We start from the raw sequence: 115,343 nt of genomic DNA, 5'->3' as shown, positions 1-115,343 counted from the left end.
GTTTGACTTTGCCTTTATGGCCGGGTCAATGGGCATGGCCGTTGGTGAAGGCATCGTTGCCGCTGCCGAACTGGCCGTGGTGCAGGATGCCGCCCTGATCATCGTGCCCGCATCGGGTGGCGCACGTATGCAGGAAGGTATTTTGTCGCTGATGCAAATGGCGCGCACCACTGCTGCGATTGAAAAGGTCAAGGAAAAGGGCCTGCCCTATTTCGTCCTGCTGACCGACCCGACCACCGGTGGCGTTTCGGCATCTTTTGCCATGCTGGGCGACATTCAGGTTGCCGAACCAGGTGCACAAATCGGCTTTGCCGGTCGCCGCGTGATCGAAAACACCATTCGCGAAAAACTGCCCGATGACTTCCAGACCGCCGAATATCTGCTGGAACATGGCATGGTCGATATGGTGGTGCCACGCAGCGAACTGAACGCAACCTTTGGCCGCCTGATCGACATGATCCGCCGCCCCAAACCCGGCGCATCGATCGTGCCGATCAAGGGCGACAAAAAGAAAACCACCACTGCGGAAAAAGCTGACTGAAGATGCAGGTGCCCTCGCCAAGAAGTAGCGCCATTCTGGGCCGACTCGGCCTGCTTCATCCCAAGATAATTGATTTATCCCTGGGGCGCATTGCAACATTGTTGCAAAAACTGGGCAACCCGCATCTTAAGCTTCCGCCTGTTATCCATATCGCTGGCACAAATGGCAAGGGGTCTACCCTTGCCTATTTGCGCGCCATCTATGAGGCTGCAGGCCTGCGGGTCCATACCTCGACCTCACCGCATCTTGTCACCTTCCATGAACGTATCGTTCTGGCCGGTCAGCAAATCAGCGAAGACGAGCTTTGTGACCTGCTTGAAGAGGTCGAGCGCATCAATGATGGTGCCCAAATCACCTATTTTGAAATCACCCAGGCTGCGGCTTTCCTGGCTTATTCACGGGTCGAGGCAGATGTTCTGTTGCTCGAAACCGGGCTGGGCGGGCGCTATGACGCCACAAATGTGCTGCCCAATCCAGCCCTGAGCGTGATCACCCCGGTCTCGATTGATCATCAGGCCTTTCTGGGCGATACGGTTGAAAAAATCGCCTTCCAGAAGGCGGGCATCATGAAAGCAGGCATTCCCTGTGTTGTTGCCCCGCAAATGCTGCCGGCCTTTGATGTGCTGGTGCGCCACGCCAGCAAGATCAACACGCCGCTGGTTACCAATTTCGCCATCACGGCCGAAGATGACGACGGTTTTGACCTCCATATCGATGGCGAGGCCCTGCGCCTGCCTGCCCCGGCCCTGCCGGGTCGCCACCAATATGTGAATGCAATGGTCGCCACCGTTGCCGTGCGCAATGCCGGGATCCAGGCGAAAAATGGCGATGATATTGATATCGAAACGATTTCCACGGGCCTTAAAAATGCCCGCTGGCCTGCGCGCCTGCAGCGCCTTGCACAGGGCCCGCTGATCGACCTTCTGCCTGATGATGCCGAACTCTATGTCGATGGCGGGCACAATATCGCCGCCGCCGATGTCATCGCCAAATGGCTGGAACGCGCGCACGCAAACGGCGATACCGTTGTCGTTATGGGCATGCTCAATAACCGTGACCCGCTGGCATTTTTACGCCCGCTTGCCCCGCATGTCTCTGGTTTGGCAGCTGTGGATATTCCCGGTGAACACCAGGCCCATACGCCACAAACCCTGGCAGATGCAGCCAAGGCGCTTAACATTCCCGCCACCGCCTGTTCAGACGTGGCCCATGCCATTGAAACCCTGTGCAACAGCCATCCTAATGCACGCCGGTTCCTGATTTTAGGGTCTTTGTATCTGGCTGGGCTTGTTCTGGCAGAAAACGCCTGAAATTTAGGTTTTTCCAACAGTCCCGTTTAAGGCAACCCTGATCTGCAAAATTGGGCTTTAAGGGATTTTCTATAAAACCCCATTATTTTCATGACTTTAAAAAAGTTCTGTTAATTATATTAATTACAGATTTAGTCAGCAAAACATATCCCCCTGATTTTACATTTAAAAATCGTCATTTCATCTATAAACCTCTAGGCACGCCAAGATTAAATCCGGACATATGGTCAAGGGCTGACCTTATCACTTTGGCCTGACGATCTGATAGAGAGGTGCCGAAAGATGAACAAACGATCCTTTCAGTCAAATATAAATGACGACGATAAAATTGATGTTCGTGCACTACGTAACAAACTCTCAGATGACCTTGATCATATCCTGAAAGCCGCTTTTAACGGCGTTTCGGAATCTGTTCTGCCCAAAGGAACGGAAAATACAGACCGACTTGTCGCCAATCAGGTTCGCACCTGGATCCAGGCGCTGGAAACCTCCGCCGATGCCCCGCAAAACCCAGCGCAACTGGGCCCGCTTTATCATCAGCTTAATTTTGACAGCCGTGATATTTCCCGGCTTTATCACCGTGCCTTCGCCCTGCTTTTGGACGATCTGTCGCATCACTGCCGCTGGAAACACGCCCATTTTCACACCCTGACCCAAAGCCTGAATCAGATCATGAACCTATCGCTTGAAGAAACCCTGCGGGATTTTTTCCAGGTGTCTTATGACCGGGCTGTAAAGGATGCCGGCAATCGTTTTGCCGATCAGATGCTCGATAACAATGTCGATTTATCGATGTCGATCAACGAGGTGGCCAGTTCAAATGCCTCGATGATGCGCGAAATGGGCGAGGTCGATTCACAAACCCAGTCAATTTCTACCGCTGTCGAAGAAATGGCCACCGGCATTGCCGGGATCAGCGACAATACAGCCCAGGTTGCCCAACAGGTTGAAACGGCAAATACGACCGCAGAAAACGGCAGCAGCATCATTCAGGATACCGCCGAAAATATGCACCTTGTCGCCCAGGCTGTCACCGAGGCCAGCCAGCGCGTTGAACTGCTGGCCGAAACATCCGGCCGCATCGTTGAAATGATTGGTATTATTGACGATATCGCCTCGCAAACCAATTTGCTGGCATTGAACGCCACCATTGAAGCCGCGCGCGCCGGTGATGCTGGCAAGGGGTTTGCTGTTGTTGCCGGTGAAGTCAAAAACCTGTCCAGCCAGACCGCCCGGGTCACGGTGGATGTCCGCAATACCATCGAGGCCCTGACCGTTGAAATTGACGGCATCGTCCAATCAATGAACAAGGGTGCACAAGCCGTTAGCGCAGGCGAAAAATCCATGCAGGATTCTGTCGATTCCATTGATCAGATCCGCAACCTGATCAGCGACATATCGCGCCGGTCCGTTGAAATTGCCGGTATCCTGAAACAACAGGAACAAGCCTCGGTCGAGGTCTCTCAACGGGTCAATAAGATTGCGCAGGAAACTGCCAATAATGTCAACGTCATCCGCACCAGTGCCAATGCCACCGACCATGTGGTGGACAAGGTTGGCGAACAAATCGCCGTACTTGCCAAATTCGATGTCCCGAACAAAAGCATCCGGATTGCCAAATCGGATCATGTGATTTGGAAAAAACGCCTGGCCGACATGCTCATTGGCCGCGAAAGCCTTAAGGCCGATGAGCTGGCCCAACATACCAGTTGCAACCTTGGCCGATGGTACCAAAGCGAAGATGCCCGGTCGCTGCGCAATACCCCGGCTTTCAAGCAACTCGAAGAACCCCATAAAACAGTCCATGAATGCGGAATCGAAGCCGTGCGCCTGTATAATAAAGGTGACGTGGAAGGCGCGCTGGCACTGTATGGCAAAGTCGAAAAGGCCTCGGTCGAGGTGATCCGCCTTCTTGATGCGCTTATAAAAACCAAAACAGCCAGTCAGTAACCGCAACCATATTACGGGATTGCCCGGTGCAGCCTCATGCTCCGGCCATTCTCGGGCGATCACCTCTCACCCGTCACCACATCGCCGTCCACTCTCGCCGCGCATCATTCCACATGCACCAAGCCAGCGATCCATACTCTGTCCGGGTGGCAGAAATCGGATTTAGATAATTTCATTACGTTATCGATATAAAATATACACACTCCCAATCTCCCCTTCAGCACACGATTTTCGCCCGGTACGCAGAGTCCGTATAGGGTTCGAGCAGAGTCCGTCCCGGCAAGTAGCACACGGTTAAAAATCAGAACCGGTGCAAAATTTAACGCAAAGACGAGCATGAGGCTTACTTCAAGGCAGCGCAAAACCGCAGCAAACACGTCCGATGTCATCACACCCTAATGTCTTCAAATATTTCATTCAATATCAATTACTTAAAACATACCGACTGGTCTGGATGTGGCGAAATTTGCCTGCAAAAGGTCTATCCTGGCAGGGAATTTATGGCTGCATCAGACCATTATCCCGAACAGGATCTCATCAGCGGGCATCATAGGACGCATTTTTTCGGCTGGATAAAGTCCTGTTATCGCGGCGGGAAACGGTCCCGGTACCCGGTCTGGCTTTATCGCCATTGGCTCCGTCTTCTTCATCGGACGCCGGAATATCCCGTCGGCGCACCGCTCTTTTTGAAAACCAGGTATAAATAACAACATATGAAATAAACCCCCCAACCCCGATGGTTAGAGTCAAGAACTGAAGCACAGGCAGAAAACGGCCAAACATGCCAGCGCCACCATAAATCATGAAAATGCACACCGCTGCCACCGGGGCCAGGGCCATAAAAAACAGGCCCCGCACCCGCGACTTGATGGGGCGATAGTGCATCAACATCAGGTAAAACAGGTGCATCAGCACCACGAAAACCAGCAGTTTGATCAGCAAAACAAACTGGTCGCCGTTCGACAGGCTCTGGTTACGTTCGTAAATACCAAAGGCCTGGAACAGCCCATGCAACATTCCGCCAAACAGCGCCAGGGTTAGTAATGTGCGAAAAATCGGCCCGCGTGAGAGCCACTTTTCATCGCTGCCATTGCCAAGCCGCCGGTCATTTTTTTTGTTTTGCCCTTTTTTGCGGCCCTTGCGACGGTTCGCCAGCTTCATATTGTCGTGAATTTCACGCGAAAAACCCGCCGCCTCGACTCCCTTGCCAAAAGGCCGATAAACGGGTTTCTCCCCCCGTTTGGTCACGGTTTTTTCGTTACGCCGCTTCACCTGGGCCTATCCCTCGCACGTTAGGTGCGGCCTCTAAAAGAAGCCTTTGGTTCCAAACCATATCAATACAAACACGATATTGTCAGCACAAAGCACGGTTACAGACAAATCAGCCTTGCCCTACTCGACTTCTCGCACCGTATGCGGCATTCTGCGCCCATTCAATTCATCGAGAAAAACGAGCATCCATCGTATGACCGATACTGCCCAGCCCCCCCGCCGCGTCGTCCTGGTTGACGGGTCCGGCTTTATTTTCCGCGCGTTTCACGCCCTGCCCCCCATGAACAGCCCGGACGGCACCCCTGTTAATGCCGTTTATGGCTTTTGCACCATGCTGATGAAACTGCGCGAAGATACAAAACCCGACCATATGGCGGTTATTTTCGACACCAAGGGCAAATCGTTCCGCAACGACTTTTATCCCGATTACAAGGCCCACCGTCCGCCCCCCCCCGAAGAACTGGTCCCGCAATTTGGCCTGATCCGCGATGCCGTGCGCGCCTTCAATTTGCCCTCCATCGAACTGGAAGGCTATGAGGCCGACGACCTGATCGCCACCTATGCGCGCCAGGCCGCCGAACAGGGGGCCGATGTCATCATCGTGTCCTCGGACAAGGATTTGATGCAGCTTGTCACCGAGCGCGTGGAAATGTTCGATGCGATGAAAAACCGCACCATTCGCTCGGGCGAGGTGATGGAAAAATTTGGCGTCGGCCCGGATAAGGTGATCGACGTTCAGGCCCTGGCTGGCGACCCGGTCGATAACGTGCCCGGTGTGCCTGGCATTGGCGTTAAAACCGCCGCCCAGTTGATCACCGAATATGGCGATCTCGATTCGCTTCTGGAACGTGCGGGCGAAATCAAACAGCCCAAACGCCGCGAAAAGCTGATCGAAAATGCCGACATGGCCCGCATTTCGCGCGATCTGGTCCGCCTGAAAACCGATGTTCCAGTGACACATCCGGTCGATGATTTTGACCTGCGCGAACCCGATGCCGATGTGCTGCTGTCTTTCATCGCCACACATGGCTTCAAATCGCTTACCGCCAAGGTAAAGGCCAAATTTGGCGGCACCGTTGATGAAAACGGCGTTGCCGAAGCAGGCACCGGTGTGAATGACGTTACCGTCACCAAGGCAGAATACGAACTGGTCCAGGACGAAGAAAGCCTGAAAAAATGGATCGCCAAGGCCGATTATGAAGGCATTTTGGCCGTTGATACCGAAACCACGTCGCTTAATGCCCATCAGGCACGTCTGGTTGGTATTTCCATTGCCGTTCAACCCGGCGAGGCCTGCTATATCCCGCTGACCCACGGGATGGGCGATGAAGCAACCGAACCCAAGGCGGCCCAGGGTGGTTTTGATTTTGGCAGCGACCCTGCCGATGACAAAGCAAAGGCTGAAATCCCGCAACAGATTCCGCTAAAACGCGCCATCGAACTGCTGAAACCCCTGCTGGAAGATCGCGGGGTTCTCAAGATCGGGCAGAATATCAAATATGATAAAATCATCTTTGCCCGGCATGGCATCGATGTGGCACCAATTGATGATACGATGGTGCTGTCCTATGTGCTCGATGGTACCAGCCACGGGCATGGCATGGATGAACTGGCCGATTTGCATCTGGGCTATAAAACCATCAAATTCACCGATGTTGCAGGCACGGGCAAAAACCAGCTGACCTTTGACCAGGTCCCGCTGGACAAGGCACTGGATTACGCCGCCGAGGATGCCGACATCACCCTGCGCCTACATCGGCTGCTAAAACCGCGCATCGCCCAGGAACATATGGCCAGCGTTTATGAAACGCTGGACCGTCCGCTGGTGCCAGTTTTGGCAAAAATGGAGGCCCTCGGCGTTAAGGTCGATGCAGATAAACTGCGCGAACTCTCATCGGACTTTGCCAGCCGTATGGAGGTCCTGGAAAAAACCATCCATGAAATGGCCGGTGAAACCTTTAACCTTGGCAGCCCCAAGCAGCTTGGCGAAATTCTGTTTGAACGCATGAGCCTGCCGGGCGGCAAGAAAACCAAAACCGGTGCCTGGCAAACCGGGGCCGATGTGCTCGAAGGTCTGGCCGCCCAGGGCCATGATCTGCCCGCCCGCATCCTGGACTGGCGCCAGCTTTCCAAGCTCAAAAGCACCTATACCGATGCGCTGGCAAACCATATCAACCCGCAAACCGGGCGGGTGCACACCAGCTATGGCCAAACCAATGTCAATACCGGCCGTTTGTCCTCGAACGATCCGAACCTGCAGAACATTCCCATCCGCAGTGAAGAAGGCCGGAAAATCCGTACCGCCTTTATCGCCGATGAAGGCTGCAAACTGATTTCGGCTGACTATTCACAAATCGAACTACGGCTTTTGGCCCATGTCGCCGAGATTGACGCCCTGCGCACCGCCTTTAAAAATGGCGAGGACATTCACGCCTCCACCGCCTCCAAGGTGTTTGGCGTGCCGATTGAAGGCATGGACCCGATGGTCCGCCGCAAGGCCAAGGCAATCAACTTTGGCATCATTTACGGCATTTCGGCCTTTGGTCTGGCCAACCAGCTTGGCATTCCACAAAAGGAAGCCAAGGAATTTATCAACGCCTATTTTGAAATCTATCCCGGCATTCGCGATTATATGGAACGCGCCAAGGACTTTGCCAAAACACATGGCATGGTGCGCACCCTGTTTGGCCGCAAGATTTTCATCAATGGCATCAATGATAAAAACGGCATGCGCCGCAGCTTTGGCGAACGCGCGGCCATTAATGCCCCGATCCAGGGTGGCGCGGCCGATATCATCAAACGCGCCATGATCGCGGTTCCCGATGCCCTGCTTGATGCCGGTTTAAAAACCCGCATGCTATTGCAGGTCCACGACGAACTGATTTTTGAAGCCCCGGAAGCCGAAACCGAACAGGCCGTAAAAGTCATTCGCGACGTCATGGAAAATGCCGCCCATCTCAGTGTCCCGCTGATCGCCGATGCCGGGATTGGCGATAGCTGGGCCGATGCGCACTAGAACAATCCGTCCGGATATTCCGAAATCAACTCAAGGCCGGGGGTAAAACCCGGCCTTGATTGCATGTGGCCGTATTTAGTTTTAGCCTAATTTTAAGATCAAAATAATTCAAAACATCAAACAGAAAGACAAATCACCTTAAAACTAAAATCATTCTAATAATTATTTGGAATTATCATGAAAACCTCCGGAGGGTTCATTAAGGAGAAAAATCTTTAGGCCCCCGGATGAATTTATTTATTATCCGTATAAGGAGTGCTACCCTAAGGTAATAGACGACCCAAAGGGAGCACCGGGCATGGCAGCCCTTGTAAAAAGGCTTTGTTGGAGCGCATTGCTAACTGGATTAACGGTTGCTTTGTTGTGCCCACCTGCCCGTTCAGCCACCAATACGTTGCCTGCCCCCATCAATCACGCAACCACGATCGACCTGCAAACCACCGAATTCCCCCCTTACAGCAGCGAAAGCCTGCCAGGTCAGGGCATTGCCAGCATTATCGTCCGCGCGGCTTTTGCCCACGAAAACATGGCCGCCCATATCATATTCAGGCCCTGGCAACGCAGCCTGCAAAATTTTAATACCAATATCGCCCCCGGTACCGGCCATCGCCCCGATGCCATTTTCCCGGTCTATGACGACACACAAAACAAAAGGCGATTTCTTCTGTCACGGGCCATCGTGCGCAGTGCCGTAGGTTTTGTTTACTATCGGGGCGCAAAATTCGACTGGCAAACCCTGGATGATTTAACCGACCTGACCATTGGTACAGTACGCGGCTACACCACGCGAGAGGATTTCGACCAATATGTGCAACAGGAAAAGCTGCATGTAGTCGAAACCCATGATGATGCCACCCTGTTGCGTCTGCTGTCTGCCGGGCGGGTTGATGTGGCAGTTATGGATCAACAGGTGATGCGCCACATCCTTGATACCAATCAGGATTTTGATCAAAACCGGCGCTGGTTTTATTTTCATCCCACTATTCTGGAAAACAAAACCCTGCATGTGGGTTTTCATCGCACCCCCGAAGGCAAGATGCTGCGGGATGCCTTTGATCATGGTTTACGCGCCCTGCAATGCCCGGACGATAACTGCCCCGCGCAATATATTCCCAACGCCAACCTGAATACCCAATAAAGCCGCAAGATGAAGCCACGTCGCACGCCAGGCACAACAGGTTCCGGGACCGAAAACGGCACCAAAACCGGACCGTTTAAAACGCCTTTTCCTTAGCGGGCAGAAGAATGCCCCCGGCAAAATGCGTCACTCTAAAGGAAAGGGAGGCCAAAATGACAAAGCGATGAAAAAATGGCCCTCACCCTTGAAAAGCCTTGCCTGTGCTAGAATCTGAATAAAACTAAACAAATGTCAGGATGCGATGGGCCGGGCCATTTTGCCCCCGGTCAGAATTTCTCCACACCATCAGGGGGCCGGAGATGCCGATCACAAACGCACGAAAAAACAGCTTATATCGCTGGCTTGTAATCCTCGTGGCAGTGCTCATCCTGTCAGTTTCGCACTTCGTTTCGCACAGTGTTTTGGCATCCGACGTGGCATCCTCCCCCTTTGCGGGTACAAAAGTGCGCCTTGCATCGCTGGACTGGCCGCCTTACACCGGTGAAAACCTGCCCGGAAAAGGCAAAAGTACGATCATTTCCCGTCAGGCCTTCGCAGTTAACAATATCGGCATGACAACGGTTTTCTATCCGTGGCGCCGTGTGCTCGACAGCCTGAATTCCGATCAAAGCCTGATTGGATATTATCCCGAATACAAATCCGCCAGCCTGGAAAACCGGTTCTACTTTTCCGACTCGATCGGCGACAGCCCTTTGGGGTTTGTCTCGCTGGCCGGATCGACATTTGACTGGACGGTCCCGGATGATTTGAAAAAATGGCGGATCGGGGTAGTCGCCGGATATGTCAATGAACCGACTTTCGACCGCATGATGAAAAATGGCGATTTAAAAACCCTGGCAGCCAATGACGATGTGACATTGCTGCGCCTGCTGCATGCCAAACGCATTGATGCCGCCGTCATGGACGCACAGGTCCTGCAATACTGGCTCAGGACCCTGCCGGAATTTTCGGCCCTCTCGGGGGACTTTGCTTTTCATCCCCACCTGCTGGGCACAAAAACCCTGCATGTGGTTTTCCGCAAAACCGAACAGGGCCGCCAGTTACGCGACCTGTTCAATTACGGCCTTCAAAATCAAGGCAGCAACCTGATTTCCGCACAACAGGAAAGACTATTATCCCAATAGTCTTTCCAAGTGTCATGCTGCCCATCCGGTCTCTTAAAGACCCAGCACATCGGACATGGCATAAAGCCCCGCATCCTTGCCAAAGGCCCATTTCGCCGCGCGAACCGCCCCCTTGGCAAAAACTTCACGCGACGATGCCTTGTGCGTAATCTCGATACGTTCGCCCTCGCAGGCAAAAACAACGGTGTGATCGCCGATCACATCGCCGCCGCGCAGGGTGGCAAAGCCGATTGCCCCGTCTTCACGTGCACCGGTATGACCGTCACGGGAACGCACGGCAACGTCATCAAGCGCCACACCCCGCCCGCGTGCGGCTGCTTCGCCAAGTCCCAATGCAGTGCCTGACGGTGCATCAACCTTGTGCTTGTGGTGCATTTCCACGATTTCGATATCGGCCGTTTCCTTATCCAGAATTGCAGCAACCTTCTCGACCAGGGCAAAGGCCAGATTGACGCCGACACTCATATTCGGGGCAAAAACAATCGCCGTTTTTTCGGCAGCCTTTTCAAGCTCTGCTTTCTGATCCGCCGACAGGCCGGTCGTGCCAATCACCAATACCGTCCCGGTTTCGGCGGCCAGCGCGGCATGCTTCATGGTCGCTGCCGGGGCGGTAAAGTCGATCACGGCATCAACCTCGTTAAACAGGGCCTTGGGGTCATCGCCAATAGCAATGCCACATTCTTCCAGCCCGGCCACCAGCGCCACATCCTTGCCAACAAAGGCACTGCCCGGAAGGTCGGTTCCTCCGCCAATTTCGCAATCGCTGGTTTTGGCGGTTTCCGCTACCAGCATCCGTCCCATCCGTCCGGCACAGCCGACGATTCCAATTTTCATTTTTGGCCTCCTGCAGGCAAATTCGTTCAATATGCCATCTGCTTTAGCACATCGCGCCAGCCGATGAAACGGCGGGAACCGCGCAAATATCACCATAAAAAAAGGGGCAATGCCAACGCATCCCCCCTTTAATCCTGTCTGACAGCAATGCAGGTTTAGTAACCGGCCACACCAACCATTACCCTGTCTGATTTGATCAGGAATGATCAACTGCGGGGGCGTTTTGGGCGGCTTCCCAAACACCCTCAAGCTCCGCAACGGTTTCGGGCGAAAGCGCCACACCCGATGCCGCAATATTTTCCTGCAAATGGGCAACCGATGACGTGCCGGGGATCAGCAGGATATTGGGCGAACGTTGCAGCAGCCAGGCCAGGGCAACCTGCATTGGCGTCAGTTCAAGGCGCGTTGCAATATCGGACAGGATTTGCGATTGCAGCGGCGAAAAACCACCCAGCGGAAAGAACGGCACATAGGCGATGTTCTGTTTTGCCAGCTCGTCGATCATTGCATCATCATGGCGATGCGCCAGATTATACTGGTTCTGCACGCACACAATATCGGTGATGCCCATACCTTCGCGAATTTGCGTCGGAGTAACGTTGCTTAGCCCCAGATGGCGAATAAGGCCCTGCTTTTTAAGGTCCGCCAAAACCGAAAGCGGTTCGGCAATTGAGCCTTCTGCCGGGCCGTGAATACCGTGCATGCTGCGGAAATTGACAACCTCCAGGCAATCCAGCCCCAGATTGCGCAAATTGTCATGCACGGCCCGGGTTAGTTCGGCGGGCGACATGGCCGGCAACCATGCACCGGTTTCATCGCGCCGTGCGGCAATCTTGGTCACGATCAGCAAGTCATCCGGATAGGGGTGCAACGCCTTGCGAATGATCTGGTTGGTAACGTGCGGGCCATAAAAATCGCTGGTGTCGATGTGGTTGATGCCCGCCTCTATCGCAGCACGCAAAACCTGTTCTGCCGCCTTGGGGTCACGCGGCGGGCCAAATACGCCGGGCCCGGCAAGCTGCATGGCGCCATAGCCCATGCGTTTTACCGTATGGCCGGCAAATTCAAATGTTCCTGCTTTATCGATGATTGACATTGGGGATCTCCTTTCTGGATGACCCAAAGCTAATGCTTGCACAACTGATCGACAATTAGGCACAATCTGAACAGCTTGTACGGGATGGCGAACGATGAATGTTGATCTTGGCGACCTGAATGCCTTTTTAACCGTCGCACGCGCTGGTGGTTTCCGCGAGGGGGCACGCCTGAGCGGTGGTAGCGCATCGGCGCTGAGCGATGCGATCCGCCGCCTTGAAACGCGCCTCGGGGTGCGCCTGTTTAACCGCACCACCCGCAGCGTCGCCCTAACCGCGGCGGGCAATGGCCTGCTGGCCCGGTTGGAACCGGCATTGAGCGAAGTTGCCAATGCCCTGGATGTGGTGAATGGCTATCGCGACCGACCGGCGGGCACCTTGCGGTTGAATATTCCCGTCAGTGCGGCGCGCCTGGCGCTGCCCGAAATCATCCCGGCCTTTCTGGCGAAATATCCCGAAATCCTGCTGGAAATCATTACCGAGGAAAGCTTTGTCGATTTAATGGCCGAAGGCTGCGATGCCGGCATCCGCTATGACGAACGCCTGGAACAGGACATGATCGCCATTCCCATCGGCCCGCGAAAACAGCGATTCGCTGCTGCCGCCTCGCCTGATTATCTGGCCCGCAATGGCACCCCGCAACACCCGCAGGACCTGCTTGATCACCCTTGCATTCGCGGGCGTTTTGCCAGCGGCGCCATGTTCCCGTGGGAATTTGAAAAGGATGATCAAACCCTGGAGGTCGCCGTCAAAGGTCCGTTTATCATGCGTCCGGGTGGCGGCACCGACCTGGCCGTCGAAGTCGCCAAGGGTGGCATTGGCATTATCTATCTGTTTGAAGACTGGCTGACACCCTTTTTCAAGAATGGCTCTCTGGTACCAATCCTCAAGGAATGGTGGCCGTCCTTTCCCGGTCCCAAGCTTTATTATCCGGGGCGCAGGCTGGTCCCCTCGCCCTTGCGGGCCTTTATCGATTTCATCCGCGCCTGGCCGCTACAAAAATAACATTTTGGGCATCCTGCCTGCGGGCGACCATCTCTCTGGCCAGCACCATGCCCCGCAATAGCACCTAGCCGGTTTTGCTGCCTTCAGGCAAATCGTCTTTTGCCGCATCCTCATCGCGGATATGGCCAAAACGGCGGGCTTCTTCGGGGTAATCGTGCAATCGATGGTCAAAATCAGCGGCAATATCGGCCAGCGTAATGGCGGCAAAGCGATCCATCATCAAGGTACGGGCCAAATCCAGCGTGTCGTCAATCGCACTGTTTACCGCCTGCTCAACCAGGCAAACAGGCTGTTCATCGGCATTGCCAATGGCAAACAGGGGCGGTTCGCCCAGCGCAGTATAAATATCGCGCAAGGTAATATCGGACAGGTCACGCGCCAGTTGCCAACCACCGCCATGCCCCTTTTCCGATGACACCAGGCCCGATTTTTTGAGCCCACCCAATGTCCTTCGCACCACGACCGGGTTGGTGCGCAACATCATGGCAATTTCATCGGACGTGGCGTGTCGGCGGTGCCGGTCCAGATGGATCAGCACATGTAACACCCGGGACAACCGGTGATCCTGTCTCATTGCATTCTCCTGTTCGCGTGATCGAGCTATAGCAAATTCACCACCACGTAACAAATAAAGTTACAAATTTCTTGACCCGCTATCGCCTTTCGTGGTTATGAAACTTTATAAGTTACGTAAAAACGGATCACAAATGGTGGCCCCACCACCGAATGGAAGAAAATCCCATGCAACATGATTTTGATACAATCATCATTGGCGGCAGCTTTGCGGGCATGTCCGCCGCCCTGCAACTGGCCCGCGCCCGGCAAAAAATCCTGGTGCTGGATGACAATGTGCGCCGCAACCGTTTCGCCCGCCATTCTCATGGCTTTTTGGGGCAGGATGGCACCAGCCCCGACGACATTATCGCCTCATCCCGCGCCCAGTTGTTGAAATACCCGACGCTAAGCTGGGAAAACACCCTGGCACAATCGGCCGAACGGGCCGAACGGATGTTTAAAGTCACCACTGAAACCGGGCAAAGCGTCGTTTCGCGCACCCTCATTCTTGCAACCGGTGTCACCGATACCCTGCCCGATGTGCCCGGCCTTGCCGAACGCTGGGGGGATCACGTTTTTCACTGCCCCTATTGCCACGGATATGAATTTAACCAGCAGCCTCTTGGTGTTCTGGCCAGCTCCGAACTGGCCATGCACCAGGCGCTGATGTTGCCAGACTGGGGCCCCACCACCCTTTTCCTCAACAATGCCTTTGAGCCCAACGACATTCAGCTTGCCCAGCTTCACCGGCGCAAAGTAACACTGGAACACACGCCGATTGCCGAAATTACCGGAGATCAGGCAACGGTGCACTTAACCGATGGCCGCAACATTCCGCTTGCCGGTCTTTTAATTCAGCCCAGAACCAAAATCAGCTCGCCCCTCGCATCCCAGCTTGGCTGTGCCTTTGCCGATGGCCCGCTTGGCCCCTATCTGCAAACCGATGCCATGCTGGAAACCACCATTCCTGGCGTTTTTGCCTGTGGCGATGCCATGATTGCCGCAGGTTCGGTGGGGCTCGCGGTGGGCAATGGTATCAAGGCGGGCACGGCAGCCCATCATTGCCTGATTTTTTGGGATGACGCCTGATTTCCCAACCTGCCCATACGCATCGTTACCCTGTTACCCGCTGCCAAACGGCGGTACCCCCATAAGAAAACCCCCTGCAACATCGCTGCAGGGGGTGATCTATTTCAGACGGCAAAGCTGATCCTTAATCCGTCAGGTCTTTCCAGATTTCTTTCATCTTGGAAAAGAACCCTTCGGATTCCGGGTGACTGCCTTCTTCACGCGAAATGTCGTCAAATTCGCGCAGCAGCTCTTTTTGCCGTTCCGACAAATGCACCGGTGTTTCGACACTGACCTCGACAAACATGTCGCCCCGCGCCTGGGAACGCAGAACCGTCATGCCCTTGCCCCGCAGGCGCAATTGCTGACCGGATTGTGTCCCGGCCGGGATATTGATGCGCGTGCGCGTGCCTTCGATGGTCGGTACCTCGATGGTGCCGCCAAGGGCTGCCTTGGTCATCGGAATCGGAATGCGGCAATGCAGGTTCGCCCCGTCACGCTGAAAGAAGCGGTGCGGCTGAATATCCAGAAAGATATACAAATCGCCCGAGGGCGCATTATTCGCCCCGGCTTCCCCTTCGCCCGCAAGGCGAATGCGCGTGCCATCCTCGACACCGGCAGGAATCGTCACCTGCAGGTTTTTCTGTTTTTCAACACGCCCGGCACCGTGGCAAACCTTGCACGGATTTTTGACGATCTTGCCCTGCCCATGACAGGACGGACAGGTGCGCTCAATGGTGAAGAAACCCTGCTGGGCACGCACCTTGCCATGACCATTACAGGTCGGGCAGGTCACAGGCTGGGAACCCGCCTCGGCCCCGCTACCATCGCAGGCATCACACTGAACTGAACCGGGAATCGTAATTTCCGACTTTTTACCCTGGAAGGCATCTTCCAGCGAAATCGCCATATTATAGCGCAGGTCGGCACCACGATTGGGCGAACCGCCACGACGACCACCGCCGCCGCCCATCGCCCCAAAAATTTCGTCAAAAACGTCGGCAAAACCGCCGCCGCCAAAACCACCAAAGCCACCGGCACCAAACGGACCGCCGCCGCCACCAGCACCACCCTGTTCAAAGGCAGCATGACCAAACCGGTCATAGGCAGCACGCTTGTCCGCGTCCTTCAAGACGTCGTAGGCTTCGCTGACTTCTTTGAATTTTGCTTCGGCAGCCGTGTCGCCCGGGTTTTTATCCGGGTGATATTTCACTGCCATTTTACGATAGGCGCTCTTGAGCTCGGCTGCGCTGGCATCCTTGCTCACGCCCAAAAGCTCGTAATAATCCTGTTTCGCCATCCGTTACTCCGGAAATACGGGCGGGCCGTCCGCACATGTCATAAGTTATTATGAGTGCTGAACGGCCCGTCACGAGTTACAGGGCGGCGTGCATGACGACCGCACCGGTCGTCTTACTTGTCTTTTTTGCTGTCATCGACTTCTTCAAAGTCAGCATCGACAACACCATCATCAGCCTTGCCTTCGGCAGACGCACCGGCATCGGCGGCATCGCCAGCTTCGGCCTGCTGTGCCTGATACATGGCTTCACCAAGCTTCATCGAAGCCTGCTGCAACTCATTGACCTTGGCATTGATGGCTTCAGGATCATCACCGTCCTTGGCTTCCTTCAGGGCAGCCAGAGCGTCTTCGATCATCGACTTGGTGTTGGCATCAACCTTGTCACCATGTTCGGCCAGGTTCTTTTCGGTCGAATGGATGATGGCTTCAGCCTGGTTGCGGGCTTCGACCAGTGCCTTGCGCTTTTTATCGCCTTCGGCATTGGATTCCGCATCCTTGACCATCTTTTCGATTTCATCATCCGACAGACCGCCAGATGCCTGAATGCGAATCTGCTGTTCCTTGTTGGTCGCCTTGTCCTTGGCCGACACATTAACGATACCGTTGGCATCAATGTCAAAGGTGACTTCAATCTGCGGTACGCCACGCGGCGCGGTCGGCAGGCCAACCAGATCAAACTGACCCAGCATCTTGTTGTCTGCAGCCATTTCGCGTTCACCCTGGAACACGCGGATGGTCACAGCCGTCTGGTTGTCTTCCGCGGTCGAGAAAGTCTGCGACTTGCGGGTCGGAATGGTGGTGTTCCGGTCGATCAGGCGGGTGAACACGCCGCCAAGGGTTTCAATACCCAGCGACAGCGGGGTCACGTCAAGCAGCAGAACGTCTTTGACGTCACCCTGCAAGACACCACCCTGAATGGCAGCACCAAGTGCCACAACTTCGTCCGGGTTCACACCTTTGTGCGGCTCACGGCCAAAGAATTCCTTAACGCGTTCCTGGACCTTCGGCATACGGGTCATGCCGCCAACCAGGATCACGTCATCAATTTCACCAGCCGAAATACCGGCATCCTTCAGCGCGGCCTTACACGGCGTGATGGTCCGATCAATCAGGTCGCCAACCAGGGCTTCCAGTTTCGCACGGCTGAGTTTGACATTCAGGTGCTTCGGACCGGACTGGTCAGCGGTGATGAACGGCAAGTTTACTTCGGTCTGCATCGAGGACGACAGTTCGATCTTGGCTTTTTCAGCAGCCTCTTTCAGGCGCTGCAGGGCCAAACGGTCCTTGCGAAGGTCGATCTGCTGTTCTTTTTTGAACTCGTCCGCCAGGTAATCAATGATCTGTTTGTCGAAGTCTTCACCACCAAGGAAAGTATCACCATTGGTTGATTTAACTTCAAAAACGCCATCGCCGATTTCCAGAACCGAGACGTCAAACGTCCCACCGCCAAGGTCATACACAACAACGGTGCCGCCTTCTTTTTTGTCCAGGCCATAAGCCAGGGCCGCAGCGGTCGGTTCGTTGATGATACGCTTGACTTCCAGACCGGCAATTTTACCGGCATCCTTGGTGGCCTGACGCTGCGAATCGTTGAAATATGCAGGAACGGTAATCACCGCTTCGGTGACCGGCTCACCCAGATGGGCTTCGGCGGTTTCTTTCATCTTCTGCAGGATCATCGCGGAAATCTGGCTCGGGGCCATTTTCTCGCCATTGACTTCAACCCATGCGTCGCCGTTTTCACCACCGATGATTTTGTACGGCACAAGGTCTTTGTCTTTTTCAACTTCCGGGTCCCCCATGCGGCGGCCGATCAGGCGCTTAATCGCAAACAGGGTGTTTTCCGGGTTGGTCACGGCCTGGCGTTTTGCCGGCTGACCCACAAGGCGCTCACCATCATTGGTAAATGCCACCATCGACGGGGTGGTACGTGCCCCTTCACTATTCTCAATAACCCGGCCTTCCTTACCATCCATCACTGCAACGCAGGAGTTGGTGGTGCCAAGGTCAATACCGATAATCTTGCCCATAATTCGTTCCTCTTTTAGCGGCCGGCCCGTCCCGCAGCCTTCGCCTTGAAGCGCCGCGCAGGACCTCCTGGGACCAATTGGTTGTAATAACGTGTTATACACGGGGCAATTACCCCGCGCACCTATATATGAAAGTCAAAACAAAGTCGCAAGCCGTCAAAATGTGGATTTTTGACGGTTTTTTTATCGCAAACTGCCCCGGGACTGTCACAACTTGCCCCAAAAGCAGGGTCCTGGCGGCATCTTTCCGGCCATTATCCCCACAATATCACGCTTTCCCTTAGGGCAGGCTAATGGCCTGTGATCGCGCCCAGATTACGTCTTCCTATACCGATGACACGCCATTGCGGCAAATCAGAAGCTTCTCGCGCAGGGTTTGCGCCAGTTCCTGTTTGGCGTCTTCCCCCAAAAACGGGGCAATCTCCACCTCGCGCCCGTGACTGCGTAAAATCAGCCTGTGGCGCGTTTCATCACGCGGCATCAAAATCACCTGTAACCAGTAGGTCTGGAAATCAAACTCCTCGCGCTCTCCGCGCACCGAAATACGGGTCAGCCGTAACACACTGCGGCGCAATTCAATCATTTCGCCACAGCGCGCGGCCTCAAAATTCATATGAAAGGCAAAAGACAGCAACGCCACATCCAGCCCCATGAAACCCGCAATCGGCCAGGCCCCCATCGACCAGAACAGCAACCCCAGCGACGATGTCACCCCGCCAATACACCAAACAAGCCTGCGCGCACCACGCCGGGTGAGCGAGCGTTGCGGATGCAAGTCGGTTTTGAAAACCGGTTTTTCGGTTCGCGGCAGTCTTGGCATTGTTTTAATGTCCTGCGCCAAACATCGCCCGCCAAAAGCCCCAAAGGACCATCCCTGTCGCACAATGACAAAATCGCAAGCGGCAGGATCGGGCGTGATCACGCGGCGCATGTTGCAATATGTTCCCACGCACAGGAAAAACAACCGGGGTCACGGCTCCATGATGCCGCGAATTTTGGAATCACTCCAGCCTGATCACAAACAAAAATCGACCTGTGCTTTTTCCAGGCTTATAAATACGCAATAAACAATCAAACAATACCGGCCCAAACCCGCGCCCATATCAAACAGCAGAGATCCCGATGTCCCGCCCGATGAGCAAAGCCGCCATAGAAGAATTCTTCCAGCGCCTGTCCGATGCCGACCCGGAACCGAAAGGCGAGCTGGATTACACCAATGTTTACACCTTGCTGGTCGCCGTCGCCCTGTCAGCCCAGGCCACCGATGTCGGAGTTAACAAGGCGACCAAAAAGCTGTTTGAAATTGTCGCCACCCCGCAGGATATGCTCGACCTTGGTGAAGACGCCCTGATCAGCCATGTTCGCACCATTGGCCTTTATCGCGGCAAGGCCAAAAACATCATGGCGGCAGCCCAAATACTGGTAGATAAACATAACGGTGTCGTGCCCAATGACCAGGAGGCACTGGAAGAATTGCCCGGTGTGGGCCGTAAAACGGCAAATGTTGTGCGCAATATCGCCTTTGGCGAACCAACCATTGCGGTTGATACCCATATCTTCCGGCTTAGCAACCGCACCGGCATGGCCAAGGGCAAAACACCCCTTGCCGTGGAAAAGGCCCTGCAAAAGAAAATACCGGCCAAATTTATCCAGCATTCCCATCACTGGATGATCCTGCATGGCCGTTATATCTGCAAAGCGCGCACCCCGCGCTGCCCGGACTGCATTGTCGCCGATCTTTGCAATTTCAAAGACAAAACACCCGCCGCGGAATAACCGGGCGGGTGCCTGTCAAACATTCAAACTGTTGATCACGGCCTCATCAAAACACCGCATCAAACGCGGCCGGTGCCGGGCTGACCATTTTGGCCCCACTGCGCGAGATTTGCATCACGGCATAACCCCGCTGGGTTCGGCCATCGGCAGTCAGGCGGAAAACACCATCAATGCCGGAAAACCCGGTTGGGTTGGTCAAACCATCCATCGTAATGCCCTGTTCCGTCCCTGCCAGCACAGCGGCAAGGGCCGCGCTGTCATAGGCCAGACTGGCAATACGCGGCGGTTCGCCGCCAAATGTTTTACGATAGCGCGTTGAAAAGGCCTGCCAGTTGCCCGGTTCCGGGGCGGCGAAAATACCACCATTCAATGCCGGTTCGCTAAACAGGCCCGGATCATTCCAGCCAAAGGTGCCAATATATTGCACCGACGACGAATCAACATCGAAATAGGCCAGCAAGGCCGAAACCTGGCGCAATTCCCCGCCTGTTGCAGGCAGGATCAGGGCGTTAAAATCCGGGTCGCCCAGGGTATCAAGCCCGGCCAGCCGCCGCAGGGCACGCTGCGATGCGCTGGAGCCATCAGCCTGTAACTGGGCTTTGCGCGATACCAGGGCAGCATGGCGCTGGTTATATTCGGCAAAGTCCTTCACCGTTTGTTCCATCGAATCGCTGCCGGGCTGATAAAACGCCACCTGGCCCAGACGTCCACCCGCTGCGGTCACAATCCGGTCCAGCGAGGATGAAATCTGCCGACCGTAATCATTTTGCGGCAGCAGGGCGGCAAAATTGTATTTGCCCTGGCTAACTGCATAGGCTGCCGCCCGTTTGATCTGGTCTTCTGGCGACAGGCCATTGACCCACACACCGGGCTCGGCGGCACGGATATTGTTGGAAAAGGACAAAACCGGCACATTGGCCTGTTTGGCAATTTCGCCAGCGCCATTGACCGAGTCTGAAAATAACGGCCCCAAAATCAGTTTGGCCCCGGCATTAATCGCTTTTTGTGCTGCCAGACGCCCGCCTTCATAGGTGGCTTCGGTATCAATCGGCATTAAAACAAAATCATCACCGGCGGCATCAAACAGGGCCAGTTCGGCGGCATGGCGCATCGCCCGGCCCAAATCCCCGTGCGGGCCAGATAGCGGCAACAGCAGGGCTACCCGTTTATCGGTGGTGGCCGCTTCATCATTATAAATACCCGAAAGCACCTGCCCGTCACCGGGCATACCATCAAACGGGCTGGGTTCACCGATCAGGCCCTGGTTGGGGGCCCGTGTGGCCGCATCCGGGCCATTATTGGTGACAACAGGCGCTAGCTCACGATTTGAATCCGTGTTAGTCAGGTCGGTACTGCACGCGCCCAGCCCCAGCGAAAGGACCAACACAGATGCCGTCCGGCACGCAAACCGGCGCCACGCCGAATTCCCGTTCCTCGTCGCAGACGGATGAAGTCTCGGAAAACCCACTCTCTTCACCTCCCAATGGCGTTATATCTTCGCAGGGTAATGCGGGCGATCCGGCAAGTAAACCGGATCAAACAGGGAATGACAAAACCCTGCCATTATCGGCCGGGCTCTATCTGGTTGCTACTCCAATCGGAAATTTGGGCGATATTACGTTTCGTGCGGTCGATATCCTTAAAAGGGCCGAAATTATTTTGTGCGAGGACACCCGCACATCAGGCAAGCTTCTGTCACGTTTTGGCATAAAGACCAAACGCATTGCCTATCACGAACATAACGCCGAAAAAATGCGCCCGGAAATCATGGACAGGCTGGGCAAAGGCCAGGCCATTGCCCTGATCTCCGATGCCGGAACCCCGTTGATCAATGATCCGGGTTACAAACTGGTGCGCGACTGTCAGGCGACAGGCTATACCGTAACGACAGCCCCCGGAGCTTGTTCCCCGATTGTCGCGCTGATTTTATCAGGCCTGCCCAGCGACCATTTTTTCTATGCCGGTTTCCTGCCGCCCAAATCGATGGCACGGCAAAAGGAACTGACCCGCTTTGCCCCCATTCCCGGCTCGCTGATTTTTCTTGAAAGCCCCAAACGACTTGCCGCATCGCTGCGCGACATGGCCGACTGCCTGGGGGCCAGCCGCCCCGCTGCCGTCACCCGCGAACTGACCAAAATGTTCGAGGAAGTCCGCCCCGGCACCCTGGGCGATCTGGCCGCCCATTATGACGAAGCCGGTGCCCCCAAAGGCGAAGTTGTGATTGTGGTGGGTCCGGCCCCGGCCGGGTCCAACGATCCCACCGCCGAGGATATTGACGACCGCCTGCGCGACCTTCTGCAAAACCACCGCACCAAGGATGCCGCCGATATTCTGGCACGCGAAACCGGCCTTAAAAAACGCGACCTTTATAATCGCGCCCTGGAACTGGGGCAGGATAAATAACAATCATGGGCATGGCACCCAAACGCCCCGCCCCACAGAACCACGCTCAGGCCCCCCGCGTCCGGGCGGAGCGATCCGGTCGGTTTGCCGAAAGCCTGTGTTGTTTCTGGCTGAGAATAAAGGGCTATCGCATTCTCGCCCGGCGCTATCGCGGGCCGGGCGGCGAAATTGATATTCTGGCGCGCAAAGCAAATGTGCTTGTCGCAATCGAGGTTAAATACCGCAAAACCCGCACCGATGCCCTGTTTGCCATCTCCCCGCGCCAGCAGGGCCGCATAGCGCAAAGCCTGCAGGCCTTTGCCGCCCGCACCGGGCATGCGGGCGATATGCGCATGGACGTCATGACCGTCAGCCCCAAAGGCCGCATTCACCATCATATCAATGTCTGGATGGGATAACGGCCTCTTTCAAGCCAACGGCACGTCCCTGTTCACGGAGGTGTGGATCATCCTGATGGGTAAAAACCGCAAAAGTATCCCAGGGCGGCATAACCGAGGCCAGCTTTAAAAACTGTCCAATTTCGCCACGATGGTACCCGCCATGCAGCACGACATGGATGATCATTTCCGTGCGGGACATATATCCCGGGTCACCATCGGTAAAACGAAAGGCCAGTTTCTCCGCCCCCGCATCCGGTGTCAGATCGTGGCTATAATCCATATACCACTGATCAATCCGGGCCATTTTATCGCACAAATCTTCCAATGTCGGCATGTTGGTCATCATGTCGGTCTCGTAACCGTGCTTCCGGCCTGTAAGGTGGGCGGAAAATATATCCGCCACCACATAACAATGGCTCATCAGGCGCAGGGCATCGCCAAAGGTCAGACCATATGTTTCGCGATCCACCTTTGCCATCTGATCAAAAAATGCCGCATTGGCCCAGGCCTGATATTGCACAAGCCGATGCAAAAAACCGCACATCCCTGACGTCTCCCAACTTGACTGATGATAAAATGTGAGCAATCTGTTTATATTTTAAACAGGGAGCATGGCTTGTCTACTCGCGTTCAAAAACCCGATACCCCTATGCTCAAACAGCCGCGCCAGGCGCGATCCCGGGCTACGGTGGAAACGATTGTCATCGCTGCTGCTCGTATTCTGGCCGATCAGGGATGGGCGGGCTTTACCACCAACAGGGTGGCAGAGGTTGCCGGTGTCAGCATCGGGTCGCTGTATCAGTATTTTCCCGACAAGCTCTCGCTGATTGATGCGATCCGCGAGCGGCATCTGGCAGACTGCCTTAGTGTGCTCAGAAACGTAACGGCCACCGCAAAACCCCTGCCGGTTTTTGTTGAAGAACTTGTCAGCAACATCATTGCCATTCACAGCATCAATCCCGGTCTGCACCGGGTATTGCTGGACGAAGCCCCGTTTTCCGACACTTTCCGAAACCCCGACAGCGCCTTTGAACAGGAATATCTTGGCTATTATGAACGGGCCGTTTGCAGCTACCAGTCATCCAAAGATACTGTCTCAGCCCAGCTTGGCGCCCGAATCATTTCGGACGCCATTGATGGTGTCATCCATAATGCTGCCCGGCGCGGCACCCTGAACCAGCCGGAAATCAAACACCAGCTTGTCAAAATGATCATCGCCTATATCAAACAATAATCCGTCAGAAACGAGCAGCGGCATTTTATATGATAATACGACAAACTATCACGGGTGCATTTTGGCCCCTTTGGTGATTTTATCAGCCACCCGTTTTTCCGCCCGCAGAGCAATGCCCACCACCTTGGCGTCATCAGGCGCGAACTGGCCAAAAACCGCGCGATTGGCGGCATCATGGCCAGTGGCAAACATTTCCTCGATATAAACGGATGCAGGTACTTCGCGCTCGATAATCCGGTTATGGATTTTACCCATCGTGGCCGGGTCGGCAGCCAGCACGATGGCGGGCTGCATTGACATGGGATTGTATTTATTGCCATTGCGGTCCACATAATCTTCGCCGATGATTTCGGGAAATTTCGCAATGATGCCGCTCATCAAAAAGGCGGTCACATTCAGGGCCTGCCAGCTTTGCAGGTCATTGCGCAGGACGATGGCAACTTTGGTATCAAACATGAACGTCATATTCCGCATGAAAGGTGAAAGGGGAAAAGAATGACCACGCTTTTAACCTCCCCCGATACCGGCGGTATTGAACGTTTGTGCAACCAGACTGTTCGGGAACGATTTTTAACCGCCCCGGCCCTGCCCGGCATTGAACGGATCGAAGCCCAGTTTTACGGCGACATGTTTGCTCCCCATCGCCACGATACCTATGCGCTGGGTGTGACCCTGCATGGGGTGCAAACATTTTCCTATCGGGGTGCCAAACAATTTAGCCAGCCTGGCAACATCATCGTCCTGCATCCTGATGAAACCCATGATGGCGGCGCCGGGACCGAGGCCGGTTTGCGCTATCGCATGCTCTATCTCGACCCGGCCCTGTTATGGCGCGGTCTGGGCGAAAATGCCCCCGGCCTGCCCTTTGTTGCCCAGCCGGTTTTTTCTGACGCCGCCCTCTCTGCCACATTGCTTGAAATGCTGGCCCATCTGGACAGCGATATTGATGAATTGCTGATTGACCAGTTTGTCTGTTCCGTGGCGGAGGGCCTGTGCCGCCATGCCAAACAACCGATTCGCCGCAGCAAAAAACTGGCCTTTCCCCGGCTTGCACGGGCGCGCGACTTTCTTGAAGCCAACACAGCCGACACCATCACTTCCACCGATCTGGAAGATGTTACCGGACTGGACCGCTATACATTGATCCGGCAATTCAAGGCCTGTTATGCCACCACCCCGCATCGCTTTTTGGTGATGCGCCGCCTGCAACAGGCCAAAACCCTGATTGCACAGGGCGAACCGCTTGCCGGGATTGCAACCGATACCGGATTTGCCGATCAAAGCCATCTCAACCGCCACTTCAAACAGGCCTTTGGCATTACGCCGGGCCGCTGGGCCGACATGATCCGCCCGCAGCTTTTAACACGACATGACAGTAAATAACGCCCCTTTCCCCTGCGGCAGCCAAAAGAAAACCGGCAGATGCGTACTCTGCCGGTCGTCCATGAGGTTAATTTGCCGAACACAGGATTTGATCAACCCTTGCGATAAGCGCCCTGACGTTCCAGCATCCAGCCTGGATATTCTGACGGTAGGGCACTGACCTGATCGAGCGCCTCCAGGTCCGCGCCGGTCAGCTTGATGCCGGTTGCCTTGATATTATCTTCCAGCTGATCAACGCGCTTTGCCCCGACAATCACGCTGGTCACAGCCTGCTGGTGCAGAAGCCAGGCAAGGGCTATCTGGGCGACACTGCAATCATGGGCCTTGGCGACGACCCGCATCGCATCAATGCAATCATAGGCGCGGTCACGATTAACGGGCGGAAAATCAAAATTTGCCCGGCGGCCTTCGCCATCGGTTTCGTTGTTGCGGTCATATTTACCACTTAACAAACCACCTGCCAGCGGGCTCCAGACCATCAGCCCCACATTTTCGGATTTCAAAAGCGGGATAATTTCACGCTCAAGGTCCCGTCCGGCCAATGTGTAATAGGCCTGAAGCGAGGCGAACCGCGCCAGATTTTTCCGTTCCGAAATGCCCAGCGCCTTCATGATCTGCCAGGCCGCCCAGTTGGAAACGCCGATATACCTAACATGCCCGTGCTTCACCAGCGTATCAAGGGCATCCAGCGTTTCCTCGATCGGGGTTTCGCTATCAAAACCGTGAATTTGGTATAGGTCGATATGGTCAAGCTGCAACCGCTTCAGGCTGCCCTTGATCTGATCCATAATGTGATAGCGCGACGCCCCGGTTGCATTGACATTTCGGCCCATACGGCCAAAAACCTTTGTCGCCACAACAACGTCCTCGCGGGGCACACCCAGGTTTTTCAGGGCCTGACCGGTGATTTCTTCTGACAGACCTTCGGAATAGACATTGGCGGTATCGATAAAATTGATCCCGGCATCCAGCGCGGTTTTCACCAGGTCATCCGCATCCTTTTGCCCAACGGCACCGATTTTCTGCCACATGTCGCCGTGGCCGCCAAAGGTCATGGTGCCAAGGCACAGTTCGGAGACAAAAAGCCCTGTTTTTCCAAGTTTGTTATATTGCATTGGTCCGGTCCTTTCGGGTCGTGAAAAAGAACGATGTGCCGTTCATCTGACAAAACAGGCCCGTTGTCTAAAAAGCGGTGACGAACGCATCAGGCCCTGTAAACCAGCACATAAATTTAAAATACCACCCGAAAAATAAGCCCCGATGCAAAGCTGGCAATAGCAGTTGGAGGATCAGGCAACGATCGCATTTTATTGTTTCATCGCTGAATCCTGACGAAACTTCGCCCTGTTGCCCCCAATTGGCATGATGGTTTCGCAACAGCCACCATTTTTAAAACTCTTTAATATCCATCGCGCATAGTAACGGATGTAAATGGGGTGGGCAGGCAAATCCATGATTTCAATTTCAAAACCGGGCAACCATCATGATCCGGGCAAAATACCACTAAGGCACAATAGGCTGCAGCGTATTTGCGGTGGCCTGCTTTTGGTCGCGGGCCTCTTGGCAAGTACGGGCTGCACGTCACTGGTGGTCGGGGCCGGAGCCACGGCCGGGGTGGCCGCAATGCAGGAACGCGGCTTTAAAAACTCGGTCAATGACAATGCCATTACCGCCAATTTGTGGCGCAAATATCTGGAAGTCGACAAAGACATGTTTGTCGATATCGACATCGAGGTGGTTGAAGGCGAGGTTCTTCTTGCCGGTCGGGTGCCCAGCGATGCCGTCGAAATGAAGGCGGTTGAAATTGCCTGGCAAACCAAAGGTGTCAAACGGGTAATCAATAAACTGCAGATCGGCAAGGAAGTCGGCCTGATTGATACGGCAAACGATCTTTTGATCAGCACCCGCATAAAAACCGCGCTGATGTTTGACAGCCGCGTTTATGCCATTAACTACAATATAGAAACCGTTGACGGCACCGTATATCTGATGGGAATTGCCCAAAACAAAGACGAGCTTGACCGGGTTATTTCGCATGTGCGGGCCACCAGCTATGTTAAAAGGGTTGTTAATTTCGTCCGCCTCAAGGACGACCCCACACGCAAGAGGACATAAAGATCACAGGCGTCATGACTGATACGGAACGGCATGAAACAGTCCTGCACTGGCTGAAATCCTATGCCGCAGGCGACTATCCGGATGCAACCGCAGCCGAGGCGGCCCTTTATCTGGCCAGCCTGGACCGGCCGGAGAATGACATCACCGCCTATTTTTCCCGTTTGGACGACATCTGTGAAGACCTTGAACGCGCCATTGCCGATACCAGCACCCTGGAGGGCACCCCGCCGCGTGTGATGGACCTTGCCATTGCCCTGCAAAATGTCATTCCCGGTTATCACGGCTTTCAGGGCGATGAGGAAAATTACGACGATACCGAAAACGCCAATCTGATGTGCGTGATCGACCGCAAACGCGGCCTGCCGGTTGCTCTGGCCCTGTTATATCTGCATGCCGCCGCGCGCTGCGGGCTGGACATGACGGGCATTGATTTTCCCGGCCATTTCCTGTTGCGCCTTGAGGCCAATGGCGAGCGGGTGCTGTTGGACCCGTTCCATAACGGCATTGTTCTGGGGGCGGCGGAACTGCGCGAATTGCTTAAGGCGTTTCAGGGCCTTGATGCCGAATTGCAGCCCGAACATTACCGCGAGGCCACTGACCGCACGATATTGTTACGGCTTCAAAACAACATTAAAGTCCGCGCGCTGCGCAGCGGTGATCTGGCCTATGCCACTACCATTCTCGAACGCTGCCTGATCATCGCCCCCGACGAACCGGGCCTGTGGCACCAGGCCGGCACCCTTCACGCCCGCCTCAACAATGATGAAAAGGCCCTGGCCTGCTTTGAGCAATTCCTGAAACTCAACCACGACCCGCGCCATCATCAGCGCATCAAAACCCTCGCCGCCGAGTTGCGCGACAGGATTGCCGGTATTTTACCCGGTAAGGTGGAAACAGTCGATGAAACGCCAGATGATACCGTTATCCCGTTTCATCCGGTCAAAAATACCGGGGCTTCAGACCTGGATAACACCCCACATGGCACATCATCGCCCGCCTCCCCGCCCCACGATGATTCATCACCGGCCTGAGCCTGAAAAATCTGAACACCGCTGATACATTTATGAATCAGGCATATACAAATATGTATCACCTGTTTTTTCCCGAAAAACGCCCTTTACTGCATGACATGGCAGCTCAACCAGGCAGAAGTTCGTTCTAACGTGCAGCTTGATCCCGACATCCGATCCAACGCGCAGAAGTAAAAAAACAGCCGCCAACAAGTATGATCTGCCGGGTGCCCCTTTAATCCTCCACAATATTTTTATGCCGTCTCCACCTCATCCCGGCGGCCAGAATGATGCCCGCTCAATGTGGTCGGCACACAAGCAGCGAGCGCAATTTCATATCCACATCGAAACGATATCGCGCCAAAAGCAGGCCATCTCCCAAAGCGTATTCGCCGCGTATTCCCCCAAGGGTGCTTCGACAAAATTGTCAAAGCACCCAATCTCCCAATCTGGCGCAAGCCACGCCAATATGTATCTCAACGGCCTCCATATCGCCGATATACCCATATAGAGTTAATTGATAACCACTATATAGATATTTTATTGAATTAAATAAAACTATCTAATCACGTACAAACTGGTTTGTATAATCTGTAAAGGGGCCAAAATTGATAAAATCATCGCTCTTTTTACCCATCAAAAACTCTGAAAGATGCTTATTCCCCTATAATTTGCCGTATTTTTACCGCGCACCGTCCTGTTTGACGCCCTCGTGCCAATTTCTGATACTCTGGTGCAAATCCAGCATTTCTGCCGTCTCGGGCGGGAAGAACAGCCGATTTTTCGTGGATCATTTTATCCATCCAGCTCGGCTGTGCCGACGGGCAGGAGCATCTCGGAATGGCACATGAGCCGATATAATTTTTGCCACCGACGCCGTCAAAAACTGCATATGCAGGTAAACACCTTATCCGATCAGCAATACACCCGCGCTGGCAATGGTCGCAAAACTTGCGTGGCAAACCTGAACGACTATACTGCCGCAAAACTTGCCCGGCGATGATGCCGGCCCATACCCAACCAGCAGGAATCTTACATGAGCGAACCCACCGTAGATGTCGTTGGCATCGGCAATGCCATTGTTGACGTTTTGACCCATTGCACCGAAGACGACCTTGCACGTCTGGAACTGGTCAAAAATTCAATGACCCTGATTGATGCCGGGCGCGCCGATGCCCTTTATGGGGAAATGGGTCCTGGCATCGAAATGTCGGGCGGGTCTGCAGGCAATACAATGGCCGGAATCGCAGCACTGGGCGGCAAGGGTGCCTATATTGGCAAGGTCCGCGATGACCAGCTTGGTGAGGTATTTCGCCACGACATTCGGGCAATGGGGGTCAGCTTTGACACGAAAGCAGCCAGCAAGGGCACATCAACCGCGCGTTGCCTGATTTTTGTCACCCCAGATGGGCACCGCACCATGAATACCTTTCTGGGCGCCTGCACCGAACTTGGCCCCGACGATATTGATGCCGAACTGATCAAATCGGCCAAGGTGACATATATGGAAGGTTATTTGTGGGACCGCGACGAAGCCAAGGAAGCCTTTATTCTGGCCGCAAAAATCGCCCATGAAGCCGGTCGCCAGGTATCCATCACACTGTCGGATTCCTTCTGTGTTGACCGTCACCGCGAATCCTTCCGTGATCTGGTGCATAACCATGTCGATATTCTTTTTGCCAATGAAGACGAAATCAAATCGCTTTACGAGGTCGAAACATTTGACGAGGCCCTGGCCGAAGTACGCCGCCATTGCAAGATCGCAGCCCTGACCCGCAGCGAAAAGGGATCGGTGATTGTTTCGGGTGACAGTGTCATTGAAATTGCGGCCGAACCGGTCAACAAGGTCGTTGATACCACCGGTGCTGGCGACCTGTTTGCCTCCGGATTCCTGTTTGGCTATACCCAGAATTATGATCTGGCAACCTGCGGGCGGCTGGGATCTATCTGTGCGGCCGAAATCATTTCGCATATGGGCGCCCGCCCGGATGCCGACCTGAAAGAGCTTTGCAAAGGGGCCATTCCGGCCTAAACTGTTGCAACGCTGAAATTTCACGGGACAGCAACAATGGGGCTGTCCCGCAGAAATACGCCATTGCCGGACGCATGGCTGCCATTTCAACGCTACCAGGCATTGACAATCTGCGGCCAATAGCGCATGTACCCGGCGTCTGTGTTGTATTTTTAAAAAATCAAGCACTCTGGCATTTGCAAGGCAGGTTATGCGCCGCCACCGGCGAGCAGCACCCTGCCTTCACCATATATATATCGACCAATCTTGTTTCTGACCGATGCGGCGGTACGACCGGCGCGCGGCATGTTATACGGAGTCCGCGCCCATGAACTTGCGCAATATCGCCATTATCGCCCACGTTGACCACGGTAAAACAACCCTGGTTGACTCCATGTTCCGTCAGTCCGGTGTCTATCGTGACAACCAGCGCGTTGATGAACGCGCCATGGACAGCAATGACCTGGAACGTGAACGCGGCATTACCATTATGGCAAAGCCGACCGCCATTCAGTGGGGCGACACCCGCATCAATATCGTCGATACACCGGGCCACGCCGATTTTGGTGGTGAAGTTGAACGTATCCTCTCGATGGTGGATGGTGTTGTTCTGCTGGTCGACTCGGCTGAAGGGCCGATGCCGCAGACCAAATTCGTTCTGGGCAAAGCCCTGAAACTTGGCCTGAAGCCGATTGTGATCATCAACAAGATCGACCGTCCGGACCAGCGCGCTGAAGAAGTACTTGACGAAATCTTCGATCTGTTCGTGTCGCTGGAAGCCAACGAAGAACAGCTTGATTTCCCGGTTCTTTACGCATCGGGTCGTGATGGCTGGGCGGCTGAAAATCCCGAAGGCCCGAAAGAAAACCTGACCCCGCTGATGGATCTGGTTCTCAACTATGTTCCGGCCCCCAAAGCCGAAGTTGACGCGCCGTTCGCCATGATCGCAACCATGCTGCATGCCGATAACTTCCTGGGCCGTATTCTGACCGGTCGTATCGCACAGGGCCGCGCCAAACTGAACATGCCGGTTAAGGTTCTGCGCGGTGATGGCACCGTCGAAACCGGCCGCCTGTCGAAACTGATGGGTTTCCGGGGTCTGGATCGTGTGCCGCAGGAAGAAGCCGAAGCAGGCGACATTATCGCCATTGCCGGTTTGACCGACGCCACCGTGGCCGACACCATCTGTGCTGCCGACGTTAAAGTCGCAATCAAAAGCCAGCCGATCGATCCGCCGACCCTGGCGATGACCTTCTCGGTCAACAACTCGCCGCTGGCCGGCCAGGAAGGCGACAAGGTTACCTCGCGTATGATCCGTTCGCGTCTCGAACGCGAAGTTGAAGGCAACATTGCCATTCAGCTGACCGAAACCGAAGACAAGGATGCCTTCGAAGTTGCCGGCCGTGGCGAATTGCAGTTGGGCGTTCTGATCGAAACCATGCGCCGCGAAGGCTATGAACTGTCGATCTCGCGTCCGCGCGTTCTGATCAAGGAAATCGACGGTGTTCTGTCTGAACCGTTTGAAGAAGTTCAGGTTGACGTTGACGAAGAATATGCCGGTTCCGTCGTTGAGAAAATGAGCCTGCGCAAAGCCGAAATGACCGACATGCGGTCATCGGGTGGTGGCAAGACCCGTATTCTGTTCCTTGCCCCCTCACGTGGCCTGATCGGCTATCATGGTGAATTCCTGACCGATACCCGTGGTACCGGCGTTATGAACCGTGTGTTCCATTCCTATGGCCCGGTCAAAGGTGCCATTGCTGGCCGTCGTAACGGCGTTCTGATCTCTAACGATCAGGGCGATGCGGTTGCCTATGCGCTTTGGGGTCTTGAAGATCGCGGCATAATGTTTATTGAGCCGGGCGCACGGGTTTATCAGGGCATGGTCATTGGTGAACACAACCGTGACAACGACCTGGAAGTCAACATCCTGAAGGGCAAAAAGCTGACCAACGTTCGGGCATCGGGCAAGGATGATGCGATCACCCTGACCCCGCCGCGCCAGATGAGCCTGGAAGAAGCCCTTGCTTACATCCAGAACGACGAACTGGTCGAAGTGACCCCGCAGAGCATCCGTATTCGCAAGCTGCACCTTGATCCGAATATCCGCAAGCGCGAAAGCCGCAAGAAAGAATCTGAAAACGCATAATCCAGTCGCGTTTTTACATTCCCAGACAAACGAAAGGGCCTGTCACATGACGGGCCCTTTTGCGTTGCCGCCATGTTTTTGGCTGAAATCGACCCTTCTTTTGTGCATTCTTTAACCGATAACGCCATAAGGTCGCCCATCGCAGGCAACCGGCGGATATGCAGGGGGAAGAATGAAGAGCCATACCAAACGCAGCTGGGGCGAAGCCTTTATGGCCCTGACCAATGGCCGGGTGATTACCATGCTGTTTTTGGGGTTTTCAGCAGGCATTCCCATTTTGCTGATTTTCTCGACACTGTCGATCTGGCTGCGTGAAGCCGGGGTGGAACGCGCCACCGTGACCTATTTCAGCTGGGCAGCACTGGGCTATTCCTTCAAATTTGTCTGGGCCCCCATCATTGACCGCCTGCCCCTGCCCGGCCTGCATGCCACGCTGGGGCGTCGGCGAAGCTGGCTGATTGTCGCCCAAACAGCCATTATCATTTCCATCCTGTGGATGGGCCTGACCGACCCGGCCCACCACTTGACCATGATGGCCTTTGCCGCCGTTGCCCTGGGATTCTCAGCCGCGACACAGGATATTGTCATTGATGCCTATCGCATCGAGGCGGTCGATACCGATTTGCAGGCAATGATGAGCTCCGCCTATATTGCCGGTTATCGTATTGGCATGATCGTCGCCGGTGCAGGGGCACTGACCATTGCCAGCCTGGTAGAGGGCAATGGCGCCTATATGCCGCTGGCCTGGCGGGTGGCCTATGGCTGCATGGCACTGGCCATGTGTGTGGGCGTTTTAACCACCCTTTTGATCAGCGAACCGGATGTTCCCCGCAAAGACAGCAAATATTTTCACCAGACCAGCGATTATATCCGCTTCCTGCTGATGTTTGCCCTGACGGTTATTGCCTTTATTGCCGCCAATATCTGGGCCGGGAACGCTATGTCACCGCTCAGGGAGAATTTCATTGCCACGGGCATGACCAAAGAACTGGCCGGTTTTATCACCGGCAGCCTGCAGCTTGCCATTGCAGTGCTGCTGGCAGTAGGTGTCGCCTGGCTAACCACCCTGATCGGCATTACACCGCGCGAGATGGTCCGCGAAACCTATATTGCGCCGGTAAAGGACTTTATTGATCGTTACGGCAAGGTCGCCATCATCGTTTTGGCCCTGATCGGTTTTTATCGCATTGCCGATATTGTCATGGGTGTGATGGCAAATGTGTTTTACACCGATATCGGCTTCTCCAAGGAAGAGATCGCGGCGGTTTCCAAAACCTTTGGCCTGTTCATGACCATTTGCGGCAGCTTTCTGGGAGGGATTCTGTCGGTGCGTTATGGCGTGATCAGGGTTCTGTTTCTGGGCGCGTTGCTATCGGCGGTCACGAATATCCTGTTTGCGATCATGGCGCAAATTCCGGCCAATACAGCGATGTTTGCCGTTGTCATCATGGCCGACAACCTTTCCGGCGGGCTGGCAACAGCGGCCTTTATCGCCTATCTGTCCGGGCTGACCAACATTTCCTTTACCGCCATGCAATATGCCATTTTCAGTTCAATCATGACCCTGTTTCCCAAGGTCATTGCCGGGTTTTCAGGTACCGCCGTTGATGCGGTTGGTTACCAGGCCTTTTTCGTTGGCACGGCCATCCTGGGGTTGCCGGTTCTCGTACTGGTGGTTCTGGCAGGCCGTCTAACCGATGTGGAACATCCAAAAGCCCGAAAAGCCCAGAACCCGAACCGGTAAAACCCTGAATGTACGCTTTCATCACAATGGAAAACGTCAGGGTTGCTTTGCAGGTGCAGGGGTCTTACATTTACAGGGCTGAGGCGATGGATTTCTCATCGCGCGTTCTCCAGAGGACTGGATGTTAGAGCTTGTGAGATAAGGCTCTCTGAACTTTCAGAGAGCCGGGTGAATTAAGAACCACTGAGCGCCTTGCGCTCGGGGTGTTTTTTCGCGTCTTCTCACGAGATTTCCATGAATATTTCACGACCCGAACAACGTGTTTTGCACGTTCTGGCCCTTGGTGGCCGCATTCTCCATGAAAGGGGCAATGGCCCCAAAGTCACCTCCGTCACCTGCTTCACACGCGACGGGATGGTGCTGTCCGACTGCAATCTGACCGTCTTTAACCGCCTCCGCAAAAAGCGTCTGATCGAGTCCCGGTCCGGCTGCCCCTATCGCATCTCGAAGCATGGGCGCGTTTCTGTACGTGCCCAACTCGACAATCAAGGCACGTAACATACTGATCCTGCAGGCACGCGCAAACGGGCTGCATCGTAATCCGATGCGGTCCTTCCACTCTCAGTTTCATGGAACTTAAACAATGGATATCCCACGTATTTTCAACATCACGGAAAGCAAACACCGGATTCATAATCCATTCACCCCCGACAAGTATGACACGCTCGGGCGGGTGCTTCGTCTGGAACCAGGGGCCAGCGTACTCGATCTCGGCAGTGGCTCGGGTGAAATGCTTTGCACCTGGGCGCGCGATTTCGGAATTACAGGCACCGGCATCGACATGAGCCAACTGTTTTCCGATCAGGCGAAACGCCGCGCCGAAGAACTCGGTGTCGCAGGGCGGGTTCGTTTCCTTCATGACAACGCGACCGGTTATGTCGCAAAGGAAAAGGTCGATGTCGCCGCCTGTATTGGAGCCACATGGATTGGCGGGGGCGTTACAGGGTCCATAGAGCTTCTGTCAAAAAGCCTTGTGCCGAACGGGATCATTCTCATCGGCGAGCCTTATTGGCACAAGCAACCGCAAAGCGAGGAGGCAATCAAAGCGTGCGGATCCGGGGCGCTCTCGGATTTTCTCATGCTTCCAGAGCTTCTCGCGTGTTTCGGCGATCTTGGTTACGACGTCGTGGAAATGGTTCTGGCAGATCTCGAAGGGTGGGACAGGTACGAAGCCGCCAAATGGCTCACCATGCGGCGCTGGCTCGAAGAAAATCCCGACGAAGACTTCGCGCAAGACATACGGCGCCATCTGTCGTCAGCCCCCGTGCGCTACGCCTCATATACACGTGAATACGTGGGATGGGGCGTCTTTGCGCTAATGGCGCGATAATATTCGTGCCAAACTCAGATCAAGCGGCTTCTGGTCGCCCAATCATGTGATGTCATCAGTAACATCGATTTTTAAAAACGGGTCCGTCACAATGGCACCCATATTAAGATCAAACAAAAACCCCGCAAAAATTGCGGGGTTTTTCGTCACCCGATATGGTTTCACAAACCGGGCAATGTCATGTTTTTCAGGCAGCCTGTTCGGCCTCGTCCTGGGTCAGCAACGCATAGATTGCATCGGCCGATGCAGCCCCGCGCAGCTTTTCACACATGCCCTGATTGCGCAGCAACCGCGAGATACGTGCCAAAGCTTTCAAATGGTCGGCTCCGGCTTCTTCCGGTGCGACAAGCATGCAGAACAGATCGACAGGCTGCTCATCGACAGCATCAAATTCGATCGGGTTCTGTGCCCGGGCAAACACCATATAAAGCCGGTCCAGATCGCCCAATTTGCCATGTGGAATAGCTACACCACCACCGACACCGGTGCTGCCCAGCTTTTCGCGGTCAAGCAAAACAGAGAATATCTGCCCTGCATCACGTCCCGTAACCTCGGCGGCTCTTTCTGCAAGTTCCTCGAGAACAGCCTTCTTGGCGCCGGAACGCAATGCCGGAATAACCCCTGTCGGGGAGAGAATTGTTGAAATGTCCATCTTTCGCGTTGCGTTGTTTGGACCAGAGGTCGCGCCCGTCAGGCTGCACCAGCTTTTTCATCAGCCGGGTCAAGCCAGCCGATATTACCATCGGCCCGACGATACACGACGTTCAATCCGCCATGTTTGCCATTCCGGAACATAAGGGCCGGAATATCCCCCAAATCGAGACGCATGACCGCTTCCCCTACCGAGAGCGTATCAATGCGATCAGGTGTTTCTGCCACGATCAGCGGGTCAAAGCCCTTGTCCTGTTCGTCGTCAGAATGGTCTTCGTCTTCCTGCTGGATCACGTAATGACGCGCATCCAGCAAAGCATTTTCATACTGATCACGGTTGGTGTGGTGATCACGCAGGCGCCGTTTATACCGGCGCAACCGTTTCGCCACCTTATCGCAAGCAGCATCAAAGGCCGGATAAACCTCATCCGCGGATGCTTTTGCCTGAACCAGCATGCCTTTGCCGACATGGACCGATATCTGTGTGTGATAAAGATGTGCCTGTTTGGTAATTGTTACCGTGGCTTCGATCGCATGATCGAAATATTTCTCTACCGCAAGGTCCAAGGTCTCGACGACGTGTTCACGCAAAGCGTTGCCAACGTCAAGTTGCTTGCCAATAACTGTAATCTGCATGGATCGCCTATCCCCAGTTGAGTGACTTCCAGTACATCTGCGAACGATGGTGCCCCTCAATCAGGTGGCGGCACCATATTCCGTCGCCAATGCCAAGTCAACATTTGGGTGTTAACCAATATGTTTCAATACCTTAGGCATTGTTTTCGAGCATCATGACCTATCTGGCCTGTGCTTTTTTCTCGCGCCGCCTTTGGACGGACGACGGAATCCGCATTGCCTCACGGTATTTTGCCACTGTTCTACGGGCAATGTCGATCCCTTCCTTTTGCAGAAGCTCGACAAGTTTGTCATCGGAGAGAATCTTTTTCGGATTTTCCGCATCAATCAATGACTTAATCCGGTGACGTACTGATTCCGAGGAATAGGAATCCCCCCCATCGGCCGATGAAATTGCCGTGGTGAAGAAGTATTTCAGCTCGAATATGCCACGCGGGGTCGCCATGAATTTGCCGTTGGTCACCCGCGACACCGTACTTTCGTGCATGCTGATGGCTTCGGCAATATCGCGCAAAATAAGCGGTCGCAGATGCGAGACCCCATGTGTAAAGAATCCGTCCTGCTGGCGAATGATTTCGGTTGCGACCTTGAGAATCGTGGTCGCGCGCTGGTGCAGGGCCTTAACCAGCCAGTTTGCAGTTTGCAAACGCTCATTGATAAAGGTTTTTTCTTCACGGTCGCGAATCCCGCTGCTGATCTCGGCAACATATTCCTCGTTGACCAAAACACGCGGCAACGCATCGCTGTTCAGCTCGATCATCCAACTGCCTTCCGACCCGGCACGGACCAGCACATCGGGAATAACCGGTGTTGCCGGTTCGCCATCACTGGTACGCCCCGGACGGGGATCAAGCGTGCGAATCTCGGCAATCATATCGGCCAGGTCATCACCATCAACACCACAAATCCGGCGCAGGCGATCAAACTCTCGCCGTGCCAGCAATTCAAGGTTATTTACCAGCGCAGCCATTGCCGGATCATAACGGTTCTGGTCCCGCAATTGCAGTTCCAGACATTCCGCCAGATTGCGGGCAAAAATCCCGACCGGCTCGAATCCCTGCATCTGACTCAAAACCGCCTCGACATCGGCCAAATCACAGCCAAGGGCATCGGATACTTCGGCCAAATCCCCGCTGACATAACCATTATCATCAAGCATATCGATCAGATAGCTGCCGATCATCCGCATGACCGGCGATGAAAAAGCGAGATTAAGCTGGTCATCCAGGCTTTGGCGCAGGGTTTGAGTATCGGCAAGGGTTTGCTCCAGCCCGGGCAATTCATCGCCATCGGCCCCGCCCATGCCACCGCCGCTATAGGGCAGCGAATAATCATGTCCCGCGCCAACCGGCGCGCCATCCGGGGTAATTTCGCCTTCGCCATCATAAAGGGCGTCACTGGCACAATCGAGCGGGCTACTGGTTTCAGAGCCCATGCTGTCGCTGCTCGCCAGACGGTCTGTCCCCCGCAAATCCTCGCGATCCCGGAAATCGTCAATCGCGCGGGCATCCAGGCCCTGCTCCCCATTGCCCACGGCATCATCACCGGTTTCGGCATAAGTTTGCCCCGGCTCCGCCCGTTCAAGAAGCGGATTTTCCAGCAGTTCGCTGTCGATAAAGTTGGAAAGCTCGATATTGTTAAATTGCAACAGCTTAATCGCCTGCTGCAATTGCGGCGTCATGACAAGAGACTGTGACTGACGAAGATCAAGCCTTGCCTTCAGGGCCATATCAGTACCTACCCCGTATCAATCCGCTTTCCCCCATTTTCCTGCCTCATTTACTTTTATGACTGATCCACATTTCTTTGACGATGCGGTATCAGATCAACAGACCCTCATGACAAAACAACCCTACCGCGAACAGCCCTTCCAGACACACGGCCAACCGTTAAATCTATTGTTATCAGTCTGAAAAAGACAGGAACAGCCAAATATGAAACGGTCTTGTTCTAAAGGCTGAATCTGTCACCCAGATAGACGCGGCGAACATCGACATTGCGTACAATCTCGTCCGGGCCGCCTTCCATCAATACCCGACCATCGTGCAAAATGTAAGCCCGGTCAATAATATCAAGGGTCTCGCGCACATTATGATCGGTAATCAGAACCCCGATGCCCCGGTCTTTCAGGTGACGGACAAGATCACGGATATCCCCAACGGCAATCGGATCAATCCCGGCCAGGGGTTCGTCGAGCAACACAAAATTGGGGTGGGCAGCAAGTGCACGGGCAATTTCGCAGCGCCGGCGTTCCCCGCCCGACAGGGCCAGGGCCGGGGTGCGGCGCAAATGCTCGATGGCAAATTCAGCCAGCAGGTCTTCCAGATTTTGCTCGCGCTTGATGCGGTCGCCTTCAATCACCTCAAGCACGGCCATGATGTTCTGTTCCACCGTCATACCGCGAAAAATTGAGGCTTCCTGCGGCAAATAGCCAATGCCCATGCGGGCACGCTGATACATTGGCATCATGGTGATGTCGTTGCCATCCAGCGAAATGGTACCGCGATCAGGCGAAATCAGCCCGGTAATGATATAAAAGCTGGTGGTTTTACCCGCCCCATTCGGGCCCAGCAGACCAACAGCCTCACCGCGCTGGACCGAAATTGAAACATCCTTCAGAACCGGGCGCTTTTTAAAGCTTTTGCCCAGATTATGTGCCACCAGCCCCTTATTCGCACTTACCAGTCGCGGACCACCGGCACTATCGGTGTCCGCCATGACAAATGGTGCATCCGCACCGTTACTTTTTGTGCTTTTCCGAGACCAGAACACGATCCGACCCTTCGTCAGTTTGTTTTGCCAGCAGCATCGCCACCGGTTTTGGGTTTCTTTTGGTTTTCAGGTACCAGCAGGCCGCGCACCCGCGATTTGCCATCACCCTTGTTATCTGCCATCAGGCGGCTGATACCGGTTTTAAGGTCAACCACGGCCCGATCACCATTCAGCTGGTTTTTGCCGCGCGTGATCTTAACCGATCCGGTCAATGTGGCGATACCCGTTTTCGCGTCATAAACGCCTTGATTGCCAACGACATAATCCGTCGGAGTCTCAATGGTGACATGACCATAACCGTCAATACGTTCCAACTGGTTCTCCCCCTTTGGCGAGGAGATAAAACGGGCCGTCAAGACATCAGCCTTCAGCTTGCGCCCCTGTGAAATCGCCACCGCATCCCCACGCGCCACCGCCATGCGTTTTGCTTCCCAATATTCCAGGCTATCCTTGGCGGTCAGGGTTTCGGTCGGTGTGCTGTATTTCAGGTTTTTGCCGGTCAAAACCACAACGGCCTGGTCAATGTCGTAAATTGCCAAATCCCCGGTGGCGGTATCGGTATTTGTCGATAATTTTACATGCCCATGCGCCTCGATCCGGTAAATCTCGGTCTGGCCATTGGTTTCGCGGTAAAAGGCGCGCAATTCATCGGCATGTATCTCGGACTGGCCACGCCGGGCAAAGGCATTGCCGCGCGCAATCAACACATTGTCGTTGCGGCGCCATTCAATACCGTTATCCGATTCAACATCCAGCCCGCCTGCACCCTGCTGGGTCAGGCCCAGCGATGCGGCCGATGCGCCATGCGTCAACGAAAAGCAGGCAAGCCCCATCACAAGCGTCGCCGCAACCAACAATCCACCCCCGCGCGGCGTTCTGATCATGATTTCCCTTTCAATGCCTTTTCAAATACCTTGAGTTTGGATTTGCCCAGAAAATGAATAACAGACCCCTTATTTTCCAGCTCAAACCCTGAATCCGATTTAATCGTGCCAAACGGCCCCTGCCCGTCAACCGGCTCCGTCCCGCTGGCATTACCGTCTTTCAGTTTGATCTCGGCACTGTTGGTATGAATCTCGAACCCCTTGTCGTGATACATGTTCACCGCACCATTCAGATCAAGCCTGCTTTTGCTTTCCGTATAAAACCCCTTGTTTGCCGTCAGGGCAACCCAGCTGCCATCGGTCATGGTCATATCGGCCTGCGGTTGCTCCAGCATCACATGTTCCATCGCCCCTTCGCCATCCTTGCGCTGCTCGATGGCTTCGGTCGCTGTCACCGTAAAAGGCTGGCGCTTGGTATCCACACCAAAAAAGCGCGGATTGCTCATGGCAACATTTTCCATCAAATCGTCGGGTGAACTGGAAAAGCCAAGATGAAATCCGCTTTCCTGCACCTGTTCGATCTGGGGCCACAAGACCACCAGTGCCAGCAACCCCGCCGCAATCAGGGGCAGCATCAGTTTTAGCATCAAAACGATGCTGCGCCGAAAGGGATTGATCCTGACATCGCGCCGCGTTTCGGACAACCGGTCCCGCGAGCGCGGCCCGGGCGTCCGGGGCGCTTGCGGTGACGGGGTATCGGATTTATCGGCGCTCATGCTCAGGCAACCCCCAGACGCAGCAGGTCATGGATATGGACAAGGCCACAGGGCAGCCCCTGATCATCGACCACAAACAGCGACGTGATGCTGCGATCATTCATGATCGCCAGCGCCTCGACGGCCAAAAGGTCCGGGGTGATGGCCTTGGGATTGCGGGTCATGACATTGGCAACCGGCCTTGAGACCAGATCATCGCCCATATGGCGGCGCAAGTCGCCGTCGGTCACAATGCCGACCAGCTTGGCATCATCATCGGTTACACCGACACAGCCAAAGGATTTACCCGTCATTTCCATCAGCGCATCGGACATGCGTGCCGCCTCGGAAATAAGCGGCAACTGGTCCGCCCCGTGCATCACCTCGCGCACATGCAACAACCGCTGCCCCAGCTTGCCCCCGGGGTGGAAGGTGCGGAAATCATCGGCGCTAAAGCCGCGCCGTTCCATCAGGGCAACGGCCAGCGCATCCCCCAGGGCCAGCATGGCCGTGGTCGATGTGGTTGGCGCCTGGCGGTTGGGGCAGGCTTCGGCACTGTTGGGCAGAACCAATGGATAATCACATTGCGAGCCCAGCGAACTTTCAGCCCGGCGGGTCATGCCGATCAGCGGAATATGAAAGCGCCGCGTATAGGCGATAATATCGGAAAGTTCCGGGGTTTCGCCCGAATTGGACAGCGCCAGAACCGCATCATCCTGGCCGATCATGCCCAAATCGCCGTGGCTGGCCTCGGCCGGATGAACAAAAAACGATGGCGTACCGGTGGATGCAAAGGTCGCCGCGACCTTTTTGGCAATATGGCCGCTTTTGCCCATGCCGGTCACAACCAGCCGCCCCTTGAGCCCCTCGATCATGGACAGCGCACGACAAAAATCGCCATTCAGCGACTGTGCCAGCTCCTCCAGGGCAGCGGCTTCGATCCCAAGCACCTTGCGGGCTACAGCAATGTCTTTTTGTTCCGTTTCGCTAACTGTCATGGCGTTCTTCATGGTCATCCGTCGGATGCAGTCCGGTTGTTATACGCTAACAACCGGGGTCACTGGCGCAAAAATGTGGCAAGAACCGGGTTCCTGACCACTCAGGCACAGTCAAGACGTTCTAATGAGCAAAGATGTCTGTTTCTGCCCATCCCGCAAGGTCCAGGCTGGCACGGGTCGGCAGGAAATCAAAACAGGCCTTCGCAATTTCCATGCGACCTTCCCGCTCCAGGCGGCGATCCAGTTCTTCTTTCATTTTATGCAAATAAAGAACGTCGCTGGCGGCATAGGCAATCTGTTCAGGTGACAGATCGGCCGCCCCCCAGTCGGAGCTTTGCTGCTGTTTGGAAATTTCGACACCCACCAATTCGCGCACCAGATCTTTCAGGCCGTGCCGATCGGTATAGGTTCGCACCAGTTTGGAGGCGATTTTGGTGCAATAAACCGGGGCACAGCGCACACCAAGATAAGCATCCATCACCGCAATATCAAAACGGCCAAAATGAAACAGCTTCAGGACGTCCGGGTCGGCCAGCATTTTTTTCAGGTTGGGCGCGCTATAATCCGCCCCGTCAAATTTGACCAGATGGGCATCGCCATCACCGGCGGACAATTGCACGACACACAAGCGGTCCCGATGCGGGTTCAGCCCCATCGTTTCACTGTCAATTGCAACAATTTTGCCAAGATCCAGCCCGTCGGGCAGATCGCCGTGATGGAGGTAATTTGTCATCGCGCGTCTCCGGTCAGAAAGTTTGGCCTTGTCTTAACACAGCAAGGCCGCGCCCGCGATGCAAAAGACGCCTTTTTACCCCCATTAAATCCACGATTTCCGCATCTCCCGGCCTAGCAGGCATGATGCCCCCCACCTAACGGGCAAGTGCCTTGGAATCCTTAAAAACTTTTAACGCGGCCACGGCACAGGAAATCGACATCCAGGTCAGGATCGCCGGCCAGTTGGAAAACGCGCTCTGGGTCGCAGCAAAGGGAAAAAGGCTGACATTCAATGTCGCCAGATAAAGGGCGACCAGCACGGTCTGCTGTTTGCCAAGCCGTATCATCCGCAACCCGGCCCAAACCACGAGCACAACAAAAACCAGCCAAGGCAATGTCCCAACCAAACCGCTGCTCGAAAGCCATTCCATATAAATATTATGCGGGTGCGGATAACAGCCAAATTCCAGGGCTTCCGGCGGCATTTCTGCCTTACAGACTTTCTCGAAACTGCCCATACCAATGCCGGTCAGGGGATGCTCGGTAAAAAAGCGCCAGCCCATCAGGGCCAATTGCCCGTAAATCGAGGCGGCATAATCCGATACGATATGTTCCAAATCAGCCAAACGCCCGGCAATACGGCTGCTGAATGTCAGCAAAGCCCCAATTCCAGCAGCCCCGGCAATGCCAAGCCCGATGGAAATCAATCGGGCACGCCCGCCGACCAAAAACAGCCCGATCACAACCGCCACAATCCCGGCAAGAGTCAAAACACTGGCGGTACGTTCGCCGCTTAAAAAGATCACGGCCAACACCGGCAGCATGACCAAGGCACTAAAGGCAAATGCCTTTTTTTCCTCAAACACCTGACGGGCAACAAAGGCCAGCGCCATCACGGCAAAAGCCAGCTTGGACATATAACTGCCAATATTCGGACGATCCAGCGGGCCGGTCAGGCGCCCCGCGAAACTCGCCATTTTCTGCCCGCCGAGCAACGAATATCCCGTTACGAACTGAAAAAGCGCATCCAGTGCCGCCAGCAGCAATGCGGCAGACACCACCCAGCACAGGAGCTTTACGACTTTTCGATCCGAGATCAACCAGCGCGTTGCCGCGGCATAAAACACCACAAAACGCACCCATATCAGCCCGCGGGTGAAATTTTTGCCCGGATACTCGCCAAATGGCGCTGCAATCGCCACCAACATCAACAAAGCCACCAACAGGGCCAGAATATCAGCCTCGCGCGCCCAAGCCCAGTCACGCCGCAGCGCACTGCGCACCAGAAACAAAATACCAACCAGCGACAGCGCGACATCTGCGGGCCCCCGGGCAAATAACAACAAAACCGGGATCAGACACAAAAACACCAAGGCGGTGGCGCGCAGGCGGGCTTCAATTTTTTCGCCGTAAGGCAAGGCGGCAGATAAGTTCGTCACTGTTAATCGGGCCTCCGGACCGCGGGTATCATCTTGAACGCCGTGTAAAGCGCATCGAGAAACGCGCCATCAGCCTTAAACAGGCCCAACTTGGCAGCGAAATAGGCAAATTGCAGCTTCAGCCCCGGCATGGCATAGCCATCGCGCAAGGCCTTGCGGGCGGCAGAAATACATTTTTGCCCCAGCTTCTGGCGATAGGTCGCGTCAAGCTGCGGATGCTGGCGCAAAAAGTGATAAAAAGTCATGAAGCGATCATGATGCTGCTGAATTTTATTATCCGACAGATGGCTGCCTTCATCGGGCACCCATGTCACCACGGCGGTGGTATCAAGCAAGCAGCGCGCCTGTGCGGCCAGGCGCAAGGGCAGCGATTCATCCTGAATAAAAACACCCTCATCACAGCCCCCTGCCTTGGCAAACAGGCCGCGTTCCACAAGCCAGGTCATGCGCACCAGGCCCTTTCCCAAGGCGCGCTTCAGCGGATTTTCATGCACCTGTGTGGCAATATCAGCCGGGATTTCGCGGGCGTGAATATCGGCAATCGCATCGCCGGTTTTGTGCCATTTGCCATGCACCATGTCCGCCCCGTGGCGGCGTGCCAGCCCAAGCAGAGTGGCAACGGCATTGGGCGCAATCACTTCATCGCAATCAAACAGCACCAAAAATTCGCCGGTCGCGACCTTCGCCCCCTGATTCAGGCGAACCGCAGGGCCTTTATTATCCGTATTTTCAACGATCTGCACATCAGCAATCCCGGCCGTTTCGGCACGCAAAACCGAAAGCGAATCATCAGACGACGCATCATCAACAAAAATATATTCCGCAGAAAAATCGCCTGTTTGCTGGCGCAGGGACCGGATAAAAAACGGCAAAACAGCCGCCTTGTTATAAACCGGCAGAACATAACTGATATCTGGCACCCGCGCCCCCATTTGCCAAATTCGTGCTGAACCGTTCTAGCGGTATCACCGAGCCCCTGCAAAGACAAAAAGTGTGGAGCACATATCTTCTCAAATTACCCAAACGGCAATGTAAGACACAAATCAAAGGCTACCTGATTATCCGCCACGACGATCCTCAGATATCTAAAAATCACGAATACGCTTCAAGGCAGACGCGATGTCTGCACGATTATCCAGATCAAACAGTCCCTGCTGCAGGTTCATTTCCACCTGTTTACAGTACCCTTTTTTATCTTGTTGCGAGTTGACCTTAGCTTTCAAGGCCTGCATCGCCATCTGATCAATTTGAATTTTTTCATCTTTTGATAAACCGCCAGTCGCTTTGATTACAGCGATAATCTTGCGCAAATCCCTGTCATGCCGTCGGCTCCAGGATGCTGCCTCTTCAATCATTTCCGGCGAAGCTTCTACATATTTAGTGCAATAAGCCGCTATGCCGGGCACCCAGACAGAAGCGCCCATCAACTGCATTGCATCATTACGGATTTCCACCTGATCGCCGGATCGAACAGCAGACATTATTGTCGCAAAAACCATGATGACCATGAAAACACCCGTCGCCCATAGCAAACTTCTGCCAAAACGGTGGTTCCGTTTTCTGATGCGGGCCCAGCCCTCTTTGATTGCAGCGACCATCAGGCCAACCAGCCAGGGTGCAAGGCCATAACCGACGGCAGGCGGCCACTGCCTGGAAGGGATCATGCCCAGATACGTGGTTTTTGCCTCATAGACCATCAATGTAACGGAACAAATAGCTAAAATAAGGACCCAAACCCGACTCTTGCGCACAACATCGCTCCCAAAAAACATCACTTACAATCTTAAATACATGCTGTGAGTTTTCTAAGAAGAAATATTCAATCAAAAAGAGAATTTGGGATTGAAGTCAGACAGAATGGCAATTTCACCAAGCTTATCATGAAGGGTATTGTTTGAATTCCCTTATCAAAGCCGTTCACGTTAAAACGAACTGAAAATTGGACCCGAAACAACAATACCCCAGCACATCAGAAGATGTACTGGGGTATGGTGCCCAGGAGAAGACTCGAACTTCCACGACCTTGCGGCCACTGGCACCTGAAGCCAGCGCGTCTACCAATTCCGCCACCTGGGCTTAGGGGCTAGTTGGTTGCTCCGAACTTGTCGTCCGGAACGGGGCGGAATATACGCGCTGACAAACAAGTGTCAACAAACTTTTTCAAAGTTTTTGCGCTTCTTTTTGCAGTTTTCTGACAGGCCTGAAAAAATGACGCAAATCCGCCATTTCGGCCCCTGCCCCTGTTAAACCACGGGCTCAAAAAGATAGCCGAGAACAGCATTCAGGCGATTGCGTCCCTGCTGGGTGGCCTGCAAACCGCGTTCATCACACACCAAATCGCCCGAGGCAATCAGGGTTTCCAGCCGTTCCGAATCAAGCAGATCGCGCGGCCCCGCCCCGCCAATGCGGTCAAACCGGGCCAGGGGAATCGGTTCATTCAGGCGCAAGCCCATCATCACCATTTCGATCAGGCGTTCGTCAGCATCCAAAGACACTTCTTCCTGCGTGCCGTGGCCCAGCTTTTCCACCCGGTCCAGCCAGATTTCCGGCGCCCGGTGACGGCGTACCGCCATGGGCGTGATGTGGCCGTCACCGCCCACCACGGCCTCGCGGCCATGTGCGCCGGGGCCAATGCCCAGATAATCGCCATAACGCCAGTAAACCAGGTTATGGCGGCTTTCCTGCCCTGGCCGGGCATGGTTGGAGACTTCATAACAATGGTAACCGGCCCGTTCGGTTTCTTCCTGGGTGATGTCATAAAGTTCGGCGGCCAAATCTTCGCCCGGCACCTTCAATTCACCACGTTGATGCAGGGTGTAAAACCGTGTGCCCGGTTCGATGGTTAACTGATAAAGCGAGATATGCCCGCGGGCAATATCGAGCCCCTCGCGCAATTCACGGCGCCAGGCCTGCGGGTCGTGATCGGGGCGAGCATAAATCAGATCAAAGGAAAACCGGTCAAACACACTGGCGGCAACATCAAGGGCACGCCGGGCCTCGGTCGCGTTATGAACGCGGCCCAAAAATTCCAGATCACGATCATTGAGCGCCTGAATGCCCAGCGACACCCGATTGATGCCATTGGCGGCAAAGGCGGAAAAGCGATCAATCTCGACCGTGCCGGGATTGGCCTCCAGCGTGATTTCCACATCATCGGCCATGCGCCAATGGCTGCGGATATCAGCAATCAGCGCCCCCGCCGTTTCCGGATCCATCAGGGACGGTGTTCCCCCGCCAAAAAACACTGACCCCACCACCCGGTCGGGGTGGCGGGCCGCGCCTGCGGCCAGTTCCGCCCGCAGGGCCGCCCGCCAGCGATGATGATCCACATGGTTGGCAACATGGCTGTTGAAATCGCAATAAGGGCATTTCGACAGGCAAAACGGCCAGTGAATGTAAATGCCAAAGGGGACGGTTTCGGGCGTCATTTACGGGAATGTTCTTTCAAATTTGCGCAAAACCCGATCTTCCGATGCGGGCGAAAAAGTTCAGGCACCGACGATATCAACCGACGGTGCCCAAAACCGGAAATTTCAGGGGAAACCCAAAAAATCCTTATGCGAAACAGGCCTTTACCAAAAGGTCAAACGCCCGGGCACGATGGCTGATTTCATGTTTTTTGGCCGGTGTCATTTCACCAAAAGTTTGCTCATAACCACGCGGCTGAAACATCGGGTCATAGCCAAAGCCATATTTACCCCGTTTGGGCCAGACCAGATCACCTTCAATCCGGCCTTCAAAATTTTCAACATGGTCATCGGGCCAGGCCAGCGACAGGGCACAAACAAATTCCGCCCGCCGGTCGGGGTGGTTGCCCACCGCCTTGTTGACCTTTTCCATTGCCATATCAAAATCGCGGTCCGGCCCGGCCCAGCGGGCGGAATAAATGCCCGGTGCCCCATCGAGCGCCGAAACCGCCATGCCCGAATCATCGGCCAGGGCCGGAAGATTGGCCGCACGCGCCGCGGCAAGCGCCTTTAACTGCGCATTGCCAATAAAGGAATTTTCGGTTTCTTCGGGTTCCGGCAGGCCAAGATCCCCGGCCGAGACAACCTCGATCCCGAAGGGAGCCAAAAGTTCGGCAATTTCGACGATCTTGCCTTTGTTATGACTGGCGATCACCAGTTTCTTTTCGGTAAAGCGACGTACCATTTTTTTTGCCTGTTTTCTCGCCTGTGGCTTTGTCAGTGACAATCAAGGTCAATCAATAACCGAAATCCCGGCCTTACAAGCCAAGGGCCTGGCGCTGCTTGGCAAACAGCTCGTCACAGCCCTTGCGCGCCAGTTCCAGCATCTGATCGAACGCAGCGCGTTCAAACGGCACATCTTCGGCAGTGGCCTGAATTTCAACCAGGCCACCATTGCCAGCCAGAACAAAGTTGGCATCGGCCCCGGCATTGCTGTCTTCGGCGTAATCCAGGTCAAGAACCGGGGTATCGTTGTAAATACCGCACGAAATGGCCGCCACGGCCTGGGTCAGCGGAATTTCCTTGATCAGGCCCAGGCGACGTACCCCCTGAAAGGCCAGATGGGCAGCAACATAGGCACCGGTAATGGAGGCCGTGCGCGTGCCGCCATCGGCCTGAATGACATCACAATCCAGGCGCATCTGCATTTCGCCCATCGCCTTAAGGTCGGTCACGGCACGAATGGAGCGCCCGATCAGGCGCTGAATTTCCTGGGTGCGGCCAGACTGCCCCCCCCGCGTGGCTTCACGCTGCATGCGCGAATCGGTGGCACGCGGCAGCATGCCATATTCCGCCGTGATCCAGCCCTTGCCCGAATTGCGCATCCAGCCCGGAACCTTGTCTTCGACCGTGGCAGTACACAGAACATGGGTATCGCCAAATTTAATCAGGCAGGAGCCTTCGGCATATTTGCTGACACCGGTTTCAATGGTGACATCGCGAAGCTGATCAAGGGAACGACCGGAAGGACGCATAAAGGAAACCTCGTAAGAAAATGAATAAATCGGCTGGCATCAGGCCTGGCCAGATCGAGAATGGCCTCAAGCTAATGCTCCGCCCCACAAAGGTCCAGCCTTTTCCCCGGTTTCTTGCCGGTTTGATCAGACTGAAACACCCCGCCAGTCCCGAAAAGACAAATTGTTATCGCCAGCGTATTTTGAGCCTGCAATTGACGGCACGCCGGGGGCTGTCTAAATTCTCAGGATCGCACAAAACCGTATATGACAAGGTTTTAGATCTAAGATGACACTTTTGGACAACACAATGCTGGGCGATCTGAACGAACGGTCCCGCGAGGTGTTCCGTCAGATCGTTGATGCCTATGTCGAAACCGGTGAACCCATCGGATCACGCACCATTGCCCGGCGTCTGTCGGAAAAGCTTTCGGCAGCAACCGTGCGCAATGTCATGGCCGACCTGGAAGACCAGGGGCTTTTGGTCGCCCCGCATATTTCGGCTGGTCGCCTGCCCAGCGAAAAGGGATTGCGGCTTTTTGTCAACGCGCTGATGGAAGTGGGCGACCTGCCCAATGCCGAACGCGACCAGTTGACAAAAAACTGCGAACGGGCGGGATATTCGCTTGATGAAATGCTGGGCGAAGCCACCAGCATGCTTTCCGGCCTGTCGCGTTGTGCCGGGCTGGTTGTGGCACCCAAAACCGACGGGCTGCGCCTGAAACAAATCGAATTCGTGCCACTTTCGCCAGGCAAAGTGCTGGCTGTACTGGTGGCGCAAAATGGCAGTGTGGAAAACCGCATCGTTGATGTGCCCACCAATATGCCGACCTCGGCATTGACAGAGGCGGCGAATTATCTAAATACGCAGCTAGCTGGAAAAACACTTGATGATGCACGCCTTCTGGTCGCGCGCGAACGCGAACGTATCCAGACGGAACTTGACGTTCTTTCCGCCAGCCTGATTGATGCAGGTATTGCAACCTGGGCGGGCGGAGTAAAAGATTCGTCACTGATCATCAAGGGTCAATCGCAGCTATTGGAGAATATTGCCACGATCGAGCAGCTTGAAACCGTCCGGCGGCTGTTTAACGTTTTGGAGGCGCGTGATCAGATGATCGAGCTTTTGGACGTGACATCGGAAGCGGAAGGGGTTCAGATTTTTATCGGAACCGAAAACAAGCTGTTTGGTGGATCGGGGTTGTCGATGGTGATATCGCCCTATCAGAACGCCGAAGGAAGCATTGTCGGTGCAATCGGGGTTGTCGGACCGACGCGGATCAATTATGCCCGCATAATTCCGCTGGTCGACTATACCGCCAAGCTGGTCGGGCGACTGATTGGTTAATTTTATGTGGCGCTGCGTGTCAGGCCACACAACAAATGAAGGTAGTCCAACAATGACGGAAACCGCAAAAAACACCACCGAAGAAGAAATGCAGGACGCCTCCCCGGCCGAACAGGTTGCCGCCGAGGAAGCCGCACAGGAAGACGTGGCACAGGATCAGGCTGAAGGCGCAAGCACGCCAGATGATGTTATTGCCGCCCTGCAGGCCGAGAATGCCGAACTGAAAGACCGCCTGCTGCGCACCGCAGCCGAAGCGGAAAATATCCGTCGCCGGGCCAAAAAGGATGTCGAGGATTCGGCCAATTACGCCATTACCAAATTCGCCCGCGATCTGCTTGATGTTGGCGATAACCTGCGCCGCGCCCTTGAGGCCGCTGGCGATGGTTCGCAGCAGAATGACGCGATGAAAACGCTGATCGAAGGCGTTGAAATGACCGAACGCACGCTTTTGAAATCGTTCGAGCAAAACGGCATCGAAAAGCTTGAGCCGCTGGGCGAAAAACTGGACCCCAACAAACACCAGGCCGTGTTTGAAATGCCCAGTGCTGAACATCCCGACGGCCATGTCGCCCAGGTGATGCAGGCCGGTTACGTCCTTAAGGGTCGCCTATTGCGCCCGGCAATGGTCGGTGTTGCCAAGGGTGGCAACACGACCCCGGATGCAAAAGACGAACCGGGCAGCAATGTCGATACCTCGGCCTGATCATCCGATATCGCCGATAGAAAATAAGCAAAATGGCTCCGTGCACATCCGCCCGGGGCCATTTTTATGGCGATTCGCATTGTTTCTCGTACCGGTTAAATCCTGTAAACTGCCACCAGACAGACCAAGCCAGATGATTTTCCGGGGCAAAGATGACGATTTCCAAGGCATTAACCGATATATTGCGCGATGAAGCCGCACCGATTGTTATTTTAACCGGGGCTGGCATTTCGCGTGAAAGCGGCTTGCACACCTTTCGCGACCCGGATGGCATTTGGGCGAAATATGACATTTCCGAAGTGGCCACCCCCGAAGCCTTCATCACCAACCCCGACCTGGTTCAGTCGTTTTACAATGACCGGCGCAAAATTTTGCATGATGCGGCTGTCATTCCCAATGCCGCCCATCTGGCTCTGGCCCGCCTGGAACAGGAATGGCCCGGGGATGTGTTGCTGGTAACGCAAAATATCGATGACCTGCATGGCCGGGCGGGCAGCAAGAACCTGATTCACATGCACGGCGAATTGCTGAAAATACGCTGCAATCACTGCGAGGCGATTTCACCCTGGCAGGATGATTTAGGTACAACCGACACCTGCCCGGCCTGCGGCAAAACCGGCGGGCTGCGGCCCCATGTGGTGTGGTTTGGCGAAATGCCGCTGGAAATGGGGCGGATTTATCAGGCCCTGGAAAATTGCGGGCTGTTTGTTTCCATCGGCACATCGGGCAATGTTTATCCGGCGGCAGGGTTTGTGGAAATTGCCCATCATCACGCCCAGGCCGAAACCATCGAGATCAATCTGGAACCCAGTGACGGGGCCAGCCTGTTTGATCATGCGATTTATGGTCCGGCCACCCAAACCGTACCCGCTTTTGTTGATCAATTACTGGGCAGCGGGGCAAACAGGTCGTAAAAGGCCTGTTCCCCGGTCGGGGTAAAATCAATCACGCGCGACTCGTTTGATTTTCTGGCCCAGCCAAGATCAAACATCCGCTGCAACAACCCTGCCCCCAAGGCACCTGCCAAATGCGACCGCCGCATACTCCAGTCCAGGCACTCCCGGCACAGGGGGCGGCGCAATTGACGCATCTGTGCCAAATCCAGGCCAAAATCTCCGATAAAGGCCGCGCCCTGTTCGCTGATACGCATCTCGCCCATATCGTCAAAAACGATAAACTGCCGCTGTTGTAAATTCTCGAACAGGGCAACGCCCATTTCACCTGCCAGATGGTCATAACAAATGCGGGCCTTGCGCAGGGCGGGGTCACGCGGGCCGGTGCGCACCCGGTTATGCCCGGTACGCTGGGCAATCCCCATCAGATTTTCCAGAAGTTCGACAATATCGGGATTATCAAGGGTGAAATAACGATGCCGCCCCTGCTTGCGGGCGGCAACAATCCCGCCTTCATGCAATTTTGCCAGATGGGAACTAGCCGTCTGGGCCGTAACACCGGCTTCAAGGGCCAGCTCGGTTGCGGTTAAGGCACGACCAGACATCAGCGCGGTCAACATATTGGCCCGTGCCGGATCACCAATCAAAGCTGCCACACGGGCAATATCCGGTCCTTCTTTCATAGTTCGATCTTAATCGAAACATTCACGCCAAACAATCGCGATAATGGGCGCATCACCGGGTTCAAACCCCAACCCCGCAGCAAAACTTGGAACATAGAGAATCATGATGCTAACCTGTTTTATTCGCTATGAAATCGATCCCTATAAAAAAGATGCGTTTACCGAATATGCTCTCAACTGGGGCCAGGCGATTCCGCGCTGTGGGGCGGATTTGATCGGTTATTTTGCCCCGCAAGAAGGCACAACCACCACCGCCTATGGGGTTTATACCCTGCCCAGCCTTGCAGCCTATGAAGCTTATCGCGCCCGCCTGATGGCTGACCCGTTAGGCCAGGAAAACTACCGATTCGCGCAAAAGGAACAGTTTATTCGCCGCGAGGAACGGCAGTTTTACACGCTGGCGTCAGGCCCGCATGCGCAAAGGATCGAACCATGATTACGGTAATTTTCGAGGCCCTGCCCCAGCCCGAACATAAATCCGACTATTTCGACATTGCAGGCACGCTGCGCCCTTTGCTCGATGAAATTGACGGTTTTATCTCGATCGAACGATTTGAGAGCATCACCACACCTGGCAAGATCCTGTCGCTTTCCTTTTGGCGGGATGAAGAAGCGGTGAAAGCCTGGCGCACCCTTGAAGAACATCGCGCCGCACAGTCACAGGGGCGAGCCCGCATTTTCAGGGATTACCGCCTGCGGGTGGCCGATGTGTTGCGCGACTATGGCATGACCAGCCGAGGCGATGTGCCCAAGGATTCTCAAGCCCGTCACGACGCCTGAAAACCTAAAAAAACCCGGACCCCATATCGGGTCCGGGCAAAAGACAGCTTAATCAGCAACTTGAAAAATCTTATGTGCGGACCTCGGCGGGTTCGTCCGATGTCACTGGCGCGGCAAGGTTTTCGTCTTCGCCCTCAGCCAGATCCGGTGACGGGGCCGGTTTGGACGTGCCTTTGAAATCCAGCATCATGACAGCAAAAAGCACCACCCCCGCACCAACAAAAACAATCGGCATCGGCAGCACATCAAAAAAGACCAGGTCCATTGCTACCGAAAATGGCAACGCCATATAGGCTGCTGGCGAAATGACACTGGCATCCGCCACACGCACCGCGCGCAGCACCAAATAATTGGTCAGCATGGCAAAAAACCCGGCACCACCAGAAAAGAGCCAGTCCGACAGTGCGGCAGGCTGCCACAGCATGATACCAACCGGTACCCAGATAACCACGGCCACAATTTGCGGCCAGAACAGCATGGAAAAATTGGTTTCTGTCCGGGTCAGCACCTTGGCCAACATGGTTTGTGCGGAAAAACAAAACGCCCCGACCAGCGCGGCTGCAACACCCAATGGCACGCCAAAACCATCCATTTTCGGCACACACATGATCCAGACGCCACCAAGACCCAGCAGGGTTGCGCCCAGTTTGCGGGCCGTCAGCCTTTCCCCCAGGAACACCACGGAGAGCAAAACCGTCAGCAATGCCTCGATGAACAGATAGGCGTTTACCTCGCTGATGCTCATTTGCCGCAGGGCAAAAAAGATGCAAAACAGCGAGCTGTACCAGATGACGCCACGCAGCAAATGACCATAGGGACGACGGGTGCGAATTTGATCCACACCGACAAATTTGAGCACTGCAAGAAAAATCACCACCGTGATGATGGCGCGCATGGCAAGAATTTGGGCTGTCGGCACGTCAGTCGACACCATTTTGGCACAGACATCAACAAAAACGCCCGAGGCCATCGCCCCGGTCATCCAGAGAACACCGCGCAAATTTCCGCTCAGGCGCATCGGCGTCCTGTCCATCGCTATTCTTCCCGTTTTGGATGTAAAAGGATTAGGGTTCAGAACGATTAATATCAGCACGGATCTGATTGATCAGCATGCCCATATTAACAGGTCTGAACCCTAAAGAGGGAGTTTCCAAAGCCTGGATCAGTCCAATACTGCGGGTGGCGCAAGGAGACAATTGGGCCTGGAAACCCTCTCGTTCATTATCTTGCCCGGAACCATTCAAAAAAACGAATGAAGAGTTTTCAGCGACCGATGAGAAAATTTTGTACGAAATAAAAGACCTGTGCTGATAAACAGGATCGTCCTGCAATACATATTAGCGGATTTACTGGAATGCGTCGCAAATTGCCACCCTTACGCGCCCTTGTCGCCTTTGAAGCCACTGCCCGGCATCAAAGCGTCAAAGATGCTGCCGAGGAACTGAACGTCACCCAAAGTGCGATCAGCCATCAGTTGCGCCAACTTGAGGAAAGCCTGGGTGTGGTATTGTTCATGCGCAAGGGACGGGGCCTGTCGCTGACCAAATCGGCATGCCAGCTTTTGCCCCGCCTGACCGCTGCCCTGGATGATATTTCCGGCATTACCGGGGAAATCGGCCCCGACAAGGGCGGCGCCATTCGCATTGGCGCCCTGGCAACCCCGGCGCTCAGCATTCTGATCGAGGAACTCGATAGCCTGCGTGCCGTCATTCCCGAAGATATTCCCGTACAATTTCGCAAGATCGAGTTTGATGACGATCTTGACCCACTTGAAATTGACTTGGCCCTGCAAATCGCCCCCAGGGACCTGTCTGGCCCGGAAGGCTGGACGATGGAACTGTTAACGCCGGAAATCTATCACGCGCTGGTTGCCCCGCAATGGCTGGAACACCGTGGATTTGACCGGACCAGTGTTGACGTCACCAAGCTGGAACCCCGCGATATTCTGCTCATTGACAGTGACAGCGAACAGTTTGCCCAAATCACGTCCTGGTTTGAAAATACCCGCTTTTCCCTGTCGGACTGCTGGACCTTCAGCCACCATATCTGGGCACTGGAGGCCGCACGCGAAGGACATGGCATTGTTGCCAGCACCGATGTGATCTCGCGCAAATATGTTGATCGCGGAGAACTGGTCATGCTGAATTTTCCTGATTTCATGTCCAGCTGGTGGTATCGGCTTCTCATTCGCCCCTCGCGTGAACGCGACCCGGCCGTCATGGCCGCAGCAGACTGGATTCGCCAATTGATTGGTCGTGAAGTGTACGAAAATACCGATCTGTAACCATCTGGCTATTGCCCCGACTTCCCCACCTATGTACAACTTTCAATCACATTATTGTTAAGGGGCAATAATGAGGGATGTGATCTTGTATCGGGGGAAAGATGTCGAAATCCAGTCTCGTTTCGGTGATTGTCGCCACTTACAACTGGCCGACAGCGCTTGCAATGGTGTTGAAATCATTGCTGGATCAAAAAGACCGGCATTTTGAAATCATTGTCGCGGATGACGGGTCCAAAGATGAAACCCGCGACCTCATCGCCCGTTTTGCCAATCAAAGTGACATTCCGATCCGGCATTTTTGGCAGGAAGACAGGGGATTTCGCCTGTCCGAGGTCAGAAATGGCGCGCTTAAGCTCGCACGGGGAGACCTGACGATCTTTATTGATGGCGATTGCTGTGTCATGCCCGATTTTATCGCCAAACACCGGGCGGCAGCGACCCCGGGCTGTTTTGTCACCGGCAAGCGCGTCTTTTTAAAGCGCCGCTTTACCGAATTCGTCATGCGCAACCAGCCCGCGTTCCATAAATGGCCACGGGCTGCTTTATTTGGACTTGGCATTACCGGGCAATGCAATCGGCCGTTCCAGTTTATGCCCCTGCCGCAATCACACAAAAGCATGTGGCAATATGAAACATCGTGGAAAAAGGCCCAGGCCTGTAATCTGGCCGTTTTCCGCGAAGACATTGATAAAGTTGCCGGTTTTGACGAAGCCTATCAAAGCCACGGCCTGGAGGATTCTGACTTTATCCTCCGTTTGATCCGGGCAGGTATTCGGCGCAAAAACCTGGAATACAGCTCGCCTGTTTTGCATCTTTTCCATGCTCGCAAAATAGCCCAGCGCCATTCCGGTGCCAGCGATAACGGCTTGCTCTTTCGCACCCTGGAAGCTGAAAAACAACGCTTTCATCCTGTACAAAGCATGTTTTTACCGCCGGAAGCAGCGGAATAACGCCACCGCGACCAAGGGTGAACAAGCAGGTTCTTGGAACATTGCGCATTTCGCGATAAAAGGGCGGCATCATTTTTGTCGCCTCAATCAAGGTGCCAAATGAATCCCATAACCACGCCCGGCAACGGGTGATCTGAAGCATATGCGAAAGGGTGTTACCCGATGGACCTCAGCAAGATTGCGGTTGGTAAAGACGTTCCCTGGGACGTTAACGTTGTCATTGAAATCCCGCAGGGCGGGCCGATCAAATACGAAGTCGACAAGGATTCAGGGGCGCTGTTCGTGGACCGTTTCCTGCATACCTCGATGTATTATCCGGTCAATTACGGCTTCATTCCCAACACCCTTGGCGAAGATGGCGACCCGGTCGACGCAATGGTCATGTTCCGCGAGCCGGTGGTTGCCGGTTCTGTCATTCGGGCCCGTCCGATTGGCGTGCTGATGATGGAAGACGAAGCGGGCATGGACGAAAAACTGATCTGCGTGCCGCACGAAAAGGTCGATCCTTACTACAAAGACATCAAATCGCACGAAGACCTGCCGGAAATCCTGCGCGACCAGATCCAGCATTTCTTCGAGCGTTACAAAGACCTTGAAAAAGGCAAATGGGTCAAAGTAACCGGCTGGAAAGGTTCTGAAACCGCCGCCGAATTGATCGAAGCCGCAATCAAACGTTTTGCGAAATAAACCTTAATGGTTTTGCTGTCATCACGATAACAGCAATATTCAGACCGATATGATACAACGCCCTGCAACGTTGCGGGGCGTTGTCATTTTCATACCCCGTCATTGCCATGCCAAATTCCCGTCATTTAATGGCAGCGATCAACACCGCATCCCAAAAAACAGAATACAACCAGGGAATTTTACCATCATGGCCGACCAGAAAAGCGCGAAGTCCGGCACTGCAGCGCCACGGATCACGGTTGATGAAACCGGTAAACTGACCTTTATGGGAAAAAAATACCGCGCCGCAATTGGCAAGGCGGGCATGACCCCCCATAAAAGCGAAGGCGACGGGGCCAGCCCGATTGGCGAATGGAAGCTGCGTTACGTGATGTATCGGGCGGACAGGGTCCCGGCCCCCAAAACCGGCCTGCCCACCCACATTATTACGCCCGAGGACGGCTGGTGCGACGCTCCGTCAAACAGCCATTATAACCGCCCGGTGCGCCTGCCCTTTGACGCCAGCCACGAGAAGCTTTGGCGCGACGACCCTGTATATGACGTGATTATCACCCTGGACCATAATGACAGCCCAGCCGTGACAGGACAGGGATCGGCCATTTTCATCCATATTGCACGCCCCAACTACGAAGGCACAGAAGGCTGCATTGCCCTTGCCCGCAATGATCTTTATGAGATTCTGGCAGGCTGCGACACGGCAACACGACTTTGTATCAAGGCCGGGAAATCAGATCAGGCCTAACATATCCTTGCGGCCAAACCGCCAAGACCCTAGTTTGATCATCGTACATTCATCAGACCGGAACAGGACATGATCGAAGACGATTACCTATACAACAAAGGCGGCATCAAGGGTTTTGGTGCAAAATTGCGCGGCTTTTTCACAAGCGGCCGTTTCTGGCTTCGCGCATTTGCCGTGATTGTTGTTCTCGCGCTGATTTATTATCCGGTCGGCATGATCATCGTGCAAAATATCGACGATAATACCGATTTTACCGGGAATTATCAGGGGGGCAGCCATGCCGTTGCCACCGCTGCAGCCCTGATTGACCGCGAGGTTAACCAGCATGACTGGACGGCAAATGACCCGTTCTTTATGCCCGGTGCCGCGCTAGACAATATGCCGAATTACCAAACCGGCATTATTTACGCCCTGTCGCGATTCGCCATCGAAATGTCCGACCAGATTGGCCGGGCACGCGGATCCAGCCAGGTTGACAGTGATCTTGATAACGCTGCCGGTGCGTTAAAATTCCGTGGTGACAAATGGGTCTTTGATCCCAGCATCTCGCTTCTGCCCGGTGTATCGTCCGAACAGCAATACCGCCAGGCCATTTCTGCCCTGTTGCGCTATAACGAACGGCTGGCCGCCGGCAATGCGGTTTTTGAACGCCGTGCGGACAATTTACAGGAAACCCTGGGACGCATTGCCAATGATCTGGGGTCGGCATCGGCCCTGATTGACAACAAGGTGGCCCACCCGTCGATTTTCGATACCACGGCAGATGACGTATTTTACGCCACCAAGGGCAGGCTTTACACCTATAGCCTGATCCTGCGGGACCTTGGCACCGATTTCGAGAATATCCTCAATGAACGCCAGGTCAGCCAGATCTGGGCGGAAATGGTTGCATCCTTGCAGTCGGCCGCAAAACTGGACCCGCTGGTGGTAATTAACGGATCGGCCGATGGTATCATTCTGCCCAACCATCTTGCCGGTCTGGGTTTTTACCTTCTGCGGGCCCGCACCCAGATGAATGAAATCATCAGTATCCTGCAACGCTAGGCGCAATATGGTATTTTGATGAATACCCGAGTTGCATAGTCGGACTTGATCTTTTTGAAAAATTGGCCCATTTAGAGACCAAAGCGAAAGACATGAGGGCTGCCGCCCGGAGCCATACGTGCGGCGCCACAGAAAAAGGACTTGGTGACAATGTTCATACAAACCGAACCAACCCCGAATCCCGCCACCCTTAAATTTCTTCCGGGTGAAGAAGTTATGGGCCGCCAGGGAACGGCCAATTTCACCAGCAACGATGAACATGTGAAATCGCCGCTGGCGCGCAAGCTGTTTGAAGTTGACGGTATTACCGGTGTCTTTCTTGGGGGTGACTTTATCACCATCACCAAGGAAGAGGGCCGTGACTGGCAAACCTTAAAGCCGCAAATCCTTGGCGGGATCATGGAGCATTACACCTCCGGCCAGCCTGTTCTCGATCAGGGCAGCGATGCCACCAAGGCAACCAGTTCCGCCTCTGAAGGGGATGACGAACTGGTCAGCCAGATCAAGGAACTGCTTGATACCCGTGTACGCCCGGCCGTCGCCCAGGATGGCGGTGACATCGTTTTCCACAAATTTGAAGATGGTGTTGTCTATCTGGAAATGCACGGCGCCTGCTCTGGCTGCCCCAGCAGCACCGCAACCCTGAAAATGGGTATCGAAAACATGCTGCGCTATTATGTGCCCGAAGTGCAGGCCGTTGAACCGGTAATGGCGGAATACTGATTGGTGGCAAAATGCCACCTCATGCTATGACCACGATCTTTTCATAATCGCGCCGGAATCATCCGCTATCGGTTTTCCAACGGATAAACCGGCTGGCAGGATCTCGGCGCGATTTACGGCATTGTACGCTTGAATGCCCTTTCCACATGATGTATTGCCGTACATCACAATTGCACACCACATAAAGTATGGTTGTGCCATAAATACCGGATCCTGCGGCAGTTATACGGGTTTGGAAAAGGCCATTCCGCCCCGACAAGAATGGGTGGAAACAACCACCATTAACCGATTCGTAACTTTTTAAAGCCCCGTCGCGATCTTTCGGGTTCGTGATGCGTTTGTGCCATTGTGCGGAACGCAAGCATTAGCGGGGGTTTGACCGTGCGTTGTTTTTTTTCCGATTGCACCGCTTTCCCGGGCCGGTCATAGGTAATTGGGCGCGGATAACTAACAGGTTCAATGATCCTGGAGAGAGATGAATGAGTAGCGCAAACCAGACGACATTTACAAAAGTCGCACTTGCGTCGTTAATCGGCGCAGTAGGCTTGCAATATGCGCTGATGTTTGGCGACTTTGATATTGCCCCGAAACCGGCTGGCATGGTGATTGATGCCTCGGTCGTTGTGCCGGTAAAGCCGGAAAAACCGAAGGTTAAAAAGCTTTATCAGCGGGACCCGGAAGTGGTCGCGCTTGATCAGTATTTCAAAAGCATCGACTATAAACTGGGTAATTCTGATGCCATTCCCCGTGTTTATATCAAGCGTGTCCCCAAAGGCCTGCGCGATTTAAGCTCGGTTGCGGAACGCAAACAGATTTTCCTGCGCATCATTTTGCCGCTTGCCCTGCGGGTCAACGAAGAAATTACCGCCCGGCGTGACCGGTTGCTGTCCATTCAAAGCAACGAATATGCCGGTGTGCCAGCAACACCGACCCAGCAAAAATGGGTCGAAAAAATGATGAAACGCTACCGCGTCGAAAGCGGCGGTATTTCGGCCCTGCTTGAACGCATTGATATTATCCCGCCCTCGCTGATTCTGGCGCAGTCGGCAGAAGAAAGCGGCTGGGGAACCTCGCGTTTTGTCCGCAAGGGCAATGCCCTGTTTGGCCAGTGGGCCTATAACGAGGAAGAAGGCATTGTCCCCGAAGATCGCGAAGAGGGTAAAACCCATGTGATCAAGGCGTTTGACACCCTGATGGATTCCGTGCGGGCCTATGCGCGAAACATCAATTCCCACCCGGCATACAAGTCCCTGCGTGAAGAACGCGCCCGTCTGCGTGCCGAAGGCGACAGCATCACGGGCTGGGAACTGGCCAATACGCTGCTGAAATATTCCGAACGGGGCGAAGATTATGTCGAATCCCTGCATGCCATCATGCGGGCCAATAATCTTGATGACCTCGATGGCATGAAGTTTGCCGCCGAGGATGTACCGCCGCCACCAAACCTTCTGGCATCGTTGCAGGATTAAACCGGCAAATCAGATGACGAAAAAAGGGGTGCCCTTGTTTGGACACCCCTTTTTTTTTTATCGTCCGGCTTAAAGACGCTAAGGTCGATAAATCCAGCCTTTTTCCGATTTTACCAGCCGAATTTCATTGCTGATCCCACGTCGATCGCCAACAGTAAAGCCACCTTCCTTCAGGGCCAGCATTTTCATTTTGAAAACATCCACCGCATCGCGGGCGGCCTCACCCGCTGCGTCAAGGTTTCCGGCCTGTGCGCCCTGCTCCATCACATCATCGGCGAACTCGGCAATGCTGCGGTCAAAAACCATGTCATAGCTGACCATCACCGTCACTACACCGTCGCCTTCGGGCACGCTGTTGGTTTTATGCACATTCTCCACATGGGCGACACGGGCATAGGGATCGTTGCGAAAACGCTCGATCACGGCTGTGGTAATTTCATCCGCACTGGGTTCAGCGCTGACCTCGTCATTGCAGGCCGATAAAACCGGCACGATCAGCAAAAAAGCAAAAATAGCGACAAGGCGCTGCATCAGGTTCGATCCTTCTTTCGTCGATCCGTGGTCAATTTACGCCACATTATAAAACAGATATGGCGGAAATCGGGTCTCCCGTTTCCGCCATATCCTATCAGATGATGTTTTTACCGCCCAAAGGACAAAACCGCCAAAGTGAACGGCATCATAACCCGGTCAACAAGAAACCGGGAAAGGCATGCTTAACCGTGTTCCGCCTCATGCGCGGCAAGGGCTGCCAGATTGACCAGGTCGTTCACGGTTGCCCCCATTTGCGTAATCTGGGCCGGTTTGGCCAAGCCAATCATGACCGGGCCAATCACTGTGCCACCGCCCAGTTTGCCCAAAAGCTTGGATGCCGTGGTTGCGGCATGAAGGGCCGGCATCACCAGCACATTGGCCGGGCCAGAGAGGCGGCAGAACGGGTACAGCTTCAGAAGTTCGGTATCAAGCGCGACATCGACACTCATATCGCCATCAAACTCGAAATCGACATCCGAATTTTCCAAGATCGAGACCGCCTCGCGAATACGGTCGGTATCCTCGGTCCAGGGATTGCCAAAGGTCGAATGCGAAATCATGGCGACACGTGGTTCATGCCCCAATTGACGAGCCTTCTTTGCCGCCTGAATGGCAATTTCGGCCAATTGTTCGGCATCGGGCACATCATGCACGCGGGTATCGGCGATAAACACCGTGCGACCCTTGGCAATGGCAATCGACAGCCCCATCGGAATTTCGCCATCCTTGGCATCGATCACGGAACTGATATCGGTAAAGCTGCGGTTAAAGTTCCGCGTCAAGCCGGTAATCATGCCATCCGCCTGGCCCATTGCCACCATCGTGGCAGCAAACACATTGCGTTTCTGATTTACCATGCGCTGGCAATCCCGCCACAAATAACCTTTGCGCTGCAAACGTTCATACAGGAACTCGGCATATTTGCGGTTGTCATGGGACAGGGCGGCATTGGTAATTTCCACCCCTTCCAGGCTTTCAATACCCAGCTGCTTTGCCGTGTGCAAAATACGGTCTTCACGGCCCACCAGAATGGGCGTGCCATAGCCCGAATTGCGGAAGGCCGCAGCCGCGCGGATCACGGTTTCTTCTTCGCCTTCGGCAAAGGCGATGCGTTTGGGGTGGGCACGGACATAATCGGAAATCAGTTGCAAATGGGCCGCTGTCGGGTCCAAACGGCTGCGCAACTGGTTTTCATATTCGCCCATATCAAAAATCGGTTTGCGGGCAACACCACTATCCATTGCCGCCTGGGCCACCGCCTTGGGCACCGCAATAATCAGGCGCGGGTCAAACGGCGCGGGAATGATATATTCCGGGCCATATTGCAGCCGACGGCCGGAATAGGCCGCTGCGACCTCGTCAGGCACGTCTTCACGCGCAAGTGCCGCCACCGCATGGGCGGCCGCGATTTTCATTTCTTCATTGATGGTCGATGCCTGAACATCCAGCGCGCCCCGGAAGATATAGGGGAAGCCCAGCACGTTGTTGATCTGGTTCGGATAATCCGACCGGCCGGTGGCACAAATTGCATCATCGCGAATTTCGGCGACTTCCTCGGGGGAAATTTCAGGGTCCGGGTTGGCCATTGCAAAAATGATTGGCCGTTTGGCCATGCTTTTGACCATCGCGGGGGTAATCGCCCCTTTGACCGACAGGCCAAAAACCGCATCTGCCCCCTTCATGGCATCTTCCAGGGTGCGGGCATCGGTATCGGCGGCATGGGCCGATTTCCACTGATTCATGCCATCTTCGCGGCCCTTATAGATAACGCCACGAGAATCGCACATGATGACATTATCAGGCGTCACACCCATGCTTTTCACCAGGGCGGCAACGGCAATGGCAGCAGCCCCTGCCCCATTCACCACCAGTTTAATGTCGGCCAGGTCACGCCCCGTTAAATCACAGGCGTTAATCAGGCCCGAAGCAGCGATAATTGCGGTGCCATGCTGGTCATCATGGAAAACCGGAATATCCATCACCTCGCGCAGGCGGCTTTCAATGATAAAGCATTCCGGTGCCTTGATGTCTTCAAGGTTGATGCCGCCAAAGGTCGCGCCCAGAAAACGAACGCAATTGACGAATTCGTCAACATCCTCGGTGGAAACTTCAAGATCAAGGCCGTCAACATCGGCAAAACGTTTGAACAGAACCGCCTTGCCTTCCATCACCGGCTTGGAGGCCAGCGCGCCCAAATTCCCCAGGCCCAAAACGGCAGTCCCGTTGGAAATAACCGCCACCATGTTACCCTTGGAGGTGTAATCATAGGCAGTGGCCGGGTTTTTCGCGATTTCAAGACAGGGAACTGCCACACCCGGCGAATAGGCCAGGGAAAGATCGCGCTGGGTGGTCAGCGGCTTGGAGGCGGTAATTTCGATTTTTCCGGGGCGGCCGCTGGAATGGAACAGCAGTGCTTCGCGGTCACGAACCTTAATTTCTTTTTCTTCCATATGTCTTCACTGACGCTTGCATGGTGGGTGAGAAAAGCGGTGAACCCAAAGACAGGTTGTGGGACTGCCAAGGGGAACCCCGTAATAAATCAGGGTTCCGCACGCCGGTCAAAGGACCAGTTGATGAAAATTGCAATTTTTCCTGCATTTTCCGTATGTTGCATCGCAACATCATCACATCGGAACAGAGGATTTCAATTACACCAATAAAAAAAGGCACCCGGCGCGCAAGCAGGGTGCCTTTGAGGCAATCCGTTAACAGCCCATAATCAGGCATCATCTGCCGGTTTGACCGGCTCATGAATATGAACATTATGCGCGTTATTCAGCGCAAAAATCTCACGGGCTTTGGCTTCTTTGGTCGGGTCTGCCGGGTCAAGGCGCACCCAAAGGGCCGCCGAACCATCCTTGATCGCCTTTGCGAAATCTTCGGTATGGGGGGTGGATGTGACCTTATCGATAAAATCGGTCAGGGCCATTGTGCCAACCCCGGCCCCAATCGCGAGCGCAAGCGCCGCCGTTGCCGCCCCGCCAAACAGGGCAATCGCCCCCGATGCCACCAAGGGGACTTCGTATTTGACTTCGCCAAACATCGCGGTCAGCACGTCGCTCCAGGACTGGCCTTCCTTGCCGGCAACATCGATGCTTTCATGGGTGCTAAGCGCGGAAAGATCCGTATGGGAAAAACCCGCCGCCGTAAGCGCCTTTACTGCCGCATCAAAAGATTCTTTGGTATCAAACAAGCCGACCAGTTCCGGAACCTGGGCTGTGATGTGTTCTTCAGTCATTGTTTTTTCTCCTCGGTCACTGGTCCGATAACATTCAACAAAAGTATTTTATCATATATTGCAAAACTTTAGGGCAAAATAACGGCCCCCCTCGCCAAGTCCCGCCGGGTTTGCTATCAAGGCTTGCATGAACAAGATGCCCGGATCTTCTGAAAAAACCATGACCACACCCGATTTTAACCGCGACGGCGCAACCCCGATGATGGTTCAGTTCCTTGAACTGAAAGAACAGTATCAGGATTGCCTGCTGTTTTACCGGATGGGCGATTTTTACGAGCTGTTCTTTGACGATGCCGTCAAAGCCGCCGAAGCCCTTGATATTGCCCTGACAAAGCGAGGCAAACATCAGGGAAACGATATTCCCATGGCCGGTGTTCCTGTCCATAGCCACGAAACCTATTTGCAGCGTTTAATTCGCAAAGGGTTTCGCGTCGCGGTTTGCGAACAGATGGAAGACCCGGCAGAAGCCAAAAAACGGGGTGCTAAATCGGTTGTCAAACGCGATGTAGTGCGCCTGATCACGCCGGGCACACTCACCGAAGACAGCCTGCTCGATGCGCGACGCCATAATTATCTGGCCGCGATTGCCGATGTGCGTGGCAAAATGGGGGTTGCCTGGCTGGATATTTCAACGGGCGATTTTTACGTCCAGCCCTGTGCAAATACGGGCCTGAGTGCCGCCATCGCCCGGCTTGATCCCGGTGAAATCCTGATTTCCGATCGTTTGTTAAACCGGTCGGAAATGTTTGATTTATATAACGAATATAAAAATATCATCACGCCGCAGCCCGCGGCGCGGTTCGATTCGGCCAATGCCGAACTGCGCCTGAAAAAGCTGTATGATGTGGCCGCCCTTGATGCCTTTGGCGGGTTTGAAACCGCCGAGCTTTCGGCCGCCGGCGCGCTGATTGATTATGTCGAGCTGACCCAAAAGGGCCAGATGCCGCGCCTGTCGCCGCCCATGCGCATGGCGCAGGGGGCGGCAATGGAAATTGATGCCGCCACCCGGCGCAGCCTGGAACTGACCCAAACCCAAAGCGGGGAGCGCAAAGGGTCGCTGTTATCAGTGATTGACCGCACCCGCACCGGGGCCGGCGCCCGTTTGCTGGCCGCCCGTCTTTCCGCCCCGTTAACCGATGCCGGGGCAATTAACCAGCGGCTTGATCTGGTCAGTTATTTTCATGACCATGACGATTTGCGGGGTGATTTGCGCAATGCCCTGTCGGAATGCCCCGATATTGAACGCGCCCTTTCGCGCCTGTCGATTGGCCGGGGCGGCCCGCGTGATTTGGCCGCATTGCGCGATGGCCTGGCCTGTGCCTTTGCCATTCGCAACCTTTTGGACCACCCGGCCGATAACAGCCTGGATGCCCTGCCCGCTGCCCTGAATAACCATTTGACGGAAATGGGCCATCATGGCGACCTGGTGGATTTGTTGCGCCGGGCGCTTTCGGACAGCCTGCCTTTGATGGCGCGTGATGGTGGCTTTATCGCCAGTGGCTATCACCCGCCACTTGATGAATTGCGCATGCTGTCAAGCGAAAGCAAAAAACTGATTGCCAATTTGCAGGCGCGCTATACCGAACAAACCGGCATTTCCAGCCTGAAGGTCAAACATAATAACGTTCTGGGCTATTTTATCGAAGTTCCGGCCAAACAGGCCGACAAGATGATGGAGGTGGATGAATTCATTCACCGCCAGACAATGGCCAATGCCGTGCGTTTTACCACCGTTGCCCTATCGGAGCTGGAAAGCAAGGTCTCGAAAGCAGGCGACCAGGCGATGGCGCTGGAACTGGAACTGTTTGCCGATCTGGTCAATTCGGTGCTGGCTCATGCCGACCCGATTGCCCGCTGCGCCCAGGCGCTGGCGGGGCTGGATGTTTCCGCCTCCCTTGCCGAACTGGCACGCGAGCAAAGCTGCATTCGCCCGGTCATTGATAACAGCCTGTCCTTTGACATTCGCGGTGGCCGCCACCCGGTGGTCGAGGCCGCCCTGCAAAATGCCGGCGAATCGCCCTTTGTTGCCAATGACTGCCGCCTGGAAGACGAACAAAAACTGTGGCTGATTACCGGCCCCAACATGGCGGGTAAATCCACCTTCCTGCGCCAGAACGCGCTGATTGCTGTGCTGGCGCAAATCGGCGCATTTGTCCCGGCGCAATCGGCCCATATTGGTGCCATTGACCGGTTGTTTTCGCGCGTTGGTGCGGCGGATGACCTGGCGCGCGGGCGATCAACCTTTATGGTCGAAATGGTGGAAACCGCCGCGATTATCAATCAGGCGACCGACCGCTCGCTGGTTATCTTGGATGAAATCGGGCGTGGTACCGCCACCTTTGATGGCCTGTCCATTGCCTGGGCGGTGGTGGAAAACCTGCATGAGGTCAATAAATGCCGGGGGCTTTTTGCCACACATTACCATGAACTGACCGCCCTTGCCGCCAAGCTGGCACATCTTTCCTGCCATACCATGCTGATCAAGGAATGGCAGAATGAGGTGGTGTTTTTGCACGAAGTTGGCCCCGGCAGTGCGGACCGGTCTTATGGTATTCATGTAGCCCAGCTTGCCGGATTGCCCAAGGCGGTGATCAAACGGGCCGAACAGGTTTTGAAAACCCTGGAAAAGGGCCAACAGGGCGGTGCCGTTTCCAAACTGGCCGACGATTTGCCGCTTTTTGCTGCTGCAATGGCCCAGGTGGAAAAGGAAGAACAGGCCGCCGCCCCCAGCCTGAGCGCGGAGCAACGATCGCTGCTTGACGCCCTGGGGTCGCTTGACCCTGACGACATGTCCCCGCGCGAGGCACTTGATGCGCTATATCGCCTGCGCGATTTAAAACGCCAGGCAGAAAACTAGCGCCAGCCTTTTGGAAGAACCGGTATCGCCATTGCCCGGCGACACTGGAAAAAACGGTTTTGGGCCAGATATATAAATCAGGCCGGTGGTAAATATTTTACTGGTAATCAGGGGGGCGGCACGCAAAAATCGCGCCCTGCGCTCCTGTGTGCGCCAGCTGCCCGTATATTAAGGCCACCATATTTGCCCGTTGCTTCAATGCCTGGCCCTCAAACCCGGCATCCACGTCCCGACAACAAGGACACCGCATTTCGCCATGCTTAAAGTCAAGAATCAGCGTGATATTATCGACCGTCGCAAAGTTTTCACCGAACTTGGCAACATTGGCAAAGATGGTGATTTAAAACCCCTCAAGCAGCGTGCGGCAGTCTTGCGCTGCCTGAAGGACACACTGCAACACGGGCGGGCCGAAATCCGCACGCGGTTTGAAGCCAGCAATTCCGGCCATGATGCGGTCTTTTCCTACAGCTTCCTGATCGATCAGATCGTGCGGCTGATCCATGATTACGCTGTCGAATTTGTTTATCCCCTGCATAATCCGACCAAGGAACAGCGCATGTCGGTGGTGGCCGTGGGGGGCTATGGCCGGGGGGATATGGCACCGCATTCGGATGTCGATATTCTGTTTCTGTTTCCCTACAAACAAACCGCACATGGCGAACAGGTTGTTGAATATATCCTGTATATGCTGTGGGATCTGGGCCTGAAGGTGGGGCATGCCACCCGCTCGGTCGAGGATTGCCTGCGCATGGCGCGCCAGGACATCACCATTCGTACCAACCTGCTTGAAAGCCGGTTTGTCTGGGGCGATGAAACCATTTACGACCAGTTTCGTACCCGGTTCATGGATGAACTGGTCAAGGGCAGCGGCCTGGAATTTATCGAAGCCAAGCTGAACGAACGCGACGAACGCCACATCCGTATGGGCGATTCGCGCTATGTTGTGGAACCCAACGTCAAGGATGGCAAAGGCGGCCTGCGCGATTTGCACACCCTGTTCTGGATTGGCAAATATCTGTACCGTGTGAACACACCCATGGAACTGGTGGACCAGCGTGTCCTGACCAAAAAGGAAGCCCAGGGCTTTTTAAAAGCACAGAATTTTTTATGGTCGGTGCGCTGCTGGCTGCATTACCTGTCGGACCGCCCCGAAGACCGCCTGACATTTGACATGCAGCGCGATATCGCCACCCGCCTTGGCTATACCGACCATGCCGGGACCATTGGCGTTGAACGCTTCATGAAGCACTATTACCTGATGGTCAAACATGTGGGCAATCTGACCCGCATTTTCTGCGCCGCCCTTGAGGAACGCCATCAGCGCCGCCCCTTGATCCGTTTTCCGGCCCGGTTTTTCGGCAATAAGGAAATTGACGGCTTTCAGCTGCGCAATGACCGGCTGGCCGTTGAAAGCCGCGATGTATTTCGCGACGACCCGATCCAGATGCTGCGCCTGTTTCTGGTCGCCCATCAAAACGGGGTTGGTATTCACCCTGAAAGCCTGCGCTGGGTGACACAAAACCTGCAACTGATTGACCAGAATTTGCAAAAGGACCCGGCGGCAAACGCCATTTTCCTGCAAATTTTGTCCCACAAAATCACACCGGATATTCCGCTGCGCAAAATGAACGAAGCCGGGGTTTTGGGCCGTTTTGTGCCCGATTTTGGCCGTGTCGTGGCCCAGATGCAATATGACATGTACCACACCTACACCGTGGACGAGCATACCATCCGCGCCATTGGCATCCTTAACCAGATCGAATGTGGCGACCTTGCCGAAGAGGCCCCGGTGGCAACATCGGTGGTCCACAAGGTGATATCGCGCCAGGTTTTATATGTGGCCGTCCTGCTGCATGACATTGCCAAGGGGCGTGGCGGCGACCATTCCGAACTGGGGGCCGAAGTCGCCGAAAAACTCTGCCCGCGCCTGGGCCTTAACCCGGCCGATACCGAAACCGTCGCCTGGCTGGTCAAGGCGCATTTGTGGATGAGTGCCACTGCGTTTAAACGCGACCTCAATGACCCGACCACCATTCGTGCCTTTGCCGACCTGGTGCAATCGCAGGAACGCCTGCGCCTGCTGTTATGCCTGACGGTGGCCGATATTCGTGCCGTTGGCCCCAATATCTGGAATGGCTGGAAGGCATCGCTTCTGCGCGAGCTTTATTACGCCACCGATGATTTGCTGTCGGGCGGTTTGAATGCCGATAACCGCGATTCCCGTGTGGCCCGTGCCCAGCAAAAAGTACGCGAGGCCCTGACCGACTGGAACGAGCAGGATATCGAGGATTTCATCGCGCGCGGCTATCCGTCCTATTGGCTGAGTTTTGATACCGAAACCCAGTTGCGCCATGCCGAACTGACCCGGGATGCCAAAAAATCCGGTGCAGATATTACCATCCATACCCGGATTGAAACCGATATGGATGCCACCGAAATCACGGTTCACACCACCGACCATCCCGGTCTGTTTTCGCAAATTGCCGGGGGCATGGCGGTATGTGGAGCCAGCATTGTCGATGCCAAAATCCTGACCCTTAGCGACGGCATGGCGCTTGATACCTTCTGGATTCAGGATGCCAATGGCGAAGCGTTTAACGACAAGGGGCGGCTCAACAAACTGCGCAAAACCCTGGAGGAAGTCATTTCCGGGCAGTTGCGCCCCAGTGGCGAAATCAAAAAGCGCCAGGTGGTGGATAACAAGGCCCGCACGGCGGTGTTCAGGGTGGAACCCAATGTCATTATCGATAACAAGGCCAGCCGTACCCACACCGTGATCGAAGTGACTGCACGGGACCGCCAGGGCCTGCTGTATGACATCACCCGTGTTTTGCGCGACCTGTCGCTACAAATTGCCTCGGCCCGCATTTCCACCTTTGGCGAACGCGCAGTGGACGTTTTTTACGTGAAGGATGTTTTTGGCCTGAAAATTGATAGCCGGACAAAGTTTGTCCAGATCAAGGAAAGCCTGATCGATGTTTTAAGCAAACATGATCCGCGTTAAGGTCAGGCAATTTCCCGACCAAACGCGGTTCATTGATCATGTGACGAGAGCGAGGATATCTCCACCAGCCCTGTCGGTCTATTCTGACCGGATCGGCCTTGCTCTTGGCCTTACAGGGTGGGGGCCCTTTTTATGCTCTCGTCCGTCAAATTCCAGAAGCTCGTGTCCCAACAAAAACTGGAGACACCAAAATTGCCCAAATCACCGGCAAAGGCCTGTGACAGCCATCACAAAGCATAAATAATTTGTGATGTCCAAGGCCCGGAACGACCAAAAATTACCGTTTCTTTCACCTTCCACTGGCAATCTCGCGGCCAAAGTGCTGCAATTTCGGATCAGATAGACCATGTCACTTGTGCGTTCGATTGCCACTGTCAGTGGCTTTACCCTGCTGTCCCGGTTGCTGGGATTTGCCCGCGATATTCTGATTGCGGCCATGCTGGGGGCTGGCGGCATGGCGGACGCCTTTTTTGTCGCCTTCAAATTTCCCAATCTGTTCCGCCGTCTATTTGGCGAAGGGGCCTTTTCCGTCGCCTTCATTCCGCTTTTGGCAGGCGACATTGAAAAACGCGGAATCGAGGAAGCGCGCGATTTTGCCGCCAATGCCTTGTCAATCCTGGTGGTGATTACCGGGTTTCTGGTCGCCCTGATCGAAATCATCATGCCCTGGGCGATGCTGGTTTTTGCGCCCGGTTTTTCCGAAAATCCGGAAAAATTCGCACTGGCCATCGAACTCTCGCGCATTACATTCCCCTATCTGGCCTTTATTTCGGCAGTCGCCCTGATGTCGGGCATTTTAAATACCCTGCATCGTTATGCCGCCGCCGCTGCCGCCCCGGTGGTTTTGAACATTTTCATGATCGGCGCCTTGCTGGGCTTAACCCCCGTTACCGAAACCCCGTCCCATGCCCTGGCATGGGGGGTGTTACTGGCCGGAATCGGACAATTTGTCTGGCTGGTGATTGCGTGCAAACGGGCAGGCTTCGCCATTCGCTGGCAATTGCCGCGTATTGACGAAAAGGTCAAACTGCTGGGCAAACGCATGATCCCCGGCATGATCGGGGTGGGCGTTTATCAGCTGAACCTGCTGATCGATACAATGCTGGCCTCGATGGTGTCCGACGGGGCGGTTTCCTGGCTTTATTATGCCGACCGGGTACATCAATTGCCGCTGGGTGTGATTGGCATTGCCATTGGTACCGCCATGCTGCCCACCCTGTCGCGCCAGTTACAGGGCAAGGACCCGTCTGTTGCGATGTATAGCCAAAATCGCGGCATCGAAATTGCCCTGCTGCTGACCATGCCAGCGGCCATTGCCCTGGCGGTTATGGGAACGCCAATCATTAATGTCCTGTTTCAGCGTGGTGCCTTTACCGCAACCGAAACAAGTGCCACGGGCATGGCGCTCACGATTTTTGCCTGCGGGCTTCCGGCATCGGTTTTGGTCAAGGTGCTGGCCCCTGGCTTTTTTGCCCGGGAAGATACCAAAACCCCCATCCGTATTGGCATTATCTGCATGTTGCTCAATATCGGCATGATCGTTGTTCTGATGCCGTTTTTTGGTCATCTGGGCATTGCGGCGGCAACGGCGGTGTCATCCTGGATCAACGCCCTGTCGCTGGCGACGATTTTGCGCAAACGCAACCATTTAACCCTGGATAACCGGCTTAAACGCCGGGTGCCGCGCATCATTTTGTCATCGATCCTGATGGGGCTTGTTCTTTGGGCCGCAATCGTCTTTTTCTGGAATGCCGGTTACGATGCCATCCTGCGGACCGCCGTGATGGCCGGGATCGTCATCACCGGCATGATTGTGTATGCCGTGATTGCCCAGTTAAGCGGTGCCACCAGCTTTCGCGAACTTAAATCAACCCTGAAGCGCGGCAACGCGGCCTGAGGCCAATGAGCCCGTCCCCAGGACGGCAAATTTGCCAGATATACGACAAGCTGCTTGACCTGTTCGCCTTCGGGGGCTTAACTCCGCGCGTCTGTTCGTATGCTCGTCCGCCGGCGGGTGTCCACAACCTGGCGGAGCATGCGGATTTTTTGTGAACATTCCTGAAATGGACGATACACATGCAACGTGTTTTCTCGGGCGCACAGCCCACCGGTAATCTTCATCTTGGCAACTATCTTGGCGCAATCCGCAACTGGGTTTCGCTTCAGAACGACTTTGAGTGCATCTATTGCGTCGTCGATCTGCATGCCATCACCGTCTGGCAGGAGCCAAATGAACTGCGCGCCAATATTCGCGAACTGGCCGCCAGCATGATTGCCGCGGGCATTGATCCGGAAAAACACATTCTGTTTAACCAGAGTCAGGTTTCCGCCCATGCCGAACTGGCTTGGATTTTCAACTGTGTCGCCCGTATCGGCTGGCTTAACCGCATGACCCAGTTCAAGGAAAAGGCGGGCAAGCATCGCGAAAACGCGTCCCTTGGTCTCTATGCCTATCCCAGCCTGATGGCAGCCGACATTCTGGCCTATAAGGCCACCCATGTGCCGGTTGGCGAAGACCAGAAACAGCATCTTGAACTGACCCGCGACATTGCGGTGAAATTCAATAATGATTTCGAGGCAGAAGATTTCTTCCCCCTGCCCGAACCGCTGATTCTGGGTCCGGCAACCCGCGTGATGTCGCTGCGTGATGGATCCAAGAAAATGTCAAAATCCGACAGCTCGGATATGGCACGCATCAACATGACCGATGATGCCGACACGCTGGCAAAAAAAATCCGCAAAGCCAAAACCGATGCCGAACCACTTCCTTCCGAAGCAGATGGCCTTGAAGGCCGCCCGGAAGCCCGCAACCTGGTGACCATATATGCCGCCCTGCTCGACAAGCCGGTGGCGGACGTTCTGGCCGAGCATGGCGGGACACAATTTTCGGGTTTCAAACAGGCCCTGACCGATGTGGTGGTTGATAAACTGGCCCCGATTACCGAAGAAATGGCCCGCTTGAAAAACGATCCGGCCTATATCGATGCGGTTCTGGCGAAGGGGGCAGAACGCGCCGATGCCATCGCCCAGCCGATCCTGCGTGATGTGAAGGAAGTTGTCGGTTTTCTGAACCGTTAAATTGCCTTAAATCGAAAATGGCCCGGTCTCCTTGCGGAACCGGGCCATTTTTGTATCCAGGCTCTTCAGATTTGTATTATCCCAAGACCATTGGCATTTCGGATCAAATCGAACCCTGGCTATGCTGGCGTTTTTGCATGGCCTGATATTTCTGCAAACCATCCATCATGGTCTGGCTAAACCATGCCCCCACCGGGGCCTGACCGGCATTGTGCTGTTCGGCTTCGCGAACAAGCGGATGTTCTTCGGCCGTGGCAACATTTTTGGATGCCGCGTTATCAGATGCAATATCTTGCGAGATATGATCAGCCCCCACCCGATTTGCCGCATTGGCCGAAACGCGATTATTGCCATTTGCCTTATAGGATGACGCGCTGGTTTCACCACCGGTACCAGCCGGTGCCAGACCCAGGGCCGAATTAAACCGTGCCGCCATTTCCGCAGGTGAAAGAACCGGACCAGACTGAAGATCATCACGCATCGCGGCATCTGTCATCAGGGCCGGGTTCATGTTTTCAGCGCTGGCTCTATCCTGCTGGGAACGCGCCTGGATCAACTCACCCTGAATATCCCCGCCAAAGGACGGGCCTGAAACACGCCCGTTATTTTCCGCCCGTTGCCAAACGGTTGCCCCCTTGGCGTAATTGACATGAACACTGCCGGCCGAACGCGACGAAACAGTCCCTGTGTCGCGCTTCGCTGCCAGACGCGATGCGTAATCGCTATGCCCGGCGCGGGCCAGGGTCACGGCAAGTTCTGCCGGGTCTGCCGTTTGAGCCGCGCGAACAGCCCCTTTTTCAAACGGGTTTTCGGGTTCCGGCGTATTTTCCTGCACTGACTGCACAGCAGACGCGCGCGCAAATGAAGTCTGTGTCGGTGCTATCCCTGCGGCATTTGAGACTGCGGGTGCCGATTGGGCAATATTTTCCGCCACACTTTTGCGGCCGGAATTTGCCGTATCAAACGGCAGGGAGGATGCCGTTGCCACGGTATTTTGCGCCGTTGTCTCATCCTCGGCCATCACCGACGCCAGTGATGTATCCCCCACCGACCAGGGGAAAATCAAACCGTTACCAGTGCTGCCATCTTTGGCCGTGCCAGATGCGCCAGGATTGGCGCTGTCATTTTGCGCAACCGCAGTTGCGGCAGCCGGGTCAGTCTTATCGTCATCACCTTCAAACAGGGCCAGAACGTGCGCGCCGGTATCCTCGCCGGTAAAACCGTCAACGGCGGCGTCAATAGCAGCACCCGCCAGACCAAAAATACCGCCAAACAGGCCCCCGCCAACAACACGGGCCCCATTACCGATCTGATCCCCGGTCAATTCACGATAGAGCGCGCCGACAACAGGAATATGTTGCAGCGGATTGATCACATCAATGATGTCACCAAAATCAAAGCCGTCTTCGCCAAACAGGAAGCTGGAGAACCCGCCGGAATCCTCCTTTTCTGCCGTTTTTTGGGCCACGCCACCGGTTTTGGCTGCGCCCTGTTGCGCGCCATTTGCCGTTTGCGCCCCCGCACCGGGCGAAATTTGCCGCCAATCTGCACCTATCGACATCGCAGTCCTCCTCTTGCCAATAGGTATGCAATCAGGATGCCAAAATTGATTCTGGCTGTTTTCAGGCAAAAAATCGCTAAAATACGGGTCCTTTTAAGCTGACAATGCCGCGAGGGCTGCTGGCAAAAAAACATCCCGGCAGAAGCTGCCGGGATGGGAAAAATCGTTCCGTAAAAAACCATCAGGGATGATCTAAAACAGGTGCCCTGCCCGATCTTTTTTGGTTTTCAGATAAAACGCATTATGGCCGTTAGACGGAAATTTGTGGGGTACACGTTCACGGATGCTCACGCCCCAATTTTCCAGACCGCGCATCTTTTCGGGGTTATTGGTCAAAATCCGAACGGTGGAATAGCCAAGCTGGCGCAACATTTCGGCTGCCGGGCGATAAACCCGTTCATCGGCATCAAAACCAAGTTCTTCATTGGCATCAAGCGTATCAAAGCCACGATCCTGCAGGGCATAGGCACGTAATTTATTGACCAGGCCAATGCCGCGCCCTTCCTGACGCAAATACAAAACAATGCCACCTTTGCCGCCAGCCGAAATTTCGGCAATGGCTCCGCGCAATTGCGGGCCGCAATCACAGCGCAGCGACCCAATCAGATCGCCGGTAAAACATTCCGAATGCAGACGCACCAAAACAGGTTCATCAGCGGCAGGTTCATCGATAATGATGGCGATATGTTCCTGCCCGCCATCCGCTGGGCGAAAGGCCACCACACGGGTATTTTCCGCATTTTCCAGCGGCACGCGGGCATCGCTAACCTGGCGTAGGGAACCGGCGGCGGCGTCTTCGTATCCGTTAATAATGCCTGCCTCCAGCAACAACAGGTTTTCAGCGGCGGCAAATTCCGCGACCCGGGCTGCATCGACAGGCACCGTCACAATCGCCGGGAGCAAACGCGCCAGCTTTGCCAGGCGAATGGCGGCATCCTCGCCCGCTTCAGTCTGGCGCCAGCTTGCCGAGGGTGCCGCGACCATATCAAGCAGGGGGTTTGCCCAAATGCCAAATGTTGTGCCATCAATCTGGCCGGGATTTGCCGGCTGAAGGGCACAAAAACCGTTGCTGGCATCTTCATGCCCCAAGGCGCGGGCACGCACACGCGGCAATATCAGGGCAATATCATCAGCATTAATGGCAATCGCACGCAAACGTGCCAACCCGTGATCCGATAAGGGTTCGGTTGCAATGGCGGCGATGGCCGTATTGTCAGACCTGATCAGGATCATCTCGCCACGGCGCAGGTCGGCAACGGCACGGGAAACCGAAATCAGCTCGGTTGTTGAAATTTCGGATTCTGCCGAAAAGCTTTTGGACGTGGTCATCGTCATACTTAATGTTATTACCGATTTGGGGCCAACACGATCACAAGATCGCGATCAGGTCGGTATGAGGCTGGATCATTCATTCGTCAATGTCTAAAGCCAAAACAGTTTGTTCTTGAAAAAGGGACGATTTGAGTGTGAGAGTCGGCTATATTGCAAACAGGCAATGCACTCGAATTGCCAAAAACAAGAACAGGGCCTGAATATAGACGGAATTTAGGGACCAGCAAGGGATGGCAATGACGACAGGTAAACAGGTTTTGGTGGTGGAAGATGATGCGGCGTTAAGCCAGTCATTAACCGAACAACTTCGCCTTCACGAGGAATTCGATTGTGTCGTTGCCCATAGCGGCCAGGAAGCCCTTGAGGCCGTCAAGGACACCTATTTTGATGTCATCCTGCTTGATGTTGGCCTACCCGACATGGATGGCCGCGATGTGTGCAAACTGATGCGCCGGGCAGGTGTTAAAACGCCAGTGATCATGCTGACCGGGGCCAATAGTGATTCGGACACTATTCTGGGTCTTGAATCCGGCGCCAATGATTATGTTACCAAGCCGTTTCGCCTCAATGTGCTGCTGGCCCGTATTCGTGCCCACATTCGCCAGCATGAACAAAGCGAAGACGCCGTTTTTGTCATCGGCCCCTACAGTTTTCAGCCCAGCGCCAAAATTCTGGTAGAAACCGCAACCGACAAAAAAATTCGCCTGACGGAAAAAGAAACCTCGATCCTGAAATTCCTGTTTCGTGCTGGCGACAAACCGGTTTCACGTGAAACCCTGCTCGACGAGGTTTGGGGCTATAATGCCGGGGTGACAACTCATACCCTGGAGACGCACGTTTATCGTCTGCGGCAGAAAATTGAAAAAGACCCGTCAAATGCCACGATTCTGGTAACGGAACCAGGCGGTTACAAACTGGTCCCCTGAGCACCCTTAAAAAAGGATGCCAACCGGGCAGACCTTATCCCCTGCCCGGTTTTATCATCATTCGTGCGAGATAACCCGCCAATGATGACTGGCAAAAATTCGGGCAGGAAAAGCCATCCTTTTCCTGCCCTGCAATAAAAATCCGCCCCACATAAAAAATAACGTCACAAAAGCTCTGTTGCGCCGTCATATTGACGTTGGCAGAAAACCTGCTTTGCCCCTAGGGCTATTTGCCAATTTATAGACTGGCTTTAAAACAGCGTCATATCAGCCAAAATCAACGATTCAAGCCTATAACGAAGCAGTTTCAGCCCAAATTCAGGCATTTTCGCCAATATTGTAGGCGCGATGACCAAAAATAGCGGTCCCGACACGCACATGGGTGGCCCCCATGCGAATGGCGCATTCATAATCCCCGCTCATGCCCATGCTGCGGACCTTTAAACCGTGCCGATCGGCTATTTTACCCAGCAGGGCAAAATGCGGAGCTGGTTCCTCGTCTACCGGGGGAATGCACATCAGGCCTGTTATGGGCAAGGCCAAGTCTTCGATACATTCCCGAATAAAGGCATCGGCATCCGCCGGGTCGATACCGGCCTTTTGCGGTTCCTGGCCAATATTGATCTGAATGTACAATTCCGGGCAATGACCGGTTTCATCACGAAGGCGGGCAAATGTTCGTGCCAGTTTGGGCCGGTCCAGTGTCTCGATCACATCAAACAGGCGCATGGCCTCACGCGCCTTATTGCTTTGCAGCGGGCCGATAAGGTGTAATTCCACATCGGAGAAATCCTGTTTCAGGCCCGGCCATTTTTCAGCCGCTTCCTGAACACGATTTTCGCCAAAAACCCGCCGCCCCGCTTCAAGGGCCCCTCGAACATGCGCGGCATCATGGGTTTTACTCACACAAACCAGCGTTATATCTGCACTTTGACGATTCACGGCAGCAGCCGCTTCATCGATATTGTGCTGGATCGTGGCAAGATTGGCAGCGATATCGACATCGCCAGATGACTCGTTATGATCGCTCATGATATGCGAAATTCCGGTTCAGTGCCCAAAAGGACGTTACAACATAATGGAGCCCAAACTAGCAAAGCTCGCCTGGCAACTCAATTTACGTAACGCGCCAAATCACCGACTGTCGCCTGTTATGGTGATGAGCGACGATAAAAGACTGCCAGATCCAGCCCCGGCCCTCCAAAAACTCCCCCTGGGCAGCAGCCTTGTTTTCCGCCATTATCATGCCCCCGACCGGGACAAACAGGCCTTGGCATTACGTCGGCTGTGCCACAAGCTGGGCCACCTATTTTTTGTTGCGGCCGATATGACTCTGGCCCTCCGCCTGAAGGCGGATGGTTTACATATGCCCGGCTACACCCGGAAAACGGGCAAAACCCTGCTTGAGTGTGCAAAAAAGCACCATCTTCTGGTCAGTGCTGCCATCCATGACATGGCCCAATTGCGCCATATGATCGCAATGCAAAACAGGATTGACGCCGCCATTATCTCGCCCGTCTTTGCAACACAAAGCCACCCCGGGGCACCGCATTTATCCGCCAAAGACTTTGGACGAATGGCACAATTGGCAGCCCGTAACCAAATTGGCGTTTATGCGATGGGCGGCATTGATTTTGCACATTTACAACGGCTGGATCAAAAACCAATTTGCGGTATTGCCGGAATCGGCTTCGCCACTTAATGTCAGCCGCTCTGGTGATGCGCCATCATCTGATAATGGCAAATTGTTTATTTCCACAGGATTCCCGCTTTGGCCTCCCGCAATGTGCATCCGTCCCGCGCCCGTTTCACCCGGTTTAAAACAAAGCAGCCTTTTGAATTTGGCCTGCCCAATGTTGCCGCCGCCATCAGCCAAAAATCAGATGGCAGTGTCAGTTATCTGACCCGCGTCTCCTCGCTTTTACGCCAGCAGGTCCTGCCCCGGGCTGCATCGGTTAAAATTGTTTCAGATGATATTCATCTCGATGTTTTGCCCAAGGAACACTGGTCACAATCCTTTGAGCGTAAACGGGTGCTGTTTCTGATCCCGGCAGATGCGTTAGGCGACTGTGTGGGCATGACAATGTTTTTACGTGCCTTTCAGGCAGCCTATCCACAGTGCAAAATCGGCCTTCTCAATACCGGCCGTGCGAGCGATATTTTTGCCGAATTGCAAAATGTGGAAATATTTCAGCTCTTTATTTCGGCCAATATGCTTAAGCGATTTGATGTCCGTATTGATCTGTCAGAAATGGCTGGCTGGAAAGATATCGCGATCGCACCGGTAGATTGCGAAGGTGTTTTATGCCAGGAATTTGACATTTCACCGATTCCCCTGCCGCAAAAGACCACACAAACAGGCAAAACCCTGCAAATCGGCATTCTGCCGCTGGCATCCTCGCCACTGCGCACCCTACCGCCGGAATTTGTTTCCAAAAGCATCAAGGTCCTGCAGCAAAAAACCGGGAAAACGGGCCATATCAGTGTCGTCCTTAACGCCTATCAGGGCGTTAAAGAGGCCTATAAAGCTGCCCTTGGCCCTATGACGGCCAGCGACAATATCCAGTTAATTGACGGATTCAAAACAATTGCCGAACTGGTCACATTTATTGGCAGGTGCGACTATGTTCTTGTTGCCGATAGCGGACCGGCCCATATCACCAAGCTTTTCGGCATTTCCGGAGTCGGGGTTTATACATCCGCTTCGGCAGACGTGCTGCACGGGCGTTTCCAAAATATCAAAGCCTGGCAAAGCAGTTTTAGCGGGGATTACTGCGCGGCCCCCTGTGGTCTTGCAAAAATGCACGCCACCGAAAATGGCCAAATCGGATGTATGGGGAGCTTGAGGGTGACAAGGGACAAGCTGGTGAACCTTCCCAATCGTCGCGACCCGGAACTTGTCGAAAAAACCTCAATTACCGATCCAGTGCCATGTGTCCGGCATCTTTGCACCGATTTTAACCGCTTCGGGGCATTTCTAGGGGATGATTTCAAAGCAAGATCGCTCCCTGCCCGTTTGTAATAAAAAACGATGGTGTTTTCATAAAAAAAGAGGGCGCCGAAGCACCCTCTTTCTCGCGATTGCTGATCTTTTAACTGATCAGAAGTCGAGACGCAGACCGGTAACAGCACCGTAACCGTCATTGTCAGCAGCATTGTTGTCATTGTCATCATCGAACCAGAAGATCGACGATTTCCATGCAACGCCAGCACCCAGCTGATAGGCAAGGCCAAGGTCAACCGTGTTCATTTTACCGGTTGATGCCGGGGAAATGCCGTTGCTCATAGCAGAGGTCGAACGGTTACCGTAATCGGAATATGCGTAAGTCAGAGAGACACTGGCCGCATCCATTGCGTAGGCTACGCCGATGTCATAGGTGTCGGTTTCGTTGCCCTTACCGTCACGCGAAGTGCGGTTATAATCGTCTTCAATATGGCCCCAGGAACCACCAACGGTGAAGTTACCAAAGCCGACATTGGCACCAAGGCCATACCATGCACCTTCACCGGCATGTTCGCCAACAGCGGACAGACCCAAAGCAACACCATCAAAGTCATGGTCATAGGTCAGACCAAGGGAAACAACCGGTTTACCTTCGGTTGTGCTCTGACGGTTGTTAACGCCACCGGAAAGATTATTTTTGGATTCGTTGCTGTCGGTGTAAGACACACCAGCGCGGAAACCACCCATAACCGGGGTGAAATAGGTGACTTTGGGGTTATCACCCGAGCTCGGCACGGTATCGGGCAGATAAGCGTCAACCCAGTTGGTCAGGTCGCCATCGTTCACACCAACCGGACCAACAGACGGAGCAGTAATGCCCATGTCGTCAGCTGCGCTGTCGTCTTCACCCAATTTGATCTGACCGAACGAACCATTGATATAGAGGTACTGTTCGTCGATCTGGTCGGTCGAGGTTTCACCTTCGAGCTCAACAACCGCACCAACTTCGATGCCGTTATCAAGGGTGGTTGCACCTTTGAAGTGAATTTCGGTATCGGACTGGAAAGCATTCTTATTGTCGAATGCGTCATCCTGCTTGGTGATACCGGCCCACTGTTCCATGTAACCACCGACCGAAAGTTTGATTTTTTCGGACGCGCTGGCAGAAACGGCGAAACCGGAAACGGCGACAAGTGCCGTGGTCGCAACAAGAATCTTTTTCATCTTTTCCCTCATTGAAAACGAACGCTGTTGGCGTTGGTTAGCAGAACATCTTTCTGTTTGCTGAGAGCCAATTAACCCGATAACTGACCTTCGGTCAATTAAAAGACATCGAAAATGTGATGTTTTTGCCTGCCGTGTGATAAAAAAATCACACATTACATTATCAAAGGCTATTTACTCGAGAAAATGATCTGAAATTCAGACAAAGAACCATTAGAAATGAAGCTCGAAAATCAGAAAGTGTTCTATTAATGACCATTGGTCACTTTTTTGCCATATATGATCTCAGTCTGAAAAATTAGGCATTCTCTTAAAGGCTGATAAAAATCATAAAATAGAAAAATAGATTTACTCAAAACAAAAAAGAAGGGAGCGCAAAACGCTCCCTTCCCAAATCGATGATCTAATCTGATGATTAGAAGTCTAGACGGAGACCGGTAACAGCACCGAAACCATCATTGTCGTTAGCACCGCCAGCAGCTTTATCATCGCTGTCAAACCAGAAAACCGAAGTTCTCCAGCTCACGCCAGCACCAAGCTGATAACGCAGGCCGAGGTCGACGGTGTCGATGTCGGAACCGGTTGAAGCAGCGCCCTGCGTGTTGGTTACGATGTCACCATGTGCATAAGACAGGGAAACCTGAGCGGCATCCATCGAATATGCTACACCGATGTCAAAGCCGGTGGTGTCATCAGCTTTACCGGTGACGTTTTCGTTAACGCCGTAGTCTTTGTCTTTCTGGCCATAAGATGCGCCAACGGTGAAGTTACCGAAGCCAACATTGGTACCAATGCTGAACCATTCACCTTCACCTTTATGCTCGCCAACAGCGGAGAGACCGAGGCTTACGCCATCAAAATCACCACGGTATTCAAGACCAAGCGAGGTAACCGGCATACCAGTGGTCGTGTTCTGACCAGCGGTCTTCGGCTTAGCAGTCGTACCAGCCGAACCGTCATTTTTAGCTTGGTCGCTGTCGGTGTAAGAAACACCAACGCGGAAGCCAGCCATGAACGGGGTGTAGTAGGTTACCTTCGGTGCATCGCCATCATCAAAAACGGTATCCGGCATGGAGACAGAAACCCAGTTTGACAGGTCACCATCGTTAACGCCAACCGGGCCAACTGCCGGAGCGGTGATGCCCATAGCAGCAGCAGCGCCATCGCCTTCACCAATACGGAACTGACCGAAAGAACCATTAACGTACAGGTACTGTTCGTCGATCTGGTCCTGCGAGGTTTCACCTTCAAGCTGGATCATCGCACCGATTTCGATGCCGTTGTCCAGGGTGGTCGAACCCGAGAAATAAACTTCGGTATCAGACTGGAAAGCATTGATGTTGTCAAAGCCATCATCCTGGGAGGCAATGCCTGCCCACTGTTCCATGTAACCGCCAACCGACAATTTAATCGGTTCTGAGGCCTGTGCCTGGCCTGCAGCTGCAACAGCGACGAGTGCGCTGGTCGCGATAAGAATCTTTTTCATCTTTTCCCTCAACGTCTTCTTCAACCCGCTTAAGCGGTTATTTGAAGTGTGAACGACAATTTCCTGCCGCCCGGTTCGACGCTATGGAGCCAGCATTTTGCCATCCCGTCAACCAAACTGTGGCGACGATGTAACATTTTTGCTCCGCTGTGGCTAAAAGGACACACTTGTTTTCTTTGCTCTCCTGGCAATTGCTGCTTATAGTGCGCTCAGCATTGCCATTGACAGATCAGAAGGCCGTACAACGTGTCTGTTTCAAAATTGAAAATCATCGCCGCCTGCACCCTGGTTACAACACTTGCAGCCTGCAGCGGTGCATCCCAATCTGACTATGACAATTATCCGGGGTCAGCACCCGGCAATGAACGTATTCTCGGTCGTTCCGCCACCCGTGCAGATATGAAAAAACAGGGCGGCATTTTCGGAGATGAAGGTCTCAACCTGTTTGGCAGCGACAGCAAAAAGCAGCAGGGTGGTTCAGGCATTGGTGTGAACAGTTATTTGTGGCGCGCAACACTGGATACCCTGTCTTTCATGCCGCTCAATTCTGCGGATCCGTTTGGCGGTGTCATTATTACCGACTGGTACAGCCCGGCTGAAACCCCCAATGAGCGGTTCAAAATTACCGGCTATATTCTGGGTACGGCTTTGCGCTCTGATGCCATCAAGGTTTCGATTTTCCGTCAGGTCCGTGCCGGCGGTAATGAATGGGCCAATGCTGTGGTTGACCCGAAAACCGTAACAGCAATGGAAGATTCCATTCTGACCCGTGCACGTCAGCTGCGTATTGATAGCGCCAATAACCAGTAATTTCGGGAATGGCTTTTGTGCCTGTCATGCACACACGCTATACCTCACCGACATACAATCCCCATTCGCTCTCGCAGCGATGGGGATTGTTTTTTACCGACCGGATTTTAAACCCTCTGCCAAACGGACAAAATCCAAACCGGCAGACGCAAATCTTCCGTTCACAATTGGTAAAATCGATACATACCGACTTTCAGCACTCATTTCTTGCCTTCCCGGCCATCCCCCCCATGCCTGTCAAAATCAGCGATGCCAAGGCAGGTGATCTAGACCCGGCACCTGCAGCACCAGAAACAGCCCCTATTCTGTTGCCTGACGAAATATCAGGCCTTGATGATCTCGCCAAAGAGGTCGGTCTAGACGTTCTCGCCCTTGCCGTTCTTGCCGATGTACCAGTTTACCGGCCAAGGCATCTGGAACTGGAAGACCTTGTTGCACAATGGCGCTGGTTACGGCTGGTTTGGTCACATTTTTGCCAACCGGAAAAAACCGAAAAGGCAAACAACGCAAAAGACGATATCTTTGATGTTGCATCGGCGGTCCGATCAAACAGGGTCTTGGCCGTCACCCGGCAAATAGACCAATACCGCTTTAACATCGCACTGGCTGAATTGCGCAAGATGTTTCAATATTTGCGAAAATCACCCGCGAATCGGCAAAATCCGCTACAGTTGTGCTTTATTGAACTTTTGAGGCTATTTTGTCCTTACATCGGGCATGAATTATTGTATCGCTATGGAGCTATCAAATCGCCGGATCAAACGGAGTCCTGACCTAATGTTGCTGCGCCCGATCATGACGTTGTTTTTGTGCCTTGCCCTCCCGGCCCTGGGGGCATGTGGTTTTCAGCCGCTCTATGCGAAAAATCAGGTCGGAGAAACCGGCACGGATCCTCTTGCGGCCGTCCAGGTTGACATGATGGAAAATCGTGTCGGGCAATTGACACGCAATATCCTGCTGGAAAACCTGAGATCAGAAAGCCAAAACCAGGCTCCGCTTTATGAACTCAAGGTTGATCTTGACGAAACAAATGTCGATCTTGGTTTTACCAAACAAAATGAAGCAACCGTTTCGGACTATATCCTGACGGGCAATTATCAGCTGATTCGGATTTCGGATACCAAAATTCTGCGCAAAGGTAAGGTCCGCGCCAGAACAAGCTACAATATCGTTCAATCCGACTTTGCCAGCCTGGAAGCAAAATCAACCGCACAGGAAGACGCCGCGAGGAACCTCGCCCGACAAATCTCCAATCAGGTCGCCATAGGCATTCGTAGCGCAGAATAAACTTGAAACCGGGACGCCATGAAACTCAAAGCAGCCCAGGTCGATTCCTTTCTGCGGTCTCCGGACGCAAAGGCACAGCTCGTCCTTATCTATGGTGAAGACGAAGGCTTGGTGCGCGAGCGTGGCGCACAATTGGCAAAAACCGTTGTTGAGGATCTCAAAGACCCGTTCCGCGTTGTTGAACTGGGCCCGGCACACTTAAAGGAAGACGGGAGTCGCCTGCGTGACGAAGCCGCTGCCATCAGCTTTGGCGGCGGTCGGCGTGTTGTCCGCCTGCGCGATATTGGCGATGCCCAGGCGCCTGTGATTGCAGACTTCCTGCAACACCCGGCAGGAGACGCCCTGATCATTTGCGAGTCGGGGAGCCTGCCGGCACGCTCAAAGCTGCGTCAGGCCGTGGAAAAGGCCGGCAATGGCATGGCCCTGCCCTGTTATGCCGATTCGGGTCGCGACCTAGAGGGTCTGATCCGGTCGGTAATGGAAGAACATGGCCTTGCCATTGAGAGTGATGCCGTGCGCTATCTTGTTGCAAATCTGGGCAGTGACCGCATGATTTCCCGCAACGAGCTACAAAAACTCGCACTTTATGCCTTAAACCAGCAGCGCGTCTCGCTCAGCGATGCGATGGCCTGTATCGGCGACAGCTCCGCCCGTCATTATGATGATGTGCTTCAGGCGGTTTCGGCGGGCAATGTTGCCAATCTGGATCTCGCCTTAACTCGGCTGGTCGAGGAAGGCCTTAATCCGGTGGGTGCGCTACGCATGATGATTGGCTATTTTCAAAAACTGCATCTGGTCAAAGGCCAGGTGGCACAGGGAACATCTGTCGATCAGGCAATGAAATCCTTGCGACCGCCGCTGTTTTTCAAAGCAGCAGATCAGTTCAAGGCAAACTTGAATTATTGGCCGCTCGCCCATATTCAGCGTGCCCTGCAAATTTTTCTGGAAGCGGAAAAAGACTGCAAAAGCGGCCTTGCCATTCCAGAAACCCTGGCCCATCGCGCCATGATCAAAGTCACGGTTGCACGGCAAAAACAGGGACGTCGCTAAGATCTTCCCAACGGCAACCAAAAATATTCAAAAATCAACGAGTCGCAATCATACTGCTCAACAAAAAAGCCGACCTTGAGGGATCGGCTTTTATTGCAATGCAACATAAAATCTGCCCTACGTCAGGACGGTTTTTTATCCTCGTCGGCAAACACATCGGCGAAAACCGTCTCGTCAACTGCATCGCTCGAAACCGGAGCATCAGCTTCGGGGCTGTGTTCCTCGTCTGATTCTTCATCCGAGCTCAGATCAAGCATAATCCCCGACGTATCAGCAATCGACTCGAGTTCGCGAGTGATTTCCTCGGAATTCTCGTCTTCATTATCGCCAATATCCGACGAATCGTCCAAAAACATCGAATCAAATTCGTTGTCGTCTTCGGCAACATCAAAATCGGACGCTGACCCGGCAGTATCAGCCGCCACACTTTCCGCACGGCCATGTGTCAAGCGTTGCAATATATCATCAAGTTGCTCGAGCGTGTCATAACGGACCGTCAAACGCCCGCCTGCCCCGTCAAAATCAATGCTGACCGCCAAGCCAAGCATGTTGCTGAGATCGCGTTCCAGCGAAACAGTATCCGGGTCCTTTTGCGCTGCCGTGTTTGTTTTTTCCTTTTTGGTCCGGGAAAGCTTGCCACCGTCGGTTTTAACAAGCTTTTCCGTCTGGCGCACATTCAGGCCTTTTTTAACGATCTGTGTCGCCAGTTCGACCGCATTTTCAGCCCCCAGCAAAGCGCGCGCATGGCCTGCACTCAGTACCTTATCTGTCAGCATCTGCTTTATCGGTGACGGCAAAGACAACAGGCGCAAACTATTGGCAATATGACTACGGCTCTTGCCCAGTGCCTGACCCAGCGCTTCCTGGGTATGAGAAAACTCGGCCATCAGGCGATTATACCCCTCTGCCTCTTCCAGGGCAGAAAGATCCTGACGCTGAAGGTTTTCAATCAGCGCAATTTCGGCCGTTTCGCGGTCGTCAAACTCGCGTACCAACACCGGCACTTCATGAAGCTGGGCCCGCTGCGCCGCGCGCCAGCGCCGTTCACCCGCGATAATTTCATAAACGGTATCGCCCGTTGACGACGCACGAACCAAAATGGGCTGAATAATACCCTTCTGGCGAATCGATGCCGCCAGATCATCGATTGCTTCATCGTCAAAATTGCTGCGTGGCTGAAAGGGTGACGGCGCAAGATCGCTAATCGCAACCAGCTGTGTTGTTCCACCTGGACCAGGATGGGCTACTTCGCCGCTACCAACAGAACCACCACTAACGGCAGCACCGACTTCATCATCCTCTTCACCCAACAGAGCCGAAAGCCCCCGTCCCAAACCGCGCTTTTTTGTCTCACTCATGCCTTCACTCCTTCGCGTTTCAGGACTTCACTTGCCAAATTCAAATATGCCCGCGACCCCGGACATTTAATGTCATAAACCAGCACCGGCGCGCCGTGACTGGGTGCCTCCGACACGCGAACATTGCGCGGAATAACGGTGCGATAAACAACATCACCAAAATAATCGCGCACGTCACTGGCAACCTGAGCCGACAAATTATTGCGCTTGTCATACATCGTCAACACGATGCCCTGGATTTCCAGATTGGGGTTAAACGCCTTCTTGACGCGCTTAATGGTGCGCACCAAGTGGCTCACCCCTTCAAGGGCGAAAAATTCGCATTGCAAGGGCACCAAAACCGCATCCGATGCGACCAACGCATTCAGGGTCAGCAAACCCAGCGAGGGCGGGCAGTCAATCAGCACGTAATCAACATCTTGCGGAAGACGCGACAGCGATTCCTTGAGCTGCATTTCCCGACGTTCAAAATCGACCAGTTCAATTTCCGCACCGGACAAATCCATACCGGAAGGCACAATTTGAAGGCGCGGAATGGCGGTTGGCCGCCGCGCCTCCATCAAACTGGCCCCATTGATCAAGACGTCATAAGAACTGATATCCCGTTCAGAAGAGCGTAATCCCAACCCGGTACTAGCATTGCCCTGCGGGTCCAGATCAACAATCAACACGCGCTGATCGACCGCCGCAAGTGCAGTTGCCAAATTGATGGTCGTGGTGGTTTTGCCAACGCCTCCCTTCTGATTGGCAATGGCGATAATACGTGGGCGCTTTCCACCGCTATTTGCGGCCAACTCAATCACATCACTCATCGCTCAACTCCCTCAAGGATCATCACCACACCATCCGGGTCAACAATCCCGGGGAAGGTCGTCACAGAGAATTTCCAGCCTGCATCCCGCGCATCCGCCAGTTCAGCCTGATATGCCCTGCCCTTCAGCAGCACATATTTTCCGCCAGCCTTTAAATGGCGCTGCCCCATCTCCAGCAGTTTGGGCAAGGGCGCGAAAGCGCGGGCCGTAATAATATCCGCATTTTCCGGTTCCGCGGCTTCTATTCGCTCGCGGGCGATCCGAGTTTTTGCCAGGCAACCGCAAACACGCGCCGCTTCCATCAAAAACACCGTCTTTTTCGTCACGCTTTCCATCATCGTAACGTGACTCGCCCCCAGAATGGATAAAACAATGCCGGGAAAACCAGCACCGGATCCAAAATCAACGATTTTCGTCTCTTCTTTTTGGGCGATTTCGGCAAGATGCGGCCAAATCTGCGCCGAATCCTGTAAATGACGTGCCCAAACGTCTTCGGTGGTGCTGGCGCCAACAATATTAATACGGGGCTGCCACTTCACAACCAGATCGGCATAAAGCTCAAGGCGAGACATTGTTTCACGTGAAACATCAAGTTCTGTCTCGAACCAGTTTTTTACGGCGTTTGTATTTGTGTGCATGATTTTCTTATAAATCTGGAACGCATCCTTCGCCAGCGTTGTTTTGATAACAAGGCGGCTTTTTATGCGAATTGGGCAAAATTTATCAAAAAAAGGCCACCCATGTTTCACGTGAAACACGGATGACCTTTATTTAACGTCCGAAAATCGTCTAATGACCAGGGTTAGTTCCGACCGTCACACCATTAAACAGAGCGCAACATTGCAAAACGCAGCCAGTTTTACGCAGTTTTACGATTAACTGCCTGATGCCTATGCGACCGGATATGCCCCAAGAGGGCGGTAATTGCTGCGGGCGTTACACCGGGAATACGCGATGCCGCACCAATTGTTTCCGGCATGATCTGCTGTAACTTCAAACGGATTTCCGTTGAAAGCCCGCCAACCTGATCATAATCAAGATTCCGTGGTAAACGCAGTTCCTCGTCACGACGAAAGGCAGCAACATCTGCGGCCTGACGGTCCAGATACCCCTTATATTGCGCATCAATGGCAAGCTGATCGCGAATGGCAGGTGCAACATCGGCCAGATCGGGCCAGACCTGAACCAGTTGGTCAAACGAGATGTCGGGATAGGCCAGCAAGTCAAAAGCACTGCGCCGAACCCCATCCTGGTTGACGCGAATACCATGTTTGATGAGCTGATTGGGCGTTTCGGCAAGATCACCAATGCGCGATTTTGCCGCCTGCAACGCATCACGTTTCGCGCCCCACATATCCCGACGATGTGACCCCACACATCCAACCGCCAGGCCCCGATCCGTCAAACGCTGGTCAGCATTATCCGCCCGCAGCATCAACCGATATTCAGCCCGCGAGGTAAACATACGATAAGGTTCGCGCGTTCCCTGCGTTACCAGGTCATCAATCATCACACCGATATAGGCATCGGCACGGTCCAGCACAAACTGGCGCTCGCCACCATCCACCACCAGGGCGGCATTGACCCCGGCAATCAGCCCCTGCCCGGCGGCTTCTTCATAGCCAGTGGTGCCGTTGATCTGCCCGGCAAAAAACAGACCTGCAACTTTTTTGGTTTCCAACGTATGGCGCAGCTCTCGCGGATCAACAAAATCATATTCAACCGCATAACCGGGACGGAAGATTTCCACCCGTTCCAATCCGGGAATGGTTGCCAGCAAGGCCAACTGCACATCCTTGGGCAAGGATGTCGAAATCCCGTTCGGATAAACGGTATGATCATCCAGCCCTTCCGGCTCCAGGAAAATCTGATGCTCGGATTTATCGGCAAACCGGACCACCTTATCCTCGATCGAGGGGCAATAACGCGGGCCGCTGCTGCTGATCTGGCCGCTATACATAGGCGCACGATGCAGGTTATCGCGAATGATTTTATGCGTTTCCTCCGTCGTGTGCGTCATATAGCACGAGATCTGCGGAACGGTAATTTTATCATTCAGGAACGAAAACGGATCTGGCGGATTATCGCCCGGCTGCTCGACCAGGCGATGCCATTCAATCGTGCGGCCATCCAACCGGGCGGGCGTTCCGGTTTTTAACCTTCCCAGGGAAAACTCATATTTCCCCAATGTTTCCGACAGGCCCATCGATGGGGCATCGCCCATCCGGCCTGCGGCCATTGTTTCTTCGCCAATGTGAATAACACCACGTAAAAACGTCCCGGTGGTCAATACCACGGCACCAGCGGTATAACGAATCCCCTCGCCGGTGATGATACCGCCAACACGATTGTTTTCATCAATGATCAGGTCTTCGACGGCCGCTTCAATAATCGACAGATTTTCCTGTTCTGCCAGGATATCCTGCACCGCCTGACGATACAGCTTGCGGTCCGCCTGGGCGCGTGGCCCACGCACAGCCGGTCCCTTGGAGCGATTGAGCATGCGAAACTGAATACCGGCACGGTCAATCGCCCGGCCCATCACACCGTCCAGTGCATCAACCTCGCGCACCATATGCCCCTTACCCAAACCACCAATGGCCGGGTTACAGGACATTTCGCCAATCCGGTCGGCACGGTGGGTAATCAGGGCGGTTTGCGCACCCATGCGGGCCGCCGCAGCAGCAGCCTCGCTGCCGGCATGTCCACCACCGACAACAATCACATCAAAACGGTTCTGTGACATCAGTTCCTCATGCCCCTAACGGGCGTTCAAACGTGCAAATCCCCGGCAACAATCATCCAGAGACCGCATATATGTTTCGTTTAGTCAGGTATAAATCTGTTATCGGAAGGCGAAATGTTTCACGTGAAACACATTTAATTGAGCCTATTTTCCAATACAGAAATCGCCAAAAATGATGTCGAGCAAATCTTCAACATCAACGCGACCGGTAATCTTGCCGATTTCCCGAACCGCCAATCGAATGTCTTCAGCAGCCAGCTCTGCAATGTCTGTCGCCAAACCGCGCTGCAAATGCCCCAGGGCATCCTCAAGTGCACGGCGATGGCGCATCCGTGTTAACGGAACCGGCCCGGCAAAATCGAGCCCCTCTTTTACGCGAGTTTCGAGCAGTTGCAAGAGGCTTTCCATCCCGGCCCCCGTCATAGCCGATATGGCCAAAACTGGTAGCTCCACCGCATTCCCCTGCCCGTCCTGACCAGACCAGGTTGATGTCTCGCCAGCATGCGACAAAACATCATTTCCCCCCAGATCAGCCTTGTTCACCAAAATCAGGGTCTTTTGGTCGATCAGGCGTTTTGCTTCGCCGTCAATTTGGGGCCAATCGGTGCGGTCAATCACCACCAGTTTAAGGTCGGCATTCTCTGCCCGCGCAGCAGCCCGGCGCACGCCCTCGGTCTCAATGGCATCCCCTGATTCGCGAAGGCCTGCCGTATCCACCATTGTTACCGGAAAGCCGCCCAGATCGAGGTGGATTTCAATCGTGTCGCGCGTTGTCCCGGCAATATCGGAAACAATCGCTGCATCCCGCCGCGCCAAACGATTCAACAGGCTGGATTTACCGGCATTTGGCGCACCGAGAATAACAATCTGAAACCCTTCACGCAGGCGTTCACCACGCCGGTTATCGGCCAGATGCCCGCCAATCTCACTCCCAATACGCTGCAAATCATCGCGCAAGACGGCAACAATACCATCGGGCAAGTCTTCGTCGGGGAAATCAATATCGGCTTCAATATGGGCCAGGGCGCGCATCAGCCGTAATCGCCAATCCTCATATAACCGGCCCAGTTCCCCGGCCATCTGGCGCACGGCCTGGCGGCGCTGGGCGGCGGTTTCGGCATCAATCAAATCGGCAATGCCTTCGGCCTCGGTCAAATCCATTTTGCCGTTCTGAAAGGCACGCCGGCTATATTCCCCCGGTTCCGCCAGGCGCAGGCCGGATTGACGCCCCAGGCATTCCAGCACCCCTTCAATCACCGCCCGGCCACCATGCACATGGAGTTCAACCACATCTTCGCCGGTAAAGCTTGCCGGTGCCTGAAAATAAAGGGCAATGGCATCATCCAGCCGTTCGCCATTTTGCGGATCGGCAATAGGGGCATACACGGCAACACGCGGCTTGGGCGGGTTTTCGCGGCCCAGAAGCGCACATAAAACCGGCAACGAACGCGGGCCCGAGAGGCGAATAACCGCAACACCCGCGCGACCGGCACCGCTTGAGAGGGCAAAGATGGTATCAGAATGGCCGTACAAAACCTTAAATCCGTTCTTCTGGCAGTGTAAAAAGGGCCGCCAATGGGCGGCCGGAACTGTTTTACTGACCGGGCTGCACCAGCAGCCGTTTTATTGATCCGGCTGCAATTGCAGCCTTTCGACAATTTTGCCTTCTATCAGATGAGTCTGAAGAATTTCTTCAATATCATCCTGGCTCTCATAGCGATACCAGGTCCCCTGCGGGTAAATCACCATTACCGGCCCCAATTCGCAGCGATCAAGGCATCCTGCCGTATTGATCCGCGTTGCAGGAAGGCCAAGCTCCTTGACCCGCACCTTCATGTAATTGCGCAAGCGCGTGGCACCGGCAGCCTGGCAGCAGCCCCGCGGGTGCCCTTCCGGTCGCTCGTTTTGACACACAAATACGTGCGACTGGTAAAAATGCTCTGTCGTTGTCACCCGCAATCAATCCTTTTTCATCGTTGCGCCATTATTGAACTGGTTCCAAAATGCCTTTTGCATCTGTTCCCAGTTCTGCATGCCCTGCGGCAGCCAGGTTTTCAACATTGTTTCCGGGTCCATTGCCTGCAAATTGGCTTTCATGCGGTCTTCAATATCCTTCATCAAAGCCTGCTGCATGGGCTGGACATCCGGTAATCCGAAAAATGTGCGCAACTCTTCGGGTGTGCAATCGACATCAACAGAAATTTTCATAGCCAGACCTCCTCTCTGATCATTATTATTTTATAACATGAGCAATGTATAAATTCTGAAAGCCGCGTCATTTTCCGCATTCTAACGGCTTTATCCGATCTGCCATCTTTGTCCCATTTATGCGCTATGGCAATTGGTCAAAGCATTTCTCTTTCTTTTCAATAGTTTTCGCCCTATTTTGAGAAGATAAGAATTTGCGAATTTACCCCTTTCGTCCCCGTACGGCACAATCAATGCCAAAGACGACAGGAACGCGAAACGCAATCAGAACAGCTTGGGACAGCACGCTTTTATGGATCTTGGACGCAACAATCTGGGGCAGGAAACCAGCCCCTATCTCTTGCAGCACCAGACAAACCCGGTCCACTGGCAGCCTTGGTCCCCGGATGTTCTTGCTGCTGCCCAGCAGGCAAACAAGCCGATTTTACTCTCGGTCGGCTATGCCGCCTGTCACTGGTGCCATGTCATGGCCCATGAAAGTTTCGAGGATAACGAAATTGCCGGTCTGATGAACGAGTTGTTCATCAATATCAAACTGGACCGCGAAGAACGCCCCGATCTGGATGCCCTGTATCAAAATGCCCTGGCCCTGCTGGGACAACAGGGGGGCTGGCCGCTGACCATGTTTTTAACCCCCAAAGGCGAACCTTTCTGGGGCGGGACCTATTTCCCCAAACAGGCCAAATATGGACGGCCGGGTTTTGGCGATGTTTTGCAATCCATTGCCAAAATCTATAACAACGAGCCAGAAAACGTCGCCCACAATGTCAAGCAGATCAACAATGCGCTGCTACGCTTAAACAATACCAAAAGCGGCGATATTCCCCTGCCCGAAACCATCGATGAATTTGGCAAAAGCTGCCTGCAAATGATGGATTTGACCAATGGTGGCACCCAGGGCGCACCCAAATTTCCCCAGCCTGCCCTGTTATCGTTTTTATGGCGTTGTGCCATGCGCACCCATGACGAGGCCCTTGAAGACACTGTAAAGCTGACCCTTGATCGCATGTCTCAAGGCGGCATTTACGACCATCTGGGCGGCGGTTTTGCCCGCTATAGTGTCGATGACCAGTGGCTTGTCCCGCATTTTGAAAAGATGCTTTATGACAACGCCCAGCTGATCGACCTTTTGACCGATGCCTGGCGTGTCAGCAAAAACCCGCTTTATCGCCAGCGGGTCGAGGAAACGATTGACTGGATTTTGCGCGAAATGCGGGTTTCGGGCGGGGCCTTTGCCGCCAGCCTGGATGCCGATAGCGAGGGAGAAGAAGGCCGTTTTTACGTTTGGGACCAATCAGAAATCGAAAAAAACCTGACCAGCGATGCCGCCCTGTTTGCCCGATATTACGACATATCGGCGGCAGGCAACTGGGAAGGCCACAATATCCCGAACCGCACGCAGTCCGGTTTATCCCTGGCCGATGATGAAACAGAGGCCGCTCTTGCCGATATGCGGCAAATTTTGCTGGCAAAACGGGATAAACGGGTCCGCCCGGGCTGGGATGACAAGGTCCTGACCGACTGGAACGCCATGACAATCGCCGCCCTGTGCGATGCGGCAATGGTGTTTCGTCGCCCGGAATGGCTGGATTATGCCCGCCTGGCCTATAATTTCATCAAGCGCAATCTGGGCCAGGACGAGAAATTACTGCACAGCTATCGTGCCGGTCGTTCCCAGCATGCCGGAATGCTGGAAGATTACGCCCATATGATCCGCGCGGCCCTGCGACTGTTTGAAATTTCCGGTTCAATGCCGTATCTGCGCGATGCTGAAAACTGGGCCGAACAGGTTGAAACACAGTTTTCCGACCCGCGCCTGGGCGGATATTTCCAATCCGCAATCGATAGCAGCGACCTTGTCGTGCGCAGCAAACCCATTACCGATGGGGCGGTACCATCGGGCAACGGCATTATGGTGCAAAACCTGGCCAAGCTTTATAGTCTGACCGGCAACGCGCACTATCAAACCCGGGCCGAAACCACCATTGCCTGCTTTGCCGGGCGCCTGCGTGACCAGTTTCCGGCCATGCCAAGCCTGCTGCTGGGTGCGGAAATGCTGCAAAATCCGCTCCAGATCGTGATATTGGCCCCTATGGGTAGTGCCGATTTATATGACATGCGCAGGGCCGTGTTTGCCGCCTATCTGCCCAACCGGGCAATGACAATCCTGCCAGGCGACAACACCCTGCCCGAAAGCCATCCTGCCTTTGGCAAAACCCGTATCGATGACAAAGCCACGGCTTATGTCTGTCAGGGGCCGGTTTGCTCTGCCCCCGTCACATCATCCGAAGACCTGGTGAAATTGCTTTCCGGTCTTGATGAAAAACCAGCCTGATCACGCCAGCGCATCATCAGGCACCTGCACATCAAGCAGGGCATCCCACGCGGGATTTGGGCCAAATGCGTCTTTCATTGCCGTGATGAAGTGGCGCATTTTGGCTGTTGGCCGCCGATTGGCAGGATAAAGCACATATAAGGGGCGGTGCGGCCCCTGATAATCGGCCAATACCTGCACTAAACGGCCAGATGCCAGGGCTTCATGCAGGGCGATTTCCGGGCCCAGAGTTATCCCTGCCCCGGCAATCGCGGCCGACAATAATGCCGCCCAATTATTGCTGCGAAACGTACCGGTGACATTCACCGTTTCAAAGCGGTCATCATTGGAAAATGTCCATTGGCAACACAGGGATGGCGACCAATAGGCAAATCCCAAACAATTATGCGCAATCAGATCCTGCGGAACTTTTGGTGTTCCGTGCCGTGCCAGATAATCCGGCGCGGCGCAGGCGATAAGCCGATAGGGTGCTAATGGCTTGCCAATCAAACGGCTATCTTCAAGCGCCCCGATCCTGATCACCACATCCACCCCTTCCTCAAGCGGATCAACAATTCGATCATTTAAGATCAAGTCGATCTGCATATTGGGAAAATCGCGCAAATAATCCGCGATAAACGGGGCTAATTGGCTTGTCCCAAACGTCACGGGTGCTGCCACACGCAAACGGCCACTTGGCTGGGTACGAACCTCATCGGCCAGGGCATCGGCCATGTCGGCTTCGGCAATAACCCGTTTACATTGGTCAAAATAGGCACGGCCCAGGTCCGTCAGGCTTTGACGCCGCGTGGTCCGATGCAGCAGTGTTGCCCCGACCCGATTTTCAAGATGGACAACATGCTTGGCCACCATTTGCGGCGAAAGGCCCAAATCCTTTGCCGCAGCGGCAAAAGATCCAAGCTCAACAACGCGGACAAAAACCGCCATGCTGGTTAAACGATCCATCTTTTCCCTGCCTATTCCCTACCAACAGTGTTGAGTATACCTTCATACTAACCATTTTTCGCCAATTCAGGTTGAATTAAAATTCTGCCACAGGACCAACCCATTTGGCGGAGCAAAAAATGAAAATCGGGATCATTGGTGCGGGCTATGTCGGCCGTGCCGTGGCAAAGCACGCGATAAAATCGGGCCATCAGGTCATGATCTGCAATTCGCGCTCTGTTAATACGCTTTCAAACCTGGCAGCAGAGCTTGGTTGCACCCCTGGCACGCGCGAGGATGCCATTGAATTTGGCGATGTCGTGGTCATTGCCATTCCCTATCATGCCTACCCGTCTCTCCCGGCACGCGCGCTGGCGAACAAAGTTGTGATAGATACCGGTAATTACGCCCCGGAACGCGATGGCAGAATTGAAGCACTTGACCAAAAACAGGCAACTACCACGGGCCTTCTTGCCGCCCATCTCAGCACAGCTGGCAACACTGTGCGCATCGCCAAGGCGTTTAACGCCATTAAAATGTCCGACTTTGAAATGGATGGCAAACCGGCCCGCACACCAGGCCGCCGGGCCCTTCCAATTGCGGCAAATGATCCCCTTGCCCGCGACATCGCCATTCAACTGACAGAAGAATTTGGCTTTGATGCGCTTGATACCGGCAGTCTTGAGGAAAGCTGGCGATTTGAACGCGGTACACCGGCTTATTGCGTGCCAATGACCCTGCCAGAACTAAAAACCGTATTGGACAAGACCGATCGCGATACACTCCATCCAGGGGGCGTCAAGCTGCCGTGAGCTATCGCAAAAGACTTGCAGTCGTGGGGAAAAACGCCGCATAACGGGACAACAATGCCTTTGTCCCCTTTGCCATATTGGAAGAGCACCATGCCCCAAATTTCAATCAACAGCCCAGTTGGTGCGCTGACCATTTTTGAATTTGACGACCAGATTGTCTCGCTGGACTGGGGTTTTGTCGAAGAAATGGAAACCAGCCCCGTGCTAGACGAGGCCAAGGCGCAGATCAACGCCTATTTTGCCAAAAAACTGCACCGGTTTGACCTGCCCCTCGCGCCGGGCGGTACCGCATTTCAGGCTGCCGTATGGGCCGCAATCCGCGACATTCCGCTGGGACAAACAGCGACATATCAGGAACTGGCCCGTGCTGCCGGGTCCCCCAAGGGATTTCGGGCCGTTGGTATGGCATGCGGCAAAAACCCGATTCCCATCCTGATCCCCTGCCATCGTGTGCTGGCAACCGGCGGCAAACCTGGCGGATATTCCGGCGATGGCGGGCTGGAAACCAAGGAAATGCTGCTAAAGCTCGAAGGAATTGATCTTTACCACCCGGTAAAAGACCAAAGGCAGGATACCTTTAATCTATAAATCAATCTGCGTTGAAATGCCCAAAACTGGATGTTAATCGGCCTTTTATCGCATAAACAGCACTAAAATTTCTCGGTTTTTGATCAATCAAAAATATCTAAAGAAAAGTCAGTCGCCTGTTTCTCAACATAAATAGCAGCAATGGCAGACAATAAACGGCAGACAGCCTCAGCCTTCCGCCACCTGCATTTCGCTGTCATGCCACGCCCTGACATCACGCGAAATGGCATCAAAGCGATCGCTCAGGCTTTCGCTAACAACCCGGCATGGCGCAACAACGGCCTCGGCCCAGTCAACATATCCTAAAATCTGCGCACGATCCCAGCCAATCGGCGTATCGGTCAGCATGGCACCAACATTGGCAATTTTATCGGCCAGGCGGACCAGCTTTGCACTCTCGCTTAACTGCGGTGCCATTTCGATCTGTTTGGCTTTGCGCTCGTCTCGCGGCAGTGCCTTGTCATCGCTGACTTCCAGGACGATATTGGCGATATTTTCGTTAAAACAGGCCGCTATTTCCGCGTGGGTGGCCCCACAATCCTCGATTACATCATGCAAAATGGCGGCACATAACACATCTTCCGGTGTGTCGGGCTGGCATTCAACAATCAGGCGGGCAACCTCAACCGGGTGGTTGATATAGGGTTCCTGTGCCGGGCCTTTGCGGCGCTGATCACGATGGGCACGGGCGGCGAAATCGACGGATTTTAAAAGAAGCTGCATCTTCCTGTCGGTCATAGTGAATACTGATCGCAGCGTCCCACGACTTTAAAATCGCTGCAAGCATTGATCGTCTCTCGACATTGAATTTCGCCAGCCCCACATAAAAGCCAGGCAAACAAACACAAAAATCGGAGAGGCCCCATGTCACGTCCCATGACGTTGATGCTGACACTGGAAAACAGAAATACAACACCCCTGCATTTAACCAGCCTCGCCCCGCAAAAGGGCTGGCAAACCCCGCCATCTCGCCCCTGATACGCGGCAAACCTGCCGCATCGAAACGGCCGCTATGCTGGCAATCACCCTGCATTATGGCAGCTGGCATATTGGAATATCGCTGGGAAATGGCAAGCTGGATGTCGAACCGGGCCTGGCAGAGATAGAATATCAGGCCATCTCCGGTCATCAGGCCGACATCACCCTTCGCCTGGGCTAAAACATCGTTTGCAAGTGGCCGGAATGTTTCCCGTGAAACATTTTGCACCAAACGGCAAACTTACCAAAAGAACACAAACGCTATGCGACAGGTTATGTCCCTTCCCTATCGCGCGCGGACAAGACGACGTGCCTGCCATTCGATCGCGCGAACCGCATAAATATATTCATCGCCCCATACGCCGTTAAAGCGGTCATTTTCAATCAAATGCGCCTCGCACCGCAAACCCAGCCGTTCAACGATCCCAACCGATCCAACATTTTGCGGGTCAAGGCGGGCAAAGATGCGGTGAAAGCCAAAATGATCAAACCCAAGATCAATCATCGCCGAGACTGCCTCGGTCGCATAACCATAGCCTTCAAAATCCGGGTTGAAAATATAACCGATTTCAGCCTGAAGGGCGCTGATACTGGCGATTTTCAGCAAGACCTCGCCGATCAGGGCATCATCATCCTGACGAATCACCGCCAGTCGAAACACATCACTTTCACCTTCAAATGATGCGTTCAGAACTGCGGAAAATTGATCCTGCAACGCAGCACCTGCCGGAGGCACTGAATAAAGGTAACGATAGACCGATGGCAGGGTATGATAGGCAGCATATTGCTCAAAATCACGTGCCATAAAAGGACGGAGCAAGAGGCGACTTGTTTGAACCGGCTTTGAAGGAAGCGTAATTTTCATTTCAAAACAATAAGTTATTGATCCTTAACGCAATGTAGGCAGGTCCCGGTTCCCCTTCAAGCGAAGTAGATCACACTGGTTTAAAGCGATTTGTCCTTTCCCCGGCCAAACAAAAACCCCCGACTTTTGAACTGACCCCGTAAAGTTGGACATCAACTTCGGGGGGCAGTTCAAAAGCCGGGGGTTTTTCAATAACAGATCGATTACCAGATGAAACAGCGATCAGCCATTCATGGAATCGAAGAAATCGTCGTTGTTTTTGGTGGTCTTGAGCTTGCCCAGCAGGAATTCCATCGCGTCCTGCGGCCCCATCGGATTGAGGATACGGCGCAGCACCCACATTTTCGAAAGCTCGCTTTTACCCACCAGCAATTCTTCCTTACGGGTGCCCGATTTAAGAATATCGATCGCCGGGAAGATACGTTTGTCAGCCAGTTTACGATCCAGGATAAGTTCGGAGTTACCCGTACCTTTGAATTCTTCAAAGATGACTTCATCCATGCGTGAACCGGTATCGATCAGCGCGGTTGCAATGATGGTCAGCGACCCGCCCTCTTCGATATTACGCGCAGCACCAAAGAAACGCTTCGGACGCTGCAAGGCATTTGCATCGACACCACCGGTCAAAACCTTGCCAGAGCTAGGGACAACGGTATTGTATGCGCGCGCCAGACGGGTGATCGAATCGAGCAGGATGACAACATCATGCTTGTGTTCAACCAGGCGTTTGGCCTTTTCCAGCACCATTTCAGTGACCTGGACGTGACGCTGTGCCGGTTCGTCAAAGGTCGAGCTGATCACTTCGCCCTTCACCGAACGATCCATGTCGGTCACTTCTTCCGGGCGTTCGTCAATCAGCAGAACGATCAGATAGGCTTCCGGATGGTTTTCCTCGATCGCATGCGCAATATTTTGCAGCATCACGGTTTTACCGGTGCGCGGCGGCGCCACGATCAGGGCACGCTGACCTTTACCCAGCGGCGACACAAGTTCGATCACCCGGTTGGTGATGTCCTTGTTGCCTTCCTGGTCCAGATGGCGTTCCATCTTCAGCGGCTGGTCAGGATAAAGCGGGGTCAGATTGTCAAAGTTAATGCGGTGACGCACCTTTTCCGGTGCATCAAAATTAACCTTGTCGACCTTTAACAGTGCAAAATAACGTTCCCCTTCCTTGGGGGAGCGAATTTGCCCTTCCACCGTATCGCCGGTCCGCAGGCCAAAGCGACGCACCTGGCTTGGCGAGACATAAATATCATCCGGGCCCGCCAGGTAGTTGGCTTCCGGGCTGCGCAAAAAGCCGAAACCGTCCGGCAGCACTTCCAGAACACCTTCGCCATAAATGGCATGGTCGTTTTCTGCAAGCTGCTTGAGAATGGCAAACATCAGCTCCTGCTTGCGCAAGGTGCTGGCGTTTTCAATTTCGAGTTCCTCAGACAGGGCCAAAAGCTCGGTCGGAGATTTAAGTTTCAGTTCCTGGAGATGCATGTCTGCGTATGATGATTTTGTAATTGCCGGAAAGGGCGAATAGGTCAAAATGGAAGGGCGATATTTGCGTATGATTTTCAAAGCCGTATGTGAAATACGACACTGACATAACAACAATAAAACCGCTGATTGCTTAAGGTAGGAATGCCTCGTCCAGAACGTGACGAGACATGGGGAACAGATAACCCCGATCTGGCAATTAGTCAAACCGGTTTGGGTCCCATACGCGCTATCAATGTGATTGAGGTCACATTGACGGAAAATTTCAACCGCATTTTGGCAAAATTGGCAGCATAAACGGCAATATACTCCGGTTTAATCCCGCAATACGTTTAATCGTCTGGTTTGCAAATTTGCGCTTTGTCGGCATATCGACCATATCATACAGGTACCGGAACGGGACATATACCCCGTCCCGGTATTAGATTTCAAATGGCACACAAAGCAATCAAACGGCCTTGTCTTCCGCAACCGATTTAAGAAAATCCTCAATCACGGCGCGCAGTTCGGTCGATACACCTGTTACACTTTCACAGGCCTTCATCAGGTTCTGTACTGCCTGATCGGCCTGTTCGGTGGCGGCACTGACATCGGCAATATTGCGCGAGACTTCACCCGTGCCACTTGCGGCACGTTCAACATTCACGGCAATTTCCGATGTGGCCGCCTGTTGCTCGTTAACCGCTGCCGACAGCGAGGCAGAGGTGGTATCAAGTTCCTCAATCCGTGCCCCAATACGATCAAACGCGCCGATAGCCTGTTCGGTCGCAGCTTGCAAGCTACTGATATGACCGCTGATTTCATCCGTTGCTTTTGACGTCTGGCTGGCAAGATTTTTAACTTCGCCTGCAACCACGGCAAAACCCTTTCCCGCCTCGCCCGCACGGGCCGCCTCAATTGTTGCATTCAATGCTAGCAGGTTCGTCTGACTGGCAATATCCCCAATCAAACCAATCACTTCACCAATGCGACCTGTCGCCTCCCTGAGCGTATTGGCAATACCATCCGCATCACGGGCATCCCTGGCCGCTTCAGACGCGGCATTGGAGGCAGCTTCAATCTGACGGGAAATCTCAAGGATTGAATTTGCCAGTTCCTCGGTGGCTGCAGAAACCGTGGACACATTGCCTGAGGCTTCCTCGGCATTGCTGGCGACCTCAACAGCTCGGTCACGGCTTTGTAAAACGGCATCATTCATTGTCATCGATGTGCCCTGCAAATCATCACTTGCCTGTGCCACACCGTCGAGCAAACGATCGACATTGCGCCGAAAAGCGTTGGTCAGTTTTTCAATGCGTTCGGCATGCGCATCCCGAGCGGCCTGTTCAGCTTCGCGTTGACGAACGATATTGCGATTTTCTTCCAGATTCAGCCTGAAGAATTCGACCGAACGGGCCATATCACCCACTTCGTCCCCCCGGTCCTGACCTGCGATACTCTGGCTAAAATTACCTCCAGCCAGCGCCGTCATGGATGACGTCATATCCCGGATCGGAGTTGTAACGCTGCGTCCAACAGCAAAAACCAATCCGCAAGCCAGCGCGACAACAATAAAAAGACCCACCAGCGTTGCATAAAAAAAGGTTTGCGCAATATCAAACTTGTCATCGGCCCGAAGCACGAGTTGGCTGGCGATATAGTCTTCTACTGTCTTATAAAGATTAATCTTCTGGGTAATTGTGGCAAACCAGTCAGACCCGGAAATGTTATTTGTCGTACCTGTTACGGGATAATTCAGTGCGATCGTCCGCAAATCGGCAACCTTTTGAACCACCGGATCGGCCATCGTCTGATTATAAAAATTGATCAGATCCGGATTGGCAAATTCCTTGAAAACTGAAAGATAACCGCCTTGCAAGGTGATCAGTTCTAAAAAGCGACGATACAAAGCCGGTTCAAATTTGCCACTGCCAAAGCCGACCGCACCGGTAGCACGTTCCAACCCTGCACGTTCCTTCGCCTGCATGAAATCATTGTAAGACGCAATAAAACGCAGCATTTCGGAATCATCACTAATCTGTGCAGCCGTATTAACCGTCGCCAACATGTCTGCTATGATATCGGTATAAAAGGTGACGACATCGGGTACCTTGAGATCAAGATCATCAACTGCAATGCGCGTTTTACCAATCTGGTCAATCTGCTGGGCAAAAGCCGTGATCTTTGATTGAAGTGCCGAATCGTAACGATCCATGTCAAACACGGAAAGCGCATCATTCAAGGCTTTGATTTTCTGATCCGAAAGATTGCGCTGTTCTTTAAGCTGCGGGCCGAATTCCTTACCGCCCGAACCGATAAAACCGGCTGATGCACCGCGTTCTTTTTGCAGTTCATGAACCGTTTCCCCAATTTCCCCAGCCAACGAAGCAAGACCGCGAATCTTGCTTAACTGGTCCATTTCCTGATAACGCGCACCAATCACAAACAATGACAAAACGACCAGTGCAATAACAGGCGGCACCAGTGAAATTGCCAATTTTGATCCGATCCGAATGTCACTAAACATCATAGTTTCCCGGAAAAATAATATTGATCACCAAACGGACAAAAAACGGCAGCCGCACCAGACAGCGGAAACCGGATCCGATTAGAGCGAAAATATTATTGTTAAAACTCTATGTATTTGACCTGACACCGTTATACGGCAGAAATTGGCATATTGTGATGCAAAATAACAATTCAAGATTGCATGTGCCAAATAGGCACATCGAGCATTCGATCAGAACATCGTCTTTGTTGAATAGTGTTATTCCCGATATTCCCGAATGATCATAAGCATACGGGCAAGCTGGTCATCACTTAACCCGGCAATACGTTCCGCCAGCAAATTGGCCAATTCAGTGGCTTCAGGCTCAAGCCCCGCGGTATCGACAGTAACTTTTGGATGAGACAACTGGGCAAGGCGTTTAATCTCGTCCACCTCATCCCAGATCAAATTAAAATACCCGCAAATCTGTTGCACCAGACCAGGGCTGGGCCGGCCACGATGCCCGTGCTCCAGCGCCGAAAGATAGGCAGGTGACAATTGCAGCGCATTTGCCATTTCCGTCAGCGTTACATTCTGGCGCGTTCGCAATTCGCGAATGCGATTGCCAAAAGGTGTCACACACGTCTCCGTTTCAACAAAACATAAAAGGCCCCGGCCCCACCATGACCAATTTGCGCCTGACTAACCGCCAAAATATGCGGTCGTAACCGTGGCGCACTAAGCCATTGCGGCAATCGCTGGCGCAAAAGACCGGTACGACCATATTCATCGGCCCTGCTGCCCTTGCCGGTAATCACCAGTACACACCGTTTATCACTGCGCCAGGCGGCTTCGATAAAGCTGTTCAAGGCGTGATGAGCCACTTCCTGGGTCATGCCATGCAGGTCAATACGCCCTTCAATGGGCATGCGTCCCTTTTTAAACCGATCCGCCGTCGAACGGTCAATACCGGCCGTATTTCCAGTTTTAATGTCCTGAAGACCGGAATTTTTCGGCCCCGGGATACGGTTGGCCTCACGCGCGGACGGCAGGTTTCGTGCCAGCCGGTTGGCTTCGGACCGGGCAAGCTCGTCACCCAATGAAGCAGTCGGCGGGATCGCCGTATCACTTGCCGGCTGATTGGCCATCTTCGCCAGTTCATCTTCCAGATCATCGCCTTCCTGATCGCGCAATGCTTTGCGGCGCGCGCGCAAAGGCACAACATCACGGGTAAAAGCCTCCCACAGGGCTTTCTCCGATTCTGTTACATTTCGGCGTCGGCGATGGTTCTTACGATCTGTCATTGGCTAACATATAGCCGGAATGTTTAAAAATTGCATCGCCCAGAAAGCCCGAAAATACCTGAAATTTGATCAAAACCGGCATTACATTGCCAAATAACAAAAACCGGCGATCGATGTCGCCGGTTTTCCAAACTGTTTTAACGATCTGATTTGCCAATCATCCTGAGTGATCATGGCACTTGATCTTTAAATCGCCTCAGGTCTCGTCATTGACCAGAACAATATGCAATCGACGCGGTCCATGCGCGCCCAATTGCAGGGTTTGTTCAATATCCCCGGTCCGCGACGGGCCTGTCACCCACAAAAAAGTGCGGGGCATGGTGCCACGGCCCTGATTCTGACGTTGCAGGCTCCAGACTTCTTCATAAGTGCCGACAATCTGGCTGGTTTTCACCACCACAATATGGGTATCGGGCAACATATTCAGCGTATAGGGCTGATCCGGGCCGGAACGCAGCATCAAACTGCCGGTTTCCGCCACCCCGGCAAAGGCCGGTGTCACACTGACCATATCGTGCGGCCCTGCAACACCGCTTGAGGTTTCAAGCGTGGTTTTGGCCCAATCCAGACCGGTAATTGCGGCATCCGGCGCCAGACGCACCACCGCAGGCTGATTATGTTCAGCCAGATAGCGCGATACCTCGGCAGGGACGGCATCCATATTTTCAAGCCGGGTTACGCTGGCGGCCACGCCCTCGGCCATCGAAACGAAAAGATCAAGCTGTGCGTCATGGTCAATTTGTGCGCGCGCAGGGATAATATTGCGCGGCGGGTTAGCAAGCCTCGCGACAACTTCGGCCGGGGCATCCTGCGGGCCGGAATCACGACCCAGATTTTTGCGAATGCGGCCCAAAATGGCACTGCGTGATGAGGAGGAAGATTGGTTCATGATAAAAATCTGCTCCGGCGTCAGGCTTTTTTTGCGGCTTGCTGTTCCGCCCAAAGCTGTTTGAAGGTTTTGCCCTGTGGTGCTGGCAAATCACGAATATCGGTCCAGCCGCTGGCCAATGGCAATTTGGCAATCTTTTGCTTGCGTCCGCCGATTGATTTTAAAATCCGCGCCGCCAAACCCGTTGCCTTGCCATAAAGCGCCGGTCGGCTGGCAAACCAGGCCCATAAACGAATGCCAAACCGCATCGATTGCGGGCCCAAATGCTTTTCAAATTCGCGTTCGCGCCAATGACGCATCATTTTTGGCAGGGGAATGCGCATCGGACAGACTTCCTCGCATTTCCCGCAAAAGGTCGAGGCATTGGGCAAATGCCCGGCTTCGTCCACGCCAATCAGGGATGGTGTCAAAACCGAACCCATCGGCCCCGGATAAACCCAACCATAGGCATGGCCCCCCACCGCCCCGTAAACCGGGCAATGATTCATACAGGCTGCACAACGAATACAGCGCAGCATTTCCTGAAATTCGGTGCCCAGCATGTTGGACCGGCCATTATCAAGCAAAATAACATGATATTCTTCCGGCCCATCCAGGTCGCCATCGCGCTTTGGCCCGGTTGAGAATGTCGTGTAAGACGACATTTCCTGCCCGGTTGCCGACCGCGCCAGAACCCGCAAAATGCTGGAGGCATCCTCCAGCGTTGGCACCACTTTTTCCAGGCTGGCAATGGCAATATGCACCTTCGAGAGGGTCTGGGTCAGATCGCCATTGCCTTCATTGGTCACAATCACCGAGGTTCCCGTTTCCGCAATCAGGAAATTGGCGCCGGTAATACCGACATCGGCGGCAAAGAAATGCTCGCGCATGACTTCGCGGGCTTCATCAAGCAGATCACGCGGTTCATCCAGCGGGCGGTTAATATCGCGCCCCTTGTGGGTTTCACGGAAACTGTCGGCCACCTGTTCCTTGTGAACATGAATTGCCGGGGCAATAATGTGGCTGGGCGGTTCTTTGCGCAATTGAATGATATATTCGCCAAGATCGGTTTCAACGACCTTCAAATCCTGCTTTTCCAAAAAGGCATTCAGGCCGATTTCTTCCGAAATCATCGATTTGCCCTTCAGCACCGATTTGGCCTTTTTATCCTGGCAAATTTTCAAAACCGTTTGCCGGGCTTCCTCGGCATCGGCACACCAGTGCACATGCCCACCATTGGCGATAACATTGGCTTCAAAGGCCGTCAGATAATGGTCCAGATTGGCCAGGGTATGATTTTTGATATCACGCGCAGTATCGCGAAGTTTTTCAAATTCCGGCATATTGGCAATAGCGGCCGTGCGCTTATCCTTAAAACCGGTTTTAAGGCGGCCAAGGGCCCGTTGCAGGCTGGCATCCTGCAAGGCGTGATGGGCATTTTGCTTGAATTTCGGCGAGGTTGACTGTTCCATGACTTAGCCCTTCTCCGAACCGGCAATGCCCGGGGCAGCCATTGTCATATCGGCCAGGACCTCGGCAACATGGCGCACTTCCATGTCCGATCCCTCGCGGCGCAGCTTGCCTGCCATATTCAAAAGGCACCCCATATCGCCCGCCACCAGCATGTCGGCACCGCTGTTTTTAATATCCGTGGTTTTATCGCCAACCATTTTGCCGGAAATTTCCGGGTATTTGACACAGAATGTTCCACCAAACCCGCAGCAGGTTTCGGGTTCCTGCAATTCCTTAATCTCAAGTCCCTTAACAGTACGCAGCAATTTGCGTGGCTGTTCCTTGACCTTCAGCTCCCGCAAACCCGAACAACTGTCATGATAGGTAATGCTGCCCTCAAAGGCGGCGGCAACGCCGTCAAGTTTCATGACATCGGTTAAAAACGAAACCAGTTCCCAGGTTTTCCCTGCCAGCGCCCTGACCGGTTCGGCCAGTTCCGGGTCATTGGCAAACAGTTCGGGAAAATGCTTGATCATCATGCCCGCACAGGAGCCACTGGGGGCAACCACGTAATCGTGGTTTTCAAACATTGCAATCAGGGGCCTTGCCACCTTGCGCGCCGATTCCAGATCGCCGGAATTAAAGGCTGGCTGACCACAACACACCTGCTCCATCGGCACATCGACAACGCAGCCTGCTTCTTCGAGCAACTTAACCGCTGAAAAGCCGACAGTCGGGCGAAACATGTCAACCAGACAGGTCACAAACAAACCGACCCGGGGTTTGGATGATGGTGACGATGCAGAAGATGCCGATGATGGCGCAAAAGACATTCCGATTCCCTCTCTGATAGGCACATTGGCAGGCATGATGTGCGGGATCTGTCTGCTCTTTTGCCAAAAATATCTAATTGGTATTACCAATTTTACATTCTGTGGTCCAGCCCTTGATGAAAGGCAGGCAGAAATGACCGAAAATCGCTCAACAGAATGCAAAACGCAGGGATAATGGATGCCGAACTGTAATGCCTAAATCCACATAAATCTCTAAAAATACAATATAGATATAGCCAATATACTCTAATCAATATCTTTGCAGCCGACATTGCGATTTTTCGGGTCTGTAATAGCCTTGATAAAATAGTTTTCCGGGTCCGCATTCAGGTCAAATTTGCGACGCATCGCCAGGAAACGTCCATCTTGATAAAATCGTTCCAGACTGTTTTGCAAATCCATCACGTCGGTATTCGGGCTGTCCTTGCTCAGAGCAAAATACAAATAACAAACACGATAGCTTGTCAGTAGGCCAATATCGATATCGGGTTGTTTCAGGTCATTGGTCAAAAAATCGATTGATGCGAACCCCATTGCCAACACATCAATCCGGTTGGCGTTCAACATGGCAAAAAGCTGATCATCCCGGGCAACCGCAACAACGTTTTTCGCACCACGTTTGCGCAAATAATGTTCGCGGGCCGATCCAAGGGTTACCCCGATCCGGGCGGACTTAAAAATATCGGCAATCTTGCGCCCCGCCCAAACCGAATTTTTACGGCTATACAAATTCCAGAAGGTGCGACTGATGGGGCCAACCCATTTCAGTTTGTCTTCACGTTCTTCCGTACGGGTTGTCGGATAAATAACATGTCGCGGACCATATATTGTTTCCTGATAAGCCCGCTTCCAGGGTTGTTGCGGCTGCTCGATAAAGGAAAGCCCGGCATCCTCAAACAGTTTCCGGGCCATTGCGTCAAAAAACAACTGTTCCGGACGCCCTTCTTTCGCATCACGGGGAAAACTTTGATGCAGAATATAAGGAGGGGACTGTTCTGGTAAGGAGGTTTCTGGCAATGTTGCAAATTGTTGTTCTGCCTGCCCCTGCCCAGAAAAAACAAACAGGCACATCCATATGATGCCAGTACCCAAGCCTGTTTCAAGGCCCAAAAACCGCGGTTTTTTCCGACCGATCAACACCCTTCCCCCCGAAATGATGCGCGCTATTTTAACCAGACAGCATCTTTTATTTTATCTGCAATATAAGCCTGATGGCGTGCCACTTCTTCGGGCTTTGCCGCATGGGGCCGTGGTTCGCGATACGGTTTTGCCGATTTGACCATCTGATGAGCAGAACCCAATTCAGACTGACCAGACAGGCTGGAATCCAGCCCCAAGCCGTGCTGACGCCCGCCCAAAAGTTCCAGATAAACCATCGCCAGCAAATCAGAGTCCAACAGCGCGCCATGCAGGGTACGATTGGAATTGTCGATTTTGAAACGACGGCACAAAGCATCCAGGCTAACGGGTGATCCGGGAAATTTTTTACGCGCCATTTGCACCGTATCAATCGCGCGATCATTGGCAATCAACGGCTTGTTTAACCAGCCCAGTTCCGCATTCAAAAACTTCATATCAAACGCGGCATTGTGAATGACAAGTTTGGAATCATCGCCGATGAATTCAAGAAACTCGTCTACAACTTCGGCAAAAACAGGCTGCTTGGCCAAAAACTCATCGCCCAGCCCGTGCACATCAAAGGCTTCCTTGGGCATGGACCGCTGCGGATTGATATATTGATGATACTGGTTTCCGGTTGGCATGTGATTGACCAGTTCGATACAGCCAATTTCAACCAGCCGATGATCGGCATAAGGGTCAAGACCGGTGGTTTCTGTATCAAGAACGATTTCACGCATGGCAGTTCCGTTATTTCCGATGTGTCAATTGGTGGATAATGGACTGAATCGCCCGAAATGTCACCGCACGTCCAAGGCCGGTCGGGATAATAAAATCGGCTTTGCGCCGTTTTTCCCAATCGGGCGTTTGTTTTTTGAGAATTTCGGCAAATTTTTGCGGGGTCATCCCGGGGCGTTTCATCACCCGCTGCTTTTGGATGAAGGCCGGGGCCGATACCACCGCAACATGGTCACACTGTTTTTGTCCGTCGGTTTCAAACAGCAAAGGAATATCCAAAACCACCAGGGGGAAGCCATTACGCTGGCAATGACGGATAAAATCATTTCGCGCCGCCCGAATGAGGGGGTGCAATATCCCCTCCAGGTCTTTTAACGCTGCCGGATGCCCAAAAACCTGCGCCCCCAACAATTGTCGGTCAATTTTACCATCAACAATAACATCGGGAAAACGCGCGGCAATATCCCCAAAGGCCGGGCCAGACGGCGTAGTTAACCGATGGGCATTTGCATCGGCATCATAAACCGGCACACCAAGATAGCGAAACATGCCCGCCGCCGTTGATTTCCCCATACCGATCGAACCGGTAAGACCCAGAATTTCCATATGTGAAATTCCCATTATTCTTGGGCACTGGCCAATACGAAATCGCGCAATTCAGAAGTTACTGCCGGATCAACGCCAAACCAGCGATGAAATCCCGGCCGGGCCTGATGCAAAAGCATACCCAACCCGTCAACAATCCGGTTTCCCTGTGCTTCTGCCTGGGCCAACAGCCCGGTTTTAAGCGGCGCATACACAATATCGGTAACAATTGCCTGTGCAGCCAAACCGGCAAGATCAATTTCCAGAGGCGGTTGCCCGATCATACCCAAACTGGTGGTATTGACCAATAAGGCCGCATCATCCAGACAGTGATGAGCCTGGTTCCAATCAATAACCTGAATGCGGGGATCATTTACGTCATCTGCCAGGGCCTGGGCACGGCTTTTTGTCCGGTTAAGCAGGCGAATTTCCGGGCAGTTTTCATCAAGCAAGGACACAATAATTGCCCGGCAGGCCCCACCTGCCCCCAAAATCATGGCTGGACTGCTGGTAAAATCAATTTCCGGTGTGGATTGACGCAAATTTTCGATAAAGCCAAACCCGTCTGTATTATCGCCCAATATTTTGCCATCAGGTGCGAATGTGACAGTATTTACCGCACCAATCCGCTGTGCCCGCACACTTAATTCATCACAAACGTCAAAAACCGCCTGCTTATGCGGAATGGTCACATTCACCCCGGCAAAGCCCAAATCCCGCAAAGATTTAACGGCAGATGCAAAATTTTCCGGCGCAACCGGCAAGGGCATATAGCTGCCATCAATGCCATGTTTTGCCAGCCAGTATCCCTGTAATCGCGGCGATTTGGAATGGGCAACCGGCCAGCCCATCACTCCAGCCAAACGCGACGTTCCTGATAAAGTGCGAATATTGTTTGAAATATCAAAATCCATCATAAATCCGTCGGGCAAACACAGAACAACAATCAGGCCTTAAGAACACCATGATCGCGCAAAAAACCGATCAAGGGCAAAAGCGGCATACCCAGGACGGTAAAATAGTCCCCTTTGACCTCGGTAAAAAGCTGCGCGCCCAACCCTTCAAGCTGATACCCGCCCACACAATGGAAAATTTCCTCACCCGCCTGGTCAAGATACCATTCCAGCCAGTCATCACTGAAATTGCGCATAGTTAAATGGGCGGTATCGATTTTGCCCCAAATCCGTGATCCTTCCTTATAAATCACGGCGGCTGAAACAAGTTGATGGCGCTTGCCCCGCAACGCCAGAAGCTGCGCACGGGTCTGGTCCCGGTCCTGAGGTTTGTCAAACCAGATTCCATTGCATTCCAGCATCTGGTCGGCGGCAATCACAATCGCATCCGGGCGCTGGCGATACATGCGCAGGGCCTTCATTTCCGCCAGGGTTTCGGCGGCTTCCATTGCCGATGCCCCCTCTGCCTTCATGGCCTGCTTGTAACCGTCTTCATCAATCATCGAAGCAACAGCTTCACAATCAACACCGGCATTTTGCAGCATCATCAAGCGGGCCTTGCTGCCAGATGCCAAAACAAGACGGTTCATTCACTTTCCTCCCGGCGGTCATTCAGGGTCGCCATAATCATGGCTGCGGTTTCTTCAATGGATCGGCGCGTCACATTGATAATTTTCCAGCTACGCTGCGTAAAGTAACGTCTGGCCTGAAAAACCTCGTCGCGTACCGCAACCGGATCAACATAATCACCACCTTCGCCGCGTTCAATCTGGCGCAACCGGTTTTTACGAATGGAAACAAGCTGATCCACATCCTTGATCAAACCAACAATCAGCGGCTTTTTTAACTGATCCAGCTCTGGTGGCAGCGGGCAGCCCGGCACAAAGGGAATATTGGCTGTTTTAATCCCGCGATTGGCCAGATAAACCGACGTGGGTGTTTTTGATGTCCGCGACACGCCAACAATTACCACATCGGCATCTTCCAGATCCCAGGTTGCCTGCCCGTCATCATGGCTAAGCGCGTAATCAATCGCTTCGATCCGGTTGAAATAATCCTCGTCCATTTTATGCAGCGCGCCAATCCGTCCGTGCGACTGCTGGCCCAGATAACCCGCCATCATGGTGATGGTGGTATCAAGCACATGGCTATGTGGCACCTGCATGCGCCGGCACCCTTCTTCGAGCTTGCGACGGATGTCGCTATTAAACACCGTATAAAGAACGATGCCAGGATGACGTTCGATGTCATTTAAAACACGGGCCAATTGTGCATCAGTCCGGATTAACGGCCATACATGTTCATGGGCCTGAACATCGGGAAACTGGGCAACACAGGCGCGTGCGACCCCGTCCACGGTTTCGCCAGTTGAATCCGACACAAGGTGCAGATGAAAAATGTTGGTCTTGTCGTTCATATCTGCTCCATCGCGAATGCCTGTTTTTTACGCAGTCTCAAAAGGCACTTTTTCCTGAATCGGAGTCGGGCCTGTGGATAAATGTGCATAACGGGTGCGACTCCGGCAAAATTCATCAGACGAATTTTATCCCAAGCCCTTTACAAAATTGCTCAAACCAATTGTCCCGTTCGGGATAACCGGAAAATTTCTCCCGTGATAGCAGGGATAACGAGCACAAAACCAGTTTATTCCCCATTATCCCCATTATTCAAAATTGTCTTTTCCCAAGGCAGAGTCTGAGAGTCGTTCGGAGTCGTCCCCAGTTTTCCCCAAGATTGATTGCGACGGATCAAATTATCCGAGTCGCAATGTGGATAAGATGTGCACCAAATTTAATCCCGGTTATCCACAGGATACCACTAACAAACAACATCCTTTTTTCTTTAAAGGGGTTTTGTTAGGAGAACGGTGGAAAAACGGCCTGGATAGGTCACGGCCCATCTTGGGCACCGCGGACCGGGGATCGAAAAACAGGAACTGGACAAACATATGCCTGAACAAAAAAAGCTGTTTCTGCGTGCATTAGCTGGCGAAACACTGCCGACGCCCCCAATCTGGCTGATGCGCCAGGCAGGTCGTTATCTTCCGGAATATCGTGCCACTCGCGCAGAGGCCGGTTCGTTCCTCGATCTGTGTTATAACCCGGATCTGGCATGTGAAGTAACCTTGCAACCGCTGCGCCGTTACGATTTCGATGCCGCCATTCTGTTTTCCGATATCCTGGTCATTCCCCAGGCGCTGGGGCAGCATTTGGCCTTCAAGCAGGGTGAAGGCCCCCAGCTTGACCCCATTCGCGACGAAGCAGGTCTTTCACGCCTGAATATTGATGGCATCCATGATGTGCTTGGCCCGGTTTACGAAACCGTCAGCAAACTTTCTTCTGCCATTCCCAAGCATACAGCCCTGATTGGTTTTGCCGGTGCCCCTTGGACAGTCGCGACCTATATGGTTGAAGGCAAAGGCAGCAAGGATTTTGCCAATATTCGACGTTTTGCTTATGGCAACCCCGATGGTTTTGCCAAACTGATCGACATTCTGGTAGAAGCCACCACGCAATATTTGCTGGCTCAGATCAAGGCCGGGGCTGAAACCATTCAGCTTTTTGAAACCTGGGGCGGTGTCCTGTCTGAAAATGGTTTCCATCGCTGGGTAATCGAACCAACCCGCAAGATTGTTGAAAGCATCAAGGCCGTGCACCCGGATATGCCGGTCATTGGCTTTCCAAGGGGTGCGGGTTTGCACCTGATGGATTTCAAAAACCTGACCGGGGTGGATGCTGTTGGTCTGGATAGCGGCGTTCCTTTGAAATGGGTTGCCGAAAATCTGCAAAAA

At 53.8% G+C, this 115,343-nt stretch carries 107 protein-coding genes and 1 tRNA gene (2 of these 108 running past the window's edge); 48 read left to right on the top strand and 60 right to left on the bottom strand.

The genetic code is table 11. The annotated features are described in order from the left end of the window. The 3 genes from accD to LF95_RS10840 form a co-directional block, all read left to right on the top strand. Positions 1-541, top strand: the 3' portion of a protein-coding gene (gene accD, locus LF95_RS10850) for an acetyl-CoA carboxylase, carboxyltransferase subunit beta (protein ID WP_073955169.1). 377 nt of this gene lie to the left of the window's left edge; only the last 541 of its 918 coding nucleotides appear in the window; its start codon lies off the left edge, out of view; it ends in the stop codon at positions 539-541. A gap of 2 nt (positions 542-543) precedes the next feature. Next, complete coding sequence (locus tag LF95_RS10845) at positions 544-1,851, top strand: bifunctional folylpolyglutamate synthase/dihydrofolate synthase (protein ID WP_073955168.1); 1,308 nt, start codon at positions 544-546, stop codon at positions 1,849-1,851. Positions 1,852-2,133: 282 nt separating this feature from the next. Continuing rightward, the gene (locus LF95_RS10840) at positions 2,134-3,801 is read left to right on the top strand and encodes a methyl-accepting chemotaxis protein (protein ID WP_073955167.1); all 1,668 of its coding nucleotides are present in this window, start codon (positions 2,134-2,136) and stop codon (positions 3,799-3,801) included. Between the two features lie 537 nt (positions 3,802-4,338). On the opposite strand, the gene LF95_RS10835 is transcribed toward LF95_RS10840, so the two are convergent. Further along, positions 4,339-5,073, bottom strand: a complete 735-nt coding sequence (locus tag LF95_RS10835) for a hypothetical protein (protein WP_073955166.1) — start codon at positions 5,071-5,073, stop codon at positions 4,339-4,341. Between the two features lie 193 nt (positions 5,074-5,266). On the opposite strand from LF95_RS10835, the gene polA reads away from it, so the two are divergent. The 3 genes from polA (at position 5,267) to LF95_RS10820 (ending at position 10,351) form a co-directional block, all read left to right on the top strand. Continuing rightward, positions 5,267-8,089, top strand: coding sequence for a DNA polymerase I (polA, locus tag LF95_RS10830; RefSeq protein WP_073955165.1), 2,823 nt, complete (start codon positions 5,267-5,269; stop codon positions 8,087-8,089). A 298-nt stretch (positions 8,090-8,387) separates the two neighbouring features. Beyond that, positions 8,388-9,227: a substrate-binding periplasmic protein gene (locus LF95_RS10825; RefSeq protein ID WP_083607635.1), complete on the top strand. Its 840-nt coding sequence runs from the start codon at positions 8,388-8,390 to the stop codon at positions 9,225-9,227. Between the two features lie 299 nt (positions 9,228-9,526). Beyond that, positions 9,527-10,351: a substrate-binding periplasmic protein gene (locus tag LF95_RS10820; protein ID WP_073955163.1), complete on the top strand. Its 825-nt coding sequence runs from the start codon at positions 9,527-9,529 to the stop codon at positions 10,349-10,351. A gap of 33 nt (positions 10,352-10,384) precedes the next feature. Here LF95_RS10820 and dapB read toward each other — a convergent pair whose 3' ends face one another. Further along, positions 10,385-11,185: a 4-hydroxy-tetrahydrodipicolinate reductase gene (gene dapB, locus LF95_RS10815; protein WP_073955162.1), complete on the bottom strand. Its 801-nt coding sequence runs from the start codon at positions 11,183-11,185 to the stop codon at positions 10,385-10,387. Positions 11,186-11,381: 196 nt separating this feature from the next. Next, on the bottom strand, positions 11,382-12,281 hold the full coding sequence (locus LF95_RS10810; protein WP_073955161.1) for an aldo/keto reductase family oxidoreductase: 900 nt from the start codon (positions 12,279-12,281) through the stop codon (positions 11,382-11,384). A 94-nt stretch (positions 12,282-12,375) separates the two neighbouring features. Between LF95_RS10810 and LF95_RS10805 the strand changes: the two genes are divergently transcribed. After that, a complete protein-coding gene (locus LF95_RS10805) occupies positions 12,376-13,284 on the top strand; it encodes a LysR family transcriptional regulator (RefSeq protein ID WP_073955160.1) in 909 nt (302 codons plus the stop codon). A gap of 64 nt (positions 13,285-13,348) precedes the next feature. Here LF95_RS10805 and LF95_RS10800 read toward each other — a convergent pair whose 3' ends face one another. Then, positions 13,349-13,858 carry an Rrf2 family transcriptional regulator gene (locus tag LF95_RS10800; protein WP_073955159.1) on the bottom strand — a complete coding sequence of 170 codons (510 nt, stop codon included), beginning with the start codon at positions 13,856-13,858 and terminating at the stop codon, positions 13,349-13,351. Positions 13,859-14,025: 167 nt separating this feature from the next. Between LF95_RS10800 and LF95_RS10795 the strand changes: the two genes are divergently transcribed. Beyond that, on the top strand, positions 14,026-14,928 hold the full coding sequence (locus tag LF95_RS10795) for an NAD(P)/FAD-dependent oxidoreductase (RefSeq protein ID WP_073956190.1): 903 nt from the start codon (positions 14,026-14,028) through the stop codon (positions 14,926-14,928). Positions 14,929-15,052: 124 nt separating this feature from the next. On the opposite strand, the gene dnaJ is transcribed toward LF95_RS10795, so the two are convergent. From dnaJ to LF95_RS10780, 3 genes are all read right to left on the bottom strand, one after another. Further along, positions 15,053-16,207, bottom strand: a complete 1,155-nt coding sequence (dnaJ, locus tag LF95_RS10790) for a molecular chaperone DnaJ (protein ID WP_073955158.1) — start codon at positions 16,205-16,207, stop codon at positions 15,053-15,055. 113 nt (positions 16,208-16,320) lie between these two features. Further along, positions 16,321-18,237, bottom strand: coding sequence for a molecular chaperone DnaK (gene dnaK, locus LF95_RS10785; protein ID WP_073955157.1), 1,917 nt, complete (start codon positions 18,235-18,237; stop codon positions 16,321-16,323). 325 nt (positions 18,238-18,562) lie between these two features. Next, positions 18,563-19,057, bottom strand: a complete 495-nt coding sequence (locus tag LF95_RS10780; RefSeq protein ID WP_073956189.1) for a DUF2244 domain-containing protein — start codon at positions 19,055-19,057, stop codon at positions 18,563-18,565. Between the two features lie 314 nt (positions 19,058-19,371). On the opposite strand from LF95_RS10780, the gene nth reads away from it, so the two are divergent. Continuing rightward, positions 19,372-20,013 (top strand): endonuclease III, encoded by a 642-nt coding sequence (nth, locus tag LF95_RS10775; protein WP_073956188.1) that lies wholly within the window; start codon positions 19,372-19,374, stop codon positions 20,011-20,013. Positions 20,014-20,059: 46 nt separating this feature from the next. On the opposite strand, the gene LF95_RS10770 is transcribed toward nth, so the two are convergent. After that, the gene (locus tag LF95_RS10770) at positions 20,060-21,400 is read right to left on the bottom strand and encodes a penicillin-binding protein activator (protein ID WP_252509734.1); all 1,341 of its coding nucleotides are present in this window, start codon (positions 21,398-21,400) and stop codon (positions 20,060-20,062) included. Positions 21,401-21,402: 2 nt separating this feature from the next. Here LF95_RS10770 and rsmI point away from each other — a divergent pair, with 2 nt between their 5' ends. Both rsmI and LF95_RS10760 read left to right on the top strand, forming a co-directional pair. After that, on the top strand, positions 21,403-22,416 hold the full coding sequence (gene rsmI / locus LF95_RS10765) for a 16S rRNA (cytidine(1402)-2'-O)-methyltransferase (RefSeq protein ID WP_083607756.1): 1,014 nt from the start codon (positions 21,403-21,405) through the stop codon (positions 22,414-22,416). A 5-nt stretch (positions 22,417-22,421) separates the two neighbouring features. Continuing rightward, complete coding sequence (locus tag LF95_RS10760; RefSeq protein WP_252509733.1) at positions 22,422-22,814, top strand: YraN family protein; 393 nt, start codon at positions 22,422-22,424, stop codon at positions 22,812-22,814. Here LF95_RS10760 and LF95_RS10755 read toward each other — a convergent pair. Next, positions 22,795-23,340 (bottom strand): DinB family protein, encoded by a 546-nt coding sequence (locus tag LF95_RS10755; RefSeq protein WP_073955155.1) that lies wholly within the window; start codon positions 23,338-23,340, stop codon positions 22,795-22,797. The genes LF95_RS10760 and LF95_RS10755 overlap by 20 nt on opposite strands. A 72-nt stretch (positions 23,341-23,412) precedes the next feature. Between LF95_RS10755 and LF95_RS10750 the strand changes: the two genes are divergently transcribed. Continuing rightward, positions 23,413-24,030, top strand: coding sequence for a TetR/AcrR family transcriptional regulator (locus LF95_RS10750; RefSeq protein WP_215905678.1), 618 nt, complete (start codon positions 23,413-23,415; stop codon positions 24,028-24,030). Positions 24,031-24,078: 48 nt separating this feature from the next. On the opposite strand, the gene LF95_RS10745 is transcribed toward LF95_RS10750, so the two are convergent. After that, positions 24,079-24,486 (bottom strand): DUF2000 family protein, encoded by a 408-nt coding sequence (locus LF95_RS10745; protein WP_073955153.1) that lies wholly within the window; start codon positions 24,484-24,486, stop codon positions 24,079-24,081. A gap of 39 nt (positions 24,487-24,525) precedes the next feature. Between LF95_RS10745 and LF95_RS10740 the strand changes: the two genes are divergently transcribed. Further along, a complete protein-coding gene (locus LF95_RS10740; protein WP_073955152.1) occupies positions 24,526-25,413 on the top strand; it encodes an AraC family transcriptional regulator in 888 nt (295 codons plus the stop codon). A 92-nt stretch (positions 25,414-25,505) separates the two neighbouring features. On the opposite strand, the gene LF95_RS10735 is transcribed toward LF95_RS10740, so the two are convergent. Next, the gene (locus LF95_RS10735) at positions 25,506-26,528 is read right to left on the bottom strand and encodes an aldo/keto reductase (protein ID WP_073955151.1); all 1,023 of its coding nucleotides are present in this window, start codon (positions 26,526-26,528) and stop codon (positions 25,506-25,508) included. A 337-nt stretch (positions 26,529-26,865) separates the two neighbouring features. On the opposite strand from LF95_RS10735, the gene LF95_RS10730 reads away from it, so the two are divergent. The 7 genes from LF95_RS10730 (at position 26,866) to LF95_RS10700 (ending at position 35,775) form a co-directional block, all read left to right on the top strand. After that, the gene (locus tag LF95_RS10730) at positions 26,866-27,528 is read left to right on the top strand and encodes a BON domain-containing protein (RefSeq protein WP_083607755.1); all 663 of its coding nucleotides are present in this window, start codon (positions 26,866-26,868) and stop codon (positions 27,526-27,528) included. Positions 27,529-27,542: 14 nt separating this feature from the next. Further along, positions 27,543-28,562 carry a SirB1 family protein gene (locus LF95_RS10725; RefSeq protein WP_083607633.1) on the top strand — a complete coding sequence of 340 codons (1,020 nt, stop codon included), beginning with the start codon at positions 27,543-27,545 and terminating at the stop codon, positions 28,560-28,562. Between the two features lie 1,015 nt (positions 28,563-29,577). Continuing rightward, positions 29,578-30,573, top strand: coding sequence for an adenosine kinase (locus LF95_RS10720; RefSeq protein ID WP_073955150.1), 996 nt, complete (start codon positions 29,578-29,580; stop codon positions 30,571-30,573). 307 nt (positions 30,574-30,880) lie between these two features. After that, on the top strand, positions 30,881-32,701 hold the full coding sequence (typA, locus tag LF95_RS10715; RefSeq protein WP_073955149.1) for a translational GTPase TypA: 1,821 nt from the start codon (positions 30,881-30,883) through the stop codon (positions 32,699-32,701). A gap of 172 nt (positions 32,702-32,873) precedes the next feature. After that, complete coding sequence (locus tag LF95_RS10710) at positions 32,874-34,445, top strand: AmpG family muropeptide MFS transporter (RefSeq protein ID WP_073955148.1); 1,572 nt, start codon at positions 32,874-32,876, stop codon at positions 34,443-34,445. Between the two features lie 234 nt (positions 34,446-34,679). Beyond that, positions 34,680-34,943: a YjhX family toxin gene (locus tag LF95_RS10705; RefSeq protein ID WP_073955147.1), complete on the top strand. Its 264-nt coding sequence runs from the start codon at positions 34,680-34,682 to the stop codon at positions 34,941-34,943. Between the two features lie 85 nt (positions 34,944-35,028). Then, on the top strand, positions 35,029-35,775 hold the full coding sequence (locus tag LF95_RS10700) for an SAM-dependent methyltransferase (RefSeq protein ID WP_073955146.1): 747 nt from the start codon (positions 35,029-35,031) through the stop codon (positions 35,773-35,775). Between the two features lie 187 nt (positions 35,776-35,962). Here LF95_RS10700 and ptsN read toward each other — a convergent pair whose 3' ends face one another. The 15 genes from ptsN to rph form a co-directional block, all read right to left on the bottom strand. After that, on the bottom strand, positions 35,963-36,427 hold the full coding sequence (gene ptsN / locus LF95_RS10695; protein WP_073955145.1) for a PTS IIA-like nitrogen regulatory protein PtsN: 465 nt from the start codon (positions 36,425-36,427) through the stop codon (positions 35,963-35,965). Between the two features lie 38 nt (positions 36,428-36,465). Further along, on the bottom strand, positions 36,466-37,062 hold the full coding sequence (hpf, locus tag LF95_RS10690; RefSeq protein WP_073955144.1) for a ribosome hibernation-promoting factor, HPF/YfiA family: 597 nt from the start codon (positions 37,060-37,062) through the stop codon (positions 36,466-36,468). Positions 37,063-37,222: 160 nt separating this feature from the next. Continuing rightward, entirely contained in the window at positions 37,223-38,791 is a 1,569-nt protein-coding gene (rpoN, locus tag LF95_RS10685) for an RNA polymerase factor sigma-54 (RefSeq protein WP_073955143.1), read from the bottom strand. A gap of 221 nt (positions 38,792-39,012) precedes the next feature. Next, entirely contained in the window at positions 39,013-39,780 is a 768-nt protein-coding gene (gene lptB, locus LF95_RS10680; protein WP_073955142.1) for an LPS export ABC transporter ATP-binding protein, read from the bottom strand. Between the two features lie 68 nt (positions 39,781-39,848). Next, positions 39,849-40,718 (bottom strand): LptA/OstA family protein, encoded by an 870-nt coding sequence (locus LF95_RS10675; protein WP_073955141.1) that lies wholly within the window; start codon positions 40,716-40,718, stop codon positions 39,849-39,851. Then, positions 40,715-41,434: an LPS export ABC transporter periplasmic protein LptC gene (gene lptC, locus LF95_RS10670; RefSeq protein ID WP_083607632.1), complete on the bottom strand. Its 720-nt coding sequence runs from the start codon at positions 41,432-41,434 to the stop codon at positions 40,715-40,717. Before lptC ends, LF95_RS10675 begins: the two co-directional genes overlap by 4 nt. 2 nt (positions 41,435-41,436) lie before the next feature. After that, positions 41,437-42,411, bottom strand: coding sequence for a KpsF/GutQ family sugar-phosphate isomerase (locus tag LF95_RS10665; protein ID WP_073956182.1), 975 nt, complete (start codon positions 42,409-42,411; stop codon positions 41,437-41,439). 121 nt (positions 42,412-42,532) lie between these two features. Then, the gene (locus LF95_RS10660; RefSeq protein ID WP_073955140.1) at positions 42,533-43,144 is read right to left on the bottom strand and encodes a ribonuclease D; all 612 of its coding nucleotides are present in this window, start codon (positions 43,142-43,144) and stop codon (positions 42,533-42,535) included. 136 nt (positions 43,145-43,280) lie between these two features. Beyond that, complete coding sequence (locus LF95_RS10655; protein ID WP_083607631.1) at positions 43,281-44,564, bottom strand: O-antigen ligase family protein; 1,284 nt, start codon at positions 44,562-44,564, stop codon at positions 43,281-43,283. A 2-nt stretch (positions 44,565-44,566) separates the two neighbouring features. Then, positions 44,567-45,484 (bottom strand): glycosyltransferase family 2 protein, encoded by a 918-nt coding sequence (locus LF95_RS10650; protein ID WP_073956180.1) that lies wholly within the window; start codon positions 45,482-45,484, stop codon positions 44,567-44,569. A 165-nt stretch (positions 45,485-45,649) separates the two neighbouring features. After that, the gene (locus tag LF95_RS10645) at positions 45,650-46,336 is read right to left on the bottom strand and encodes a hypothetical protein (RefSeq protein ID WP_073955139.1); all 687 of its coding nucleotides are present in this window, start codon (positions 46,334-46,336) and stop codon (positions 45,650-45,652) included. 217 nt (positions 46,337-46,553) lie between these two features. Beyond that, positions 46,554-46,640, bottom strand: a tRNA-Leu gene (locus tag LF95_RS10640). A 167-nt stretch (positions 46,641-46,807) separates the two neighbouring features. Continuing rightward, positions 46,808-47,992, bottom strand: a complete 1,185-nt coding sequence (gene hemW, locus LF95_RS10635) for a radical SAM family heme chaperone HemW (RefSeq protein WP_073955138.1) — start codon at positions 47,990-47,992, stop codon at positions 46,808-46,810. Between the two features lie 127 nt (positions 47,993-48,119). Continuing rightward, positions 48,120-48,716, bottom strand: a complete 597-nt coding sequence (gene rdgB, locus LF95_RS10630; RefSeq protein WP_073955137.1) for an RdgB/HAM1 family non-canonical purine NTP pyrophosphatase — start codon at positions 48,714-48,716, stop codon at positions 48,120-48,122. 73 nt (positions 48,717-48,789) lie between these two features. Then, a complete protein-coding gene (gene rph / locus LF95_RS10625) occupies positions 48,790-49,506 on the bottom strand; it encodes a ribonuclease PH (RefSeq protein ID WP_073955136.1) in 717 nt (238 codons plus the stop codon). A gap of 268 nt (positions 49,507-49,774) precedes the next feature. Between rph and hrcA the strand changes: the two genes are divergently transcribed. The 3 genes from hrcA (at position 49,775) to cobB (ending at position 52,450) form a co-directional block, all read left to right on the top strand. Further along, positions 49,775-50,833, top strand: a complete 1,059-nt coding sequence (gene hrcA, locus LF95_RS10615; protein WP_143182010.1) for a heat-inducible transcriptional repressor HrcA — start codon at positions 49,775-49,777, stop codon at positions 50,831-50,833. Between the two features lie 52 nt (positions 50,834-50,885). Beyond that, positions 50,886-51,536 carry a nucleotide exchange factor GrpE gene (gene grpE / locus LF95_RS10610; RefSeq protein ID WP_073955134.1) on the top strand — a complete coding sequence of 217 codons (651 nt, stop codon included), beginning with the start codon at positions 50,886-50,888 and terminating at the stop codon, positions 51,534-51,536. A gap of 152 nt (positions 51,537-51,688) precedes the next feature. Further along, the gene (gene cobB, locus LF95_RS10605) at positions 51,689-52,450 is read left to right on the top strand and encodes a Sir2 family NAD+-dependent deacetylase (RefSeq protein ID WP_073955133.1); all 762 of its coding nucleotides are present in this window, start codon (positions 51,689-51,691) and stop codon (positions 52,448-52,450) included. Here cobB and LF95_RS10600 read toward each other — a convergent pair. After that, complete coding sequence (locus tag LF95_RS10600) at positions 52,417-53,112, bottom strand: ArsR/SmtB family transcription factor (RefSeq protein ID WP_073955132.1); 696 nt, start codon at positions 53,110-53,112, stop codon at positions 52,417-52,419. The two genes, cobB and LF95_RS10600, sit on opposite strands and share 34 nt — an antisense overlap. Before the next feature lie 103 nt (positions 53,113-53,215). Here LF95_RS10600 and LF95_RS10595 point away from each other — a divergent pair, with 103 nt between their 5' ends. Beyond that, positions 53,216-53,548: an NIPSNAP family protein gene (locus LF95_RS10595; RefSeq protein ID WP_252509732.1), complete on the top strand. Its 333-nt coding sequence runs from the start codon at positions 53,216-53,218 to the stop codon at positions 53,546-53,548. After that, positions 53,545-53,892 carry an antibiotic biosynthesis monooxygenase family protein gene (locus LF95_RS10590; RefSeq protein WP_073955131.1) on the top strand — a complete coding sequence of 116 codons (348 nt, stop codon included), beginning with the start codon at positions 53,545-53,547 and terminating at the stop codon, positions 53,890-53,892. The genes LF95_RS10595 and LF95_RS10590 overlap by 4 nt, the downstream gene beginning before the upstream one ends. 70 nt (positions 53,893-53,962) lie before the next feature. Here LF95_RS10590 and LF95_RS10585 read toward each other — a convergent pair whose 3' ends face one another. Further along, positions 53,963-54,925, bottom strand: coding sequence for a DMT family transporter (locus tag LF95_RS10585; protein WP_083607630.1), 963 nt, complete (start codon positions 54,923-54,925; stop codon positions 53,963-53,965). A gap of 321 nt (positions 54,926-55,246) precedes the next feature. Here LF95_RS10585 and LF95_RS10580 point away from each other — a divergent pair, with 321 nt between their 5' ends. The 7 genes from LF95_RS10580 (at position 55,247) to LF95_RS10550 (ending at position 61,791) form a co-directional block, all read left to right on the top strand. Next, positions 55,247-56,176, top strand: coding sequence for a LysR family transcriptional regulator (locus tag LF95_RS10580; protein ID WP_073955130.1), 930 nt, complete (start codon positions 55,247-55,249; stop codon positions 56,174-56,176). A gap of 101 nt (positions 56,177-56,277) precedes the next feature. Continuing rightward, on the top strand, positions 56,278-57,126 hold the full coding sequence (locus tag LF95_RS10575) for a glycosyltransferase (RefSeq protein WP_073955129.1): 849 nt from the start codon (positions 56,278-56,280) through the stop codon (positions 57,124-57,126). A gap of 162 nt (positions 57,127-57,288) precedes the next feature. Then, a complete protein-coding gene (gene ppa / locus LF95_RS10570; protein WP_073955128.1) occupies positions 57,289-57,813 on the top strand; it encodes an inorganic diphosphatase in 525 nt (174 codons plus the stop codon). Between the two features lie 187 nt (positions 57,814-58,000). After that, a complete protein-coding gene (locus LF95_RS10565; protein WP_073955127.1) occupies positions 58,001-58,555 on the top strand; it encodes a L,D-transpeptidase family protein in 555 nt (184 codons plus the stop codon). A gap of 69 nt (positions 58,556-58,624) precedes the next feature. Continuing rightward, positions 58,625-59,599, top strand: a complete 975-nt coding sequence (locus LF95_RS10560) for a DUF2333 family protein (protein WP_073955126.1) — start codon at positions 58,625-58,627, stop codon at positions 59,597-59,599. Positions 59,600-59,749: 150 nt separating this feature from the next. Then, positions 59,750-60,322 carry a NifU family protein gene (locus LF95_RS10555; protein WP_073955125.1) on the top strand — a complete coding sequence of 191 codons (573 nt, stop codon included), beginning with the start codon at positions 59,750-59,752 and terminating at the stop codon, positions 60,320-60,322. A gap of 479 nt (positions 60,323-60,801) precedes the next feature. After that, a complete protein-coding gene (locus LF95_RS10550; RefSeq protein ID WP_073955124.1) occupies positions 60,802-61,791 on the top strand; it encodes a glucosaminidase domain-containing protein in 990 nt (329 codons plus the stop codon). 78 nt (positions 61,792-61,869) lie between these two features. On the opposite strand, the gene LF95_RS10545 is transcribed toward LF95_RS10550, so the two are convergent. The 4 genes from LF95_RS10545 to LF95_RS10535 form a co-directional block, all read right to left on the bottom strand. Continuing rightward, positions 61,870-62,322: a hypothetical protein gene (locus LF95_RS10545; RefSeq protein WP_073955123.1), complete on the bottom strand. Its 453-nt coding sequence runs from the start codon at positions 62,320-62,322 to the stop codon at positions 61,870-61,872. A gap of 185 nt (positions 62,323-62,507) precedes the next feature. After that, positions 62,508-64,775, bottom strand: coding sequence for an NADP-dependent malic enzyme (locus tag LF95_RS10540; protein WP_073955122.1), 2,268 nt, complete (start codon positions 64,773-64,775; stop codon positions 62,508-62,510). After that, positions 64,756-65,055, bottom strand: a complete 300-nt coding sequence (locus LF95_RS22780; RefSeq protein WP_143182009.1) for a hypothetical protein — start codon at positions 65,053-65,055, stop codon at positions 64,756-64,758. Before LF95_RS22780 ends, LF95_RS10540 begins: the two co-directional genes overlap by 20 nt. Continuing rightward, positions 65,045-65,563, bottom strand: a complete 519-nt coding sequence (locus tag LF95_RS10535; protein WP_073955121.1) for a hypothetical protein — start codon at positions 65,561-65,563, stop codon at positions 65,045-65,047. Before LF95_RS10535 ends, LF95_RS22780 begins: the two co-directional genes overlap by 11 nt. Before the next feature lie 160 nt (positions 65,564-65,723). Here LF95_RS10535 and mutS point away from each other — a divergent pair, with 160 nt between their 5' ends. The 4 genes from mutS (at position 65,724) to trpS (ending at position 74,502) form a co-directional block, all read left to right on the top strand. Next, positions 65,724-68,420: a DNA mismatch repair protein MutS gene (mutS, locus tag LF95_RS10530; RefSeq protein WP_073956177.1), complete on the top strand. Its 2,697-nt coding sequence runs from the start codon at positions 65,724-65,726 to the stop codon at positions 68,418-68,420. A 256-nt stretch (positions 68,421-68,676) separates the two neighbouring features. After that, the gene (locus tag LF95_RS10525) at positions 68,677-71,424 is read left to right on the top strand and encodes a [protein-PII] uridylyltransferase (RefSeq protein ID WP_073955120.1); all 2,748 of its coding nucleotides are present in this window, start codon (positions 68,677-68,679) and stop codon (positions 71,422-71,424) included. A gap of 346 nt (positions 71,425-71,770) precedes the next feature. Beyond that, entirely contained in the window at positions 71,771-73,321 is a 1,551-nt protein-coding gene (murJ, locus tag LF95_RS10520) for a murein biosynthesis integral membrane protein MurJ (protein ID WP_073955119.1), read from the top strand. Positions 73,322-73,500: 179 nt separating this feature from the next. Continuing rightward, positions 73,501-74,502, top strand: coding sequence for a tryptophan--tRNA ligase (trpS, locus tag LF95_RS10515; RefSeq protein ID WP_073955118.1), 1,002 nt, complete (start codon positions 73,501-73,503; stop codon positions 74,500-74,502). A 103-nt stretch (positions 74,503-74,605) separates the two neighbouring features. On the opposite strand, the gene LF95_RS10510 is transcribed toward trpS, so the two are convergent. Together LF95_RS10510 and ribA are read right to left on the bottom strand one after the other, a co-directional pair. Then, complete coding sequence (locus LF95_RS10510; protein WP_073955117.1) at positions 74,606-76,063, bottom strand: hypothetical protein; 1,458 nt, start codon at positions 76,061-76,063, stop codon at positions 74,606-74,608. 192 nt (positions 76,064-76,255) lie between these two features. Further along, positions 76,256-77,392 carry a GTP cyclohydrolase II gene (gene ribA / locus LF95_RS10505; protein WP_073956176.1) on the bottom strand — a complete coding sequence of 379 codons (1,137 nt, stop codon included), beginning with the start codon at positions 77,390-77,392 and terminating at the stop codon, positions 76,256-76,258. A 239-nt stretch (positions 77,393-77,631) separates the two neighbouring features. On the opposite strand from ribA, the gene LF95_RS10500 reads away from it, so the two are divergent. Continuing rightward, entirely contained in the window at positions 77,632-78,321 is a 690-nt protein-coding gene (locus LF95_RS10500; RefSeq protein WP_073956175.1) for a response regulator transcription factor, read from the top strand. A gap of 318 nt (positions 78,322-78,639) precedes the next feature. Here the strand turns inward: LF95_RS10500 and LF95_RS10495 are convergent, their stop codons facing one another. Then, positions 78,640-79,353, bottom strand: a complete 714-nt coding sequence (locus LF95_RS10495; RefSeq protein ID WP_073955116.1) for a YggS family pyridoxal phosphate-dependent enzyme — start codon at positions 79,351-79,353, stop codon at positions 78,640-78,642. Between the two features lie 46 nt (positions 79,354-79,399). On the opposite strand from LF95_RS10495, the gene LF95_RS10490 reads away from it, so the two are divergent. Together LF95_RS10490 and LF95_RS10485 are read left to right on the top strand one after the other, a co-directional pair. Beyond that, positions 79,400-80,023 (top strand): thiamine phosphate synthase, encoded by a 624-nt coding sequence (locus LF95_RS10490; protein ID WP_073955115.1) that lies wholly within the window; start codon positions 79,400-79,402, stop codon positions 80,021-80,023. Between the two features lie 69 nt (positions 80,024-80,092). Continuing rightward, a complete protein-coding gene (locus tag LF95_RS10485; protein WP_143182008.1) occupies positions 80,093-81,343 on the top strand; it encodes a glycosyltransferase family protein in 1,251 nt (416 codons plus the stop codon). A gap of 78 nt (positions 81,344-81,421) precedes the next feature. Here the strand turns inward: LF95_RS10485 and LF95_RS10480 are convergent, their stop codons facing one another. Together LF95_RS10480 and LF95_RS10475 are read right to left on the bottom strand one after the other, a co-directional pair. Beyond that, positions 81,422-82,489, bottom strand: coding sequence for a porin (locus LF95_RS10480; protein ID WP_073955113.1), 1,068 nt, complete (start codon positions 82,487-82,489; stop codon positions 81,422-81,424). A 415-nt stretch (positions 82,490-82,904) separates the two neighbouring features. Further along, positions 82,905-83,975 carry a porin gene (locus tag LF95_RS10475; RefSeq protein WP_073955112.1) on the bottom strand — a complete coding sequence of 357 codons (1,071 nt, stop codon included), beginning with the start codon at positions 83,973-83,975 and terminating at the stop codon, positions 82,905-82,907. A gap of 246 nt (positions 83,976-84,221) precedes the next feature. Between LF95_RS10475 and LF95_RS10470 the strand changes: the two genes are divergently transcribed. From LF95_RS10470 to holA, 4 genes are read left to right on the top strand one after another with little or no spacing between them, the layout of a single operon-like run. Next, positions 84,222-84,785 (top strand): DUF3576 domain-containing protein, encoded by a 564-nt coding sequence (locus LF95_RS10470; RefSeq protein WP_073955111.1) that lies wholly within the window; start codon positions 84,222-84,224, stop codon positions 84,783-84,785. Between the two features lie 8 nt (positions 84,786-84,793). Beyond that, on the top strand, positions 84,794-85,558 hold the full coding sequence (locus LF95_RS10465) for a hypothetical protein (RefSeq protein WP_143182007.1): 765 nt from the start codon (positions 84,794-84,796) through the stop codon (positions 85,556-85,558). A gap of 4 nt (positions 85,559-85,562) precedes the next feature. Then, on the top strand, positions 85,563-86,072 hold the full coding sequence (locus tag LF95_RS10460; RefSeq protein ID WP_073955109.1) for a hypothetical protein: 510 nt from the start codon (positions 85,563-85,565) through the stop codon (positions 86,070-86,072). Between the two features lie 18 nt (positions 86,073-86,090). Then, positions 86,091-87,122: a DNA polymerase III subunit delta gene (gene holA, locus LF95_RS10455; protein ID WP_073955108.1), complete on the top strand. Its 1,032-nt coding sequence runs from the start codon at positions 86,091-86,093 to the stop codon at positions 87,120-87,122. Between the two features lie 122 nt (positions 87,123-87,244). Here the strand turns inward: holA and LF95_RS10450 are convergent, their stop codons facing one another. The 7 genes from LF95_RS10450 to LF95_RS10420 all read right to left on the bottom strand — a co-directional run bounded on the left by LF95_RS10450 (position 87,245) and on the right by LF95_RS10420 (position 94,246). Next, positions 87,245-88,480 (bottom strand): ParB/RepB/Spo0J family partition protein, encoded by a 1,236-nt coding sequence (locus LF95_RS10450; RefSeq protein WP_073955107.1) that lies wholly within the window; start codon positions 88,478-88,480, stop codon positions 87,245-87,247. After that, positions 88,477-89,292, bottom strand: coding sequence for a ParA family protein (locus tag LF95_RS10445; protein ID WP_073955106.1), 816 nt, complete (start codon positions 89,290-89,292; stop codon positions 88,477-88,479). Before LF95_RS10445 ends, LF95_RS10450 begins: the two co-directional genes overlap by 4 nt. Further along, entirely contained in the window at positions 89,289-89,930 is a 642-nt protein-coding gene (rsmG, locus tag LF95_RS10440) for a 16S rRNA (guanine(527)-N(7))-methyltransferase RsmG (RefSeq protein ID WP_073956174.1), read from the bottom strand. The genes LF95_RS10445 and rsmG overlap by 4 nt, the downstream gene beginning before the upstream one ends. A 221-nt stretch (positions 89,931-90,151) precedes the next feature. Further along, positions 90,152-92,038, bottom strand: coding sequence for a tRNA uridine-5-carboxymethylaminomethyl(34) synthesis enzyme MnmG (gene mnmG / locus LF95_RS10435; RefSeq protein WP_073955105.1), 1,887 nt, complete (start codon positions 92,036-92,038; stop codon positions 90,152-90,154). A 144-nt stretch (positions 92,039-92,182) separates the two neighbouring features. After that, positions 92,183-93,571 carry a tRNA uridine-5-carboxymethylaminomethyl(34) synthesis GTPase MnmE gene (mnmE, locus tag LF95_RS10430; RefSeq protein WP_073955104.1) on the bottom strand — a complete coding sequence of 463 codons (1,389 nt, stop codon included), beginning with the start codon at positions 93,569-93,571 and terminating at the stop codon, positions 92,183-92,185. 90 nt (positions 93,572-93,661) lie between these two features. After that, positions 93,662-93,991: a (2Fe-2S) ferredoxin domain-containing protein gene (locus LF95_RS10425; protein WP_073956173.1), complete on the bottom strand. Its 330-nt coding sequence runs from the start codon at positions 93,989-93,991 to the stop codon at positions 93,662-93,664. Between the two features lie 6 nt (positions 93,992-93,997). Then, positions 93,998-94,246, bottom strand: coding sequence for a DUF6489 family protein (locus LF95_RS10420; RefSeq protein WP_073955103.1), 249 nt, complete (start codon positions 94,244-94,246; stop codon positions 93,998-94,000). 292 nt (positions 94,247-94,538) lie between these two features. Between LF95_RS10420 and LF95_RS10415 the strand changes: the two genes are divergently transcribed. Next, on the top strand, positions 94,539-96,581 hold the full coding sequence (locus LF95_RS10415) for a thioredoxin domain-containing protein (protein WP_073955102.1): 2,043 nt from the start codon (positions 94,539-94,541) through the stop codon (positions 96,579-96,581). On the opposite strand, the gene LF95_RS10410 is transcribed toward LF95_RS10415, so the two are convergent. Beyond that, positions 96,582-97,526, bottom strand: coding sequence for a LysR family transcriptional regulator (locus LF95_RS10410; protein ID WP_073955101.1), 945 nt, complete (start codon positions 97,524-97,526; stop codon positions 96,582-96,584). A gap of 119 nt (positions 97,527-97,645) precedes the next feature. Between LF95_RS10410 and LF95_RS10405 the strand changes: the two genes are divergently transcribed. Together LF95_RS10405 and LF95_RS10400 are read left to right on the top strand one after the other, a co-directional pair. Next, positions 97,646-98,317 carry an NADPH-dependent F420 reductase gene (locus LF95_RS10405; protein ID WP_073955100.1) on the top strand — a complete coding sequence of 224 codons (672 nt, stop codon included), beginning with the start codon at positions 97,646-97,648 and terminating at the stop codon, positions 98,315-98,317. Positions 98,318-98,407: 90 nt separating this feature from the next. Continuing rightward, positions 98,408-98,905, top strand: coding sequence for a methylated-DNA--[protein]-cysteine S-methyltransferase (locus LF95_RS10400; protein WP_073955099.1), 498 nt, complete (start codon positions 98,408-98,410; stop codon positions 98,903-98,905). A gap of 168 nt (positions 98,906-99,073) precedes the next feature. On the opposite strand, the gene LF95_RS10395 is transcribed toward LF95_RS10400, so the two are convergent. After that, on the bottom strand, positions 99,074-99,628 hold the full coding sequence (locus tag LF95_RS10395; RefSeq protein WP_083607628.1) for an HD domain-containing protein: 555 nt from the start codon (positions 99,626-99,628) through the stop codon (positions 99,074-99,076). Positions 99,629-99,917: 289 nt separating this feature from the next. On the opposite strand from LF95_RS10395, the gene LF95_RS22945 reads away from it, so the two are divergent. After that, complete coding sequence (locus LF95_RS22945; protein ID WP_168173692.1) at positions 99,918-100,064, top strand: hypothetical protein; 147 nt, start codon at positions 99,918-99,920, stop codon at positions 100,062-100,064. 105 nt (positions 100,065-100,169) lie between these two features. Here the strand turns inward: LF95_RS22945 and LF95_RS10390 are convergent, their stop codons facing one another. The 14 genes from LF95_RS10390 to LF95_RS10325 all read right to left on the bottom strand — a co-directional run bounded on the left by LF95_RS10390 (position 100,170) and on the right by LF95_RS10325 (position 113,969). Further along, positions 100,170-100,748 carry a GNAT family N-acetyltransferase gene (locus tag LF95_RS10390; RefSeq protein ID WP_073955097.1) on the bottom strand — a complete coding sequence of 193 codons (579 nt, stop codon included), beginning with the start codon at positions 100,746-100,748 and terminating at the stop codon, positions 100,170-100,172. A gap of 222 nt (positions 100,749-100,970) precedes the next feature. Next, on the bottom strand, positions 100,971-102,233 hold the full coding sequence (gene rho, locus LF95_RS10385; RefSeq protein WP_073956172.1) for a transcription termination factor Rho: 1,263 nt from the start codon (positions 102,231-102,233) through the stop codon (positions 100,971-100,973). Between the two features lie 448 nt (positions 102,234-102,681). Next, positions 102,682-104,739, bottom strand: coding sequence for a methyl-accepting chemotaxis protein (locus LF95_RS10380; RefSeq protein WP_073955096.1), 2,058 nt, complete (start codon positions 104,737-104,739; stop codon positions 102,682-102,684). 240 nt (positions 104,740-104,979) lie between these two features. Beyond that, entirely contained in the window at positions 104,980-105,339 is a 360-nt protein-coding gene (locus tag LF95_RS10375) for a helix-turn-helix domain-containing protein (RefSeq protein ID WP_073955095.1), read from the bottom strand. Continuing rightward, the gene (locus LF95_RS10370; protein WP_073955094.1) at positions 105,336-106,004 is read right to left on the bottom strand and encodes a Smr/MutS family protein; all 669 of its coding nucleotides are present in this window, start codon (positions 106,002-106,004) and stop codon (positions 105,336-105,338) included. The genes LF95_RS10375 and LF95_RS10370 overlap by 4 nt, the downstream gene beginning before the upstream one ends. 196 nt (positions 106,005-106,200) lie before the next feature. Beyond that, positions 106,201-106,893, bottom strand: a complete 693-nt coding sequence (locus LF95_RS10365) for a LutC/YkgG family protein (RefSeq protein WP_073956171.1) — start codon at positions 106,891-106,893, stop codon at positions 106,201-106,203. Positions 106,894-106,913: 20 nt separating this feature from the next. After that, a complete protein-coding gene (locus LF95_RS10360; RefSeq protein WP_073955093.1) occupies positions 106,914-108,344 on the bottom strand; it encodes a LutB/LldF family L-lactate oxidation iron-sulfur protein in 1,431 nt (476 codons plus the stop codon). Between the two features lie 3 nt (positions 108,345-108,347). Further along, positions 108,348-109,157 carry a (Fe-S)-binding protein gene (locus tag LF95_RS10355; RefSeq protein WP_073955092.1) on the bottom strand — a complete coding sequence of 270 codons (810 nt, stop codon included), beginning with the start codon at positions 109,155-109,157 and terminating at the stop codon, positions 108,348-108,350. 246 nt (positions 109,158-109,403) lie between these two features. Then, the gene (locus tag LF95_RS10350; protein WP_168173691.1) at positions 109,404-110,084 is read right to left on the bottom strand and encodes a substrate-binding periplasmic protein; all 681 of its coding nucleotides are present in this window, start codon (positions 110,082-110,084) and stop codon (positions 109,404-109,406) included. 236 nt (positions 110,085-110,320) lie between these two features. Beyond that, positions 110,321-111,016, bottom strand: a complete 696-nt coding sequence (gene dnaQ, locus LF95_RS10345) for a DNA polymerase III subunit epsilon (RefSeq protein ID WP_073955090.1) — start codon at positions 111,014-111,016, stop codon at positions 110,321-110,323. Between the two features lie 10 nt (positions 111,017-111,026). Next, entirely contained in the window at positions 111,027-111,620 is a 594-nt protein-coding gene (coaE, locus tag LF95_RS10340; protein WP_073955089.1) for a dephospho-CoA kinase, read from the bottom strand. Positions 111,621-111,634: 14 nt separating this feature from the next. Beyond that, positions 111,635-112,513 (bottom strand): shikimate dehydrogenase, encoded by an 879-nt coding sequence (locus LF95_RS10335; protein WP_073955088.1) that lies wholly within the window; start codon positions 112,511-112,513, stop codon positions 111,635-111,637. A 32-nt stretch (positions 112,514-112,545) separates the two neighbouring features. Then, complete coding sequence (locus LF95_RS10330; protein ID WP_073955087.1) at positions 112,546-113,142, bottom strand: Maf family protein; 597 nt, start codon at positions 113,140-113,142, stop codon at positions 112,546-112,548. Then, positions 113,139-113,969, bottom strand: coding sequence for a pyruvate, water dikinase regulatory protein (locus tag LF95_RS10325; RefSeq protein ID WP_073955086.1), 831 nt, complete (start codon positions 113,967-113,969; stop codon positions 113,139-113,141). The genes LF95_RS10330 and LF95_RS10325 overlap by 4 nt, the downstream gene beginning before the upstream one ends. Before the next feature lie 531 nt (positions 113,970-114,500). Here LF95_RS10325 and hemE point away from each other — a divergent pair. Further along, positions 114,501-115,343, top strand: partial view of a uroporphyrinogen decarboxylase gene (hemE, locus tag LF95_RS10320; protein ID WP_073955085.1) — the 5' portion only. It continues 195 nt past the right edge of the window; 843 of the gene's 1,038 nt are visible here — the first part of the coding sequence; the start codon lies at positions 114,501-114,503; the stop codon falls past the right edge of the window.

Origin of the sequence: Thalassospira sp. TSL5-1, from assembly GCF_001907695.1 — a bacterium.
Lineage (GTDB): Bacteria > Pseudomonadota > Alphaproteobacteria > Rhodospirillales > Thalassospiraceae > Thalassospira.
The sequence above is the reverse complement of the archived record's forward strand: the minus strand, read 5'-3'. Positions and strand labels throughout refer to the sequence as shown.

What these genes read in the sequence shown, in the direction of transcription:
- LF95_RS10845 (WP_073955168.1), top strand. Translation starts at nt 544, where the DNA reads ATGCAGGTGCCCTCGCCAAGAAGTAGCGCCATTCTGGGCCGACTCGGC.
- LF95_RS10840 (WP_073955167.1), top strand. Translation starts at nt 2,134, where the DNA reads ATGAACAAACGATCCTTTCAGTCAAATATAAATGACGACGATAAAATT.
- polA (WP_073955165.1), top strand. Translation starts at nt 5,267, where the DNA reads ATGACCGATACTGCCCAGCCCCCCCGCCGCGTCGTCCTGGTTGACGGG.
- LF95_RS10825 (WP_083607635.1), top strand. Translation starts at nt 8,388, where the DNA reads ATGGCAGCCCTTGTAAAAAGGCTTTGTTGGAGCGCATTGCTAACTGGA.
- LF95_RS10820 (WP_073955163.1), top strand. Translation starts at nt 9,527, where the DNA reads ATGCCGATCACAAACGCACGAAAAAACAGCTTATATCGCTGGCTTGTA.
- dapB (WP_073955162.1), bottom strand. Translation starts at nt 11,185, where the DNA reads ATGAAAATTGGAATCGTCGGCTGTGCCGGACGGATGGGACGGATGCTG.
- LF95_RS10810 (WP_073955161.1), bottom strand. Translation starts at nt 12,281, where the DNA reads ATGTCAATCATCGATAAAGCAGGAACATTTGAATTTGCCGGCCATACG.
- LF95_RS10805 (WP_073955160.1), top strand. Translation starts at nt 12,376, where the DNA reads ATGAATGTTGATCTTGGCGACCTGAATGCCTTTTTAACCGTCGCACGC.
- LF95_RS10800 (WP_073955159.1), bottom strand. Translation starts at nt 13,858, where the DNA reads ATGAGACAGGATCACCGGTTGTCCCGGGTGTTACATGTGCTGATCCAT.
- LF95_RS10795 (WP_073956190.1), top strand. Translation starts at nt 14,026, where the DNA reads ATGCAACATGATTTTGATACAATCATCATTGGCGGCAGCTTTGCGGGC.
- dnaJ (WP_073955158.1), bottom strand. Translation starts at nt 16,207, where the DNA reads ATGGCGAAACAGGATTATTACGAGCTTTTGGGCGTGAGCAAGGATGCC.
- dnaK (WP_073955157.1), bottom strand. Translation starts at nt 18,237, where the DNA reads ATGGGCAAGATTATCGGTATTGACCTTGGCACCACCAACTCCTGCGTT.
- LF95_RS10780 (WP_073956189.1), bottom strand. Translation starts at nt 19,057, where the DNA reads ATGCCAAGACTGCCGCGAACCGAAAAACCGGTTTTCAAAACCGACTTG.
- nth (WP_073956188.1), top strand. Translation starts at nt 19,372, where the DNA reads ATGAGCAAAGCCGCCATAGAAGAATTCTTCCAGCGCCTGTCCGATGCC.
- rsmI (WP_083607756.1), top strand. Translation starts at nt 21,403, where the DNA reads ATGCCGTCCGGCACGCAAACCGGCGCCACGCCGAATTCCCGTTCCTCG.
- LF95_RS10760 (WP_252509733.1), top strand. Translation starts at nt 22,422, where the DNA reads ATGGGCATGGCACCCAAACGCCCCGCCCCACAGAACCACGCTCAGGCC.
- LF95_RS10755 (WP_073955155.1), bottom strand. Translation starts at nt 23,340, where the DNA reads ATGTGCGGTTTTTTGCATCGGCTTGTGCAATATCAGGCCTGGGCCAAT.
- LF95_RS10745 (WP_073955153.1), bottom strand. Translation starts at nt 24,486, where the DNA reads ATGTTTGATACCAAAGTTGCCATCGTCCTGCGCAATGACCTGCAAAGC.
- LF95_RS10740 (WP_073955152.1), top strand. Translation starts at nt 24,526, where the DNA reads ATGACCACGCTTTTAACCTCCCCCGATACCGGCGGTATTGAACGTTTG.
- LF95_RS10735 (WP_073955151.1), bottom strand. Translation starts at nt 26,528, where the DNA reads ATGCAATATAACAAACTTGGAAAAACAGGGCTTTTTGTCTCCGAACTG.
- LF95_RS10730 (WP_083607755.1), top strand. Translation starts at nt 26,866, where the DNA reads ATGATTTCAATTTCAAAACCGGGCAACCATCATGATCCGGGCAAAATA.
- LF95_RS10725 (WP_083607633.1), top strand. Translation starts at nt 27,543, where the DNA reads ATGACTGATACGGAACGGCATGAAACAGTCCTGCACTGGCTGAAATCC.
- LF95_RS10720 (WP_073955150.1), top strand. Translation starts at nt 29,578, where the DNA reads ATGAGCGAACCCACCGTAGATGTCGTTGGCATCGGCAATGCCATTGTT.
- typA (WP_073955149.1), top strand. Translation starts at nt 30,881, where the DNA reads ATGAACTTGCGCAATATCGCCATTATCGCCCACGTTGACCACGGTAAA.
- LF95_RS10710 (WP_073955148.1), top strand. Translation starts at nt 32,874, where the DNA reads ATGAAGAGCCATACCAAACGCAGCTGGGGCGAAGCCTTTATGGCCCTG.
- LF95_RS10705 (WP_073955147.1), top strand. Translation starts at nt 34,680, where the DNA reads ATGAATATTTCACGACCCGAACAACGTGTTTTGCACGTTCTGGCCCTT.
- LF95_RS10700 (WP_073955146.1), top strand. Translation starts at nt 35,029, where the DNA reads ATGGATATCCCACGTATTTTCAACATCACGGAAAGCAAACACCGGATT.
- ptsN (WP_073955145.1), bottom strand. Translation starts at nt 36,427, where the DNA reads ATGGACATTTCAACAATTCTCTCCCCGACAGGGGTTATTCCGGCATTG.
- hpf (WP_073955144.1), bottom strand. Translation starts at nt 37,062, where the DNA reads ATGCAGATTACAGTTATTGGCAAGCAACTTGACGTTGGCAACGCTTTG.
- rpoN (WP_073955143.1), bottom strand. Translation starts at nt 38,791, where the DNA reads ATGGCCCTGAAGGCAAGGCTTGATCTTCGTCAGTCACAGTCTCTTGTC.
- lptB (WP_073955142.1), bottom strand. Translation starts at nt 39,780, where the DNA reads ATGGCGGACACCGATAGTGCCGGTGGTCCGCGACTGGTAAGTGCGAAT.
- LF95_RS10675 (WP_073955141.1), bottom strand. Translation starts at nt 40,718, where the DNA reads ATGATCAGAACGCCGCGCGGGGGTGGATTGTTGGTTGCGGCGACGCTT.
- lptC (WP_083607632.1), bottom strand. Translation starts at nt 41,434, where the DNA reads ATGAGCGCCGATAAATCCGATACCCCGTCACCGCAAGCGCCCCGGACG.
- LF95_RS10665 (WP_073956182.1), bottom strand. Translation starts at nt 42,411, where the DNA reads ATGACAGTTAGCGAAACGGAACAAAAAGACATTGCTGTAGCCCGCAAG.
- LF95_RS10660 (WP_073955140.1), bottom strand. Translation starts at nt 43,144, where the DNA reads ATGACAAATTACCTCCATCACGGCGATCTGCCCGACGGGCTGGATCTT.
- LF95_RS10645 (WP_073955139.1), bottom strand. Translation starts at nt 46,336, where the DNA reads ATGTTTTTTGGGAGCGATGTTGTGCGCAAGAGTCGGGTTTGGGTCCTT.
- hemW (WP_073955138.1), bottom strand. Translation starts at nt 47,992, where the DNA reads ATGACGCCCGAAACCGTCCCCTTTGGCATTTACATTCACTGGCCGTTT.
- rdgB (WP_073955137.1), bottom strand. Translation starts at nt 48,716, where the DNA reads ATGGTACGTCGCTTTACCGAAAAGAAACTGGTGATCGCCAGTCATAAC.
- rph (WP_073955136.1), bottom strand. Translation starts at nt 49,506, where the DNA reads ATGCGTCCTTCCGGTCGTTCCCTTGATCAGCTTCGCGATGTCACCATT.
- hrcA (WP_143182010.1), top strand. Translation starts at nt 49,775, where the DNA reads ATGACACTTTTGGACAACACAATGCTGGGCGATCTGAACGAACGGTCC.
- grpE (WP_073955134.1), top strand. Translation starts at nt 50,886, where the DNA reads ATGACGGAAACCGCAAAAAACACCACCGAAGAAGAAATGCAGGACGCC.
- cobB (WP_073955133.1), top strand. Translation starts at nt 51,689, where the DNA reads ATGACGATTTCCAAGGCATTAACCGATATATTGCGCGATGAAGCCGCA.
- LF95_RS10600 (WP_073955132.1), bottom strand. Translation starts at nt 53,112, where the DNA reads ATGAAAGAAGGACCGGATATTGCCCGTGTGGCAGCTTTGATTGGTGAT.
- LF95_RS10595 (WP_252509732.1), top strand. Translation starts at nt 53,216, where the DNA reads ATGATGCTAACCTGTTTTATTCGCTATGAAATCGATCCCTATAAAAAA.
- LF95_RS10590 (WP_073955131.1), top strand. Translation starts at nt 53,545, where the DNA reads ATGATTACGGTAATTTTCGAGGCCCTGCCCCAGCCCGAACATAAATCC.
- LF95_RS10585 (WP_083607630.1), bottom strand. Translation starts at nt 54,925, where the DNA reads ATGGACAGGACGCCGATGCGCCTGAGCGGAAATTTGCGCGGTGTTCTC.
- LF95_RS10580 (WP_073955130.1), top strand. Translation starts at nt 55,247, where the DNA reads ATGCGTCGCAAATTGCCACCCTTACGCGCCCTTGTCGCCTTTGAAGCC.
- LF95_RS10575 (WP_073955129.1), top strand. Translation starts at nt 56,278, where the DNA reads ATGTCGAAATCCAGTCTCGTTTCGGTGATTGTCGCCACTTACAACTGG.
- ppa (WP_073955128.1), top strand. Translation starts at nt 57,289, where the DNA reads ATGGACCTCAGCAAGATTGCGGTTGGTAAAGACGTTCCCTGGGACGTT.
- LF95_RS10565 (WP_073955127.1), top strand. Translation starts at nt 58,001, where the DNA reads ATGGCCGACCAGAAAAGCGCGAAGTCCGGCACTGCAGCGCCACGGATC.
- LF95_RS10560 (WP_073955126.1), top strand. Translation starts at nt 58,625, where the DNA reads ATGATCGAAGACGATTACCTATACAACAAAGGCGGCATCAAGGGTTTT.
- LF95_RS10555 (WP_073955125.1), top strand. Translation starts at nt 59,750, where the DNA reads ATGTTCATACAAACCGAACCAACCCCGAATCCCGCCACCCTTAAATTT.
- LF95_RS10550 (WP_073955124.1), top strand. Translation starts at nt 60,802, where the DNA reads ATGAGTAGCGCAAACCAGACGACATTTACAAAAGTCGCACTTGCGTCG.
- LF95_RS10545 (WP_073955123.1), bottom strand. Translation starts at nt 62,322, where the DNA reads ATGCAGCGCCTTGTCGCTATTTTTGCTTTTTTGCTGATCGTGCCGGTT.
- LF95_RS10540 (WP_073955122.1), bottom strand. Translation starts at nt 64,775, where the DNA reads ATGGAAGAAAAAGAAATTAAGGTTCGTGACCGCGAAGCACTGCTGTTC.
- LF95_RS22780 (WP_143182009.1), bottom strand. Translation starts at nt 65,055, where the DNA reads ATGATGCCTGATTATGGGCTGTTAACGGATTGCCTCAAAGGCACCCTG.
- LF95_RS10535 (WP_073955121.1), bottom strand. Translation starts at nt 65,563, where the DNA reads ATGACTGAAGAACACATCACAGCCCAGGTTCCGGAACTGGTCGGCTTG.
- mutS (WP_073956177.1), top strand. Translation starts at nt 65,724, where the DNA reads ATGACCACACCCGATTTTAACCGCGACGGCGCAACCCCGATGATGGTT.
- LF95_RS10525 (WP_073955120.1), top strand. Translation starts at nt 68,677, where the DNA reads ATGCTTAAAGTCAAGAATCAGCGTGATATTATCGACCGTCGCAAAGTT.
- murJ (WP_073955119.1), top strand. Translation starts at nt 71,771, where the DNA reads ATGTCACTTGTGCGTTCGATTGCCACTGTCAGTGGCTTTACCCTGCTG.
- trpS (WP_073955118.1), top strand. Translation starts at nt 73,501, where the DNA reads ATGCAACGTGTTTTCTCGGGCGCACAGCCCACCGGTAATCTTCATCTT.
- LF95_RS10510 (WP_073955117.1), bottom strand. Translation starts at nt 76,063, where the DNA reads ATGTCGATAGGTGCAGATTGGCGGCAAATTTCGCCCGGTGCGGGGGCG.
- ribA (WP_073956176.1), bottom strand. Translation starts at nt 77,392, where the DNA reads ATGACCACGTCCAAAAGCTTTTCGGCAGAATCCGAAATTTCAACAACC.
- LF95_RS10500 (WP_073956175.1), top strand. Translation starts at nt 77,632, where the DNA reads ATGACGACAGGTAAACAGGTTTTGGTGGTGGAAGATGATGCGGCGTTA.
- LF95_RS10495 (WP_073955116.1), bottom strand. Translation starts at nt 79,353, where the DNA reads ATGAGCGATCATAACGAGTCATCTGGCGATGTCGATATCGCTGCCAAT.
- LF95_RS10490 (WP_073955115.1), top strand. Translation starts at nt 79,400, where the DNA reads ATGGAGCCCAAACTAGCAAAGCTCGCCTGGCAACTCAATTTACGTAAC.
- LF95_RS10480 (WP_073955113.1), bottom strand. Translation starts at nt 82,489, where the DNA reads ATGAAAAAGATTCTTGTTGCGACCACGGCACTTGTCGCCGTTTCCGGT.
- LF95_RS10475 (WP_073955112.1), bottom strand. Translation starts at nt 83,975, where the DNA reads ATGAAAAAGATTCTTATCGCGACCAGCGCACTCGTCGCTGTTGCAGCT.
- LF95_RS10465 (WP_143182007.1), top strand. Translation starts at nt 84,794, where the DNA reads ATGGCTTTTGTGCCTGTCATGCACACACGCTATACCTCACCGACATAC.
- LF95_RS10460 (WP_073955109.1), top strand. Translation starts at nt 85,563, where the DNA reads ATGTTGCTGCGCCCGATCATGACGTTGTTTTTGTGCCTTGCCCTCCCG.
- holA (WP_073955108.1), top strand. Translation starts at nt 86,091, where the DNA reads ATGAAACTCAAAGCAGCCCAGGTCGATTCCTTTCTGCGGTCTCCGGAC.
- LF95_RS10450 (WP_073955107.1), bottom strand. Translation starts at nt 88,480, where the DNA reads ATGAGTGAGACAAAAAAGCGCGGTTTGGGACGGGGGCTTTCGGCTCTG.
- LF95_RS10445 (WP_073955106.1), bottom strand. Translation starts at nt 89,292, where the DNA reads ATGAGTGATGTGATTGAGTTGGCCGCAAATAGCGGTGGAAAGCGCCCA.
- rsmG (WP_073956174.1), bottom strand. Translation starts at nt 89,930, where the DNA reads ATGCACACAAATACAAACGCCGTAAAAAACTGGTTCGAGACAGAACTT.
- mnmG (WP_073955105.1), bottom strand. Translation starts at nt 92,038, where the DNA reads ATGTCACAGAACCGTTTTGATGTGATTGTTGTCGGTGGTGGACATGCC.
- LF95_RS10420 (WP_073955103.1), bottom strand. Translation starts at nt 94,246, where the DNA reads ATGAAAATTTCTGTTGATGTCGATTGCACACCCGAAGAGTTGCGCACA.
- LF95_RS10415 (WP_073955102.1), top strand. Translation starts at nt 94,539, where the DNA reads ATGGATCTTGGACGCAACAATCTGGGGCAGGAAACCAGCCCCTATCTC.
- LF95_RS10410 (WP_073955101.1), bottom strand. Translation starts at nt 97,526, where the DNA reads ATGGATCGTTTAACCAGCATGGCGGTTTTTGTCCGCGTTGTTGAGCTT.
- LF95_RS10405 (WP_073955100.1), top strand. Translation starts at nt 97,646, where the DNA reads ATGAAAATCGGGATCATTGGTGCGGGCTATGTCGGCCGTGCCGTGGCA.
- LF95_RS10400 (WP_073955099.1), top strand. Translation starts at nt 98,408, where the DNA reads ATGCCCCAAATTTCAATCAACAGCCCAGTTGGTGCGCTGACCATTTTT.
- LF95_RS10395 (WP_083607628.1), bottom strand. Translation starts at nt 99,628, where the DNA reads ATGCAGCTTCTTTTAAAATCCGTCGATTTCGCCGCCCGTGCCCATCGT.
- LF95_RS22945 (WP_168173692.1), top strand. Translation starts at nt 99,918, where the DNA reads ATGCTGGCAATCACCCTGCATTATGGCAGCTGGCATATTGGAATATCG.
- LF95_RS10390 (WP_073955097.1), bottom strand. Translation starts at nt 100,748, where the DNA reads ATGAAAATTACGCTTCCTTCAAAGCCGGTTCAAACAAGTCGCCTCTTG.
- rho (WP_073956172.1), bottom strand. Translation starts at nt 102,233, where the DNA reads ATGCATCTCCAGGAACTGAAACTTAAATCTCCGACCGAGCTTTTGGCC.
- LF95_RS10380 (WP_073955096.1), bottom strand. Translation starts at nt 104,739, where the DNA reads ATGTTTAGTGACATTCGGATCGGATCAAAATTGGCAATTTCACTGGTG.
- LF95_RS10370 (WP_073955094.1), bottom strand. Translation starts at nt 106,004, where the DNA reads ATGACAGATCGTAAGAACCATCGCCGACGCCGAAATGTAACAGAATCG.
- LF95_RS10365 (WP_073956171.1), bottom strand. Translation starts at nt 106,893, where the DNA reads ATGAACCAATCTTCCTCCTCATCACGCAGTGCCATTTTGGGCCGCATT.
- LF95_RS10360 (WP_073955093.1), bottom strand. Translation starts at nt 108,344, where the DNA reads ATGGAACAGTCAACCTCGCCGAAATTCAAGCAAAATGCCCATCACGCC.
- LF95_RS10355 (WP_073955092.1), bottom strand. Translation starts at nt 109,157, where the DNA reads ATGTCTTTTGCGCCATCATCGGCATCTTCTGCATCGTCACCATCATCC.
- dnaQ (WP_073955090.1), bottom strand. Translation starts at nt 111,016, where the DNA reads ATGCGTGAAATCGTTCTTGATACAGAAACCACCGGTCTTGACCCTTAT.
- coaE (WP_073955089.1), bottom strand. Translation starts at nt 111,620, where the DNA reads ATGGAAATTCTGGGTCTTACCGGTTCGATCGGTATGGGGAAATCAACG.
- LF95_RS10335 (WP_073955088.1), bottom strand. Translation starts at nt 112,513, where the DNA reads ATGGATTTTGATATTTCAAACAATATTCGCACTTTATCAGGAACGTCG.
- LF95_RS10330 (WP_073955087.1), bottom strand. Translation starts at nt 113,142, where the DNA reads ATGAACCGTCTTGTTTTGGCATCTGGCAGCAAGGCCCGCTTGATGATG.
- LF95_RS10325 (WP_073955086.1), bottom strand. Translation starts at nt 113,969, where the DNA reads ATGAACGACAAGACCAACATTTTTCATCTGCACCTTGTGTCGGATTCA.